Here is a 115343-nt window from a genome sequence, read left to right on the forward strand (position 1 = left end):
CGTCCGCACGTGGCCGCGAGCTCACAGGGACTACCCGCCCTGCCCGCACCTTCCGCGCCAACGCTGCCGCGTCCACCGCAACCCAGCCCGCGTTTCGAACGACTCGCGAACCGCCCCTCTTCGTCGGGCCGGGCTGCCGTCATATATGCCGCAATTCCGAATTTCGGTAAAGTGGAATATTTTTGGGAGGAGGGGTTGACGAGGTGCGGGGTGTTTTGCCCGACGGGCAAAACCACCCTCTCGGTATCCCGGACGCGCTGCAGCGTGCAACGCTGCGGCGCGGAGCCGGGACCCAGAGGCGACACCGAAGCTGGGAGAGATGGGCCCCGGCTCTGCAGCGCACCACGCCGCGAAGACGCGGCGCGCTGCGCTGCGTCCGGGGCACGAGAGCGCAAGGCACCGGCCGACTATGGCCTCACGCCACCGCCGCGTCCGGAATCCGCGCGGCTTCCATTGGGGCGTTGCCGCGGATGAGATCCGAGGCGCGGTCGGCGATCATCATGGTGGAGGCGTTGAGGTTGGCCGAGATCATGCGCGGCATCACCGAGGCGTCGATGACACGGAGGCCTTCCAGGCCGTGGACGCGGAGCTGGTCGTCGACGACGGCCCATGTCGAATCCGCCGGGCCCATGCGACAGGTGCAGCCGGGGTGGAACGTCGTGGTGCCGCGCTCGGTCGCCGCGTGCAAGAATTCGTCGTCGGTGTTGACGTTCGGGCCTGGGAAATCCTCGTAGGCGTAATAGGGCGAGAGCGGTGCGCTCTTCAAAAGTTTGCGCGCGAGCTTCATGCCGCCGACGATGACGCGGCGGTCGAGCTCGGCGTCGAGATAGTTGGTCTGGATGATCGGCGGCGCGAACGGATCTTTCGAACGAATGCGGACATAGCCGCGGCTCTCGGGACGCTGCTGCCAGGACGCCACCGTCATACCGGGCTCGTCCTCGAGCTGGCCCTGCACGCCTTCCTTGTAGGACGCCGGCGTGAAGGTGAGCTGGAGGTCGGAGGAGTCCGCACTCTCGCCGGAGTGCCAGAAGCAATAGACCATGGTCGGCGACAGCGAGAGCAGGCCCTTGCGCTGGGTTGCCCATTTCATCGCTTCGACCCAGAGCCGCCAGCCGCGGCGAAGTTCGTTGATGGTCTTGATGTCCTTGACGCGCGCCACGGTGCGCGGCGCATAGTGATCCTGAAGGCCTTCGCCGACCGGCAGAGCGTGACGCACGGCGATGCCGTGCTGCTGCAACAGCTCGGGCGAGCCGATGCCGGAGAGCTGCAGGAGCTGCGGCGAATTATAGGTGCCGCCGGAGAGGATCACCTCCTTGTTGGCCCGCACTTCCACCGGCGTGCCGCCGCGACCGCCCTTCGTGTAGCGCACGCCGACGGCGCGCTTGCCTTCGAAAATGATCTCGGTGGCATGCGCGTGGGTGTGCACATGCACGTTCGGCCGTTTCATCGCGGGCTTCAGGAATGCGGTCGCGCCGGAGACGCGCAGGCCGTTGTTGATGGTGCGCTGGCAATAGGAGACGCCTTCCTGGGTCTTGCCGTTGTAATCGGGGTTGCGCGGGATGCCGAGCGAGACCGCGCCCTCCATGAAGGCCTCGCAGAGCGGATCGCGCCAGTCCATGGTGGTGACGGTGAGATTGCCCTCGCGGCCGCGATAGAGCGCTTCGCCCTCGCCGATCCGCTTCTCCAACCGGCGGAAATAGGGCAGCACGTCGGCATAGCCCCAGCCGCGATTGCCCATCTGCGCCCAGGTGTCGAAATCCATCCGCTGGCCGCGATTGTAGATGTGGCCGTTGATCGAGGACGAGCCGCCGAGCGTCTTGCCGCGCGGCGCGTAGATGCTGCGCCCATTCGTGTAGGGCCCGGGCTCCTGCTGGTAGGCCCAGTTGATGCTCTTCATATGGAAGGTCTTGATGAAGCCCGCCGGCAAATGGATGTAGGGATGCCAGTCGGAAGGCCCTGCTTCCAGCACGCAGACGCTGACGTTCGGATCTTCGCTGAGCCTTGAAGTGAGGATGCAACCGGCGGAGCCCGCGCCGATGATCACATAATCAAATCTGTCCATGGTGCCTCGGCCGCCCTAGCGTGTCGTGAGATTGGGAGAATTGCAGCCGCGGATTCTGACACCTCTCCCGGAGGGAGAGGTCGATTTGCGCAGCAAATCCGGTGAGGGCGTCAGGTCCCACGAGAGACCGGTCCCCTCACCCGCGCCTTCGGCGCGACCTCTCCCCATGGGAGAGGTGAACGAGCCCGCGGCGACGTTGGTGCGAAAAGCATGCATGAAGGCTAGCGCGGCTTTTCGTTGAGTTGATAGTTGAGATGCGCCTTCACCGTCGGCCATTCCGCCGCGGTGATGCTGTACACGACGGTGTCGCGCAGCGTGCCGTTCGGCGCGACCTGGTGGCTGCGCAGAATGCCGTCCTGCTTGGCGCCGAGACGCTCGATGGCGCGGCGGCTCTGGTGATTGAAGAAATGCGTGCGGAATTCGACCGCGATGCAATTCAGCGTCTCGAAGGCGTGGGTGAGCAGCAAGAGCTTGCACTGGGTGTTGAGCGGACCGCGCTGCGCGCTCTTCGCATACCAGGTCGAGCCGATCTCGACGCGGCGGTTGGCGGCATCGATGTTCATGTAGGTGGTCTGCCCGACGATCTTGCCGCCGGCGTCGAACACGGTGAACGGCAGCATCGAGCCCGAGACCTGAAGGCCGAGGCGGCGGTCGACCTCCTTGGCGACGTTCTCCGGCGTCGGGATCGCGGTGTACCAGATCGTGTAGAGCTCGCCGTCCTTCACGGCCTCGACCAGCCCCTCGCGGTGCTCCTTCGACAGCGGCTCGAGACGGGCGTGCTGTCCACGCAGGGTGATGGGATCAGGCCAGGGCATTGAGGTTGTCTCCAAGAAAACGACTGATCGTCATTCCGGGGCGACGTGAAGCGGCGAGCCCGGAATCCATAACCACGAGCCGGGGTTATGGATTCCGGGCCTGCGTGCTTGCGCACGCATCCCGGAATGACGGCGGAGTTTGTACAGCACGTTCAGAATGCGGGCTCAACACATTCTCACTTGTTCAGAAAATTCAACGGTAAACCGCCGCGCGGCCAGTCCATGGCGATCAGCTCGCCCCTGCCCGACAGCGTGATGTAGGCCGTCTTCAGCTCGGGGCCGCCGAAGGCGATGTTGGTGGTGACGCGGTCGCCGGTCGGGACCTGCTCGACCAGGGTGCCGTCGGGCGCGATCACCGAGATGCACCCGGACACCAGCGTGGCGACGCAGATATTGCCGTTCGCCTCGACCGCGAGCGAGTCGAACATCTGGTAGCCGCCGAGGCCGCAGATCGGCTTGCCGCGCTCGCCGCGGTAGATCACGTCGCGCGGCTTGAGGACGCCGGGCGCGGAGAGCTCGTAGGCCCAGAGCCGGCCGGTCGGCGTCTCCGCGATGTAGACGGTGTTTTCGTCCGGCGACAGACCAATGCCGTTGGCCGGCAGCACGCCATACACGACCTCGACGATGTCAGTCATGCCGGGCTTGAGATAGTACATGCCGCCGACATCCATCTCGCGGGGGCGGCGCTTGCCGAGATCGGAGAACCACAGGCCGCCATGCTTGTCGAAGACGAGATCGTTCGGCCCGCGCAGATCGTGCTCGCCGCATCTGGTGACGACGGTCTCGATCTTGCCGGTTTGCAGATCGACGCGCTGGATCGAGCCGCCGAGATAGTCCTCCGGCTGTGGGCCGGGCATGATCATCTTGCCGGTCGGAATCCACGAGAAGCCGCCATTGTTACAGATGTAAATCTTGCCGTCGGGGCCGAGCGCCGCGCCATTCGGGCCGCCCGGCACTTTTGCGACGATCTCCTTCCGCCCGTCGGGATAAACCCGGGTGAGGCGCTGGCCCCGGATCTCCACCAGCACGACCGAGCCGTCCGGCATTACCACCGGGCCTTCGGGAAATTCGAGGTCGGTGGCGAGAACGCGGACGTTGGACATGTGAGACCCTCCCGGCTGCTTGTTATGGCTTGCACGGGATGTCCGGCACGCACCCCACACGCAAGATTTGCCCGTGGTTATGACAAAGTCACCCGGGCTTGCCAAGCAAGCGGGCGCAATGCTGTGTTGCTCTCGTGCCCCGGATGCAGTGCAACGCGCCGCCTTCGCGGCGTGGTGCACTGCTGAGGCGGGGCCCATATCAAACGCGGTGACGCGCGGCCCCTGGATCCCGGCTCTGCGTCGCGGCATTCCATGCCGCGCCGCGTCCGGGACACGACACCATCCTACTTCGCGTCCTTCGGCGGCGGCGCGTCCTGCTTCTTCTTCAAATCTTCTACCTGCTTGGTCTGCGCGGCCTGGAGATCGCCGATGCTCTTCTGCAAGCCGGCGACCGTCACCTTCAGCGCGTCGATCTGGCGCGCCGCGGCATCCAGCTTCTGCTGGTGATCGAGATTGAGCTTGGTGATCGTCTTCTGCAGGAAATCGACATTGCTCTGCAGGCAGCTCGTGCGTCGCTCCATGGTCTTCTCCACCGTGCAGATCTCGATGCCGGGCACGTCCTGCGCGCAGGCCGGCGCGGCTGCGTGCGCTGCGAGCAGCAACATCGCGAAACAGACAGCGGCGTTTCGAAGCGGCATAAAGGTTCCTCGCCAATCGATCACGGCAATGTGCGGTTTTTGAGCGCAGTTGCGAAAGGCTACCACACTCGTACCGCATTCTCGCGTTGAGCTTGGGCTGTTCCCTCTGGACGGGGAACGATGATCCGCACGCGGGAGAAGTGGGCGCTCTTTCCGCGGCTTTGTTTAGGGGAGATTTCTGGAATGGCAACGCGCGATAGACGTCTGGCGGAATTCGATGGTGCCGGAGAGCCGCCACCTGGACTGCCGGTCGAAGTGCTGTGCGAGGACCACAGCGGAACATATCAACTGCCGTTCGCCTGCCGCTACGTCGAGGGACGCTGGCAGAACCACGATGCCGGTGTCGCGGTCGAAGCCACCGTCATCGGCTGGCGCCTGCCGCGTGTGAAGCACACGGGCCTGAGCTGACGGGCGATTTCTGTTTCAAAATGCAACGGGGCCGCGCTCCGCCTTAACCTTGGGAACGCGGCCCGAACGAATCACGTCCGAATCGGCGGAGCGGCGCTGTACGCAGCTGTTCACGGCTAGATGTCGGTGCGCGGGCGGAAGCCCGCACAAGATCTATCGGGCGGGCGTGTTGGACCGGGCGTGAAGTCGGGGTCAAAAGTTAACGGCGGAAGAGGCATAGCTCTCGCCGCCACCCCAGGCCCCGCCCCCGAAACAGGCAGGCCGGCGCTGACCTTGCCTAATATTCGACCTCGAGCTCCTCGATCTCCGCCGGCTCTTCCTTGGCCGCCGCAATCCATTCCTGCATCTCGGGCATGGCCATGATGGTATCGGCATAGGCCTTCAGCCGCGGCTCGAGCTTGACGTCGTAGGTCATGAAGCGCGTCACCACGGGGGCGTACATCGCATCCGCCATGGTGCGCCGCTGGCCGAACAGGAACGGCCCGCCGGATTTCTCCAGGCAGTCGCGCCAGATGAACCAGACGCGGTCGATGTCGGCCTGCGCGCGCGACCAGATCTTGAAGCCGGGGAAATGCCCCTTCAGATTGACCGGCAGCGAGGCGCGCAGCGTGGTGAAGCCGGAATGGATTTCGCCGCAAATCGAGCGGCAATGCGCGCGCTGGACGCGGTCATCCGGCAAAAGGCCGGCGTGCGGCATCGCCTCGTTGAGATATTCGGCGATCGCCAGCGTATCCCAGACCGTGGCGCCGTCGTGGCGCAGGCACGGCACCAGGATCGAGGACGACAGCAGCAGGATTTCTGCGCGCGCCGACGCGTCGTCCGGCGCGGTCACGATCTCCTCGAACTCGAGCCCGGAAAACTTCGTCAGCAGCCAGCCACGCAGCGACCAGGACGAGTAGTTCTTGCTGCTGATGGTCAGTGTCGCCTTCGCCATATGGCCCTTCCCTCACGCCTGTGACCCGCAATGGATTTTGCCTCCGCCCGGCCCGCGGAGCTGCCCATTACCTGTGCTTCCCGTGAAATGAACAGCAAGCCACGTGCCAATTTTGCGGGCGATTTGACTCCCGTCTGGCTTCGATATTGCATAACAGCACCGGGACAGGTGGGCGTTTCAGAATGATGTCGATGTATTATCAGGCCTTTCAAAACCACATGGATTTGACGGCGCCATTGCGAGCGGGCGCCTCGTCCGCGCTCAAATTCCTCAACCTGGTGCCCCAGGGCATGTCGGACCAGGTGGTCGGCCGGCTCTCGGCCGCGCTGGAGCTGATCTCGCGCTCCACCCTCACCTATGACCGTCCGGCCTACGGCATCGACAGCATCATGGTCGGCAATCGCGAGGTCGCCGTCACCGAAGAGGTCGCCTACGCGACGCCGTTCGGCTCGCTCCTGCATTTCAAGAAGGAGGGCGTCGCCGAGCAGCCGCGCATGCTGCTGGTGGCGCCGATGTCCGGACACTTCGCAACGCTGCTGCGCGGCACCGTGAAGACACTGCTCCAGGACCACGACGTCTACATCACCGACTGGCACAATCCGCGCGACATTCCGCGCAGCGAGGGCCGCTTCGGGCTCGAGGACTACACCGATCACCTGATCGAATTCCTCGGCCAGCTCGGCCCGCGTCCACATATGGTGGCGATCTGCCAGCCGTCGGTGTCGGCGCTTGCCGCCGCAGCCGTCATGTGCGAGGGCAACCATCCCTCGCGCCCGGCGACGCTGACGCTGATGGCGGGACCGATCGACACGCGGATCCAGCCAACCAGGGTCAACGAGTTCGCCAAGAGCCGGCCGATCGACTGGTTCGAGCAGAACCTGATCAACTACGTGCCGGTGCAGTGCCGCGGCGCGCTGCGCAAGGTCTATCCCGGCTTCGTGCAGCTCACGGCCTTCGTCTCGATGAATCTCGAGCGCCACATCAAGCAGCACATGGACCTCGCCAACCACATCGCCAAGGGCGAGAAGGACAAGGCGGCGACCATCAAGACCTTCTACGACGAATATTTCGCCGTGATGGACCTGCCGGCCGAGTTCTACATCGAGACCGTGCGCGACGTTTTCCAGGAGCACCTTTTGCCGCAGGGCAAGCTGATGCATCGGGGCCGTCCGGTGAACACCAAGGCCGTCAGCCGCATGGGGCTGATGACGGTCGAAGGCGAGAAGGACGACATCTGCTCGATCGGCCAGACGCTCGCAGCGCAAGACCTCTGCACCGGCGTGCGCGCCTATCGCCGCGTCCACCACATGCAGGCCGGCGTCGGCCATTACGGCGTGTTCTCGGGAAAACGCTGGAACAACGAGATCTATCCGCTGCTGCGGGATTTCGTGCACGTCAATTCGTGAGGCTCAAGCGGCGCGACGGGCATTGCGGCGCGCGGCCCAGCGCGGCTGCGCGCAGATGTGGCCGAGGAATTCGATGACGGTCAGCGCACCCAAATAGGCGGTGACGCCGGTGCCGACATCGAGCGGCGGATTGACCTCGACGAAATCGAAGCCGGCGATATCGTGCCGCTCGGCGATCGCCTTCAGACTGTCGCGCAGCTCGACATAGCTCATCCCGTTGGGCTCGGCCGAAACGCAGCCCGGGACCAGCGACATGTCCATGGCGTCGACGTCGATGCTGACATAGACGCGGGAATTGGCCGGCAGCAGAGCCGCGATCCCCTCCGGACCGATCCGCCGGAATTCGCCCATCGGGATGATCCGGTTGCCGCCGGCGATCACGTCCTCCACCTGAGGCGGCGAATGGCGCAAGCTTCGGATTCCGACCTGCGTCAGGCTCAGCGTATTGTCCATGCCGGCGATATGGCGAAAGGCGTGGCTGTTGGTGATGGTCAGATCGTTCTCGAACGGCGCGTAGTCGGTATGCGCGTCGAAATGGATAACGTGCAGCTTCTCCTCGAAGGCACGGAACACCGGATAGGTGATTGAATGATCGCCGCCGAGCACGACGGGAAGCGCGCCGCGATCGAGGATGCCGCGCACCATGGCGGTGATGTTCTCGAAAGTGCGCGGCGCATTGGCCGGATGGATGTCGACATCGCCGACGTCGGCGATCAGGCCCTGCGACATTTCCTCGACCAGATATTCGCGGCGGGTCTCCGGATCGTAATAGCCCTGGCCGCTGCCGTAGAAGCGCAGCGAGTGCTCGCGCAGCGCGCGCGGCGCAAGGCGGCTGCCCGGCATGAACGGCGAGCCCTCGTCGAACGGCACGCCGAGCACCGCAATCGCCGCATCGAGCGTGGACACGTCCTCGCAGATCCGCGCGCGCAGGAAGGAGGGAATTCCGACATAGGGCCGGTTGACGCGAGGCATGGCATTACTCCGTGGGGTTGGCGGTTGTCCTGCCGATGCGGCGGTCAAACCGCACCAGATCGAGAAAGTTCTGCAGGCGCGGCTCTTTCGGCGCGGCCATGATGTCGCGGGCCGGCCCCTCCTCCAGGATGCGGCCGTGATCCATAAAGGCGATGCGGTCGGCGAGGCTTGCCGCAAAGCCGATCTCGTGCGTGACGACCAGCATGGTCATGCCGGTCTCGGCCAGCGAACGCAGCACGGCGAGCACCTCGCCGACCAGTTCCGGATCGAGCGCCGAGGTCGGCTCGTCGAACAGCATCAGGGCCGGATCCATCGCCAGCGCCCGCGCGATCGCCACCCGCTGCTTCTGTCCGCCGGAGAGCGCATGCGGATGGCGGTCCATCCGGTCGGCAAGCCCGAGCCGCGTCAGCAATTCGACACCGCGTTCGGTCGCCTCCAGCCGCGGCCGGCCGAGAACCACGATCTGCGACCGCACGACGTTTTCGAGCGCCGTCATGTGCGGCCAGAGATGGAATTGCTGGAAGACGATGCCGACCTGCGGACGCATGGCGTCGATCTGCCGGCGGCTCTGGCGGCGCACGACGCCGCCCGGCATCAGCTCGCGCCCCAACGGCTTGCCCGCGACTTCGATGAAGCCGTCGTCGGGCTGCTCGAGCCAGGTCAGGCAGCGCAACAGGGTGCTCTTGCCGCACCCGCTCGGACCGATCAGCGCCACGATCTGCCCCGCATGCACGTCGAGATAGACCTGGTCGAGCGCGGTGACGCCGTGAAAGCGTTTTGTCAGGTTGGAGACGCGGAGGACGGGCGTTGCGCTCATCAATTCTTCCGCGCAACGAGCGAGAGATAGCGGTCGGCGATGCGGTTGCGGCTGACGGCCTCGGCCTGAACGGCGCCGACACGGCGCTCCAGTCGCCTGGATGCCTCCGCGATCACGGCCGCGATCAGCCAGTAGATCGAAGCGACGGCTGCGAACACCTCGAACGGAGCAAACGTGTTTCCCTGCACGACGAGGCTCTGATAGGTGAGCTCCGGCACCGTGATCGAGGACAGGACGGCCGACTCCTTCATCATGGTCAGCGTCATGTTGGTGGACGGCGGCACCAGGGTGCGCAGGATCTGCGGCGCCACCACGTGCCACATCGCGCTCGCCGGCGACATGCCGATGGCGCGTGCGCTCTCGAACTGGCCGCGCGGCAATGCGAGGATCGCAGCACGCACGATCTCGGCATAATAGGCGCTGGCGAACAGCGCGAGAGCAACGGTCCCGACCAGGGTCGCCGGCAGCCGGATGCCCCAGAACGGCAATCCGTAATAGACGACGAAGACGATGATGATGAAGGGAATGTTGCGCAGCGTTTCGACATAAAGCCCGGTGACGAGCCGCGGCAGCCAGCCCGGCACGAGCGCGATCAGGGCCACCACAATTCCAGCGACATAGCCGATCAGCATCGCCGCGGCCGAGACCTGGATGGTCAGCCAGGCGCCTTGCAGCAGCAGCGGCCAGTAATCGACCAGGACGGCGGGATCGAATTTCATCGCACTAGGCCCGCGCCGCAGCGAAGCGAGCCTCGGCCACCCTGCCGGACAGGCTGATGACCAGATTGATGACGAGAAAGACGAGCGCCGCGCCGATCATGGTCTCGAACGGCCGATAGCTGGAACTGGCGATCTGCTGCGATGTCCGCAGCACGTCGACGACGGTGATGACCGAGAGCAGCGCGGTGCCCTTCACCACGATCGTCGCCTCGTTGATCAGCACCGGCACGATACGGCGGAACAGCTGGGGCAGCACCACCTTGAGCCAGATGGCGCGTGGCGGGAGCCCGAGCGCCGTCGAGGCCTCGATCTGGCCGGCATCGACGGTGGCAAGGCCACCGCGCATGCTCTCGCTGACGAACACCATGCTGTTGAAGGCGATGGCCGAGATGCCCGCCACCTCCGGCGAGAGGTCGAGGCCAACCGCCGGAAGTACGTAATAGGCGATGAAGATCTGGATCAGCAGCGGCGTGCCGCGCACGAAGCTGATGACGATTGCGATGCAGGCGTTGACCGCGGCGATCTTCCGCGAGCGCAGGATCGTGAGCGCGGTGCCGAACGCGAGCGCCAGCAGCATGATGATGACGGCCAGGCGGACGTTCACGGCCGCCGCGCCGATCAGGCGGGGCAGGATCGACAGCAGATAGTCGAACTTGAAGCCCATGGCACGGGCCTTTCATGTCGGAGGATGCCTTAAGTCCCGCCGCTCCCTCTGGTCGCCATGCCAGCCGGCTACATCGCCCCCGGCGGCAGATAGTCCTTGTCCGGGATCGTCATCTCGAAGCCGAACCATTTCTTCTGAAGCGCCGCGAGACGTCCGTCGTCGCGCATCTTGCGGATCACGGCGGAAATGGCGTCGCGCAAATCCTTGTCGTCAGGCCGCGTCACCCAGGCCAGATACGGGTGCACGCCGTCCTGGGGGATCGGCGCCATCAGCTCGAAGACGTCGGACTTGTCCTTGACCAAAGCCGCAAGGCTCGGCAGCGGCTGGAGCACGGCATCGACCTCGCCACTCGCAAGCGCCACGTAGCTCTCGGGGTAGGCGGTGAAGAGCTTCAGCTCCTTGAAGCCCGTTCCGCCTGCCGCCTTCAACTTGGCATCGAGCGCACGCGCGACCGGCTCGGTCGACGAGGCGAGCTGGGTCGCGACCACCTTGCCGTTGAGGTCTTCCACCTTGGCGAGCTTGTCGCCCTTGCGCTTCATGGCATAGGGCAAACCGTCGGCGATCGGCATGGTGTAGGCGTAACGCTTGGCGCGCTCCGCATTGATGCCGACCGTGGTGGCGACAAAATCGAACTTGCCGGCCAGCACCCCTGGCAAAATGCCCTGCCAAGGCAGATCGAGCTGGTTCAGCTTCTTCACGCCGAACTCCTTGACCACTTCGGCCAGGATGTCGGAGCCGTAGCCGATGATCTTGCCGTCCTTGACGAACTCGAAGGGCGGAAAGGCCGCTTCAGTGCCGACCGTCAGTTCGCCGGTCCGCTTGATCTTGTCCAGCGTCGTCTCGGCCTGCGCTGGCTGGCTCGCGATCAGTGCGAGGCAGGCGGTGCCGGCCAGGATGCCGAATAACGCGCGATTGGTCTTCCGCATAACTGATCCCTCTGTTGTCAATGGTCGCAAAGCTTGCCGCCGCCTCAGGCGGGCGGCGCGTCGAAATAATTCGCCCTCACCGCTGCACCGATCAGGTTCACGATCAGGCGTCCGGCCGTGATGCAGGTGATCATGTTGACGTCGATGGCCGGCGTGATCTCCACGATGTCCATGCCAACCACTCGCCCCTTGCGCACCAGACCGTGGATGAGCTTGCGCACCTGGTGGAAGGTGAGACCGCCCGGCGCCGGGCCCTCGACGGCAGGCATGACGGTTGGATCGAGGCCATCGGCGTCGATCGTGATGTAATACTGACCGCCCTCCGGAATCCGATCGAGCACGGAGTCCATGCCCTTGTCGTGCACCTCGAAGGCCGGAATGATGTTGGAGCCGTAGGCGGCCGCCGCCTCGACCTCCTCGGGCCGCGCACTGCCGGACGAGCGGATGCCGATCTGGAAGATCTCGCCGATGTGCAGCATCTCGGAAGCCCGCCGGATCGGACTCGAGAGACCGTCGCGCACGCCGTTCACCTCATCGCGCCAGTCGATATGGGCATCGACCTGGACCAGCGTGATCGGGCCGTGGCCCTTGAAGGCGCGCAGGATCGGGATCGGAATGCCGTGGTCGCCCCCGATGGTGATGGGCATGGCGCCTGCGGCAAGGATCTTGCTTACCGCTTGTTCGGCGCGGACGGAGTGACTGCGCAGATCGGTCATGTCGGCAGGCACGTTGCCGACATCGACCACTTTCAAGGCACGACCGCCGTAGATCGGGCCACCGACGTCGAAATCGTAGCGCTCAAGGCCGCGACAGATGCGATCGGTGACCGAACGAACGGCATCGGGTGCCTTCGACTGGTCGTTGGTGATCGCGGCGGCGTCATAGGCGCTGCCGTAGGGAATGCCGAGGATGGCGATGTGCGCGTCGAGAGCGTCAAGATCGGTGCAGATTGGCGACCAGAGCAGACTCTGGTGCTTCAGCGAAGGCGGCACCGTCAGGGGCAGAGCCATAAATCCTCCAGATCACAGCCGGTTGGTCTTGCCGAACAAATCGGCATCTGGGCCACCGAGCGACCGGCATCGCCCGACTGTTCGGCAACCGTAGCCCGCGCCGGACGGCGCCCGGAATGACGATTAGCGAAACCATGCTTGTAGGAACCGCAACATGAAGCACGTCGCGCCCGCACCCGTTCCAAACCTCAACGAGAGCGATCTCAGATTGCTACGCATCTTTCGCGCCGTCGCCGAGGCCGGAGGCTTGACCGCGGCGGAAGCCCAGCTCGGAATGGAGCGCTCTACCATCAGCCGGCATCTGCTCGCGCTGGAAACACGCCTCGGCAGCAGGCTGTGCTTTCGCGGCCCATCCGGATTCGAGCTCACCGATTTCGGCCACAGGGCCCTGCTCGCGAGCATCGCGGCCTGCGACGCGCTCGAAATGGTGCATCACGAGCTCAATCTCGCCCGCAACATCCTGTCGGGCGAATTGAAGATCGGCATCGCCGACAATTGCCTGTCCAATCCGCATTGCCGGCTGGCGGACACGCTGGCCCGTTTTCGCGCCGCCGCCCCTGACGTCACCCTGAACATTGCGATCGGCCTGCCGACGACGCTGGTCGATGACGTGCTGGAGCGACGACTGCATCTGGCCATCAGCGGGCAGCCTGCCGTGAACAGCAAGCTCGAATACGTCTCGCTCTTCGTCGAGGAATTTCGGCTCTACACGGCGGCAGCGCGGCCGCTTGCGCTCGACGCCTTGCGCGGCGGCGACGTGGTTCTGGTGACGCGAACCAACGACCGGCGCACGCAAAACCTCGCCCGGCGGCTTCATATCAAGCAGCATGCCGTCGCGTTCGGGCTGGAGGCGGTGGCGACGATGCTGGTCGGCGGCGGATTCGTCGGCTTCCTGCCGAAGCACTATGTCGAGATGCTGCGGCCGATCCATCAACTGGAGGAAGTCTCGGGCGCCGAGGCATTTCGCTACACTACCCAGTTCTCGCTGATCTCGGCGATCAACCGGCCACTGCCGCCGAGTGGGCGGCTGCTGACGAGATTGCTGACCGATCCGGAGAGAGCCAGCTAAAGCTCGACGAGTTTAGTTTGAATCGATGGGAAAACCGAGATCTTGGTTCACCTCTCCCGTAGGGAGAGGTCGGATCGCATCGAAGATGCGATCCGGGTGAGGGGTTACAGTCTCATTGAACGCCGCGGCCCCTCACCCGGATTGCTCCGGACGATGCTTCGCATCGCCGAGCGCAATCCGACCTCTCCCCGTTGGGGAGAGGTGAACCAAGCCGATCGAGCCTGACTTCATCGCGCTTTAGGCCGACCACTCCTCGCCCCAGATCTGCACGACGTGGCCGGGCGAGACCTCGCGATATTGCCGCACCGGCGGCTGGTAATCCGGCGCGCGCACCGGGCTTCTGATCTCATCGCTCGCGACCTCGCGCTTCGTGCCGCGGCGTGCGGGATCCGGTACCGGCACGGCGGCCATGAGTTTCTTCGTGTAGGGATGCTGCGGGTTGCCGAACAATGCAGCGCGCGGGCCGATCTCGACGATCTCGCCGAGATACATCACCGCGACGCGGTGGCTCATGCGCTCGACCACCGCGATGTCGTGGGAGATGAAGAGATAGGCGAGGCCCATGCTGGCCTGAAGGTCGAGCATCAGATTGACGACCTGCGCCTTGACCGAGACGTCGAGCGCGGAGACCGCCTCGTCCGCGACGATCAGCTTCGGTCCGAGCGCGAGCGCGCGGGCAATACAGATGCGCTGGCGCTGACCGCCGGAGAATTCGTGCGGGAAGCGTGCGGCCATATCGGCGGTCAGACCGACGCGCACCAAGAGGTCAGCGACTTTGTCGCGCGCCTGCGACGCCGTGGCGAGACCGTTGGCGAGCAGCGGCGCGGCGATCGCAGTTCCCACCGACATGCGCGGATTGAGGCTGGCGAACGGATCCTGAAACACGATCTGCATGTGCCTGCGGAAATCGCGCAAGGTGCGGCCGTTCATGGCGAGGACGTCCTGGCCATCGATCAGAACGGTGCCGGCGTCGGGCTCGATCAGCTTGAGGATCGAACGGCCGGTCGTCGACTTGCCGCAGCCGGATTCCCCGACCAGCGCCAGCGTCTCGCCGGCGCGCAAGGTGAAGGAGATATTCTCGACCGCGTGGACGCGTCCTGAGACTTTTCCGAACAGACCTGAACGGATCGGGAAACGCGTGGTGAGATTTGAGACCTCGAGCAGCGGCCGCTCGGCGGGCGAGACGGTATCGGGCGTCTCCGCCGGCTCGTCCGAGGTGCCCGTCACCTTGTCGACGATCGGAAAGCGCATCGGCCGTGGGCGGCCGTCCATGGAGCCGAGCCGCGGCACCGCTGCGAGCAGCGCGCGCGTGTAAGGATGCGCGGGCGCGGCGAAGATGCGCGCGGTCGCGTCGGTCTCGACCGCCTGGCCGCCATACATCACCACGGTGCGGTCGGCGATCTCGGCGACCACCCCCATGTCGTGGGTGATGAAGAGGATGGACATGCCCTCTTCCTGCTGAAGCTCCTTCAGGAGCTCCAGGATCTGGGCCTGGATCGTGACGTCGAGTGCGGTGGTCGGCTCGTCCGCGATCAGCAGTTTCGGCTTGCAGGCCAGCGCCATCGCGATCATGACGCGCTGGCGCATGCCGCCGGAGAAACGATGCGGATGCTCGTGGAAGCGTGATTTCGCCGCGGGAATGCGGACGCGGTCGAGCAGGCGGATGGTTTCGGCCTCCGCCGCCGCGCGCGACAGGCCGCGATGCTGGATCAGCGCTTCCGCGATCTGGAAGCCGATGGTGAGCACCGGATTGAGGCTCGTCATCGGTTCCTGGAAGATCATGGCGACGTCGTTGCCACGGATGTCCTTCATGCTTGCTTCGGGCAGCGCGAGCAGATCCCGGCCGGCGAGCGTGACGCGGCCCTCGACGCGGCCAATCTCCTTCGGAACAAGCCGCATGATCGAGAGCGCGGTGACGCTCTTGCCCGAACCGGACTCGCCGACGATCGCCACCGTCTCGCGCGGCGCGATGTCGAACGAGACGTTGCGGACGACGGGAATCCATCTCCGCTCCAGCATGAAGGACGTGGTCAGGCCGGCGACCGACAGCACCGGCGCCTGCGCCGCGACGGCGATCTGGTCTGGTCTGCTGGCACTGATGCTCATGCAAAGATCCTAATAGCCGCGATCACGATCGACCCGCCCGGGCAGATCCTCGCCGCGGCGGTGGCGCGCGACGGTGTCGAGCACGAAATCAACCGCCGTCTCCGGCTTGGTCGTGCTGGCGATGTGCGGCGTCAGCAGAATGCGCGGATGGCTCCAGAACGGATGGCCCGCCGGCAGCGGCTCAGGCTCGGCGACGTCGAGCACGGCAGCCGACAGCGCACCGCTGTCGAGCGCCGCGATCAGGTCGGCCGCGACCAGATGTCCGCCCCGCCCGACATTGAGCAGCCGCGCGCCGCGCGGCAGACGCGCGAACAGATCTGCATTGAGGATGCCGCGCGTCTCCCCGGTCAGCGGCAGGAGGCAGACGAGAATATCGGTGTGCGCCAGGAATTCCGGCAGTGCATCTTCGCCGGCAAAACAAGTGACGCCATCGATGCTGCGCGGCGAGCGGTTCCATCCGAGCAGCTGAAAGCCAAACGATTTGAGCCGGTCGAGCACGGCTTGCCCAAGCAGGCCGAGCCCCATCACGCCGACACGCCGCTCCGACGTGTAGGTCGCAGGGAGCTCGCGCCAGACCCGATCGCGCTGCTGGCCGATGAACTGAACGAGATCGCGATGCAGCGCGAGCACCGACATGCAGGCATATTCGACCATGCGATCGGTGATGCCTGGCTCCAGCATGCGGATGAGCGGCACATGCGGCGGCAGTTTTGTGATGTCGAACTGATCGACGCCGGCGCCGACCGAGAAGACCAGCTCGAGATTGGGGAAGGTCGTTGCGATGTCGTCCGGCGGCTGCCAGGCCACGAGATAGCGCACCGCCTGGGGATCGCCGATATCGGGCCAGAGGCGGAACGGCAGATCCGGGGCACGCTCGGCAAAGAGCCGTGCCCATTCGGCGCCGCGGACCAGATTGGCCTTGTAGAGGAATGTCATCCCGGCCGCCGCGGTCAGAACGGGCTGACCGGCGCGAGCCGGCGGCCGTCGATCATGCGCTTGTGGCTATAGGCGGCGGGATCGACCAGCGGCGTCGCGCCGGTGACGAGGTCGGCCGCAAGCTTGCCGGCCGCGGGGCCGATGCCAAAGCCGTGGCCGGAGAAGCCGGTGGCAAGGAAGAAGCCCGGCAGCGTGTCGACCGGCGAGATCACCGGAATGGTGTCCGGCGTGCAGTCGATGGTGCCGCCCCAGGCTTCCGCGATCTCTATGTCCTTCAATTCCGGATTCGATTTGATCAGCGCAGCCAGCGCTGCAGTGACCAGCGACATGTCGGGCGCGGGATCGCGCACGCGCTCGGTATGGAACGGCGACGGCTTGTCGAAGCTCCAGCTGGTGCCGCGCATGAGCTGGTCGAAGAACGACTTGCCGAACGACAGCTTCAATCCGTTCTTGCGATGCAGATAGGTCGGCCAGAAGGTGCGCGCGTAGCGAAACAGGTCGGGCGACAGCTCGACCGTGCCGCGGTTGCGCAGCGCCAGCGTGAAGCCGCCATCGAGGCGGCGGCGGATGCAGTAGAAATCAGTGCCGAGCGCGCCCGAGGTGATCTCCGGCCCCGGCGTGGTCCGGCACGCGGTGGCATTGACGAGGCCGATCGGCAGCTCGATGCCGTGGCGGCGGCAGAACAGCGACGACCACGCGCCACCGGAGAGCAGCACGGACTGGGTGCGGATGGTGCCCTTCTCGGTGACGACGGCGCTAACGCGTCCGCCCGTCGTCTCCAGCCCGCGCGCGGCGCAGCCCTGATGGATGGTGACGCCATGTTTTCGCGCAGCCGTCGCGAGCGCGGGCACCGCCATCGACGGCTCGGCGCGGCCGTCGCTCGGCGTGTGCAGGCCGCCGACCCATTCGTCGGCATTGCCGGGCAGGCGCTCGGCGATTTCGGCCGGCGTCAGGACGGTCGAGTGCACCTGCTGCTCACGCGCGATCGCGGCCCAGCGCTCCCAGCCGGCGAGCTCGTCCTTGCTTTTGGTGAGGAACAGCACGCCGGTGCGGCGGAAGCCGGCATCGACGCCGGCATCGTTCTGCATGTCCTCCCACAACCGCAGCGCCTCGCGCGCCAGCGGAATCTCTTCACGCGCGCGCCCCTGCTGGCGGCACCAGCCCCAGTTGCGGCTCGATTGCTCGCCGCCGACATGGCCTTTCTCGACCAGCGCCACGGAGAGGCCCTTCTTGGCGAGATGATAGGCCGCGGAGACGCCGATCACGCCGCCGCCGATGACGACGACGTCCGCCTGCGCCGGCAGGCGTTCATCGCTGTTTATACGATTGAGCGGCGGGGACATGATGCACTCCTGGAGGTCAGTTCGGGTCGTTTCGTCATGGGATGTTCATTCGCGGATCGAGCGCATCGCGCAGGCCGTCACCGAGGAAATTGAAGCTGGTCACGGCCAGCGTGATGACGACGCCCGGCGCGATCGCAAGCCAGGGTGCGCTGGTGAGATAGATCTGCGCGTTGTTGAGCATGTTGCCGAGGCTCGCGGCCGGCGGCTGGATGCCATAGCCGAGAAAGCTGAGATAGGATTCCAGCAGGATCGCGTTGGCGATATTGAGCGTCGCGGCCACCACGATCGGAGCGATCGCGTTGGGCACGAGCTCGCGGAACATGATGCGCAGATTCGAGGATCCGAAGGCCAGCGCGGCGACCGCGAACTCCCGCTCCCGCAGCGACCGCATCTGGGCTTCGACGACGCGCGCCACGCTCATCCAGGCGGTGGCGGCGATGAGCACCGTTGTGATGACGGGGCCGGGTTCGGTGAGGGCCGCCAGCGCGAGCAGCAGAAAGATGGTCGGAAAGCACAGCACGGCGTCGACGAGCCGCATCAGGACCGCGCCGACCACGCCGCCGTAGAAGCCGGCAAAGGCGCCGACGACGATACCGGCCGCCATCGCGATCACCATGGCGACGAAGCCGATCGACAGCGAGACCCGCGCGCCCATCATCAGGCGCGCCAGCACGTCGCGGCCAAGCTCGTCGGTGCCGAGGATGTGCGCGCCCGAGAGCGGCGGGGCGAACCGCTTCATGATGTCGATATAGGTGTCGTCGAACGGCAGCAGATAAGGACCGAACACCGAACCGAGCACGAGGACGAGAATGGTCACCGCGCCCGCGAGCGCGAGGCGATGCCGGCGGAAGCGCCGCCACGCGGCTTGGCCGGGCGCGAGCTGAACCGTGGAGAGAGCCGCAGTCGCCATCCCTAGCCCACCCGGATACGCGGATCGACGACGGCATAGAGGATGTCGGCAAGCAGCGAGCCGATCAGCACCATGGTCGCCGAGAACATCAGGATGCCCATTACCACGGGATAGTCGCGATAGCCGATGGAATCGAGGAACAGGCGTCCCATGCCGGGCCAGGTGAACACGGTCTCGGCAACCAGCGCGCCGCCGAGCAGCGTCGGCAGCTGGAGGCCGGCCACCGTGATCATCGGCAGCAGCGCGTTGCGAAGTGCGTGCACGGTGAGGATGCGCCATTCCGGCATGCCCTTGGCGCGCGCGGTGCGGATGTAATCCTGGTTGATGACCTCGAGCATCGAGGAGCGCATGAAGCGGCCCCACATCGCGGTCTCGACCAGCGCCAGCACCAGCGACGGCGCGATCAGATGGTGCAGCAGGTCGAGGAAGGAGCCGTCGCCGATGGTCTGTCGGTTGCCGGCCGGCAGCCAGCCGAGCTTCACCGAGAACACATAGATGGTGACGAGGCCGAACCAGAAGGTCGGGATCGACAGCGCGACCATGGCGCCGACGGTCGCGAGCGAATCGAACAGCGAGTATCGCCGCAGCGCCCCCAGCACGCCGATCCAGCAGCCGAGCAGCACCGCGATGATGGTTGCCGTCGCCATCAGCTCCAGGGTCGCACCGAGATGCGAGGAGATCACCGACAGCACCGTCTCGCCGTCGCGATAGGAACGTCCCCAATCGCCCTTGAGCATGCGGCCGAACCAGTCGAGATACTGGATCGGCAGCGGACGATCGAGCCCGAGCTGTTTGGTGACGCGGTCGAGATCCTCCTGCGTCATCTGCCCGGAGACGGCAAACTGCGAGAGCGGGCCGCCCGGCGCCATGTGCAGGATGGCGAAGCCGATCGCCGAGACGATCACAAGCAGCATGATCGCCTGTGCCAGGCGATTGGCGACGTAACGGGCCATCTCAGGCGATCCAGCGTGCCTGGGGCATCAGGCCCAGTACCATTCGCGGATGTTCCAGCTATTGATGGAGGCGTTGATGTTGGGACGGAAACCTTGCAGCCCTTCCTTCACGCCCTCGGCGATGAAGCCCTGGAACAGCGGCAGGATCGCGAGATCGTTGCGGATCAGCTTTTGCAGCTCGCCATAGGTCGCCTTGCGCTGTCCGAGATCGAACTGCCTGGCGCCTTCGGCGAGCAGACGATCGGCCTCTTTGTTCTTGTACTGATAGGTGTTGTAGCCGCGGCCGCCCTGGGCGGGAATGGCGCCGGAGCCGAAGCGCGGCGTCACGTCGGGGTCGCTGCCGAGCATGAAGTTCACGCCGACGATCACCGAATTGAACTTCGATTGCTGCCAGAAGTCACCCCAGATGACGGCCGCCGGCATGTTGTTGACGCGCATCGCCGCGCCAATGGCCCGCCAGTCCTGGATCAGGAGTTGTTGGCATTGCTCGCGCACGGCGCTGCCTGCCGTCGTCGAGTTGGTGAATTCGAGCTTGACGCCGCCCTTCTCGCGAATGCCGCTGGAGCCGCGGGCCCAGCCGGCCGCGTCGAGCAGCGCATTGGCCTTGGCCGGATCGTATTTGTGCTGCGGCAGACCCTTCTGGAACGACCAGGCCTGCTGCGGCACGAAGCTCTCGGTCTGCGTCGGCAGGCCGTAATAGAGCGCGTCGATGATCGCCTGCTTATTGATGCCGAGATAGAGCGCCTCGCGCACGGCGCGGTCGGCGAAGGGACCGAACTCGAGATTGGGCGCGATGTGCTCGACCGAGGAGGTCGAGGAGACGACGATCTTGCGCCCCTTCAGCGTCTTCGCCTCCTGCACGAAGTTCGGCAAAATGCCCTGCAGCCCGGTGTAGTCGACCTGGCCGGTGCGGAACTGGGTGTAGAGCACCGTGAGATCGGGGATGTATTTGAACACCACGCGTTCGACGTACGGCCCCTTGCCATGATAGCCGGTGTTGGCATTGAGCAAAATGTGGTCGCCGGGCACGCGCTCGCCCCAGCGGAAGGGTCCGGTGCCGACGGGCGCGTTGTGGAACGGCGAGGCGTTCGGATCGGAGACCTTCTCCAGGATGTGCTTGGGCACGATGAAGGTCAGCGAGCCCAGGATCGACATGTAGGGCGAATAAGGCGCTTCCATCCGCCAGTGGATCTCGTCCACGGCGACGACCTTGATGTCCTTGACGAGGCTGTGGCCGACGCGGCTGCGCGCGCGGAAATTGGAATCGTTGATCAGATCGAGCGAGAACTTGACGTCCTCGGCCGTGAACGGCGTGCCGTCGTGCCATTTCACGTCGCTGCGCAGCTTGATCTTCCAGGTCAGGCCGTCGGCCGACAGGCCGCCATTCTCGATGGTCGGGACTTCGCGCGCGAGATCGGGAACGAAATTGCCCTCGGGATCGATGTACCAGAGCAGCGAGAACACCTGCCACCAGATGCCCTGATCGACCTCGATGCCGGGCATCAAGGGATGAAACACGGTCGGCTCCTGCGACAGCGCCGCGATCACCTGGCCGCGCGGCTTGTCCGGCGGATTGGAGGGTCGCTCGGTCTGTGCGAGCGCGCTGCCTGACAGGGTCCACCCCGCCGCGGCGCCGGCGCCGAGCTGGAAGAATTGTCGGCGATTAGGAATGCCGAGATGAAGCCGTCCGCCAGTGCCGAACTTGCCGGTGCTGTCTGCCATGACCAGTCTCCGTTCCCGCACGCGGCACCTCTCCCGCGCCCCAAGACCCCGGCAAAGGGACAGGAGTGGGCTTTAGTGCTTCTAAATTTTTCGATCAAAAGTTCATCATGACTAAATACAGCTGTCAATCACATTGCTAGGATGCGCGACCTTTTCACTCCGACTGAAGCCGCGGACCGATGTGGCCCGCGGCCAAGACGATGCACGGGAGAGCGACATGGACGGTCGCGGCGATACCAACGGCACCAAGGACGCCCCGGCGCTCGCGGCCGACGATACGGTCGACCAGCGCCTTGGGGAGACCGTGCGGCTGCTGCGCCAGCGCGCCGGCCTCTCGATCCAGGACGTCGCCAACAAGACCGGCCTCTCCAACGGCATGATCAGCCAGCTCGAACGTGCACGGGCCATGCCATCGATCCGCACGCTGCGCCTGCTCTCGATCGCGCTCGACGTTCCCATCTCCTATTTTTTCGAGACCACCGATCCCGGCGACGTGCAGCGCTACATCGTGCGCAAGAACGCAAGGCGCCTGTTGCGGCTCACCGCCAGCGGCGTCGTCAAGGAAGCGCTGACCCCGGAAGGAAAGGGACAGCTCGAACTCTACGAGCTCACGCTCAATCCAGGGGCCTCCTCCGGCACCGACTTCCTCCAGCACACCGGCGAGAAGGCCGGCTACATCCTGTCCGGCAGCCTGCGGCTGTGGCTCGACAACCAGGCCCATGTGCTGGAGGCCGGCGACAGTTTTCGATTCCCGAGCATCGTGCCGCACATGTTCGACAACCCGACCCAGCAGGCCGCGCGCGTGATCTGGGTCACGACTTTGCGCCAGACCGATTCGCCGCCAGGTTGAAGACCTGGGAATGCCCCTATACCGCCGGAAATTGCCCCTCGACGCAGCCATATTGAGTCTGTAGCTCACGTCAGACCGGGGTAATCTACAGGGCGGACCCGGGGTTCGCGACGGGCGCCGTTGGTGTGAGAGCATGAAACTGAGGGGGCTTCTGACACTCGCGATGGCCGCACAGGCCGTCGTGACCGCCGTGGCCCTGCTCGCTTCCCATGCCGTGACCGGATCCGGATTCGGCCTTGCGCAGATCGTTGCCCTGATCGCAAGCGGCGCCGTCGCCGCCCTCCTCGCATGGCTTTGCACGCGCACGATCGAGGCGTCGCAAGGCAAGCGCGTTGCCGCGCAACTTGTCGAGCAGGCGCAGACCGGCGCGCAAGTCACGCAGGCCGTCATCAAGACCGCGCTCGATGCCTTCATTCAGACTGACGAACGCGGCATCGTGCTGGAGTGGAGTTTTCAGGCCGAAGCGCTGACCGGATGGACGCGCAAGGAGGCGCTCGGCACCGACGTCGTCGACCTCCTCATCGCCGAACCGCTGCGCGCCGGCTTCCGGCAGCGCATGACGCGGCTGTTGCCGGAACTGTCGAACACACCGATCGGCATCCGATTCGAAGCGACGCTGCTGCACCGGGAAGGCGACGAGATCCTGATCGAAGCGTCGAGCACCGCGCTTCGGATCGGCGGACGCACCATCATCAACAATTTCGTTAGGGATGTCACCCAGAAGCGCGCCGCCGAGGAGCAACTGATCCAGGCCCAGAAGATGGAAGCGGTCGGTCAGCTCACCGGCGGCATCGCGCACGAATTCAACAACATGCTGACCGTGATCACGGGCACGATCGAGATTTTGGCCGACGCCGTCAAGGACAACCCGCCGCTTGCGACCATCACCAAGCTGATCAGCGAGGCTGCCGATCGCGGCGCCGCGCTGACGTCGAGCCTGCTGTCCTTTGCGCGCAAGCAGGCGCTCCAGCCGGCCGAGATCGACGTCAACGAGCTGCTCGAAGAGCTGGCGAAGCTGCTGCTGGCGACCTTCGACAAGAAGATCGAGATCGTGACCAGGCTCGACGGCAACGTCTGGCTTGCCTTTGCCGACCGCGGCCAGCTCAGCTCGGCGCTGCTCAACCTTGCGATCAATGCCCGCGACGCCATGCTCGACGGCGGCCGCCTGATGCTGACGACGCGCAATGTCGTGTTCGGCGTGCGCGAGGCGATGGCAGTTGGCGCCGGCTATGCCGGCGACTATGTCGCGATCGAGATCACCGATACCGGCACCGGCATTCCGCAAGCGATCCTCGAACGCATCTTCGATCCGTTCTTCTCGACCAAGGAGGTCGGCAAGGGCACGGGGCTCGGGCTCAGCATGGTGTTCGGCTTCGTCAAGCAGTCCGGCGGCGGCATCAAGGTCAATTCCGCCGAGGGCCGCGGAACCACTTTCACAATCTATCTGCCCAAGGCCGAGGCCAGCACGCTTCGTCCGACCGGCTATGACGAGCGCAAGGTCGTGGGCGGAACGGAGACCATCCTTTGCGTCGAGGACGACCGCGACGTCCGCCAGTTCGTCATCGTCCAGCTCGAAAGCCTCGGCTACAAGGTCATCCCCGCCGCCAATGCGGACGAGGCGCTCGCCATCGCCGCCAAGGGCACGCCGTTCGACCTGCTCTTCACCGATGTCGTGATGGCCGGCGCGCTGAACGGACGGGAGCTCGCCGACCAGATGGTCGCCGCACGTCCCTCGCTGCGGGTGCTGTTCACGTCTGGCTATGCCCATGATGCGCCGCATGGACCGGGGCACGCCACCATCGGCGCGCCGCTGCTGACAAAGCCCTACCGCAAGGCCGAACTCGCGCGCATGCTGCGCCGCTCGCTCGACACCGCGGTCGATGCCGCGGGCGATGCGATCCCGACGCCCTATTCGGTACAGGCCGATGTCGAGGGCTTTTTGCGCAAGTCCGAGCGCGACCGCCGTTAGCCCAGGGCGGATGGACTCCGCCGCGTGCCTGCGCAAAACTCCGGACCGGCGAGAATTCCAATGGAGGCGAGCATGACTGCACTCGAAAAGGGCATCACCGCGAACGGCACGGGCTACGGCGGCAAGACCTGGAATATCCTGGGGCAGGTCTATTTCCCCAAGGCCGTCACCGACTCCACCTTCGCGTTCGAGACCAACAGCGATCCCGGCCAGTTCGTGCCGGTGCACATCCATCCGACCCAGGACGAATTCATCCTGGTGCAGGAAGGCACGCTCGACCTCAAGCTCGACGGCCAATGGGTGAAGGCCCATGCCGGCGATCTCGTGCGCATGCCGCGCGGCATCCCGCACGGTTACTTCAACAAGTCCGATAAGCCCTGCCGCGCGCTGTTCTGGGTCTCGCCGATGCAGAAGCTGGAGGCGCTGTTCGACCAGCTCCACAATCTGACCGACCCCGCCGAGGTCGTGCGCATCTCGGCGCTGCACGAGGTCGACTTCCTGCCGCCCGAGGCCAACGATTAGGCTACCATCCCCCGACCGACGAATCGTTCGGGGGGAACCGGCCATGCCTGCGCGCCGTCATGCCATCGCAACCCTAGCGGCGCTCGGGCTGGCCCTGACGTTCACCGTGGGTCAGGCGCAAACGCTCACGCCGGCGCAATCGGAGGCGCAGGCCGCCTACGATCGCGCGCTCGCCGATTTCAAATCCATCCTCGCCGAGCGGCGGCGCCAGATCGAGGCGAAGGAGCCGCTGCCGAACCTGCCGGGCCAGGCGCTTTATCTCGCGCGCGTCGCCATGATCAGCGCCTACAAGGATCTCACCGACGCGATCCCGTCGCGGATCGGCAAGCCGAACAAGTTCGGGATTCCGCCGGCCTATTTCGATGCCGCGATCGAACCGCTGGTCGACGAATACGCAGACATCTTCGAGATCATGGAAGCGCCGCCCGCGAGCGCGCAGAATTCAGCAACCCCGTTCAACGACGTGATCGATCTCGGCACAGCGATTGCGCGCGCCAAGGGGCTTGCGCCTGCCGATGCCGCCGCCGCGGGCCGCATCAGCCTGGGGCTGTTCTATGCCGAGACCAACGGCAAGCAGAACGTCCGCAATGCGCGCTCGAACACCTATATGGGCAGTTTCCAGACCGGCCCCTCCGAGGACCGCAACGGCCAGCGCAAATGGGTGGCCATCAAGGGCGCGATCGCGGCCGCCGATCCCGCATTGAACGCGCGCGACGACAAGGAAGAGGCGCGGTCCCGCGGCACCGATCGCCGCTTCAATCACTGGACCAATGTCCGCGACGGCCTCATGAATGCGCATGCGGAGCTGTTTGCCGAGATTCCCGCGATCGCGAAGACGCTGCCAGATCCGATCGAGCAGATGAAGCTGTTCGAGCTGATCCAGATCATCCCGACGCCGACGCGCGCAGCGCTCAAATCGGGTGATCTCCTGAATTACCGGGTGTCCAGCCCGACGATCATGAAGCACCTGCGCAACAACAGCATCTTCGCCTTCGGCAAGACCGATCGTGCGCGAAGCTCGGCCAGCTTCCGCGAGATCCTGGGCGCGATGTGGCTGTTCAAGCGCAAGTTCGAGAAGGCGATGGTGAAATATTCGCAGCTTAGGGGACGCTAAAGGATTGGTCCCAGCGGAGCATGAAGTCCGGATAACTCCGCCAGGATCGGCCACTGGTGCCAGGGACGGAGCGGTCAAAGGCGTTCGACGGCGAACCGTCGACCAAGACGTCCACGCTCAAATTGCAGGTCAGTCCCGCGAGCTCAGAATCGCTGAGCAATAGGCAAGTCCCGGAAGGAACAATTGGAGGGGCGGTCACAGCCGCTTGGTGAAGTGGTAGCGACGAATGCCACCACCCAGCGTCTTGTTGCTGGCGGCATCGGCGATTTCCTCACGCACGTTCTCGTATCCGGCGCTTCGATACAGCGCCAGCGCATCCTGCTGAAGCTCGGACGTGCTCAACTGCAGTTCCAGCCGATTGCGGCGACGACACTCCTCCTCCGCAAACGCCAACATTTTTCGCGCGATCCCCCGGCGTCGCGCGCCGGGAGCGACGTACATGCGCCGTAACTCCATCGTCCGATCGCCAACGGCTTCCAGCCCGAACATGCCGACAATGTCGCCGTCGACCGCGACCCAGAAACCGCCGTTCCGGCTGGCATAATAATCGGAGAGACGATCGATCTCCTCCGCGAGGGAGCGGGCAATGTATCCCTCAAACGCCTCCGCCAGATGTGCCGGCGCCAGCAGGCGATTGACCTGGATGAACAGGTCGCGCACGGCCGCTGCGTCGGCCGGCAAGAAAGCGCGGATCTGAAGTTCGCTTGCCATCGAGCCGCCGGCCGCTACTCCGTGCGGATCGGCGTGTCCTTCAGGCCGTTGTTGTCATAGGCCTTGCGCAAGGTGCCGTTCGTCACCGCCTCGTTCATGAACTTGCTGGCGAACGCCAGCGACCGGCCGTGGCCGAGCGGCACGGCAACGGCCGTCACCGTCTTCTTGAAGGTTTCGTCCAGCACCCTGGTCCCCGGAATCTTCTGCGCCATCTTGTTGAGTTGGTCGCGCGACAGCGCGAAGGCGTCGATCTCACCGCTCTTGAGGAGGCCGAATATCTCGTCATAGGTCTGATAACCCGTGACCTTCGCGTTCTTCAGATGCGCCTGCGCGCCGCGCATGGTCGTTGTGGCGTTGACGGCGGCGACTTTGATGCCCGCCTGGTCGAGCGTGGCAAAATTGGTGATGGTCGATCCGGCCTTGACGATGTAGGTGGCGTCCGCGACTTCGTAGATCGGGCCGAACAGCATCTTGGTCTCCCGCTCGGGATCCTTGGGCAGCCAAGCGACGTCCCACGTCCCCTTGTTCGCCGCATCGGTGATCTGCCCGGAATTCTGATGCACGACATATTCGACGCCCACGCCCAGTTGCGCCGCCATCTCCTTGCCGAGGTCGACGGGCACACCGGCATAGCCTGCCTCGGTCTTGGTCGACCAGAACGCGCCGCCGGCCGGGCTGATCGCGATCGCGACCCGCAGCTTGCCGGTCGGTGCGATCTCGTCCTTCAAACCATCGGCTAGTGCAGGCATGGCGAGGGCCGCTGCGAGGACGAGGCCGGCAAGGGCCGTGTGGAGGGACGTGGACATGTCATGTTCTCCTCGCTTTTCTTCTTCCGGGCCACATCGTCTCCGTCACGCGGCCTTTGACACAATTGTGGTTGATCAGGCACGCGATGAAAAGCGGTTTGTCGTGACAAACCTGTCAGAGGCCACGCCGCAGTTTGCAGTGCAAGGCGACAGACTACCATGGCTATGGTGTTCCACGGCCATGCGTTTGTTGATAGCCTGCCGCACCGACACACCGCAATCGGGGGCCACCGAATGATCTCAGCGAATCCCGCATCTCTCGCCCATCGCAATGGAGAGTGGAGCCGGATCGGAGGAGCGCTGACCGCCTTGGCGGCAATGGCCGTCCTCGCCGGCTGCGAAGACAAGAATGCCTATGTCGCCCCGCCGCCGCCGAAAGTGGATGTGGCAACGCCGGTGCAGCGCCCGGTCACCCGCTATGTCGAGGCCACCGGCAACACCGCGCCGATCAAGAATGTCGATCTCGTCGCGCGCGTGCAGGGCTTTCTGCAATCGCAGGATTATCAGGACGGCAGCTTCGTCAAGCAGGGCACCCAGCTGTTCACGATCGAGCCGGAGACCTACAAGCTCAAGCTCGAGCAGGCGCAGGCCGCCGAGGCTGGCGCGCAGGCCTCGCTGCGGCAGGCGGAGGCAGACTACAAGCGGCAGGCCGAGCTGGTGCAGCGCCAGGCGGTCTCGCAGGCCACGCTCGATACCTCGACATCGACGCGCGACAACGCGCAGGCCAATCTCCAGCAGGCCCAGGCCAACACCCGCCTCGCCGAGGTCAATTACGGCTACACCAAGGTGACCGCGCCGTTCGACGGCATCGTCAGCGCCCACATGGTCTCGGTCGGCGAGCTGGTCGGCGTCTCCTCCCCGACCCAGCTCGCGACCATCGTCGCGATGGACCCGATCTATGTGAACTTCACCGTCAACGAACAGGACGTGCTGCGCATCCGTGCCGAAGCCGCGCGCCGCGGGCTCACCACCGCCGACATGAAGCAATTCCCGATTCAAGTGGGCCTCCAGACCGAGACCGGCTATCCGCACGATGGCAAGCTCGACTACGTCTCGCCCACCATCAACCAGTCGACCGGCACGCTCGCGGTGCGCGGTCTCGTGCCGAACGACAAGCGGGTGCTGCTGCCCGGCTATTTCGTCCGCGTTCGCGTGCCCTTCACCCAGGAAAAGGACGCGCTCCTCGTTCCCGACACCGCACTCGGCAGCGACCAGGGCGGCCGCTATCTCCTCATTGTCAACGGCGACAATGTGGTCGAGCAGCGCAAGGTGCAGATCGGCCCCGGCGACAACGGCCTGCGCGTGATCGAGAGCGGCCTGAAGCCCGATGACCGCGTGGTGACCGCCGGCCTCCTGCGCGTGATCCCGGGCCAGAAGGTCGACCCACAGGTGACGAAGATCGAGCAGCCTCAGGCGTCGGCCAAGTAAGGAGCCGGCCATGATCTCAAAATTCTTCATCGAGCGGCCGGTCCTCTCGAACGTCATCGCGCTCCTGATGATCCTGATCGGCGGCGTCGCGCTGTTCAACCTTGCGATCGCGCAATATCCCGACGTTGTGCCGCCGACCGTGCAGGTCACCACGCGCTATCCCGGCGCCAGCGCCAAGACCGTGATCGACACGGTGGCCCTCCCGATCGAGCAGCAGGTCAACGGCGTCGAGGACATGCTCTACATGCAGTCCTACAGCGCCTCCGATGGCACCTATACGCTGACCGTCACCTTCAAGATCGGCACCGATCTCAACTTCGCGCAAGTGCTGGTGCAGAACCGCGTCTCCAGCGCGCTGTCGCAATTGCCGCAATCGGTGCAGAACCAGGGCGTCACCGTCCAGAAGAAGTCGACCTCGATCCTGCTGTTCGTGACGCTGACCTCGCCGGACAAGAAGTACGACAGCCTTTACCTGAGCAACTACGCCACCATCAACATCCGCGACGAGCTCTCGCGCCTGCCCGGCGTCGGCAACGTCACCGTGTTCGGCGCCGGCCAGTATTCGATGCGGATCTGGCTGGACCCGAACAAGCTGCAGGCCCGCGGTCTCGTGCCGCAGGACGTCATCAACGCGATCCAGCAACAAAGTCAGCAGGTCTCGGCCGGCCAGGTCGGCGCACCGCCGACGCCGCCGGGCCAGGCGTTTCAGTACACGCTCAACGTCAATGGACGGCTCGACGACACCAGCCAGTTCGAGAACATCATCGTCAAGACGGGCACGAGCGGCGATGTCACGCGCGTGCGCGACGTCGGCTGGGTCGAGCTCGGCGCGCAGACCTACAGCCAGATCTTCTCGCTGAACAAGCAGCCCGCGGTGGGCATCGGCGTATTCCAGTCGCCCGGCGCCAACGCGCTCGAGGTCGAGCAGGCCGTCGAGAAGAAGATGGTCGAGCTCGCCAAGCGTTTTCCCGAAGGCATCAAATACGACACGCCGTTCGACACCACCAAATTCGTCGAGGCCTCGGTGCACGAGGTCTACATGACGCTGATCGAGGCCGGCCTCCTGGTGCTGGTCGTGATCCTGGTGTTCCTGCAGGACTGGCGCGCGATGCTGGTACCGGCAACGACCGTGCCGGTCACCATCATCGGCGCCTTCGCCGCGATGGCGGCGCTCGGCTTCACCATCAACATGTCGACGCTGTTCGCAATTGTGCTCGCGATCGGCATCGTCGTCGACGACGCCATCGTCGTGGTGGAAGGCGCCGCGCACAATATCGAGCAGGGCATGAACGGCCACGACGCCGCGATCAGGGCGATGGACCAGCTGTTCGCGCCGATCGTCGGCATTACGCTGGTGCTCATCTCGGTCTTCCTGCCGGCCTCGTTCCTCGCGGGACTCACGGGCCGCATCTACTCGCAATTCGCGCTGGTGATCGCGGCCACCGCGCTGCTGTCCGCCATCAACGCCGCGACGCTGAAGCCGACGCAATGCGCGCTGTGGCTGCGGCCGGCGGTGCCGCCGGAGCAGCGCAACTTCTTCTATCGCGGCTTCAACAACGTCTATAACCGGGTCGAGCGCGGCTACACGCGACTGATCACCTTCCTGGTCAAGCACGCCACCATCTCGGTCGCATTCGCGCTGGTCGTTATCGGGATCAGCGGCTATGGCCTGTCGCGGGTGCCGACCGGCTTCCTTCCGATCGAGGATCAGGGCTATCTGATCGCGGCGATCCAGCTGCCCGACGGCGCCTCGCTGGAACGGACCCAGAAGGTGCTCGACCGCGCCAGCGAGATCATCAAGGACACGCCCGGCGTCCAGCAGGTCATCACCATCGCCGGCATCTCCGCGCTCGACAGCAGCGCCAGCCTCGCCAATGCCGGCGTCGCCTATATCATCCTGAAGGACTGGGAGGCGCGCAAGGGCCCGGGCGAGGATCTGCGCTCGCTGGTCTACGGGCTCAACGACAAGCTCGCCGTGATCATGGAGGCGCGCACGATCGTGCTGCCGCCGCCGCCCATTCAAGGCATCGGCAACGCCGCCGGCTTCTCGATGCAGGTCGAGCTGCGCGACGGCAACAGCGATTTCGCCAAGCTGCAGGCGATCACGGCAGCTCTCGTCTCCAACGGCCAGAGCCAGAGCGCGCTGCAGCGCGTGCAGTCCTCGTTCCGCTCCTCGGTGCCGCAATTCAACGTCGAGATCGACCGCATCAAGACGCAGACGCTGCACGTCACCACCGATCAGGTGTTCGCGGCACTGTCGACCTATCTCGGCTCGTCCTATGTCAACCAGTTCAACAAGTTCGGCCGCGTGTTCCAGGTCTATACGCAGGCCGATCCCGCCTTCCGCGTCACCGAGCGCGACATCGCCAACATGCAGGTGCGCAACTCGAACGGCGACATGATCCCGATCGGCACCGTCGCAACGATCACGCCGGCGACCGGACCGTCGCTGATCAGCCTCTACAATCTCTATCCCTCCTCGACCGTGATCGGCCTGCCGGCGCAGGGCTATTCGTCCGGCCAGTCCTTGAGCTTAATGGAGCAGATCGCGGACAAGACGCTGCCGCAGGGCACCGGCTATGAATGGACCGCGATGTCCTACCAGGAGAAGGCGGTCTCGAACCAGATCTACTGGGTGTTCGGCCTCGCCATGCTGCTGGTCTATCTCGTGCTCGCCGGCCAGTACGAGAGCTGGTACGCACCGATCTCGGTGATCCTCGCGGTGCCGCTGTCGCTGCTCGGGCCGACGCTGATCCTCAATGGCTTGAAGATCGACAACAACCTCTATTGCCAGATCGGCCTGATTCTCCTGATCGCGCTGTCGGCCAAGAACGCGATCCTGATCGTCGAGGTCGGGCTCGAGCTGCACGGCCGCGACGGCAAGCCGGTGCTGGAATCCGCAATCGAGGCGGCACGCGCCCGCTTCCGCCCGATCCTGATGACGTCGTTCGCCTTCATCCTCGGCGTCGTGCCCCTGGTGCTCGCGACCGGCGCCGGCGCCAGCGCGCGCAAGTCGATCGGCATCACGGTGTTCTCGGGCATGCTGGCCTCGACCTGCCTTGCGGTGCTGTTCGTGCCGGCCTTCTTCGTGGTGGTGCAACGCTTCGAGAACTGGCGGGCGAGCAAGAAGGCGCCGAAGGCAAAGCCTGCGGCGGAGGCAGGCTGAACCCTCTCCTCCCCATCATTGCGGGCGCAGCGACTTGTCCGCCGAAGCCTTGGCGTAGGCGGAAGCAATCCAGAATCCCTCCGCGGAGACAGCCTGGATTGCTTCGTCGCTACGCTCCTCGCAATGACGAGATCACGCCGCCGCCGGCATCCGGATCTCGCGAGGCAGGATGATGGCGGCGGCGATCGCGAGCAGGCACAAGCCGGCGAAGGCGTGCAGCATCGTCACGAAGCCGCCCTGCTCGTAGAGCCAGGCGACGAGGCCGACCGAGGCGCCGGCCGCGGTGAAGCCGATGAAATAGCGCACGGCGTAGGCGCGCGAGCGCCATTCCTCGCTGGTGTATTTGCCGACCATGGCGTCGTTGACCGTGACCTGTCCGAACGCGCCCATGACGATGCCGATCGAGACCAGGATCAGCGGCAGATTGTTCAGGCTCGCGGCAAGATATAGGAACGGCGCCAGCATGAAGGAGAGCGGCAGTGCCACCGTCTTGAGCGAATAGCGATCGAGCAGCCGGCCGATTGTGTACTGCGTCATGGCGCCGAACACATAGACGCAGGCCGCGATGACGCCGAGCAGCGCCGGGCTTTTGGTGAGATCGGCGAGCCGTTCCGCGAACAGTTTTGGCAGCGCAACGGTGACGGCGTTGAACGTGGTCGAGATCGCGATCACGACGATCAGCAGCGATAGCACCACGCGCCACATGTCCTTCTTCGCCACGCGCGCCTGCGCTGCCGCCTGCTTCGCGCCCTTGCGGTCCTCATGCACGATGCTGATCGCAAAGGCGATGCCGATCAGGATGGTGACCACGCCGGGGACGATGAAGGCAAAACGCCAACCGAGATATTGGCCGATGACACCCGTCACCAGCGCGGAGGAGGCGACGCCGAGATTGCCCCAGACGCCGTTGATGCCCATCTCGCGGCCGAGCCGGTCGGCATAGGACACGATCATGGCGGTGCCGACGGGATGATAGATCGAGGCGAAAATGCCGATCGCGAGCAGCGCGGCACCGAGCTGCGCCGGGGTCTGGACGAAGCCGACCGAGATCATGGACAGCCCAATGCCGACGAAGAAGATCACCATCATGTGGCGGCGGCTCCAGCGGTCGCCGAGCCAGCCGGTGACGAGCGAGCCGGCACCGAACGCCACGAACCCCGGCGTCGCGTAGGGCAAGAGTTCCGAATAGGCCATGCCGAGCGCCGGCCCCATGATGATCACGGCGGCGGCGAAGATCAGCATCGCATAATGGTCGATGAAATGGCCCGCGTTGACGAAACTGATGACCCGGTTGGGGCTGTTCATGCGAATCCTCTCCTGCTTCGAAATGAGTTATATGTCGGACTCATGACGGGATGCTGCCAATGACTATCTTGGAAACGCCAATCCTCCGGGAGGTCCGGAGCAACCATCTCTCGCCCGCGGGCGTGCATCTGGTTGCGCGCGACTATCCCAAGGGCATGCGGATCGATCCGCACATGCATCGCGAGGCGCAGCTGATCTATGCCGCCAAGGGCACCATGCAGGTAACGACGCCCGGCGGGCGCTGGCTGGTGCCGCCGGACCGCGCGGTGTGGGTGCCGGCCGGACTCGATCATTCGCTCGACCTGCTCGCCGACATCGAGATGCGCACGCTGTATTTCGACCTCGCCTGGCTGAAGCGCGAACAGCGCTATGCCGGACTGACCAGGGAATTCGTGGTGCGGGTGTCGCCGCTGCTCAACCAGGCGATCCTGGCGCTGTTCGACGTGCGCAACACCGAGGAGCGCACCGGGCTTTTGGTGCGCCTCGTGATGCTGGAATTGCACCAGGCCGAGGATTCCGCGACCTTCGTGCCGTTGCCGCACGAAGTGCGCTGCCGCCGCGCCGCGATGATGGTGCTCGACGATCCCACCGGCCTGCACGACATCGACAGCTTGGCGCGCGAGGTCGGCACTTCCGCGCGGACATTGTCGCGGCTGTTTTCGAGCGAGACGCAGCTGAGCTTCAAGAGCTGGTGCCAGCGCGCCAGGATTGCAGCGGCGATCCAGCTGATATCGACGGATGCGAATGTCTCGGTGAAGCAGCTCGCGACACAGCTCGGCTATGCCAGCGTGCCGGCGTTCTCGGCCGCGTTCCGGCAGGTGACGGGCCGGACGCCGACGGAGTTTGCCACACACTCGGTGTCATCGCCCGGCTTGACCGGGCTAGCCAGTACTCCGAGCCGGCGAGGCTAGACTCGAGAAGCCGCGGCGTACCGGATGCCCCGGTCAAGCCGAGGCATGACAGCGCGTCTTGGGATGAGCATTCCCGCCACAGCAACGCCCTCGCCCGAGTATGCCGGCCTTCCCGAAACGCACGGCCCAGCTAAACTTGCCGGAATCGCCTGCTTGATTGTGATCGGCTTCCGCCTAAATCCCGTGTAAGCTTCCGCGACGCACAAACCCGGACCTGAAAAAGCCCAGATGGCCAACGCCTTCTTCTCCGACCTGCTCGCCACCATCTCCGAGCGCGGCCGTACGCTGCTGCGCCGCGACTCCGCCGACACCAAACGGGACGCCGACGGGCTGATCGAGCTCTGCGGAGCGCTGCTGTCGGGGCGAGGCGAAGCCTCCGGAACAGCCATGGCGCGCGAGGTGCTCGATCTCTACCGGGACCTGGATGCGGCAGGACGCCGCGCCTTTTTCGAGGCTCTGGTGCGTGATTTCGGGCCGGACCGGGAACGCCTCTCCCGGGCGATCGAGAAATGGCGCGCCAAGCCCAGCGATGAAGACGCGAGCTCCTTGCACTTCGCCTCGGAACCGCGGCGGCAGGAGCTGATCCGCCGCCTCAACCGCGCGCCCGGCGGCACCGGCGATCTCGTCGCCATGCGTGCCGATCTGCTCGGCATGATGAACGGACACACCGATCTCGCCGCGCTCGATCGCGACGTCTCCCATCTGCTCTCGTCGTGGTTCAACAGGGGGTTTCTCGTGCTGCGCCGGATTGACTGGTCGACCCCGGCCAACATCCTCGAAAAGATCATCCGCTATGAAGCCGTGCATGAGATCTCCGACTGGGACGATCTGCGCCGCCGCATCGACCCCGTCGACCGCCGCTGCTACGCCTTCTTTCATCCCGCGATGGTCGACGAGCCCTTGATCTTCGTCGAGGTCGCTCTGACCGAAACGATCCCCGGCGCGATCGCCCCGCTGCTTGCGGTCGATCGCCAGCACCTGTCGATCGAGCGCGCGCGCACCGCCGTATTCTACTCGATCTCCAACACCCAGCGCGGCTTAGGGGGCATTTCGTTCGGCAGCTTCCTTATCAAGCAGGTGGTGGAAGAGCTGCGCCGCGAGCTGCCGAAGCTCGACACGTTTGTGACGCTGTCGCCAGTGCCGGGCTTCATGCAGTGGATCAGGCAGGACAAGGATTTGCCGCTGTCGGAGGAGGACCGCGAGGTGCTGAAGCGCCTCGACGATCCCAAATGGTACGAAAACCCCGAGACCACGACGCTGCTGCGCGGCGTGATCGAGCCGCTCGCGGCCCACTATTTCCTCAAGGCGCGCACGCCGAAAGGCAAGCTGATCGATTCCGTTGCCCGCTTCCATCTCGGCAACGGCGCACGCCTCGAGCGCATCAACTGGCTCGGCGATCTCTCGCCCAAGGGCATGCGCGAATCCGCCGGCGTGATGGTCAATTACCTCTACCGCCTCGACGACATCGAGAAGAACCACGAGGCCTATGCCAATGACGGCGAGGTCGTGGCGTCGAGCGCGGTGAAGAAGCTGCTGAAGGGCGAGGGACGACGGCTGTTGGATATGCGGCTGTCTTAGGGGGCATCTTAGCCACAGCCTCGGTGTCGTCGCCCGGCTTGACCGGGCGATCCAGTATTCCAGAGGCTGGCGTTGGAAAGCTCGCTCTCACAATTCACGCCGCGGCGTGCTGGATGCCCCGGTCAGGCCGGGGCATGACAGCGGAGTGTGGTGCGGGCCATCGTACCCAGCGCCGGTCCCCTACTCCGCCAGCGCCTTCATTTCCTTGTAGAGATCGGACTTGCCTTCGAAGCCGATGCCGGGAAGATCGGGCATGGTGATGTGGCCGTTCACGACGCTGATACCGTCGGGGAAGCCGCCATAGGGCTGGAATAAATCGGGATAGCTTTCGTTGCCCCCTAAGCCGAGGCCGGCGGCGATGTTCAGCGACATCTGGTGCCCGCCGTGGGGGATGCAGCGGCTTGGCGACCAGCCGTGGGTCTTCAGCACCTCCAGCGTGCGCTGGTATTCGCACAGGCCGTAGGACAGCGCGCAGTCGAATTGCAGCCAGTCGCGGTCGGGGCGCATGCCGCCGTAGCGGATCAAATTGCGGGCGTCCTGATGGCTGAAGAGATTCTCGCCTGTGGCCATCGCACCGGGATAGAATTCGGCAAGCGCCGCCTGCAGCGCGTAGTCGAGGGGATCGCCGGCCTCCTCGTACCAGAACAGCGGATAGTCGCGCAGCATTTTTGCGTAGGCGATTGCTGTTTCCAGATTGAAGCGGCCGTTGGCATCGACCGCGAGCTGCGCGTCCTTGCCGATCTCCTTCAGAACCGCCTCGATGCGGGTGCGATCTTCCTCGATTGGCGCGCCGCCGATCTTCATCTTCACGACATTATAGCCGCGATCGAGATAGCCGCGCATCTCACCGCGGAGCATCGAGAGATCCTTGCCGGGATAGTAATAGCCGCCGGCGGCGTAGACGAAGACGCGCGGATTGGCGGTGACGCCGTGGCGCTCGGCGAGCAGACGAAACAGCGGCTTGCCCGCGATCTTCGCCACCGCATCCCACACCGCCATGTCGATGGTGCCGACTGCAACCGAGCGCTCGCCATGGCCGCCCGGCTTCTCGTTGGTCATCATCGCGGCCCAGACCTTGTCGGGGTCGAGATTGTCGCCTGATACGTTCAGCAGCGACTTCGGATCGGCTTCAAGGATGCGCGAGGCAAAACGCTCACGGATCAGGCCGCCCTGCCCGTAACGGCCGTTGGAGTTGAATCCGTAGCCGACGACGCGCTTGCCGTCGCGGACGACGTCGGTGACGACGGCGACGAGGCTCGTCGTCATTTTGGTGAAATCGATATAGGCGTTGCGGATCGGGGACGAGATCGGCTTGGTGATCTCGCGGACGTCGACGATGCGGACGGACATGGGGTGGCCTTTGATGGTCGAAAGGAAGTTCGTCGGACTATCTCCCCGTCATCCTGAGGTGCGAGCCGTGGGACGCGTGGGCGTCCCACGGAGAGCCTCGAAGGATGAACGGCCGAGGTGCAGCCGGGCCGTCGCCCTTCGAGACTCGCCGAAGAGGCGAGCACCTCAGGGTGACGGATATGCATTTGAACGCGCTGCGCCTCCGATCGGCACTGCAATGGCGGCTTCGCCGTTACTTCTTGTCCCTGAAATACGGCTCCACCGGGCCATGCACCTTGATGGTCAGCGGGTTGCCGTAGCGGTCCTTGGCGTTGCCGGCGGTGACGCGGACCCAGCCTTCGCTGATGCAGTACTCCTCGACATTGGTCTTCTCGATGCCCTTGAAGCGGATGCCGACGTCGCGCGCCAAAATGTCCGCGTTGTAATAGGGGCTATTGGGATCGACCGACAGGCGGTCGGGAAATTCGTCGCTCATGATTGTCTCGCTCATAACAGGGACTCGATTTGATTCCGCAATCCTTCCGGCCGGGCCGTCGGCGCGTAGCGCGCGATCACCTTGCCGGCACGATCCACCAGGAATTTGGTGAAATTCCATTTGATGGAGGCGCCAAGAAGGCCGGATTGCTGGCGTTTCAGATACTCATACAGGGGATGCGCGTTGGCGCCGTTGACGTCGATCTTGGCGAACAGCGGAAAGGTGACGTCATAATTGGTGGAGCAGAACGCCTGGATCTCGGCGGCCTGCCCCGGCTCCTGGGCGCCGAACTGGTTGCAGGGAAAGCCGAGCACCGAGAAACCGCGCGGCGAGAGATCGCGGTAGAGATCCTCGAGGCCGCGATATTGCGGCGTGAAGCCGCATTTGCTCGCGGTGTTGACGATCAGCAGTACCTGGCCTTCGAAGCGGCGCATCGACACTTCCTCGCCGGCAAGCGAGTTGGCCTTGAAGTCGTAGATCGCGGACATCGGTCAGCCCACGGGATCGATCGGCGACGGCGGCACGCCGCCGGCCTCGATCGCTTCGCCGGCGAGCAGGCAGAGGTCTTCGCGATAGCGGCCGGAGACGATGTGCACGCCAACCGGCGTCTTGCCGACGAGGCCAGTCGAGACCACGAGACCCGGCAGGCCCATGAAGGGCGTTGCGATCTGCGGCATCTGCGCTTCCCAGACGCGCTCGAAGGAGGCAGCGTCCTTGACGTCGAGATGATCGGGGAACGGCAGCTCGCCGGAGACCGGCGTCAGCACCACCGCATATTTTTCGAAGAACAGCATCCAGTCGCGGGTCAGCGTGGCGCGGCGGGTCAGCGCCTTGGCATAATCAGCCTGATCCATCGGCGTGACCTTGGCGCGGTTACCGCGCAGGCACGCCAGCGCGCCGGGATCGCCCTCGCGTTCGGCCATCTCCAGCTGTGCCTCATAGGCATCGCCGAGCCAGAGTTTTCGCTGCCACTCCACGGCTTCGCGCATCGGCGGCGTGTTCTCGATGAGCTCGACGGTCCAGCCGGCGCGCTCGAGGCGCTGGCCGGCGTCGGTCACGGCGGCCTTCACCTCGGCCTTGGTCGCGAGCCCATCCGGATTGAGGCAGATCGCGGCGCGCTTCTCGCGCGCTGGACCTTCCAGCGGCGCCGGCACATACCAGGGATCGCGGATGTCGCGGGCCGACATCGCGGCGAGCGAAATCCTGAGGTCGTTGACGGTGCGGGCCAGCGGGCCCGAGACCGCCATGATCTGCGGTCCGATCGGCCGTTCCGGCAGCGCCGGGTTGAAGGCGGGGATGCGGCCGAGCGTCGGGCGCAGGCCATGGACGCCGCAGGCATAGGCGGGATAGCGGATCGAGCCGGCGATGTCGGTGCCGTGGGCGATATGGCCGATGCCGGCCGCCACCGCCGAGCCGGCGCCGCCGGAGGAGCCGCCGGGGGTCAGCGAGGCATCGCGGGGGTTCTTGGTGTCACCATGGACGAGGTTGGTGGTGAACCAGCGATAGGAGAAGGCCGGGCAATTGGTGCGCCCCAGGAGAACCGCACCGGATTTGCGGAAATTCGCGACGACGGGATTGTCCTCGCGCGCAATCAGATCGCGCTGCAGCTTGAGGCCGTTGGTGGTGGCAAAGCCCTCCTGGTCGACATTGGCCTTGATGGTGACGGGCACGCCGGCGAGCACGCCGGGGTCCTCGCCCCGAGCAATGGCGGCATCGACGGCGTCGGCCTGCTTGAGCACGTCCTCCGGCCGGTGGTCGATCACGGCGTTGAGCTGGGGATTGACGGCGTCGAGGCGGGCGAGGCCGGCCTTGGCGGCCTCCTTGGCGGACACCTTTTTGGTTTTGACGAGGGTAGCGAGGTCGGCGGCCGACAGGCGCCAGAGATCTTGCATGGCTTGCTCCGTATGACCGGCGTCTTTTAGCGCCGGGAACGCGGCAAAGCCATGCGGATTTCGCAGGGGCGAAGGGCCGCGGGCCTCACCCGCCGCGTCGCGGATCGATCCGGCTAATGCCTCGTCGCCGACTGGTCCGGGATATCCAGCAGGGCCTCGGTGAAGGGGAATTCGAGCACGATCTCGCCGTCATCGTCGGTGACCTCGATCACCGCCTCCATCAGGGCCGGCTGGGCGCCTTCCGACTTCACCACCTCCAGGATCATCTGGCGGGCGACTTCCCAGGCGCGGTCGGGGTTGCGCAGGTCCTCGCCGTCAGGATCCACGATCAATTCGTCGCCGATACGGGTGTTGAAGAAATATCTGGGCATGCCTGATCCAATGGGGTCGCCTGTCACCGATTGAAAGCCGTTCCATACTCACAACTGGTTTATCCCGACAGGGATCACGACCTATCGACGATTTGCCTATGTCATTCGCTCATCTTTACGGCCGCAATGCGCTTCTTTGCAGTGCAGCAATTCCACCGGCCTACTACGTAGGTCGGGAAAATTTCACTGGCGAACTTTTCCCCCCGCAGTAACTTAGCAGATGGGCGGATACGTCCGAATTCGCGAATATGGAGAGCCAAAATGGCCTGGAAAGCCCCGAAGATCGTCGAAGTGCCCTGCGGCATGGAAATCAACATGTATGTGAGCGCCACCCGCAAGTAAGCGGTTGGTGAGTTTGCGTTCTGCGCAGGTGGGTATTTGGGTCACGAACCATTTCCTGACGACGGAAACCGTGTCGGCCTGATATCCACCTGGCGACGTTCGCTTTAAGAAATTGGCCTCCAGGAGACGTAACATGCTTCGCGTCGTCGTCCTGGGCGCCGGGGCTGGCGGCGGAGTCCCGCAATGGAATTGCGGGTGTGAGGGCTGTCGGGCGGCGCGTCACCGCGGACAAGAGCTTCAGAGAACCCAGGCCTCGGTTGCCTTCAGCGGCGACGGCGAGCATTGGTTCCTGATCAACGCCTCCCCTGACCTGCGCCAGCAATTGAATGCCACGCCGCAGCTGCATCCCAAGGCAGGCGCGCTGCGCCATACGCCCGTCGCAGGCGTGATCCTGACCAACAGCGAAGTCGACGCGGTGGCGGGCTTGCTATCGATGCGCGAGGGCTCGTCCTTCACGGTCTATGCGCATGAGAAGGTGCTGGCGATCCTTGCGAGCAACAGCATCTTCAACGTGCTGAACGAGAAGAACGTCAAGCGCCAGCCGATCGGGATCGGCGAGCCGTTCGAGCCGCGATTGCCGGATGGCGCGCGATCGGGATTGGAAGTGCTGCCGTTCGCGGTGCCTGGCAAGTCGGCCTGGTATCTCGAAGGCAAGGTTCATCCGGGCGGTGAGAGCGGCGACGGCGATACGCTGGGGCTGAAGATCACCGACAAGGCCAGCGGCAAGTGTTTCTACTTCATCGCCGCCTGCGCCGAGGTCACCGACGCGCTCAAGGCCGAGATCAACGGCGCGACGCTGGTGTTCTTCGACGGCACGGTGTGGCGGGACGACGAGATGATCAAGGCCGGGCTCGGCCACAAGACCGGCAAGAGCATGGGCCATGTCGCGATGTCCGGTCACGATGGCGCGATTGCACGCCTTGCCGATCTCAAGATCGACAAGAAGATATTTCTGCATATCAATAACTCGAACCCGGCGCTGCTGCCCGATACGCCTGAACGCAAGACGCTCGAGGCGGCGGGCTGGCAGATTCCCGCCGACGGAACGGAGATCGTGCTGTGAGTGTCAACATGACTGGAATGACTGCGCTCTCGATCGGCAAGGACATCCGCCTCAACTCGGCCGAGGAACTGGAGGCGACGCTGCGCCATATCGGGGCGACGCGCTATCACAGCCTGCATCCGTTCCATAAGCTGCTGCACGGCGGCAAGCTGAACAAGGGCCAGGTGCAGGCCTGGGCGCTGAACCGCTACTATTACCAGAGCACGATCCCGATCAAGGACGCGGTGGTGATCTCGCGCTTCCGCGACCGCGCCACGCGCCTGGAATGGCGCCACCGCATCGAGGACCATGACGGCGACGTCGGCTCGGAAGGCGGCATCGAACGCTGGCTGAAGCTGACCGAAGGCCTCGGCCTCGACACGGCCTATGTGGAATCCACCGAGGGCATCCTGCCGGCGACGCGGTTCGCGGTCGAGGCTTACGTGCACTTCTGTCGTGAGAAGAGCCCGCTGGAGGCGATTGCCTCCTCACTCACCGAATTGTTCGCGCCGAGCATCCACGAAGAGCGCATCGCCGGCATGTTGCAGCACTATGATTTCGTCAACCCCGACATCATGAGCTACTTCAAGCGCCGCCTGACGCAGGCGCCGCGCGATGCCAATTTCGCGCTCGATTATGTCAGGACGCACGCGGGGACCCCGGAAGAGCGCGCGCAGGTGTGCAACGCGCTGATCTTCAAGACCAACGTGTTGTGGGTGCAACTCGACGCGCTCTATCATGCCTATGTCGAAGGCAACATTCCGCCGGGCGCGTTCGTGCCCAAAGCGAGCTGAGGAACGAGAGCGATGGCTGGGCCGCGGAACATCAGCGTCAGCGAGGCAAGCCGCCCCCTGCTGCCGCGGCATGCCAAGCTGAAATATGACGAGACGCGGAAAGTCTGGGTGATCCTCGCTCCCGAGCGCGTGCTCGCGCCCGACGAGATCGCGGTGGAAGTCCTGCAGCTCTGCGACGGCAAGCGCAGTGTCGGCGACGTGTCCGACCAGCTCGCGGCGAAATACGCCGCCCCCCGCGAGGCAATCCTGGCCGACGTCATCGTCATGCTGCAGGATCTCGCCGACAAGGGCTTTTTGACCGAGGCGAGGGAGAAGACGCCATGAGCGATGTGCTCCCGACCATTCCGCCCGACGCCAGCGACAGCCTTGCGGTGCTGGAGAAGAGCCGCTCGACCGCGGAGACGTTTGGCATTCCGCTCGCCGTGCTGCTCGAGATCACCCATCGCTGTCCGCTGCAATGCCCCTATTGCTCCAATCCGGTCGAGCTCGACCGGTCGGGCAAGGAGCTGACCACAGACGAGTGGAAGAAGGTGTTGAGCGAGCTCGCCGAGATCGGCGTGCTGCAGGTGCATTTTTCGGGCGGCGAGCCGACGGCGCGGAAGGACCTCGTTGAGCTCGTGAAGCATGCCAGCGACGTCGGGCTCTACACCAACCTCATCACCTCGGCCGTGCTGCTGACGCGCGAGCGGCTTGGCGAGCTTGCGGACGCCGGGCTCTGCCACGTGCAGATCTCTTTCCAGGGCATCGAGGAAGGCCTTGCCGATCGCGTCGCCGGCTACAAGGGCGGTCACCGCAAGAAGCTCGAAGTCGCGAAATGGACCCGCGAGCTGGACTTGCCGCTCACCGTGAACGCGGTGATGCACCGGCAGAATTTGCATCAGCTCCCCGATATCATCCAGATGTCCATCGATCTCGACGCAGACCGGCTCGAGGTCGCCAATGTCCAGTATTACGGCTGGGCCCTGAAGAACCGCGCCGCCTTGATGCCGACGGTCGCGCAGCTCGACGAATGCACAGCCATCGTCGAGGAGGCGCGCGAGCGGCTGAAGGGCCGGCTGACCATCGACTACGTCGTCCCCGACTATTACGCGCTGCGGCCGAAGAAATGCATGGGCGGCTGGGGCCGGCAGTTCTTCAACATCTCTCCCGCCGGCAAGGTGCTGCCCTGCCACGCCGCCGAGAGCATCACCGGACTCGACTTCCTGTCGGTGCGCTCGAACCATTCGATCGCCTGGATCTGGCAGAACTCGGATGCCTTCAACCGCTATCGCGGCACCGGCTGGATGAAGGAGCCGTGCAAATCTTGCGAATTCCGCGAGATCGATTTCGGCGGCTGCCGCTGCCAGGCCTTTGCGCTGACGGGCGATGCCGCCAACACCGATCCGGCCTGCGCACTGTCGCCGCTGCACGAAACCATCTTCAAGCAGGCGGAAGCCGAGGCCGAGGGCGAGACCAACCGCTTCCTCTACCGCAATTTCGCCGGCGGCACTCTGGAATCCGGGAATGATGCCTGACGCCGACGCAGGCACAGCCGCCAAACGTGCCGATCCTTTTGCCCCGCTGACCTCAGAGATGCTGGATGTCGGCGACGGCCACGAGCTCCATGTCGAGAGCGTCGGCCGCGCTGATGGCATCCCGGCCATCTATCTGCATGGCGGCCCCGGCTCCGGCTGCCAGCCCGATCACCGCCGGCTGTTCGACCCCGAGCGCATGCATGCGGTGCTGTTCGACCAGCGCGGCTGCGGCCGCAGCCGCCCCAAGGGCTCGCGCGAGCACAACACCACGGCGCATCTGATCGCGGACATGGAGAAGATCCGCGAAAAATTCGGCATCGCGCGCTGGATGCTGGTCGGCGGCTCCTGGGGCGCGACGCTGGCGCTGGCCTATGCACAGGCACATCCCGAGCGCGTCTCCGGCATTGCGCTGCGCGCCACGTTTCTGGGCACGCGAGGAGAAGTCGAGACCGCTTTCACGTCGCGCCTGTCGCAGTTCTATCCCGCGCTCTACGAGGATTTTTTGAGCGTGCTGCCGCCGGAGGAGCGCACACAGCCGGTAGCGGCCTATTATCGCCGCATCCTCGATGCCGATCCTGCCGTGCACGGACCCGCCTCGCGCGCATGGCACGACACCGAGCGCGCTCTGTCGGAGCACAAGCCCGCCAAGACGCGGCTGGACCTCGCCTCGCTGAACGTCTGGCGCACGCTGCCAGCGACGCCGTTCATGGAGGCGCATTATTTTGTCAACAATTCTTTCATGAGCGAAGACCAGCTGTTGCGAAACGCTGATCGCCTCAAAGGCATTCCCGGCATTATCGTGCAGGGCCGCTACGATCTGCTGTGCCCGCCCGAGACATCCGCGCGGCTCGCGAAAGTTTGGCCGGATTCCGAGATCAGGATCGTGGAAGAAGCCGGACATTCGCTCTATGATACCGGCGTGCGGGACGCGGTGATGAAGTCGATCGCCGACCTCGCCTCGAAGGCCGCGCGCTAATGCGCGGAGGAAGGACAACAAGAAAATGCCGCTCATCGGAAAGGGCATGCTGCTGACGTCGATGAACATCGACGAAGCGAACGAAGCCGATTTCAACCGCTGGTACGATCGCGAGCACCTCGAAGAGCGCGTCGCGATCGAGGGCTTCCTGGAAGCGCGGCGCTATGTCGCGCATGCCGCCAATCCCAAATATCTCTCGCTGTATTCGACGCAGACGCTGGATGTGCTCGACAGTCCCGCTTACCGCAAGGCGCTCGCCAACCAGACCGAATGGTCGAAGCGCAACATGGCGCATTTCAAGAACATGCTGCGCGTGGTCGCGCGCATCACCATCAGCAGGGGCACCGGCCGCGGCGCCGCGCTCGGCCTGGTGCGGCTGCGCCCCACCGCCGACAATGCCGGCGCGTGGCGTGATGCACTGCAAGAAAAGCTGGCGCCAGGGACTCGCGACGGCATCATCTCGATGCATCTGCTGGAAAGCGAGCCGGAATTGTCGGGCGCAACGGCGGGCATCCCCGCCGAACGTAACGAAGGCGCGCGCGACTGGTTCGTGCTCATCGACGGCACGCATGTCGGCGCGGTCTCGGCCGTCATTGCCGAACGCTTCACCGGCCCGGCGTCCGCGCCCTTCCCCCTGCCCGTCTCCGTCGGCACCTACTGCCTGATGTGGGACCTCGCGAAGAGCGACATCGGGCAAGGTTGAAGTACGTTGCTCTCGTGTCCCGGACGCGCTGCAACGCGTAAGCGTTGCTGCGCAGAGCCGGGACCCAGCAGGCCACGCGCTTGCTGATGCGTGGGCCCCGGCTCTGCAGCGCACCGCCGAAGAGGCGCTGCGCTGCGTCCGGGGCACGAGACCATCGACGTGCAGAGAGCACTATATTGCACCGCACGCCTCGCGCGTGGCCGTTAATGCTGTGCGCGCTTGGCTCCCATGAAAGGCTGTGATCGCGAAAATTTGCCGTTGTACTTCGGAACGGTTCTAATAAGCTAACCCAATGACGTCATTCAGAAACCAGATCGCCGCGCGTTAAGCGACGACAAGCTCAAAGAAAAGGCCGCCGGGTCTTTGAGCCTGCGCGGACGAGGGTAGGAATGAAACCGACCGATATCGCGGCCCCCGACTACTTTCATAAAGTGGTCGATTGTCAGTGGGCCTGTCCTGCGCATACTCCCGTTCCCGAATACATCCGACTGATCGCGCAAGGCCGCTACAGCGACGCCTACATGATCAATTGGAAATCGAACGTGTTTCCCGGAATTCTGGGACGCACCTGCGATCGTCCGTGCGAGCCGGCGTGCCGGCGCGGACGTGTCGAGGAAACGCCGGTGGCGATCTGCCGCCTGAAGCGCGTTGCCGCCGACTTCAAGGACGACATCAAGCAGCGCCTGCCGAAGCCTGTGCCGAAGAACGGCAAGCGCGTCGCCTTCGTCGGCGGTGGCCCGGCCTCGTTGACGGTAGCGCGCGATCTCGCGCCGCTCGGCTATCATTGCACCGTGTTCGACAGCGATCCCGAAGCCGGCGGCATGATGCGCACGCAGATCCCGAAATTCCGCCTGCCCAATTCCGTCATCGACGAGGAGACCGGCTACATCCTGGGTCTCGGCGTCGAGTTCAAGGGCGGCCACCGCATCGAGAGCATGAAGGCACTGCTTGCGGAGAAATACGACGCGATCTTCGTCGGCTCCGGCGCGCCGCGCGGCCGTGAGCTCGACATTCCCGGGCGCAAGGAAGCAGCCGGCAATATCCATATCGGCATCGACTGGCTGTCCTCCGTCTCGTTCGGCCACACCGACAAGATCGGCAAGCGCGTGATCGTGCTCGGCGGCGGCAACACCGCGATGGATTGCTGCCGCACCGCGCGCCGCCTCGGCGGCGAGGACGTCAAGGTGATCGTACGCTCCGGCTTCGAGGAGATGAAGGCCTCGCCCTGGGAGAAGGAGGACGCGATCCACGAGGACATTCCGATCCTCAACTTCCTGGTTCCTGTGTCCTTCATCCACGACAATGGCAAGCTCACCGGCGTCACCTTCCAGAAGGTGAAAGCCGAATACGACGCCAAGGGCCGCCGCAATCTCGTGCCGTCAGGCGAGCCCGACCAGACCTTCGAATGCGACGACGTGCTGGTCGCCGTCGGCCAGGAGAACGCCTTCCCCTGGATCGAGCCGGATTGCGGCATCGAGTTCGACAAATGGCACATGCCGAAGGTCGATCCAAAGACCTTCGCCTCGACCAACCCAAAGGTGTTCTTCGGCGGCGACGCCGCGTTCGGGCCGAAGAACATCATCTGGGCGGTGGCGCAGGGCCACGACGCCGCGCTGTCGATCCACAAGATGCTGTCAGGCGAGGACATCACCGAACGGCCGCTGCCGGAGGTGCATGTCTCCTCGCAGAAGATGGGCATCCACGAATGGAGCTATGACAACGACATCTCCATCGACAAGCGCTTCAAGGTGCCGCACCGCGACAAGGTGATCGCGCTGAAGGACATCAAAACCGAGGTCGAGCTCGGTTACGACGTCAAGCTCGCGCTCGGCGAAGCCCATCGCTGCCTGAACTGTGATGTGCAGACGGTGTTCTCGACCTCGCTCTGCATCGAGTGCGACGCCTGCGCCGATATCTGCCCGATGGATTGCATCACTTTCACCAATAACGGCGAGGAGGACGATCTGCGCCATCGCCTGAAGGCGCCCTCCTTGCATCCGGACCAGGATCTCTACGTCTCGTCCGATCTCAAGACCGGACGCGTCATGGTCAAGGACGAGGACGTCTGCCTGCATTGCGGGCTGTGCGCCGAACGCTGTCCCACCGGCGCCTGGGACATGCAGAAATATTTCATCGAGATGACCCACGCAGGTTCGACATGTCCGACAAAAAGCCGATCAGCAGCGTAAACGACTTCGTCGTCCGCTTCGCCAACGTCAACGGCTCGGGTTCGGCCAGCGCCAACGAGATGTTCGCGCGCGCGATCCTGCGCCATGGCGTACCTGTGTCCCCGCGCAACATCTTCCCCTCCAACATCCAGGGCCTGCCGACCTGGTACGAGGTGCGCGTCACCGAAGCCGGCCATCTCGGCGCCCGCGGCGGCGTCGACATGATGGTGGCGATGAATCCGCAGACCTGGGACAAGGACGTTGCCGGCATCGAGCCCGGCGGCTACCTGTTCTACGATTCCACCAAGCCGATGCCGTCCACAAAATTCCGCGACGACATCAGTGTGATCGGCGTGCCGCTGACCGCGATCACCAACTCGACCTACACCGATCCGCGCCAGCGCCAGCTGTTCAAGAACATCATCTATCTCGGCGCACTCAGTGCGCTGCTCGACATGGACCCGAAGCTGATCGAGCAGCTGATCGGCGAGCAGTACAAGGGCAAGGAGAAGCTGCTCTCCTCCAACGTCCACGCGCTGCATCTCGGCCGCGACTGGGCGCTGCAGAATTTGAAATGCCCGATCGGGCTACGGGTGAAGAAGTCCGACAAGGTCGGAGACCGCATCTTCATCGAGGGCAACAGCGCGGCTGCGCTCGGCGCCGTCTATGGCGGCGCGACGGTGTGCGCCTGGTATCCGATCACGCCGTCATCCTCGGTGGCAGAAGCCTTCACCGCGCATTGCAAGAAGTACCGGCACGATCCTGAAACGGGCAAGGCGAAATACGCGATCGTGCAGGGCGAGGACGAGCTGGCTTCGATCGGCATCGTCATCGGCGCCTCCTGGAACGGCGCACGGGCCTTCACCGCGACCTCGGGCCCCGGCATCTCGCTGATGACCGAGTTCATCGGCCTCTCCTATTTCGCCGAGATTCCGGCCGTGATCATGAACATCCAGCGCGCCGGCCCCTCGACGGGCATGCCGACCCGCACCCAGCAATGCGACATCATCGCCTGCGCCTATGCCTCGCATGGCGACACCAAGCATGTGCTGCTGTTCCCGGAGGACCCGGCCGAGGCCTTCGAGTTCGCCGCGGCCGCCTTCGATCTCGCCGAGCGGCTCCAGACCACGATCTTCCTGATGCTCGATCTCGACATCGGCATGAATCACCGGCTCTGCCGCCCGCTGAAGTGGGACGACGCAAGGCAATATGACCGCGGCAAGATCATGACCGCCGAAATGCTGGAGGAAGGCCGCGACTTCGGCCGCTATCTCGACGTCGACGGCGACGGCATCCCCTACCGCACCTATCCCGGCACGCATCCGACCAAAGGCTCCTACTTCACCCGCGGCACCTCGCGTGATCGCTATGCACGCTATTCCGAGGAAGGATCGGTCTATGCCGACAACATGCAGCGGCTGGTGCGCAAGTTCGAGACCGCGCAGGACCTCGTGCCGCGGCCGCTGCAGGCCAATGCGGAACGGCCGACCAAATATGGCGTGATCTATTTCGGCTCGACCTCGCCGGCGATGGACGAGGCGATTGGTCTATTAGAGGCACGCGGGCATCAGCTCGATCGCCTGCGCATCCGCGCCTTCCCGTTCCACTCCAGCGTAGCAAGCTTCCTTGCCGAGCACGACTTCGTCTACGTGGTCGAGCAGAACCGCGACAGCCAGCTGCGCCAGCTCATCGTCAACGAGAACGGCATCGATCCGGTCCGTCTCGTGCCGATCGTACATTACGACGGCACCCCGATCACCGCCCGCTTCATCGCCAAGGCCATTGGCGACCACCAGGATCACCTCAAGGTGACCCCGCTCCGCAAGGCCGTGTCATGATTTTGGCGCTGCTCTTTCCGTCGTCATGCCCGGACTTGATCCGGGCATCCACGCCTTCCTTCCTTGCCGCCAAGACGTGGATGGCCGGGACAAGCCCGGCCATGACGGCCTTGGGATCGCAGGTGCTCGCATGACCTACATCGCAAAACCAAAGTTTCACCATCCGGGCCTGAAGAAGAACGAGCTCGGCTACACGCATCGCGACTACGAGGGAAAAATCTCGACGCTGTGCGCCGGCTGCGGCCATGACTCAATAACGGCCTCGATCATCGAGGCCTGCTACGAGCTGTCGATCGAGCCGCATCGCGTGGCGAAGATCTCAGGCATCGGGTGCTCGTCGAAGACGCCGGACTACTTCCTCGGCAATTCGCACGGATTCAACTCCGTGCACGGCCGCATGCCGAGCGTGCTGACCGGTGCCAACCTCGCCAACCGGGACCTGATCTATCTCGGCGTCTCCGGCGACGGCGATAGCGCCTCTATCGGCTTCGGCCAGTTCGCGCATTCGATCCGGCGCGGCGTCAACATGACCTATATCGTCGAGAACAACGGCGTCTATGGCCTGACCAAGGGCCAGTTCTCGGCGACCGCCGACCGCGGCTCGAAGAGCAAGAAGGGCGTCACCAACACCGACAACGCCATCGACCTCGTCGCGATCGCGCTGCAGCTGGGCGCGACTTTCGTTGCGCGCTCGTTCTCCGGCGACAAGAGCCAGCTGGTGCCGCTGATTGCGGCGGCGATCGGCCACAAGGGCGCGTCCTTCATCGACGTCATCAGCCCCTGCATCGCCTTCAACAACCATGCCGGCTCGACCAAGAGCTTCGATTATGTCCGCGAGCACAACGACGCCGTGAACCGGCTCGACGTGCTGGTCGGCCGCGATCCCATCGCCGTGGACTACGCGCCGGGCACGGTGCAGGTGGTCGAGCAGCATGACGGCAGCAGGATCGCTTTGCGCAAGATCGACGCCGATTACGATCCGCATGACCGGCTCGGCGCCCAGACCTTTCTCGCCAAGCACGCCGCCAAGGGTCAGATCGTCACCGGCCTCCTCTACGTCGATCCCGATGCGGAAGACCTGCACGAGCATCTCAACACGGTCGAGACGCCGCTCAACACGCTGGAAGCGGACACGCTGTGCCCGGGCTCATCGGTGCTGGACAAGATCAATGCCAGCCTGCGGTGAAGCATCGGTAGGGTGGGCAAAGCGTAGCGTGCCCACCACTTCGCAATTTACGAACAAATCGTGGGCACGGCGCGTTGCGCCTTTGCCCACCCTACGGCACCGAGCTAATTGACGGGTTCAGGCTGGGGTTCCGTCTCTGGACGGGCCGTATAGCCCAATCGCCCGGCGGTCCAGTATTGCTTGCAGGCCTCGAACAGCACTTCGCCGTCCATGGTCAGGCCGCCAGCGACCAGCACGCCGTCCGCCCCAATCGGCTTGTTCAGGAGCGTCAGGACGCGCTTCAGAAAACCACCTTCGAACCGCGCGGCGACGAGAGGATCGACCTGAAGCACCACGATTTTCTGGCTGCTGTACCGGAAGATCGAGATGTCCCGCACCGATCGCCAGGAAATGGTGTCATCGGCGATCCTGGTGTCGCGAATGCCGACACGGGTGACGAAGACGACCGGCTCCCTCGACGAGATCAACGTCCAGAGCACCTTGCAGGAAGCTATGCCGAAAAACCCTGCACCGAGATAGCAGATTGCGATCTGGAACGTGGTGACGTCCCTGGCATAGTGCCAGTTGATTGCGAGCGTGGCGCACAGCAGCGTCAGCAGCAGGCCGCCTGCCAGCAGCGCGAACAGCCGCGGCAGGGAGTAGCCGATCGCAAGGTTGGGCAAGTTGTGACCTTCGGACATTTTGAGCGCCACCAGCCATTTGCAACAACCCGGGGTTACCAAAACCCCTCCTTCCAAATCATTAAGGCGGGAACCTTGCGCGAGGCTGCCGAAAGGGCGTGCCGGGAGCGCTTGAACGCGACGCTTTCGGGCCGCGACTAACCGGCAGTCGATCCTCAGATTGACGACGGTTCACACGGTGCGGTCATGAAGCTTGCCCTTGTCCTCCCCTTGCTCCTTGCCACCTTCGTCGGCGCTGCCCGGGCCGAGGAGGCCGACGACATCCGCGCAGCCACCAGGGCCGAGGCAGACAGCTTCAATGCGCGCATGTATGCGGGCCCGCCCGGCGACAAGGCCTATGCCTGCTTCGTCCGCCGCTACGACGCGGACCATCTGGCGCGGCATCCGAAGCAGAAAGTGGCTTCGATGAAGCTGCTGATCTCCGCGGAGACCGACAAGGAGGACAAGCAGCTGCACAACTCGTTCCGGCTCGCCTTCCGCTATCGCCATCGGCCCGGCGATTTCCGGTCCGTCGGCTCCTGCAACCACGCCGTCTTCACCGAGAACGGCACCGAAATCCGCCTCGGCTGCGGCGTCGACTGCGAAGGCGGCAGCATCGGCGTGGCGCTCGCAAAAGACGACAAGTCGGCCATCATGCGGGTCGACCGGGTCAGGGTCTGGCGGAACGACAAGCCGGATAGCGAGGACGAGGAATCGCTGGTCGCAGGCAGCGACGACGGGATTTTCCGGCTCGATCGCACCGACATCAGCGAATGCGCTTCACTGGCGACAGATCGCAAGGAACTCGCCGCGCTCCGCCACAAGTGATATCTCTCGCCAAAATAGACACGGGAGAAGCCATGAACCGCCGAAACATCCTATGGAGTGCCGTGACGGCTTTGGGCGCAGCGTTTGGCGCCTCCCGTGCGAAGGCCGCGGCGGAGGCTCCCGCATCAAACAAGCTTAAGGTCGTCTACCATCTCAGCGATGCCGAGAAGGTCAATTTCGTGCTCGGCAACATCCAGAACCACCTCGACGGCGTCGGCGGCCCCGAGCACGTCACGATCGCGCTGGTGATTCACGGCCCCGCGCTGAAGGCGTTTCACCGGGCGCAGGCCAACCCCGACATCAGCAAGCGTATCAGTGATTTCTCCAAGGACGGCGTCGAGCTCGCGGCCTGCGGCAACACGATGAAGGCGCAGAACGTCACGCTGACCGATCTGCTGCCGGGCTTTGTGAGTGCGGAAAAGGGCGGCGTGGTGCGGCTCGCCGAGCTGCAGTCGCAGGGATATCTGTATCTGCGGCCGTAAGGCGCGCTGCCGCCGCGTTCTCCGTAATTGCGAGCGAACCGAAGCAATCCAGCGTCTTTTCCGCGGAGGGACCCTGGATTGCTTCCGCCTTCGCCAAAGGCTTCGGCGGACAAGTCGTCGCAAGAGCTCCTTGCAATGACGGTCAATGTGGCGCCCCCTCCCACTCCCAATTCACTTCCATCCGTACTTGACTCATCCATAACTCTACGGTTATGCATTAGTCCATAACTTGTGAGTTATGGATCTCGCATGCCCGCCGCCACCGACCTACTGTTTCGAACGCTCGCCGACCCGACCCGGCGGGCGATCTTCGAACGGCTGTGCCGCGAGGGCGAGCAGACGGTCGGGGCACTGACGGCGCGGTCAGGCGTTTCCCAGCCTGCGGTCTCGAAACATCTGGGCGCGCTGAAGCAGGCCGGCCTGGTGCGCGACCGGCATGAGGGACGGCAGACGCATTACAGCGCGAGGCCCGGCGCGCTCAATCCGCTGGTCGACTGGACCAGCCAGATGGCCGGGTTCTGGCAGAACCGGCTCGATGCGCTGGACGATCTCCTGAAGAGGATGGACCAATGACCGAAACACGCACCGTCGTCGTCGAGCGCGAATTCGCCTTCCCGGCCGAGCGGCTGTGGCGCGCGCTGACGCAGCCGCATCTGATCGAAGAATGGCTGATGAAGAACGACTTCAAGCCTGTTGTCGGCCACAGATTCAATCTGCGCGGTGAATGGGGCGGCGTGCTGGATTGCGAGGTGCTCACCATCGAGCCGCAGAAGAGCCTCGCCTACACCTGGAATTTTTCGCATGAGGACGCCGCGTTCGATCTCAAAAGCGTCGTCACCTTCACGCTGACGCCGACCGGCGCAGGCACGCATCTGCGGGTCGAGCAGGCCGGCTTCAGCCCGACGCAGAAGCAGGCCTATGGCGGCGCGCATGCCGGCTGGAAGCAGTTTTTCACCAAGCTGGACGAGGTGCTGGCGCGGGCCGAGTAGCCCGATTGCCAGCGCTCATTCGATCATCTCGAGAGGAGGTTTCATTGACCGGGAACATGTGGGTTCGACAAATCCATCGCTGGCTGTCCATCGTCTTCACGCTCGCCGTCATCGCCAACATCGTCGCGCTGACGCTGCAGATCCAGGCGGCGTGGATCGGCCTGCTCGCCTTCGTCCCGCTGATCCCGTTGCTCGCGACCGGGCTCTACATGTTCGCCCTGCCCTATCTCGGCCGCAGCAACGCCGCGCGGCAAGAGGCATGATGATGAAGAAGGCGGTGAGCGCCAAGAAGGCCGGCGCGACGAAGACGGATGGTGCTTCGCCCTCCAAGCTGATCGACGGACGGATCAAGGAGCTCGCTGACTGGCGCGGCGAGATGCTGGCGCGGGTCCGCGGCCTGATCAAGGAGGCCGATCCTGAGGTCGTCGAAGAGTGGAAATGGCGCGGCGTGCCCGTGTGGGAGCACGACGGCATCATCTGCACCGGCGAGACCTACAAGGAGGTCGTCAAGCTGACCTTTGCCAGGGGCGCGGCGTTGGATGACCCCGCGGGCCTGTTCAATTCGAGTCTCGACGGCAATGTGCGGCGCGCGATCGACATTCGCGAAGGGGAAAAGATCAACGAGAAGGCGCTGAAGGCGCTGATCCGCGCGGCGGTGGCGCTGAATGGGGAGAAGAGGAAGCCTGCGAGGAAGCGGCCAGCGTAAACTAATCGAAGCGCAGCCGCGAGCGCACTTTCCGTCTCCCCTTGTGGGAGAAGGTGGCATAGGCGGCATACGCCGCCGTTCACAGGCACGCCGAAGCGAAGCTTCGGCTATGGCGCCGGATGAGGGGTCTCTATCAGCACGGGAAGTAGCGGAGAGCTACCCCTCACCCAAGCGAGCTTGGGTCTGCCGGCGTCGCTGCCCTCTCCCACAGGGGGAGATGGCGCATCGACGTGCATCTCGCTGTATTCTTCCGCCTCAGGCCGCCGCCGTGATCGGGCGCGGGCTCACGACGTATTCGCGCAGGACCTTGTCGCTGGCGTCGACCTCGATCAGCGAGACGTCGTAGGTCCAGAGATCGGCGAGGTGCTGGAGCACGCGCTTGGTATCGGTCTCGTTGAGCTGCGAACCCTTGATGACGTGGTGATGCAGAATCAGCCGGCGATCGCCGGAGAGATCGACGTCGACCACCTCGATATTGGCGTCGATGAAGCCGACATCGTGCTGCCGCGCAAGCTCGCGGCGGACGCGGCGGAAGCCGCGCTCGTCGTGGATGGCATCGACACGGATGCCCGCGCGCTCCTCGGGATCGTCGTGCAGGTGGAACATGCGGAAGTGCCGCATCAATTTCGGGCTCAGGAACTGGCCGATGAAGCTCTCGTCGCGGTAATTGGCCCAGACGTCGCGCAGCACGCCCATGACGTCGCCCTTGCCGGCGATATCGGGGAACCACTCGCGATCTTCGTCTTCCGGATTGGTGACGATGCGCTCGATGTCCTGCATCACGGCGAAACCGAGCGCATAGGGGTTGAAGCCGGAGAAGCGCGGATCGTCGAATTCAGGCTGGAACACCACGTTGGTGTGCGAGCCCAGGAATTCGAGGAAGTTGCCGTCGGTGATACGGCCCTGCTGGTGCAGCTTGGTCATGATGCGATAGTGGACGTAGGTCGCCGTCCCCTCGTTCATCACCTTGGTCTGGCTCTGCGGATAGAAATATTGCGCGATGTGGCGGACGATCCGCAACAGCTCGCGCTGCCAGGGCGCCAGCCGCGGCGCGCTCTTCTCCAGGAAATAGAGCAGGTTTTCCTGCGGCAGGCCGAGCAGCTTGCGGCGCCGTTCGAGGGAGATCGCCGACCGGGTCTTGGCCGTGCCCTTGGGCACGGTGCGCCAGAGGTCGTTGAAGACTTCTTCCTCGTGCTGGCGGCGGCGCCCTGCCCGCTTCTCCTCCTCGCGCAAATCCAGCTTCTTCTTGCCGGGATAGCGGTCGATGCCGTGCGACATCAGCGCGTGCGCGGCGTCCAGCGTGCGCTCGACCTCGACGCGGCCGTAGCGCTCCTCGCACTGCATGACGTAGTTCTTGGCGAAGTCGAGATAGTCGAGAATGCCGTCGGCGTCGGTCCACTGCTTGAACAGATAATTGTTCTTGAAGAAGTGGTTGTGGCCGAAGGCGGCGTGCGCGATCACCAGCGTCTGCATCGTCGCCGTGTTCTCCTCCATCAGGTAGGAGATGCAGGGCGAGGAGTTGATCACGATCTCATAGGCAAGGCCCATCAGCCCCTTGCGGTAGGACGCCTCGTGGTACGCGAACTGCTTGCCGAACGACCAGTGCTTGTAGAACAGCGGCATGCCGACGGAGGAATAGGCGTCCAGCATCTGCTCGGCGGTGATGACTTCGATCTGGTTCGGATAGACGTCGAGACCGAGATCCTTCAGCGCCACCTCCTCGCAGGCATCGGTGATGCGCTGCAAGGTGTGGAAATCCCAATCCGCGCCTTCGAACAATCTTTCCGTCATGGAGCGGCTTTCTCCTGTACCGTTTCGCGGCGCTGGAACAAATCGTGGAACACCGGAAAGATCTCACTGCGCTCGCTGACCTTGCGCATCGAGAGCGGGGCCCCGCTGTTGCGCAGGCGATCGTAGAGGGTCCAGAGCGAGCTATCGGAGAGATCGAAGGCGCTGCCGCCGGATTCCCCGACTTCGAGATAGGCGAAGAACTGGCAAACCGGCAGGATCTTGTCGGTCAGCAGCATGCCGGTGAGCTCGCCGTCGGAATAGGAATTGTCGCCATCCGACGCCTGGGCGGCATAGATATTCCAGTCCGACGGATTGAAGCGTTCGCGCACGATCTCGTGCATCGCCTGCAGCGCGCTACTGACCAGCGTGCCGCCGGAGGCCGGGCCGTAGAAGAAAGTCTGCTCGTCCACCTCTTCGGCGCGGTCGGTGTGGCGGATGAAGACGATCTCGACATGCTTGTAGCGGCGCTTCAGGAACACGTAGAGCAGCATGTAGAACCGCTTGGCGAGGTCCTTCATGTGCTCGGACATCGAGCCCGAGACGTCCATCAGGCAGAACATCACCGCCTGCGCGACGGGCTTGGGCACCGTCTCGAAACGGCGGTAGCGGATGTCGAGCGGGTCGATGAAGGGGATCCGCTTGGTCTTCGCCTTCAGCTTTTCGAGCTGGGCGAGCAGCACGGCGCGCTCGTCCTCGTCGGTGCAGGCGGCGATCGCAGCCTCCAGCTCCTCCATCTCGTCCTTGCGGGGACGCTTGAGCGCGATGCGGCGGGCGAGCGCGAGCTTCACCGTGCGGCTCACCGAGATATTGGCAGGCGAGCCGGAGGTGGTGTAGCCGGCGCGCTGGAGGCCTTCACTCTCGGTCTGCGCGATCTTGCGCTTGGCCAGATCCGGCAGCTCGAGATCGTCGAGGAAGAGATCGACGAACTCGTCGCGGGAGAGGACGAAGCGGAAGGCATCCTCGCTGTCGCCTTCGCCCGGACCTGAGTCCTTCGCGCTGCCCTGACCCGAGCGCTGGAGATAGTCGCCCTCGATGAACTTCTTGTTCCCGGGCAACACCATGTCCCGCGTTCCGCCTTCGCGGCGGAAACGCGGCTCGTGCATACCGTCGAGCGGTATCGTGACCTCACCACCCTCCAGGACGTCCTTGATATCGCGTTCCTGCGAGGTCTTCTTGACGGCGCCCTGCACCAGGGATTTGGCCCGACGCAAGAACCGCTGGCGGTTCTCGAGACTCTTGCCGCCTGGATTCAGGCGCCTGTCAATAATGTGAATCGGCACTTTTCCATCCGCCTCAACCGGCCTGCTTCACGCGCATGTACCATTCGACGAGCCGGCGAACCTGACGCTCGGTGTAGCCGCGCTCCACCATGCGTGCGACGAACTCGCCGTGCTTCTTCTCCGTCTCGCCGTCCTTCTTCGACCCGAAGGAGATGACCGGAAGCAGGTCCTCGACCTGGGAGAATATCCGCTTTTCGATCACGTCGCGAATCTTCTCGTAGGAGGTCCAGGTCGGATTCTTGCCGCCGTTCTGGGCCCGCGAGCGTAACGAGAACTTGACGACCTCGTTGCGGAAGTCCTTGGGGTTGGCAATGCCCGCCGGCTTCTCGATTTTCGTCAGTTCCTGGTTCAAAAGCTCGCGATCCAGCAGCTGGCCGGTATCGGGGTCCTTGAAGTCCTGGTCCTCGATCCATGCATCAGCATAATCGACGTAGCGGTCGAACAGGTTCTGGCCGTAATCCGAGTAGGATTCGAGATACGCCTTCTGGATCTCGTTGCCGATGAACTCGGCATAGCGCGGCGCAAGCTCGGCCTTGATGAACTCGAGATAGCGCTTCTCGACCTCCTCCGGCAGCTGCTCCCGGCGGATCGACTGCTCCAGCGCGTACATCAGGTGCACGGCGTCGGCGGCGACTTCCTGCGGATCGTGGTTGAAGGTCGCAGCCAGGATCTTGAAGGCGAAACGGGTCGAGACGCCGTCCATGCCTTCGTCGACACCGGCCGCATCGCGATATTCCTGGACGCTGCGGGCTTTCGGATCGGATTCCTTCAGGCTCTCGCCGTCATAGACCCGCATCTTGGCGAACAGGGTGGAGTTCTCGTGCTTGCGCAGGCGCGACATCACCGAGAACCGCGCCAACGTTTCGAGAGTCGAAGGGGCGCACGGCGCCGATGCCAGCTCGGAGCCCTGGATCAGCTTCTCGTAGATCTTCTGCTCTTCGGTGACGCGCAGGCAGTACGGCACCTTGATGACGCAGATGCGGTCGATGAAGGCTTCGTTGTTCTTGTTGGCCTTGAAGCTCGCCCACTCCGCTTCGTTGGAGTGCGCGAGGATCACGCCGGTGAACGGGATCGCACCGATGTTCTCGGTGCCGATGTAGTTGCCTTCCTGCGTTGCGGTCAGCAACGGATGCAGCATCTTGATCGGCGCCTTGAACATTTCGACGAACTCGAGCACGCCCTGGTTGGCGCGGTTGAGGCCGCCGGAATAGCTGTAGGCGTCGGGGTCGTTCTGCGCGAAGGTTTCGAGCTTGCGGATATCGACCTTGCCGACCAGCGAGGAGATGTCCTGGTTGTTCTCGTCGCCGGGCTCGGTCTTGGCGATCGCAATCTGGCGCAGGCGCGACGGCTGGATCTTGGCGACGCGGAATTGCGAGATATCACCACCGAAAGCTTCGAGTCGCTTGTAGCACCATGGACTCATCAGGCCGGTGAGACGGCGGCGCGGAATGCCGTATTTCTCTTCCAGCATCGGCCCGAGCTGATCGGGATCGAACAGGCTGAGCGGGCTCTCGAACACCGGCGAGAGTTCATCGCCGGCCTTGAGCACGTAGATGGGGTGAACTTCCATCAACGACTTCAGCCGCTCGGCAAGCGATGATTTGCCGCCGCCGACCGGCCCGAGCAGATAGAGGATCTGCTTGCGCTCCTCGAGGCCTTGCGCGGCATGCCGGAAGAAACCGACGATGCGCTCGATGGTTTCTTCCATGCCGTAGAAGCCGGCGAAGGCCGGATATGTCCGGATGGTGCGGTTCAAAAAAATACGGCCAAGGCGTGGGTCCTTGGCCGTGTCAATCGTCTGGGGCTCACCGATCGCTGCAAGTAGTCGTTCAGCCGCGTTGGCGTATTTCATGGGATCGCTTCGACACGATTCCAGATATTCCGCCATCGACATGTCGTGCTGGCTTCTCGCCTCGAACGACCGAGCGAAAGCGTTGAATAGAGAATCGTTGTACATGATCCCTCTCCGCGTGAAGTTCCGCTACAAGCTGAAACGAAAGCAGTTACTGGACCGTTCCTCAGGCCGCTTCTCGAATCAGCGTGAGCACATGCCGATCATTGGACACCCGGGGGCCGGCTCGACGCAACGCACAACGTAGGCAACCGGGTGAGTTACGAACAGGCACCTGCCTGTTATTTATGCGAATCTATGTATATCTTCGCTCATTTCCAGCAAATGTCACTCGGTCGCAACATCCGGGCATTACCGGAGATCGGCCTTTCCGGCGGTGCAGCATAGGCGTCCGCCGGAGGCAGGTTTATGACGCTTGTACGGCCAAGCTTTGTGCGCACGAGCCTTGTGCGGCCGGGTCCTGGCTGGTTTGATCGCGGTCTCGCCGCAATGCAGTGCCTGAATCGCTGGCGGCATGGCACTCACGGCACGCGTTCAGCAATGTCTCAAAATCGGTCGCCAGCCCGTCCGGGCGAATGATGATCCGCTCGTCCTGCGCGCGGCGCGACTTGCCACCGATCCTGTAGCCGATCCTGGCCCGGATACAGCCGAGTTGCCGCTGCAAGGCCGGCGTCGGCGTCAGCACGATCATCCTGTGACCGCTGCACTCCTCGGCAGAAACCTCCGCAATCGACTCCCACAGCAGAAATTCATTGCCGATGCGGAGATCGCGAATGCCATAGGAGGTCACGATCACCACCGGGCCTCGTTCGGTCGGAAGCATCCAGATCAGCCGGGCGGTGATCAGGCCGAACAAGGCGACGCCGGCATAGCCGACCGTCGCGTCGTAATCACCCAGACGATTTCCCCAAAGTCCATCCCACCAGTCGAACGCAAGGCTCGCGCTGAGCACGGTCATCGCAAAGCCGCCCGCGACCAGCAGCCGCAGACGTGTCGCGCATTGACTGATTTCGAGATCGTGGGCCGCGTCAACGCGCACGGCCGGCACGACCGATGGCGGACTTTTAGCGACGGCGAGCATCGGGCCGTCAGGATGTGCGTGCATGCTTTCCCCCAGCATGGTCATTCGCGACCGAGCCACGATGACGTTACGCAACAGACTTTCGCCGCTTCCTCCGGCCACGACTATGTTACGCAACACTGCCACTGCCGCCCGGATCGCTATGATCGCGACGGAGTTAGACTGAGAGTATGACGCCTATATGCTTGATTGGTTCCCTCCCGGGAGCATGTAGGCTAGAGGATAGCGCGTCAGGACCGGCGCGGAAACCCCTCGCCCGCAGGCTTGGAGAGAAATAACCATCATGAATCCCGTCAAAGAACTGGAAAAGCACGGACAGGCCGTCTGGCTGGACTTCCTGGCCCGTGGCTTCATCGCCAAGGACCTGAAGCGGCTGATCGACACCGACGGCGTCAAGGGCGTCACCTCCAACCCCTCGATTTTCGAGAAGGCGATTGGCAGCTCGGACGAATACGACGCCCCGATCGGCAAGGCGCTGAAGCGCGGCGACAAGACCGTGGCCGACCTGTTCGAGGCCGTCGCGGTCGAGGACATCCAGAACGCCGCCGACGTGCTGCGCCCGGTCTATGACCGCCTCAAGGGCGGTGACGGCTATGTCAGCCTCGAGGTCTCGCCGTACCTCGCAATGGACACCGCCGGAACGGTCGCCGAAGCAAGGCGGCTCTGGAAGGACGTGGGCCGCAAGAACCTGATGGTGAAGGTGCCGGCGACACCGGAAGGCCTGCCCGCGATCGAGACGCTGATCGGCGAGGGCATCAGCATCAACATCACGCTGCTGTTCTCCAAAGCCGTCTACCTCAAGGTCGCCGAAGCCTATATCGCGGGCCTCGAGAAATACGTCGCGGGCGGCGGCGATCCCTCGCATGTCGCGAGCGTGGCGAGCTTCTTCGTCAGCCGCATCGACAGCGTGGTCGACAAGCAGCTCGACGAGAAGATCGCACGCGCCAACGATCCGAGCGAGAAGGAGCGGCTCGCCGCGCTGAAGGGCAAGGTCGCGATCGCCAACGCCAAGGTCGCCTATCAGGACTATAAGCGCCTGTTCGCGGGCCCGCGCTGGGAGAAGCTCGCCGCCAAGGGCGCCAAGCCGCAGCGCATGCTGTGGGCCTCCACCGGCACCAAGAACAAGGATTACAGCGACGTGCTCTATGTCGAGGAGCTGATCGGCCCCGACACCATCAACACCGTGCCGCCGGCAACGCTGGATGCGTTCCGCGACCACGGCAAGCCGCGCGACAGTCTTGAAGAGAATGTCGAGGACGCCTATCGCGTGCTGGAAGAGCTGGAGCGCTCCGGCGTCTCGCTCGACGCCATCACCGAGGAACTCGTCAAGGACGGCGTCAAGCTGTTTGCCGATGCCGCCGACAAGCTCTATGGCGCTGTCGCGCACAAGCGCGCTACCGTGCTCGGGACCGCGATCGACCGGCAGACGCTCTCGCTCGGTGACGGCCTCGGCAAGGCCGTGGCTGAAAGCACCGAGGAATGGCGCGCGTCGGCAAAGATCCGCAGGCTGTGGCAGCGCGACAAGTCGGTCTGGACCGGCACCGACGAGGACAAATGGCTCGGCTGGCTTGACAGCGCGGCGAAGGCCGACGTCGCCGACTACGAGGACTACGCGAGGCGGGTGAAGGGCCAAAAGTTCTCCGATGCCGTCGTGCTCGGCATGGGCGGATCGAGCCTCGGCCCCGAGGTGTTGGCCGAGACGTTCGGCAAGAAGCCCGGCTTTCCGAAGCTGCATGTGCTCGACTCCACCGATCCCGCGCAGGTGCGGGCGATGGAGGCCAAGATCGACATCGCCAACACCGTGTTCATCGTGTCGAGCAAATCAGGCGGCACCACCGAGCCGAACGCGATGAAGGATTATTTCCATGAGCGCGTCGCGCAGGCGCTCGGACCGAAGGCCAGGACCGGCTTCCGCTTCATCGCGGTGACCGATCCCGGTTCCTCGCTGGAGAAGGCGGCCAAGAACCTCAACTACGCGCGCATCTTCCATGGCGAGCCCTCGATCGGCGGACGCTATTCGGTGCTCTCCCCGTTTGGCCTGGTGCCGGCGGCCACCGCCGGCATCGACGTCAAGACCTTCATCAAGCACGCGCTGTCGATGGCCCGCTCCTGCGGACCGGACGTGCCGCCGAGCGAGAATCCCGGCGTGCAGCTCGGCCTTGCCATGGGCCTTGCGGGGCTCGAAGGCCGCGACAAGGTGACGATCCTGTCGTCGAAGAAGATCGCCGATTTCGGCGCCTGGGCCGAGCAGCTGATCGCGGAATCGACCGGCAAGGAAGGCAAGGGCCTGATCCCGATCGACGGCGAGCCACTGGGCGAACCCGCCGTGTACGGCAACGACCGCTTCTTCATCGACATCCGCACCGAGGGCGAGGCCGATGCTGCACACGACTCCAAGCTCGCCGCGATCGAGGCGGCCGGCCACCCGGTCGTGCGCATCGTGATGAAGTCGATCGACCATCTCGGCCAGGAGTTCTTCCGCTTCGAGATGGCGACGGCCGTTGCAGGCGCGATCCTCGGCATTAACCCGTTCGACCAGCCGGACGTGGAAGCGGCCAAGATCAAGACCCGCGAGCTCACGGCGTCGTTCGAGAAGAACGGTGCGCTGCCGGCGGAGCAGCCGGTGGTCAGCACCGCCGAGGCCGATCTCTACACCGACGCGGCCAATGCCACGGCGCTGCGCGCCGCCGGCGCCAATGGCGATCTCACCTCCTGGCTGAAGGCGCATCTGTCGCGCTCGGGCCATGGCGACTATGTCGCCCTGCTCGGCTACATCGCGCGCGACAAGGCGACGATAGACGCGCTCCAGGCCATGCGGCTGGAGGTGCACGAGAAGCGTCACGTCGCGACCTGCGCCGAATTCGGACCGCGCTTCCTGCACTCGACGGGACAGGCATACAAGGGCGGCCCCGACAGCGGCGTGTTCCTCCAGATCACCGCAGACGACGCCAAGGATCTTCCGGTGCCGGGCCAGAAGGCGAGCTTTGGCGTGATCAAGGCGGCGCAGGCGCGCGGCGATTTCGACGTGCTTACCGAGCGCGGACGGCGTGCGCTGCGCGTGCATCTGAAGGGACCGCTCAAGAAAGGTCTTGCGGCGCTCAACACCGCGCTCAACGACGCACTGAATTAAGGGAATATCTCAATGCAACTCGGCATGATCGGCCTCGGCCGGATGGGCGGCAACATCGTTCGCCGGCTGATGCGCCACGGACATTCGACCGTGGTCTATGACAAGGACGCCAAGGCCGTCGCCGGCCTTGCCGCCGACGGCGCGGTTGGGTCGGCGACGCTCGAGGAGTTCATCGCGAAGCTCGAGCGGCCGCGCACGGCCTGGGTGATGCTGCCGGCCGGCAAGATCACCGAAGCGACGATCGACACCATCGCGGGCGTGATGCAGGACGGCGACGTCATCATCGACGGCGGCAACACCTTCTGGCAGGACGACGTCCGCCGCGGCAAGGCGCTGAAGACGCGCGGCATCCATTATGTCGACGTCGGCACGTCAGGCGGCGTCTGGGGCCTCGACCGCGGCTATTGCATGATGATCGGTGGCGAGAAGCAGGTGGTGGACCGGCTCGATCCGATCTTCGCCGCGCTCGCGCCGGGCGCCGGCGACATTCCGCGCACGGAAGGACGCGAGGGGCGCGATCCGCGCATCGAACAAGGCTACATCCATGCCGGCCCGGTCGGCGCCGGCCATTTCGTCAAGATGATCCACAACGGCATCGAATACGGCCTGATGCAGGCCTATGCCGAAGGCTTCGACATCCTCAAGAACGCCAATATCGAGGCGCTGCCGGCCGATCATCGCTACGATTTCGATCTCGCCGACATCGCCGAAGTGTGGCGTCGCGGCAGCGTGATCCCGTCATGGCTGCTCGACCTGACCTCGACCGCGCTCGCCGACAGTCCGCAGCTCGCCGAATATTCCGGCTTCGTGGAAGATTCCGGCGAGGGCCGCTGGACCGTGAATGCGGCAATCGACGAGGCCGTGCCGGCCGAAGTCTTGACCGCTGCGCTCTACACACGTTTCCGTTCCCGCCGGGAACACACCTTCGCCGAAAAAATTCTCTCCGCGATGCGTGCGGGGTTCGGCGGCCACAAGGAGCCGAAGCAGCCGGATGCTTCGAAGCCGAAATAAGAGCAACAACGCGAAGGCCGACAATTCGTGACAAAAGACCCGCAAGCCAAGCGCAAGCCGGACAATTGCGCTTTCGTCATCTTCGGTGTCACCGGCGATCTCACCCATCGCCTGGTGATGCCGTCGCTGTACAATCTCGCAGCCGAGCACCTGCTGCCGGAAAAATTCTGCGTCGTCGGCGTCGCCCGCAAGAGCCAGTCGGATGACGAGTTGCGCGACAGCCTGATGCAGGGTCTGCGCCAGTTTGCGACGCGGCCGATCGACGACGACATCGCCCGGAAACTGCTGGAATGCGTGACCTTCGTCGAGGCCGATCCGAAGGACCCGCCCTCGTTCGATCGCCTGCGCGAGCATCTGGATTCCCTGGAATGCGCGCAGGACACCGGCGGCAACCGGCTGTTCTACCTCGCCACGCCGCCGGCCGCGTTCGCGCCGACCGCACGCGAGCTCGGCCGCACCGGCATGATGAAGGAGAACGGCGCCTGGCGGCGCCTCGTGATCGAGAAGCCGTTCGGCACTGACCTTGCCTCAGCCAAGGCGCTGAATGCCGAGCTCTTGAAGATCATGGAGGAGCACCAGATCTACCGGATCGATCACTATCTCGGCAAGGAGACGGTGCAGAACATCCTGGTGCTGCGCTTCGCCAACGGCATGTTCGAGCCGATCTGGAACCGCAACCATATCGACCACGTCCAGATCACCGTCGAGGAAAAGCTCGGCGTCGGCCATCGCGGCGGCTTCTACGATGCCACCGGCGCGCTGCGCGACATGGTGCCGAACCATCTGTTCCAGCTGATGTCGCTGGTGGCGATGGAGCCGCCGGCGCGCTTCGACGCGCATTCCGTCCGCTCCGAGAAGGCCGAGGTGCTCACCTCGATCCAGCAGCCGAGCCGGGAGGACGCGCTGAGGAATTCGGTGCGCGCGCAATATCTGGCCGGCCGCATCGGCGACGACGACATCATCGACTATCGCAAGACCGAGGACGTCAAGCCCGGCAGTACCACCGAGACCTTTGTCGCGCTCAAGCTGATGATCGACAATTGGCGCTGGGCCGGCGTGCCCTTCTACCTGCGCACCGGCAAGGCGCTGGGCCACAAGCGGACGGAAGTGGCGATCAAGTTCAAGCAGGCGCCGCTGTCGATGTTCTCAGGGACGGACATCGACCGCCTGTCGCAAAACTTCCTCACCATCGGCATCGCGCCGACCGAGACCATCGAGCTTCAGTTCAACGCGAAAATCCCCGGGCCGAGCATCACGATCGACGGCGTCGAGATGAAATTCAAGTACGGCGACTATTTCCGCGCCGATCCCTCGACCGGTTACGAGACGCTGATCTACGACTGCATGATCGGCGACAACATCCTGTTCCAGCGGGCCGACGGCATCGAGGCCGGCTGGGCGGCGGTGCAGCCGTTTCTGGACGCCTGGAGGAGCGAAGGCGCCAACGGCATCGAGACCTATGAGGCCGGCAGCGATGGTCCCAAATGCGCCGACGAGCTCTTGCGGCGCGACGGGCGAAGCTGGCGGAAATATTCGTGATGGCAGCGGCCGACCAGCCGAAGCTGATCGTCGCGGCAGATGCCGAGGCGCTGGCGCAAGCCGCCGCCGAGCGGGTGACGGCGCGGATCGCGGCCAACCCTTCGCGGATCGCGATCTGCCTGACCGGCGGCTCCAGCCCGAAGAAGCTGTATCAACTCCTCGGCAGCGATTCCTGGCGCGGCAGGATTCCCTGGGACCGCGTGCACTGGTTCATCGGCGACGAGCGGTTTGTCCCCGAGAGCGATCCCCTCAACAATATGGCGGTGGCGCGCGAGATCTTTCTCGATCGCAACGCGCCCGCCGGCCACATCCATCCGATCCCGACCGCGATCGAGAGCCCGGATCGCAGCGCCGCTGCCTATGCGCACGAGTTGGAATCCTTCTACGGCGCGGAAGAGCTCGACCCGGCACGGCCGCTGTTCGACCTGGTCCTGATGGGCGCAGGGCCAGACGGCCACACCGCCTCGCTGTTTCCCGGCTATCCCGAGGTCGAGGAGACGCGGCGCTGGGTCGTTGGCGTTCCCAAGGCCAATGTGGCGCCGTTCGTGCCGCGGGTCTCGCTCACTTTGCCCGCTCTCGCCTCCTGCCGCGAAATGCTGTTCGAGATGGCCGGGCATGACAAGCAGCCGATCTTGACGCGCCTCCTCAATAACGAGAATCTGCCGGCTGTTCGCGCGCGCTCGAATGGTGAGACCGTCTGGCTGGTCGACCAGGCCGCGCTTCCGGAGGAAATACGTGGGCGGCGTTGAAGCACCTTGTGCGTTGATCGTGATGGGCGTGTCGGGTTCGGGCAAGAGCACGGTTGCGGAGGCGCTGGGCCAGCGGCTCGGCTGGCGCTTCGAGGACGGCGACAGCTTTCATCCCAAGTGCAATGTCGAGAAGATGCGGGCCGGCCATCCCCTCACCGACGAGGACCGCTGGCCATGGCTCAATGCCATCGCCGACGAGATCGCGCGCGTGTGTGAAAAAGGCGGGCACGTCATCATCGCCTGCTCGGCGCTGAAGCACACCTATCGTGACGTGCTGCTGCGCGGACGCGACGACGTCCGTTTCGTGTTCCTGCGGGGCACCAAGGAGCTGATCGCCGAGCGGCTCGCCGGGCGCAAGGGCCATTTCATGCCGCCCGGGCTCCTGACCAGCCAGTTCGACACGCTGGAGCCGCCGGAGGCAGGCGAGCACGTCATCACCGTCTCGATCGACGAAACCGTCGAGGCGATCGTGGATGGCGTGGTGCGGCAATTGAGGCTGGGCGGGGCGAAGCGCTGAGAACCGAACCTAAGGTGCTGTCATGACGCAAATCTCACTCGTGGTGTCCGACGTCGACGGCACGCTGCTGACCAAGGACAAGACGCTGACCGAGCGCGCGCGAGGTGCGGTGCAGCGGCTGCACCAGGCCGGCATCGGCTTCACCATCACCTCCAGCCGGCCCGCCATCGGCATGCGCTTTCTGATCGAGCCGCTGGCGCTATGGCTGCCGGTCGGCCCGTTCAACGGCTCCTCGATCGTCGATCCCGAGATGAACCCGGTCGAGCAGCACCTGATCCCCGCCGGCGCGGCCGAGCGATCCTTAAAGATCCTGCGCGAGTTCGGCGCCGACATCTGGCTGTTCACCACCGACAAATGGCTGATCGACAATCCCAGCGGCAAATACGTCGCGCATGAGCGGCACACGATCCGCTCCGATCCGACCATCGTGACGGACTTTTCGCCGTACCTCGCCAGCGCCTGCAAGATCGTCGGTGCCAGCGCGGATGCCGCGGGCCTCGCCGCCTGCGAAAAGGCGATGCAGCAGGCGCTCGGAGCTGAGGCGACCGCCGTGCGCTCGCAGACCTATTATCTCGACATCACACCGCCCGGCTTTGACAAAGGCACCTTCGTGCAAGCCATGGCCAAACGCCTCGGCATCTCCCTGGATGCGGTCGCCACCATCGGCGACATGCAGAACGACCTCGCCATGTTCCGCGTCAGCGGCACCTCGATCGCGATGGGCAATGCCACCGACAACGTCAAGGACCAGGCGACGCACGTCACGGTGACCAACGAGCAGGATGGTTTTGCCGAAGCGATGGAGATGATCCTGAAGCGGAATGGGGTGGGTTAGGCATCCGCGAGGGCGCGTTAAAGCGGTCTGCTCAAATCTCTCACCGTCATCCTGAGGTGCTCGTCCCGTGACCCATGATTCGCGCCTCAGGATGACGGATCTGATATCGCGTCCTCGCGGAAAAAATCGAAGTTGCTCTTTCGAGCTACTTCGACCGCTGCTGCGCCGGCTTCTCGCTGTCCTGCCTTGCCGCCGACAGATTGTGCGCGGTGTTGATCAGCGCGATGTGGGTTAGGGCCTGCGGGAAATTGCCGGTCTGGCGCCGGGCGACTGAATCGTATTCCTCGGCCAACAGGCCGACGTCGTTGGCGATGCCGACCACGCGGTCGAGCAGAATTTGCGCCTTGTCGAGGTCGCCGGCGAGCACGTGGGCATCGGCGAGCCACAGCGTGCAGGCCAGGAACGCGCCCTCGATCGGCTGCGTCTCGTCCGAGACTTCGCGCGGATCGTGCCGCAGGACAAAACCATCGCGCATCATGCGCTTTTCGACGGCTGCGATGGTGCCGCGAATGCGCGGGTCATCCGGCGGCAGGAAACCCACCGCCGGCAAGAGCAGCACGGATGCATCCAGCATCTTCGCGCCATAGGACTCGACGAAGGCGTTCTCCTCCGCGTCAAATCCCTTGTTGCAGACGTCGCGGTGGATGGCGTCGCGCAGGGCGCGCCAGTGCAGCAGCGGCGCCTTGAAGCCAAAGGTCTCGGCGCTCTTGATGCCGCGGTCGAAGGCGACCCAGGTCATGACTTTGGAGAAGACGTAGTGCCGGGGCTGGCCGCGGCGCTCCCAGATGCCGTGATCGGGCTGGTCCCAGACCTCGGCGAGATGCTGCAGCACCGCGCATTCCACCGCCCATGTCTCTTCGTCGAGCTTGAGCCTGGCCATGCGCGACTGGTGAAAGGCATCCATCAGCTCGCCATAGACGTCGAGCTGGAGCTGCGCATGCGCGGCGTTGCCGACGCGGACCGGCTTTGCGCCCTCGTAGCCGTCGAGCCAGCCGGCCTCCCATTCCAGCAGCCGCCGCTGGCCCCAGATGCCGTACATGATCTGCATGTTCGCGGGCGAGCCGGCCGCGGCGCGCAGGAGCCAGTTGTGCCAGGCGGAAGCCTCCTCGGTGTAGCCCGAATTCATCAGCGCCAGCAGCGTGAAGGTGGCATCGCGCAGCCAGCAGAAGCGGTAATCCCAATTCCGGCTGCCGCCGAGCTTCTCCGGCAGCGACGTAGTCGGTGCCGCCACGATACCGCCGGTTGGCCCGAACGTCAGCGCCTTCAGGGTAATCAGCGAGCGCATGATGAGATCGCGATACTCACCGTCATGCGTCGAGCGGCTGCTCCACTCGTTCCAGAATTTCTCGGTCTCCTGGAGCGCAATCTCGGGATCGATCGGCGCAGGCGGATCGAGATGCGAGGGGCCGTAGGTCAGCACGAACGGCACGCTCTCGCCCTCGCTCACCTCGAAGTCGGACACCGTGGTCAGGTCCTCGCCGCGGATCTCGACCGGCGTGCGCAGCACCGTCATGTCCTGGCCGGCGATCGCCATCAGCGAATGGTCGATCCGCCGCACCCAGGGAATGTCGACGCCGAAGCCGAAGCGGATGACAAGCTCCATCCGCATCTTCACGCTGCCCGAGAGGCCGCGGACCAGCCGAACAATATCGGAGGCCTTGCCGCGCGGCGGCATGAAGTCGATCAGCGCGACGGTGCCGCTCTCCGTTTCAAAGCGCGTTTCGAGGATGAGGGTGTTACCGAGGTAGCGGCGCGAGATATTCGTGACATCCTCGCTCGGCGCGATCAGCCAGCGGCCGTTTTTCGACGTCCCGAGGATTGCGGCAAAGCAGGCGTCGGAATCGAAGGCCGGCCAGCACAGCCAGTCGATCGAGCCGTTGCGCCCGACCAGCGCCGCAGTCTCGCAGTCGCCGATCAGCGCATAGTCTTCGATCTTCTGGGACAATGTCGTGCGAGCCTGAAAAATCCCCGCCGCATCAACTCCCGCCGATCAGGGAGCGTTCCCGCGTCGCCGCTCGCAAGGCCGTGAGGTCGACCTTCGAGGCGATCTGGTCGAGCGCGACCGGCAGCCGCTGGCGCCAGTTCGGATGCTCGTCGATCGTGCCGGGAATGTTGGGCTGGTCGACCACGCCGAGCAGATCTTCCAGCGACACCGCCAGCAGCCGCGACGGCGTGCGCGACAGGAAGGCGAGCACCGAATAGAGGTCGTTGGCAGTGATGCCGTTCTGCCGCAAGATCTCGTCGAGCGCGCCGAGCGCATCCCAGCGCGCCTGGTCGTTCTCGCCGGGATCGAGCCCGAGCGACCGCTTCATCCTGAGGTCGCTGAAGGAACGCCAGCCGGCATAGGTCGAGAGGTCGTGCGTGTTCAGCGTCACCAGCGCGTTGGGCCGGTAATAATCGACGTTGCGGAAATGGCCGGCGTCGTCCCGCTCGAACATCATGACGAGGTAGGACCAGATGCCGAAATCCTGCATGGTCTCGCGAAAACCTTCCGGCACGGTGCCGAGGTCCTCGCCGATCACGATGCACTTGTGGGCCACGCTCTCGCGTGCGATGGCGCCGAGCAGCGCCTCGAACGGCATCTGCACATAGGCGCCGTTGTCGGGCTTGAAGCCGCGCGGCACGAGATAGAGCCGCTTCAGCCCGAGGACGTGATCAATCCGGATGGCACCGGCGTGGCGCATCGAGGCGGCCAGCATGTCGGCGAACGGCACGAAGGATTGCGCTTCGAGGCCGCCGGCGTTGAAGCCGGCGAGGCCCCAATCCTGGCCGACCGTATTGAGCACGTCCGGCGGCGCGCCGACGGCGAGATGGCGGGAAATCGCCGCCTGCTCGTTCCAGGCATCGAAGCCGTTCGACTGCACGCCCACCGCGACATCGAGATAGAGCCCGACCCGCATGCCGAGCTGGCCGGCCAGCTCCTTAGCCGCCCGCAACTGGCTGTCGGCCGTCCATTGCACGAATTCGACGAACTCGACCTCGCGCTTGTCGGGGCCACTACGCAGCTCATCGCATCTGGCATCGTCCGGCTGCTGCCATTCGGCCGGCCATTCCCACCACGGCGCAGCGAAGCGATGCCGCAGCACCTCGAAGCAGGCAAAGCGGGACAACAGCGGCGCACGCTCGGCGCGGAAGGCGTCGAACTGGTTGCGGCGGACGCCGCTTGCGCTCTTCACGAAACTGTCGAAGGCGGCGCGCAGGCCCAGCCATTTCAGCGCGGCCATATCCGCGTAGGGCACGCGGTCGCCCTCGCGCAGGCGCGCGGCGGTCGCGGCCGCATCGGGGACGAGATCGGCGGAAAATTCCGGGATCGCCTCGACGTCGATATAGAGCGGATTGAGAAACAGCCGGCTGTTCGGCGAATAGGGGCTACAATCGGCGGGATGATCGTCAAACAGCACATGCAGCGGGTTGAGGCCGACGCCGTCCGCCCCCAAACGCTTGGCGAGCCGGACGAGGCCGGCAAGGTCGGTGAAATCGCCGATGCCCCAGTTGCGGTCGGAGCGGACACTGTAGAGCTGCACGGCGAGCAGCCAGCCGCGGTCGAAATCGCCGCCGAAGGCGCGCTCCGGCGCCACGATCATCGGCACGTCCTCGGTCACTCCGCCCTCATCGGTCAGGGTCAACCGGTGGTAGCCGAGCGGCAGGTCGTCCGGCCAGGCGATGACAGGCTCGCGGGTCTCGCCTTGAGCAATCAAATGGCCATTGCCGGTCACCGTCCATTTCAGCGGCGGCGCACCGATGGCCGAAAGCTCGGTCCGCGGATGTCCCAGCGCGCGAACCACGACGGGCCCGCTGACGAAGCGGTAGACCCGCTTCTCCGGCAGGGCATCGAGGATGGATTTGAGCGCCTCGGGCGCGGTGACCCGCAGCTTGCCGAGGGCGTCGATAAATTCAGATTGAACGCCCTTGATCCGGGCTTGAGCTAAAAGATCCATTCGGCACGCAGCTTGCAGGCCATCATCTGGCCGGGTCATCGATATTTATGAGATAGCGGAAGAGGTTAGTCAGGTGTAACTCGCGAACCGCACCGGCCGTTCCTTTGGGAACCAATGACACACAAGCGGCTTTCTATAGTGGTACCAAGCGTAGGTTCCCGACAAGGGAAACGGGCCCCTGCTTTCTTGTCAATGGCATCACCGTGAACAAGACAATTCAAACTGTCGAAAGCGCCGCGGCCGGCGGTGCTTTCCTCATCGAAGACATCTATCCTGTGGTTGACGGCGGCCGTTTCGCCGTGAAGCGGATCGCGGGCGAGCGTGTCGAGGTCTGGGCCGACATTTTTCGCGACGGTGATGCCGTGATCAGTGCCGCGGTGATCTGGCGCCGCGAGCAGGACCGTGAATGGCGGAGCGAGCCGATGATCCATCACGGCAATGACCGCTGGTCCGGCGCTTTCACGCCCGCCGAGCCCGGCCACTATGTCTACGCCATCGAGGCCTGGACCGACGAATTCGCGACGTGGTCGTACGCGGTTGCGCGAAAACGCAGCACGGGTGCCGATGTCAGCCTCGATGCGATCGAGGGTGCCGGCCTTTTGACCAAGGCGCATGGCGCGCGGCAGGACGCCGCAGCTGTGATCGTCAGGCAGTGCGAGGATTATCTTCAGACCGGCGATGTCGTCCCGCTGCTCTCGAGCGAGCTCGGCGACGCCATGGCCGAGAGCCAGCCACGGCTTGACCTCACCCGCTCACCCCCCTTCCCGCTGGTCGTCGACCGCGACAAGGCACGCTTCGGCGCCTGGTATCAGATGATGCCGCGCAGCCAGAGCGCGGTACCCGGCCAGCACAGCACGCTGCGCGACTGCATCGCGCGTGTGCCCGATATCGCCGCGATGGGCTTTGACGTGCTCTATTTCACGCCGATCCATCCGATCGGGACGACCCGCCGCAAGGGCCGCAACAATGCGCCGGTGGCGGGCGACGGCGACCCGGGCTCACCCTACGCGATCGGCAGCACTGATGGCGGCCACGATGCGCTGCATCCGGAGCTGGGCACGATCGAGGACTTTCGCGCGCTGGTCGCAACCTGCCTCGAATACGGCCTCGAGATCGCGCTCGATTTTGCCGTGCAATGCTCGCCGGACCATCCCTGGCTGACGCAGCATCCGGAATGGTTCAAATGGCGGCCGGACCGTTCGGTGCGCACGGCCGACGGCCCCTATTCGGACATCGTCATCCCCGATTTCGCCTCGGTCGATCGGGCCGGACTGTGGAACGCGTTTCGCGATGCCATGCTGTTCTGGATCGACCAGGGTGTGACCATCTTCGCCATCGACAATCACGACACCGCGCCGCTGCCGTTCTGGGAGTGGCTGATCAGCGACATCCGCCGCCGGCATCCCGAGGTGATCCTGTATTCCAAGACATTTGCGAAACCGAAGCTGATGAAGGGCCTCGCAAAGCTCGGCTTTGCGCAATCCTTCTCCTATTTCCCCTGGCGCACGGCGAAATGGGAGCTGGAGCAATATTTCGGCGAGCTGACGCGCTATCCCGAGCGGGAGTTCTACCGGCCCAACCTGTTCACGAACACGCCCGACCTCTTGCCCTATCATCTCCAGAGCGGCGAAGCCTGGGCGTTCAAGTCGCGCGTTGCGCTGGCGGCGGCGCTGTCAGGCAGCTACGGCATCTACAGCGGATTCGAGCTGCTTGAGCACGATGCCGTCCCTGGCCACGAGGAATATCAGGACTCGGAGAAATACCAGATCAGGCAGCGTGACTGGGACAAGCCCGGCAACATCAAGCCCTACATCACCACGCTCAACCGCATCCGCAACGACAATGCAGCGCTCCAGCAGACCGCGAACTTGCGCTTCCTCGGTGTCGAGGACGGCGAGACCCTTGCCTTCGCCAAGGAAGCGGTGGATGCGACCAACACCGTCGTCGCGGTGATCGCCCTCTCCCGCCATCAGCGCGAATTCTGGTTGCCGCTCGGCGATCTCACCATCAACGTTGGCGGCGAGCGCCGCCACGTCACCACACTTGAAAATCTCCTGACAGGCGAGCAGTCCCGCATCGAATGGGGCGGGATCAGGTTGCGTATCGATCCCGACCGCGATCCGGCACTCCTGTTCCGCTGCCTGGCGTAAGGGGTCGCGCCATGAATGTTCTGTCTTCCGTCGATACCAAGAAGGCCGAGGCTGCGGAGGTCGTGGATGAGCTCTGGTACAAGGACGCCATCATCTACCAGCTCCACGTCAAGGCGTTCGCCGACAGCAACCAGGACGGCATCGGCGATTTCGCCGGCCTGACCGAGAAGCTGCCTTATCTGCAGGAGCTCGGCGTCACCGCGCTGTGGCTCTTGCCGTTCTATCCCTCGCCCGGCCGCGATGACGGTTACGACATCGGCGATTACGGTGCGGTCAATCCCGATTTTGGGACGATGAAGGACTTCAAGCGCTTCATCCAGGAGGCGCAGAAGCGCGGCTTGCGCGTCATCACCGAGCTGGTCGTCAACCACACCTCGGACCAGCACAAATGGTTCAAGCGCGCGCGCCGCAGCCCGGCCGGCTCGAGCGCCCGCAACTGGTATGTCTGGAGCGACACCGACCAGAAATACCAGGGCACGCGCATCATCTTCACCGATACCGAGAAGTCGAACTGGACCTGGGATCCCGAGGCGGGCGCGTTCTATTGGCACCGCTTCTTCTCGCACCAGCCGGACCTGAACTTCGACAATCCGCGCGTCGTCAGCGCCATCATCCAGGTGATGAAGCGCTGGCTGGACGCCGGCGTCGACGGTTTCCGGCTGGACGCTATTCCCTATCTCTGCGAACGCGAGGGCACCTCGAACGAGAATCTCCCCGAGACGCATGCGATCATCAAGCGGCTGCGCCAGGAGCTGGACGCCTATTCGAAAGGAAAGCTGCTGCTGGCCGAGGCCAATCAATGGCCGGAGGACGTGCAGGAATATTTCGGCCGCGGCGACGAATGCCACATGGCCTATCACTTCCCGCTGATGCCGCGCATCTACATGGCGATCGCGCAGGAGGACCGCTTCCCGATCACCGACATTCTGCGCCAAACGCCGGATATTCCGGCGAGCTGCCAATGGGCGCTGTTCCTGCGCAATCATGACGAGCTGACGCTGGAGATGGTGACCGACGTCGAGCGCGACTATCTCTGGACCACCTACGCCAACGATCCGCGCGCCCGCATCAATGTCGGCATCCGCCGGCGGCTTGCGCCGTTGATGGACAATGACCGCCGCAAGATCGAGCTGATGAACTCGCTGCTGTTCTCGTTCCCGGGCACGCCGATCATCTATTACGGCGACGAGATCGGCATGGGCGACAACATCTATCTCGGCGACCGCAACGGCGTCCGCACGCCGATGCAATGGAGCCCCGACCGCAATGGCGGCTTCTCGCGCTGCGACCCCGCGCGGCTCTATGCGCCGCTGATCATGGACCCCGTCTACGGGTATGAAGCGGTGAACGTCGAGGCGCAGTCGCGCAGCCTGTCCTCGCTGCTCAGCGCCACCAAGCGGCTGATCTCGGTGCGCAAGTCGACGCTCGCCTTCGGCCGCGGCACCATGACCTTCATCCGCCCGGCCAACCGCGCCGTGCTGGCCTATGTCAGGCAGTACCGCGACGAGGTGATCCTCTGCGTCGCCAACCTCTCGCGCGCGGCACAGGCGACCGAGCTCGATTTGTCGCCATGGAAGGACCGCATCCCGCAGGAGATGCTGGGACGGACGCACTTCCCTCCGATCGGCGAACTGCCCTACATGATCACGCTGGGACCCTACGGCTTCTACTGGTTCCAGCTGAAGGAGCGCGACAAGTCCGAGCCGGTGACGCCGCGCGCGGTGCCGGAATTCGAAACGCTGGTGGTGCCCGTCAATTCGAACTGGGTGTCGCTGGCGCGCGAGCGTGGCGTGTTCGAGCGCGACGTGCTGCCGGGCTTCCTGTCTCGCGCGCGCTGGTATCCCGAGCACAATCCCAAACACATCAAGGCCACGCTGACCGCGGCGGTCCCGTTCTGCGACATCGGCGACAACCGCCCCTGGATTGCTTTCTTCGAGGCGGCGCAACAAGACACCGTCGCGACGCGCTACGTGATGCCGATGCAGATCGAGTGGGTGCGCTTCGACCGCGAACGCTTCAACCCGAAGGCGCTCGCCGCCGTGCGCCAGGGCGCGCGCGAGGGGACGCTGCTCGACGTTGCGACGGAGCAGATCTTCATCGGCCTATTCCTGCGCAACCTGTCGCAGAACCTGGTGGTGGACGAGAACAATCTGCGGCTGGAGTTCAAGGCCACCAGCCGTTTCGCCGAATACACCATCAAGGAACCCGAGCGCATCCGCGCGATCGAGCAGTCGAACAGCACCGCGCTGGTCGACAACCAGTATGTCGCAAAAATCTATCGCCGGCTCGAAAGCGGCATCAATCCCGAGATCGAGATCGGCTCCTACCTCACGGAGGTCGCCCGCTTCCCCAACACGCCGGCGCTGCTCGGCAGCGTCGAGCTGGTCGAGGACGACCAGCGCAGCGCGCTCGGCGTGCTGCACGCCTATGTCGAGAACCAGGGCGACGGCTGGACGGTGACCACCGGCTATCTCGATCGCTATATCGACGAGCAGCGGCTGTTGTCGGCGGGAGAGGAGCCGCGCCAGACCCAGGAGCAGTCGCTCTACCTGCACTTCATCGGGCAGATCGGCCGGCGGCTCGCCGAGCTGCATGTGGCGCTGGCCGCGGCAAAGCCGGACAACCTTGCTCCCGAGCCGATCGGCGCCGCCGACACCAAGCGCTGGATATCCGACCTCAAGGCGCGCGCCGAGCGGGTTTTCGAGCGGCTGGCTGACAGCCGCGACGGCCTGCGCGAGGCGGACCGGCCGCTGATCGATCAACTGGCCGCAGTCCGGGGGACCTTGCCGGACCATCTGAATGCGCTATTGCCTTCCAAGGTTGGCGGGTTGAACATCCGTCATCATGGCGACTTCCGCCTCGGGCAAACTCTGATTGTGAAGGACGACATCTTCATCATCGATTTCGACGGCGATCCGCACCTGCATCTGGCCGACAAGCGGCGCAAGCTGCCGGCCGCGCGCGATGTCGCCGGCCTGGTCCGCTCGATTGATCTTTCGGTCAACGCCGCGCTGAACCGGGCGCTCTCGGGCGGGACCGAGGAGCAGGGCCGGCTCACCGCCGCGCTCGGGGAATGGCGCGAACACGCCACCGCGGCCTTCCTGTTCGCCTATCGCGAGGCCATGACGGACCGGCGACTGTGGCCGGAAGCCCGGCATGCCGCGGAGGGCCTGTTAAGGTTTTTCCTGCTTGATCAAGCGTTCGACGAAGTAGAGTACGAACTGTCCCACCGGCCTGAGGGGCTCCATGCGCCGCTGACCGGACTGCTTCGCATTCTGTCCAGTGCCGGGAGCGAAGCCCATGCCTAAATTGCCAGCCGAGGCCTACGCGATCATCGAGGGCCGCCACTCCGACCCCTTCCACTATCTCGGCCTACATCCCGAGGGCGGCAAGAGCGTGGTGCGCGCATTCCTGCCCGAGGCGTCCAATGTCGAGGCGGTCGGCGAGCATGGCGAGGTGGCCCGGCTCGACCGCGTCCACGATTCCGGCCTGTTCATCGGCGCCCTGCCGAACGGCTCGAAGCACTACCAGCTGCGCGCGAAGTTCGGCGACAACGTCGTCGAGTTCGAGGATGCCTATCGCTTCCCGCCGATCCTGACCGATTTCGATCTCTATCTGCTCGGCGAAGGCACCCATCAGCGCCTCTACGACAAGCTCGGCGCGCATCCGATGACGCTGGAAGGCATCGACGGCATCGCCTTCGTCGTGCTGGCGCCGAACGCGCGGCGCGTCTCCGTGGTCGGCGATTTCAATTTCTGGGACGGGCGGCGTCATCCGATGCGGGTGCGCGGGGCCGGCTATTGGGAATTGTTCATCCCGCATGCGAAGAGCGGCGATCACTACAAATTCGAGATCATCGGGCCGCACGGCCATCTGCTGCCGCTGAAATCCGACCCGATGGCATTCGCAACAGAGCTGCGCCCCAAGACCGCGTCGATCGTGTTCGACGAGGCGCATCTGCCGCGGCCGCGCCCGGCGCCTGACGGCATCAACGCGCTGTCGGCACCGATGTCGATCTACGAGGTCCATCTCGGCTCTTGGCGACGCAAGGGCGACAATGAATGGCTGACCTATCGCGAGCTGGCCGAGCAGCTGCCGGCCTATGCCCGCGACATGGGCTTCACGCATCTGGAATTCCTGCCCGTCAGCGAGCATCCGTTCGACGGCTCCTGGGGCTATCAGCCGACCGGCCTCTATGCCCCGACCAGCCGGTTCGGCTCACCGGAGGATTTTGCTGCGCTGGTGGATGCCTGCCACCGCGAGGGCGTCGGCGTGCTGCTCGACTGGGTGCCCGGCCACTTCCCCGACGATCCGCACGGGCTCGGCAATTTTGACGGCACGGCGCTTTACGAGCACGCCAATCCGCTGCAGGGCCGGCATCTCGACTGGGGCACCCTGATCTACAATTACGGCCGCACCGAAGTGACGAACTTCCTGGTGTCGAACGCGCTGTTCTGGCTGGAGCGCTACGCCATCGACGGCCTGCGCGTCGATGCGGTCGCCTCCATGCTTTACCTCGACTACAGCCGCCCGCCGGGGGCCTGGATTCCGAACCAGTATGGCGGCCGCGAGAATATCGAGGCGATCAACTTCCTGCGCCGCTTCAACACCGAGCTGTTCGCGCGCTTCCCGCAGGCGACCACGGCGGCGGAGGAATCGACGGCATGGCCGCAGGTGTCGCGCCCGGTGGAGTTCGGCGGGCTCGGCTTCGGCTACAAGTGGAACATGGGCTGGATGCACGACACGCTGAACTACATCAGCAAGGATCCGATCCACCGCAAGCATCACCACGGCGACATCCTGTTCGGACTGCACTACGCCTTCTCGGAAAATTTCATCCTGCCGCTGTCGCATGACGAGGTCGTGCACGGCAAACGCTCGATCCTCGGCCGCATGCCCGGCGACGAATGGCAGCGTTTTGCAAACTTGCGCGCCTATTACAGCTTCATGTTCGGCCATCCCGGCAAGAAGCTCCTGTTCATGGGCGCGGAGATCGCGCAGAGCCGCGAATGGAATCACGACCAGTCGCTCGACTGGCACCTGCTCGAATACCGATATCATCAGGGCATCCAGGCGCTGATCCGCGACCTCAACCGGCTCTACCGCGCGGTGCCGGCGCTGCATCAGATGGATTGCGACCCCGCCGGGTTCGAGTGGCTGATCACCGACGATGCCAATCGCAACGTGTTCGCCTGGCTGCGCAAGGGCATCGACGAGCACGCCCGGTGCCTGGTGGTCGCCAACTTCTCCCCGAACGTGTATCAAAACTATCGCGTGCCTGTACCCTTTGCGGGCAAATGGAAAGAGGTGTTCAATTCGGACTCCGCCCATTATGGCGGCAGCAATGTCGGGAACATTGGCGAGGTCCGGACGGTCGACGGCAAGTCGCCCGAGTTGCGCCTGACGATCCCGCCCCTCGCCGCGATCTTCCTCGTTCCGGAAAGCTGACCGATGCGCCTGACTGCTGGATCGCCCGCACGCCTCGGCGCAAGCTGGGACGGACGCGGCACCAATTTCGCGCTGTTCTCCGCCAATGCGCAGAAGGTCGAGCTATGCCTGTTCGACACGCAGGGGCGACGCGAGCTCGAGCGCATCGAGCTGCCCGAACGCACCGAGGATGTCTGGCACGGCTATCTTAACGACGTCTCGCCCGGCCAGCTCTACGGCTATCGCGTGCACGGCCCCTACGAGCCCGAGCACGGCCACCGCTTCAACGCCAACAAGCTGCTGCTCGACCCCTATGCCAAGCGGCTCGCGGGGCGGCTGGTCTGGAGCGACGCGCATTTCGCCTATCGCACCGGCTCGCCGCGCGAGGATCTGTCGTTCGACCGCCGCGACAATGCGCGCGGCATGCCGAAGGGCGTCGTGGTCGACGAGACCTTCAATTGGGGCCGACGCGAGATCCGGCCCAACATCGCGTGGGAAGACACCATCATTTACGAGGCCCACGTCAAGGGCCTGACGCAGAAGCGCGACGACGTGCCGCCGAATCTGCGCGGCACCTATGGCGGACTGTCGTCACCGGCGATGATCGAGCATCTGAAGAAGCTCGGCGTCACGACTATCGAGCTGCTGCCGGTCCACGCCTTCGTCGACGACCGCATCCTGGTGGAGAAGAAGCTCGCCAATTACTGGGGCTACAACACGCTGTCCTTCTTCGCGCCGGAGCAGCGCTACGCCCAGGACAACGCACTCGACTCCTTCCGCACGACGGTGGCGCGGCTGCACGATGCGGGCATCGAGGTGATGCTCGACGTCGTCTACAACCACACCGCTGAAGGCAACCATCTCGGCCCGACGCTGTGCTATCGCGGGATCGACAATGCCTCCTATTACTGGCTGAACCGCGAGAACCCGCGCTATTACGACGACTTCACCGGCTGCGGCTCGTCGGTGAACCTCACCCATCCGCGCGTGCTACAAATGGTGATGGATTCCTTGCGCTACTGGGTCGAGGTCTGCCACGTCGACGGCTTCCGCTTCGACCTCGCCACCACGCTGGCACGCGGCCCGAACGGCTTTGATCGCGGTATTTCATTTTTGACGGCAATTCGCCAGGATCCGGTGCTCGCGACCGTCAAGCTCGTCGCCGAGCCATGGGACCTCGGCCTCGGCGGCTACCAGGTTGGCGCCTTCCCGTCGCAATGGTCGGAGTGGAACGACCGCTATCGCAGCGCCATGCGCCGCTACTGGAGCGGCGAAGGCAGCCTGATCGGCGACATCTCGAGCCGCATGACGGCGTCCTCCGACCTGTTCAATCACGACGGACGGCGGCCGCGCGCCAGCATCAACCACATCACCGTGCATGACGGCTTCACGCTCGCCGACCTCTTCAGCTACAACGAGAAGCACAACGAGGCCAATGGCGAGGACAATCGCGACGGCTCCAACGACAACCACAGCAACAATTGCGGTGTCGAGGGCCCGACCGACGACCCCGCGATCCTCGCGTTGCGGCGGCAGCTTCGCAAGAACGTGCTGGCCTGCCTGATGCTGGCGCAAGGCGTTCCGTTGCTGTTGGCCGGCGACGAGGTCGGCAATTCGCAAAGCGGTAACAACAACGCCTATTGCCAGGACAACGAGGTCGGCTGGGTCGGCTGGGACAATCTCGGCAAGGACGGCGACGACATGGTCGATTTCGTCGCCGGTCTCGCCGGCATCCGCCAACGCTTCTCCCAGCTGCGCAGCCATCGCTGGCTCGACGGCCGCCCCAAGGACGGCCTCTCCTACGGCGCGCTGTGGTTGACGCCCGAAGGCAACGAGATGACCGAGAGCGACTGGACATTCCCGGACGGGCGGTTCCTCTCCTATGTGATGGGGCCGATGGAACCGGGGAGCGCCGCGATCTTTATCGTATTGAACGCAGCCCCCGAAGAGATCGCATTCAAATTGCCAAAGATGCCCGAATACAAGAGCTGGCAGCAGATCCTGAACACGACCGAAGCCAGGCTCAACAGCGTTGATTTCCTGCCCGGAAGCGACAGCAAGGCGCCGCCGCGCTCCGTGCTCGCCTTCGCGGGGGCGCTATGAGGCCATCCTTCGGGGCGAAGCCGACCAAAGACGGCGTGTCGTTCCGGCTGTGGGCGCCCGCTGCGCGACGCGTCGATCTGCTCTTGGAGCGACGGCACGCGATGCAGCGCCGGCAGGATGGCTGGTATGTCGCCGAGATTGCGGGCCTTCCCGTCGGCAGCTCCTACAAGTTCAGGATCGACGACGAGATCGATGTGCCCGATCCGGCCTCCGCCTTCCAGCCCGAGGACGTGTTCGGCCCCAGCGAGGTGATCGACCACGACGCGTTCGATTGGCGCGCAAAGGACTGGCGCGGCCGTCCCTGGGAAGAGACCGTGCTGATCGAGACCCATGTCGGCACATTTACGGCCGAGGGCACCTATCGCGCGATGATCGACAAGCTCGATCATCTCGCGGCCACCGGCATCACCGCGGTCGAGCTGATGCCGCTGGCCGATTTCGCCGGCAAGCGCGGCTGGGGTTATGACGGCGTCTTGTGGTACGCGCCCGACAGCGCCTATGGCCGCCCCGACGACCTGAAGACGCTGATCGACGAGGCGCATCTGCGCGGATTGATGGTGTTTCTCGACGTCGTCTACAATCATTTCGGTCCCGAGGGGAATTACCTCGGCCGCTATGCGCCGACTTTCTTCACCGACGCGCACACGCCCTGGGGCAGCGCGATCGATTATCGCGTGCCGCAGGTGCGCGCCTTCGCGGTCGAGAATGCGCTGTCCTGGCTCACCGACTACCGTTTCGATGGCTTGCGGCTGGACGCCGCCAACCACATCATGGCGATCCCCGGCGAGCAGTCGATGCTGCACGACCTCAGCGTCGCCGCCGGCGAGCTCGCCAAGGCGACGGGACGCCACATCCATCTCGTGCTGGAGAACGGCGACAACCGCGCCAGCCTGCTCGATGCCGCGCAGGAGCCGCCCAACGGCAAATATCGCGGGCAGTGGAACGACGATTATCACCATGTCTGGCACGTGATGCTGACCGGCGAGCTCAACGGCTATTACGCCGACTACCAGACCCCGCGCATGGACCTCGCCCGCGCGCTCGCCTCGGGCTTCGTCTATCAGGGCGAGATTTCGGAGTTCTGGGGCAAGAAGCCGCGCGGCGAGCCGAGCGGCGAATTGCCGCCGGCGACATTCGTCAATTTCCTGCAGAACCACGACCAGATCGGCAATCGCCCGCTCGGCGACCGGCTGGAGAGCCTGGCATCGCCGCAGCAGATCGAGGCCGCGCTCGCGGTGACGCTGCTCGCGCCGATGGTGCCGATGCTGTTTCAGGGCGAGGAATGGGGCTCCACTGCGCCCTTCCCGTTCTTCTGCGATTTCCAGGGCGGCCTCGCCGATGCCGTGCGCAAGGGGCGCAAGCAGGAATATGCCTGGGCCTACGAGAAGTACGGCGACGAGGTGCCTGATCCGCTCGATCCGGCCACGCCGCAATCGGCCGTGCTCGACTGGACCCGCCGCACTCAGCAGCAGGAGGCGCGGCTCGCGCTGATCCGCGAGCTGCTCGCGCTTCGCCATAAGGAGATCGCGCCGCGGCTGAAGGGCGCGCGCTTCGGCGATGCCGAGGCCGCCGACAGCGGCCTTCTCACCGGATATTGGCGCATGGGCGACGGCACCACGCTGAGCCTGACCGCCAATTTGTCCGACAAGGACATCGCTTATGCGAGCAACGCTCCGGGCGCGCCGATCTGGGGCGGCGCGACCGGCGAGCGGCTTCCGCCCTGGTCGGTGCTCTGGCATCTCGGAGGTTGATATGCCTTCGGCGATTCCTCTTGCGACCTACCGGCTGCAGCTCACCGCGGATTTCGACTTCGACAAGGCGGCCGCGGTGGTGCCGTATCTCAAGTCGCTCGGTATCACGCATCTCTATGCCTCACCGGTGATGAAGGCCCGCAAGGGCTCGACGCACGGCTACGACACCGTCGATCACGGCCAGTTCAATCCCGAGCTCGGCGGCGAGGCCGGCTTTGCGCGACTGAGCGAGACGCTGATCAAGCACGATCTCGGTCTCATCATCGATTTCGTGCCGAACCATGTCGGCGTGCACTTTGCCGACAATCCCTGGTGGCTCGACGTGCTGGAATGGGGCCAGGCCTCGCCGCACGCGGTCTCCTTCGACATCGACTGGGACCAGCTGGCGTTCCGCGCCCGCGGCGGCGTGCTGCTGCCGATCCTCGGCGCCTCCTATGGCGAAGCACTTGAGAGTGGCCAGATCGAGCTGCGCTACGACGCCGACGAAGGCAGCTTTTCCGCCTGGTATTTCGAGCATCGCCTGCCGATCGCGCCGGAGCGCTATGGCGAAATCCTGCGCATGGCCGTGAAGGAAGTCGACGCCGGCGAGACCGAAGCCGGCAAGCGCCTGCTGTCGCTCGCGGCCCGCTACACCGGACTGCGGCGACCGAACCGCAAAGAGGCGCCCGGCTTCAAGACGGAGCTGAAGGAGATCGCCGGCGCAGCCGACATCATCGCACAGGGCCTTGCCGCCTATCGCGCGGGGAAAGATCGCCCGGCGCCAACGCTGGCGCTACATCATCTGCTGGAGCGGCAGCACTACAAGCTCGGCCACTGGCGGCTCGCCTCCAGCGACATCAATTATCGCCGCTTCTTCGACGTCAACGGGCTGGCAGGGCTGCGCGTCGAGGACCCCGGCACCTTTGCCGCCACGCACCGGCTGGTGAAGCAGCTCGTCGCCGACGGCAAGCTGCAGGGCATCCGCCTCGATCACATCGACGGCCTGCGCGACCCCGCGCAATATTGCCAGCGGCTGCGTCGCCTCGTGCGCGACGCGCAGGGCAACACAAAGCCGTTCTACACGGTGATCGAGAAGATCCTGTGCGAGCACGAGAAGCTGCCGCATTTCGCCGGCGTCCAGGGCACCACCGGCTATGAGTGGATGAACGTCATCACGCAGGTGCTGGTCGATCCCAAGGGGCTGGAGGCGCTGGACGAGACCTGGCGGCAGATCAGCAACCGGCCGCCGCGGCTCGCGCCTTATGTCAAGGACGCCAAACGGCGCGTGCTGGAGACGCTGCTGACATCCGAATTCACCGTGCTGACGCGGCTGCTCGCGCGCATCGCCAACGGGCACTATTCGACCCGCGATTTCTCGGCGGACAGTTTGAGGCAGGCGCTCGAGCTCTACGTGCTGCATTTCCCGGTCTATCGCACCTATCTAACCAACAGTGGTCCGACTGCCGCGGACCGCAAACTGATCGATGACACGATCGATCGCGCACGCCGGGAATGGTTCGCCGCCGACGAAGGCATCTTCGATTTCCTGCGCGACGCGCTGACCATGGACCTGCTCAAGCCCGGCCGCCCGCCGCACAGCGCCCCCCGCGTGCGCCGCTTTGCAATGAAGGTGCAGCAGTTCACCGGGCCGATGATGGCGAAATCGCTGGAGGACACCGCGTTCTACCAGTTCCACCGGCTGCTCGCCCTCAACGAAGTCGGCGGCGATCCCGCAAGCAACGGCCTCACCATCCCCGCCTTCCACGACGCGATGCGGGCGCGTGCCAAGGAATGGCCGTTAGGGATGACGGCGACCGCGACCCACGACACCAAGCGCGGCGAGGACGCCCGCGCGCGGATCGCGGCCTTGAGCGAAATTCCCGGCGAATGGACCAGCGCGGTGTCGCGCTGGAAGGTGCTCAACGCCCCCCATCTCGTGCTCAACGGCCATCTGCGCGCACCGTCGGCGACGTTCGAATACATGCTCTATCAGACGCTGCTGGGCGCCTGGCCGCTCGAAGGACCGGATGAAAATTTCGTCGCGCGGATTCAGGCCTATGCGCTCAAGGCCGCGCGCGAGGGCAAGGAAGAGACGAGCTGGCTCAATCCGCACGAGGCGTATGAGAGCGGCATCAAGAGCTTCATCGACAAGATTCTCGATCCCGCGCAGTCAGGCGAATTTCTGGACGCGCTGCAGACCCTCGCCCGCCGCGTCGCTCTGCTCGGCGCGCTCAACTCGCTGAGCCAGCTCACGCTGAAGGCAACGCTGCCGGGCGTGCCCGATTTTTACCAGGGCACTGAGTCCTGGGACCTGTCGCTGGTCGATCCCGACAACCGCCGTCCTGTGGATTTCGCTGCGCGGCAAGCGGCGCTGGCACCGTTGGAAGCACCGGATTGGGGCAGCCTGCTCAAGACCTGGCCGGACGGCCAGCTCAAGCTCGCCTGGACCCGGCGCCTGCTCAAGCTGCGGAACGACCTCGCCGACGTCTTCGCGCAGGGAGATTACCAGCCGCTGGAGGTGCGCGGCGCGCACGCCGACCATGTCATCGCATTTGCGCGCCGCCATGGAAGGTCGGCGGCGATCGTCGTGGTCGGGCGCCAGTTCGCGCCCTTCACACAGGCGGGTCGCGAATGGCCTACGCTCGATAGCTTTGACGCGACCGTCGACATCACCGGCTATACCGCGCCCGGCCTTTCGGGCAACGAGCTTCCGGTCGGACAGGCATTTCGCGATTTTCCGGCCGTCGTCGTCGAAGCCCGCGCTGCCGACGCCGTCCGGCCTTCGCGGCAACGCGTGGGCGCCTGACGGCTACTTTCCCTCGTCCTTCGTCAGCAGCAATTGCCCGCGCTTGCGGATGGCCGCCTGCGCCATCTCGGCAAAGCGCTGCAACAGCCACGGCAGCACCACCTCGACCCTGACGTGATCCTCAGCGACGTCGACCTGCCCCGTCGCCATCTGCCCGAGCGCGCGGATGCGAAAGGCCATGGTATCGCCGCTCCAGCGCTCCTCCTCCACCTGCATCACCGGGAGGCTCGCCGCCGCACGGCCGAGCCCGGTCTTGAGCCTGCGTACCGCTTCCTCGCGGCCGAGACGATGCGGAATGGAGACGACGAGCGGTGCTGACATGGTCCCTGCCCTGCGTTGATGAATCCTCACATAGTCATGCCGGCCGAATGCGCAAAGGTTCCATGCAAGTTGCAGCGCAGGCTCTGTTTCAAAACCGGAACCATAAAGCCTGCGGCAAGTTGCCCCCGCACCACGGGACAAGTGCAAACGACCCTTTTCACGAAGGGCTGGAGGAGATTGTTATGTCTATCGGTACGATCATTCTGATCATCCTGGTCATCGCGCTGCTCGGCGGCTTCAGCGGAATCGGCGGCGGTCCGTTCTACGGCACCGGCTATTACGGCGGCGGCGGCCTCGGGCTCGTCATCGTGATTCTGCTGATATTGCTGCTGCTGGGCAGGATCTAGGCGAGAATTCATAGGGTGGGCAAAGGCGCACTTGCGCCGTGCCCACCTTCCCTCACCGTAACGAGAAAAATCGTGGGCACGCTTCCGCCTTCGCTCTTCGAGCGACGGCGGACAAGTCGCTTTGCCCACCCTACGAGAGTAGCGCCTGAGCGCGGACCTACTTCTTCTTCCCCGCTAGTTTCTTCATCGCCGCCTTGATCGACGAAGCCGCGCCGTCATAGCCATCCCACGCCTTCGAGCGTGCCAGCAGGCCCGGCACCGTTCGCACCGTATAGCGCTTCGGATCGAGATCGCCCTTCACCTGCGCCCAAGTCACCGGCATCGACACTGTCGCGCCGTCTCGCGCGCGGGGAGACAGGGGCCCGACGGCCGTGGACATGCGATCGTTGCGCAGATAGTCGAGGAAAATCTTTCCGTTGCGCAGCTTCTTGGACATGTTGAGCAGATAGTGCTCGGGATCGTCGTCGGCCATCCACTGGCAGACGCCCTGCGCGAACGCCTTTGCCTCTTTCCAGCTGACTTTGTCACGCGCGCCATGGAGCAGCGGCACCACCACATGCAGGCCTTTGCCGCCGGTGGTCTTGCAAAAGCTCTCCATGCCGAAGTCGGCGAGGCGCTGCCGCATCTCCTTGGCCGCCTCGACTACATCGGCGAACGTTACGTCCGGCGCAGGATCGAGGTCGAACACCAACCGGCCTGGCGTGTCGTAGGCGTTGGGCGCGCAATTCCAGGGATGCAGCTCGAGACCGCCGATCTGTGCGACCGCAGCAAGGCCCTCGACCCGATCAATCTGTAGATACGGCTTGCGATCGCCGGAGACCTTGGCAAGCTCGAGCAGGTTCGAGCTGCCCTGCATGGCATGGCGCTGGAAGAACTTTTCGCCGCCAATGCCGTCAGGCGCACGCACGATCGAGCAGGGGCGACCCTTGAGATGCGTGATCATCCAGCCGCCGACGGCCTCGAAATAGCGCGCCAGATCGAGCTTCGTGACGCCCTCGCCGTCGCCGGCATCCGGCCACAGCTCCTTGTCCGGCTTGGAGATCACGACGCCCATCACCTCGGCCGTACCGGTCTCCTTCCGCTTGCCTGCCTTCGGCGCGGCGCGCTTCCTCGCCGACGGCTCCGCTAGTTCGGTATCCGCAGGCGTTTCGGCCTCGACCTCCTCCGCCGGCTTGTCCTGCCGCAGGCCCTTGAACGCAGCCTGACGGATATTGCCGTCGGCGGTAAAGCCGGCGAATTCGATCTCGGCCACGAGCTCCGGCTTGAGCCAGTGGACGTCGCGCGTCTTCTTCGGCGCATTCTTGCCGCCGAAGGGACTTTCCCTGGCTGCCATCGCCTTCAGCGACGGCATGATGCGCTTGACCTTGTCGGCGCCAAATCCGGTCCCGACCATACCAACGAAGGCGAGATGATCGCCCCGATGCACGCCCGCCATCAAGGAACGGAATTTCCCATTGGTTGTCTTGTAGCCGCCGATCACGACCTCATGACCGGCGCGGCATTTCGCCTTGGTCCAGCTCTCGGTGCGGCCCGAGCGATAAGGCGCATCGAGCTTCTTCGACACCACGCCTTCGAGCTCGAGCTTGCAGGCCGATTGCAGCACCGCATCGCCGCCACTCTCGAAATGCTCGACATAGCGGATCTGGCTCGTCTTCTTCTTGCGCGCCTCCAGCAGTTCCTTGAGACGACTCTTGCGTTCGCCGAGCGGCAGGCGGCGATAATCGAGGCCCTCCGCGAACAGGAGGTCAAAGGCAAAGAAGATCAGGTCCTCGGACTTGCCGTCCGACAGCGCGGCCTGCAGCGAGGAAAAGTTCGGCGCGCCGTTGTGGTCGAGCGCGACGATCTCGCCGTCGATCAGCATGTCCGGCAACTCTGTCGCCTCCTTCGCGATCGACGCGAACTTGTCGGTCCAGTCGAGGCCCTTGCGCGTCTTCAGCGTCGCCGTGCCGTCCTCGACGCGGAGCTGGACGCGATAGCCATCGAACTTGATCTCGTGACACCAGCCATCGGCGGCCGGCGGCCGCTCCACCGACGTGCAGAGCTGCGGCTCCACGAAGTCTGGCATCTCCGAGACCGTCTTGGCTGTCGTCGCGGTCGTAGCCTTCTTCTTCGACGTCTTATGCTTCGCGGCCGTGCTGCTCCTCAACGCCGCGCGAGGCGCCGGCTTGACGGTCCGCCCCTTGGTCTCCTCGGCGCGGTTGGATTGCCAGACCGCATCGGCCTTGCCTTTGCCTCTCGCCAGCATGAACGGCTTGGGGGCTCGCCCTTTGCCGCCGGCGATCTGCTCCATAGCGCGACCGGACGCGACGGACTTGTCCTCCGCGAGGATGTCCTCATCCTCGCTGGCATAGTCGTCGCGGTGCTTGATGAGCAGCCAGTTGGTGCGCTTTTCCCCGCCGCGGTTACGCATGCGCACGAGCACCCAGCTGCCATGCAGCTTCTCACCGTGCAGAGTGAACTTCAGGTCACCCTTCTTGAAGCCGGCTTCGGGATCATCCGATTCCCAGGTACCGCGATCCCACAGCATGACGGTGCCGCCGCCATACTGCCCTTCCGGAATCGTCCCTTCGAAATCGCCATAGTCGAGCGGATGGTCCTCGACCTCGACCGCCAGCCGCTTGTCATGCGGATTGAGCGAGGGCCCCTTGGTCACGGCCCAGGACTTGAAGACGCCGTCAAATTCGAGCCGGAGATCGTAATGGAGCCGGGTCGCGTCGTGCTTCTGGATCACGAAACGTCGCTGCTTCGACGGCGCCACCGCGGTCTTGCCCGATGGCTCGGGCGTCTTCTCGAAATCACGCTTCTTTCGATAAGTGGAGAGCTTTTGCAGCACGATCGGTCCCGCTTTCCTTTTCGGCATTCAGCCTATCACGGCCAGAGTCCCGTCCGGAACCAAAACCCGATGGGAGGGTTGGGGTTCCAAAACGCCTTGATAACGCTGGAGAATGGAATGGCTCCCCGTGCCTATTGGAAGGGAACGTTGAAGCTGTCGCTGGTCAGTTGCCCGGTTGTGCTCTACCCGGCGACCACCGCCGCCGAGAAGACACGGTTTCACATGATCAACCGCGAGACCGGCAACCGGCTCAAGCAGCAGATGGTGGATGCCGAGACCGGCGACATCGTCGAGAGCGACCAGAAGGGCCGCGGCTACGAGCTGCGCAAGGGCAAGTATGTCGAGATCGAGCCGGAGGAGCTCGAGGCGGTCCAGATCGAGAGCAACCACACCATCGACATCGAGAGCTTCGTGCCGAGCGAGGAGATCGACCAGCGCTATCTCAACCACCCCTATTACATCGCGCCCGACGGCAAGGCCGCGGTCGACGCCTTTGCCGTGATCCGCGACGCCATGAAGGACCAGGACCGCGTCGCATTGGCAAAAATCGTGCTGACCAACCGCGAGCATATCATTGCGATCGAGCCGCTCGGCAAAGGCCTGCTCGGCACCACGCTGCGCTTCCCCTACGAGCTGCGCGACGAGGGCGAGTTTTTTGGCGACATCAAGAGCCCGAAGATCACCAAGGACATGGTCGACCTCGCCGGCCATATCCTGCACAGCAAGGCCGCGCATTTCGACCCGAGCAAATTCAAGGACGACTACGAGACCGCGCTGAAAGCCCTGGTGAAGCGCAAGGCGAGCGGCAAGACGATCGAGCTGCCCGAGCGCGAGGAGAAGCCGAGCAACGTCGTCAGCCTGATGGACGCGCTGAAACAGAGCCTGAAAGGACGCGGCGCAAAGAAGACAGCGGCGAAGTCGCATGCGCGGCGGGCGACGGGGCAACGGCATGCCCCGAAGAAGGCGCACCGGTCGACGGCGCGGCATCGGAAAGCGGGCTGACTGCTCGCCCAGCACTCGATATCGTAGGGTGGGCAAAGGCGCGACGCGCCGTGCCCACCACCTCTCCATGATCACGATAGATCGTGGGCACGCTTCGCTTTGCGCACCCTACAGTTCTCGTCATGCCCGGGCTTGTCCCGGGCATCCACGTTCTTCGTGCCGCACGTAAAGGCGTGGATGGCCGGGACAAGCCCGGCCATGACGACGGAGAGAGTGCTAATCCCCCGCTCTCAGCCGGTACCCGATTCCCGTTTCCGTCAGCACATATTGCGGACGCTCCGGATCGGCCTCGATCTTCTGCCGAAGCTGGCGTACATAGACGCGTAAGTATTGCGCGTCGGTCAGCTCGTCCCACAGCTCCTTGAGCAGGAAACGGTGAGTCAGCACCTTGCCGGCATGCTGCACCAGCACGCGCAGGAGATCGTACTCCTTCGGCGACAGCTTGACGTCGCGATCGCCGAGCTTGACGATGCGGCGGACGAGATCGACGGAGAGATCGCCGGTGCGAAACACCGGGCGTTCGCCCTGGACCTGGAGCTGATGCCGCAGCGCGGCGCGCAGGCGCGCCAGCAGCTCGTCCATGCCGAACGGCTTTGTCAGATAATCATCGGCGCCGAGATCGAGCGCCTGCACCTTGCCGGCCTCATCACCGCGGCTCGATAGCACCACGATCGGCACGGCTTCATTGCGGGCGCGGATCGTGCGCAAGAGCTCATGGCCCTGGATGTCGGGCAGGCCGAGGTCGAGGATGATCAGCGCGGGCTCCTCAGCCAGCTTCTCCAGCGCAGTCTTGCCGTTCGGCGCCTCCAGGATCTCATAGCCCTGCGTCGACAGCCCCATCCGCAGCAATTTTCGGATCGGCGGCTCGTCGTCGATCACCAGAACCTTGATCGGGGCAGCACTCATGCGGCGGTGTCCAATGCGCGGGCCTGCGCGGGAATCGGCAGACGGATGGTGAGAACGGCACCGCTGCGGTCGCTGCGATTGGCGGCCGAGATCGTGCCGCGCATCGCCTCGACGAAGCCGCGGGAGATGGCCAGCCCGAGTCCGGTACCGGGACGGACGTGATCACCCTTGTGCACACGGTAGAACTTGTCGAACACGCTTTCGAGCTCCCCGGGCGGAATGCCCCCGCCTTCATCGGCGATCTGAAGCACCACCTGATCCCGCTCGCGCTGGCTCTTGATCGAGATCGTGGTCTCGGGCGGAGAATATTTGGCGGCATTGTCCAGCAGGTTGAACAGTACCTGCTCGAACAGCACGGCATCGAGCTGGAGCATCGGCAGGTCGGCCGCCAGCACCAGCTCCACCTTGTGAGCGGTGAGGATCTTGCTCGCCCGCCGCAGCGCGCTGCCGACGATCTCGCCGAGATCGTGCAGCGCCGTGTTGGGCACGATGGCGCCGGATTCGAGCTTGGTCATGTCGAGCAGATTGGCGATGAAGCGGTTGAGCCGCTCGGACTCGTCGATCACCGTGGCGAGCAGATCGCGCTTCTCGGTGTCGGACAGGGCGCCGGCGAGATCGCGCATGGTAGAGGCGGCACCTAACACCGAAGCTAGCGGCGTCTTCAGATCATGCGAGATCGAGGTCAAAAGCGCCGAGCGCAGCCGCTCGGATTCGACGGTGCGCTTGACGCGATCCATGTCCTCGACGAGAAGCACACGCTCGATTGCGAGCGCGCCCTGGTCCACCAGCGCATCCAGCAGCCGGCGCTGATCGGGCGTCAGCAGCGGGCCGGTGCGGTCGTTGTCGATGCCGATGACGCCGATCGGGCCGCGCCCGGTGCGCATCGGCAGGAACAGCCGCTTGGCACCCGGCAGCGTATCGGAGCCGCGGCCTGCCGTGCGGTCATTGCTCCAGGCCCAGTTCGCGGCGGCGAGATCAGCCTGGTCGAGCTCGTCCTCCGGCGGATAACCTGATTTCACCGTCAGCAGGCCGTCTTCCGGCAGCAGCAGCACGACGCGCACCTTGAGCATCAGCGCGATCTGATAGGCGGTCGCCCACAGCACGTCATCGAGCGTGGCGGTGCCGGCGAGCTTCCGGCTGAACGCGTAGAGCTGCTCGGTGGTCCTGATGCGGCCGATCGCGGTGTCGGCCTGCGTGCGCACGCGCGCGGCGACGTTGGACACGATCATCGCCACCACCATGAACAGGACGAAGGCGGCGACGTTGGTCGGGTCGGTGATCGTGAAAGTGTAGATCGGCGGCAGGAAGAAGAAATTGTAGGACAGAGAGGCCGCGACGGTCGCGAGCAATGACGGCCACAGCCCGTAGCGCACGGCAACGGCCACCACCGCCGTCAGCAGCACGAGGTCCACGTTCTCGATGCCGAAGCGCGGCTGAATCAGCTCGGCGGCGCCGAGCCCGACCAGCACGATGCCAAGGGCCTTCAGATAAGGCAGCGGGTTGAACGGTTCCGAGCGCGCGGCGGTCTGCACCGCCGTCTTGGGCGTCCCCTCACCGGTCAGCTCGTCGCCGGGGATGACGTGAACGCTGATATTGCCGGCGCGGCGCACCAGATCGTGCACGACCGAGCCGCGCGTCATCTCGAACCAGCGTGACCGCGTCGACTTGCCGATCACGATCTGGGTGACGTTGTTGCCTTGCGCGAAGTTGATGACGTCGTCGGCGATGCGGCGGCCGACGGCGGGAATGGTCAGCGCCTCGCCGCCCAGCGACTCCGCGAGCCGCAGCGTATCGGCGAGCCGGTCGCGCTCGTCGTCGGACAGCTGAAGCGATCGCCGCGTCTCGATCGAGATCGCGGTGAACGGCGCATGCAGCCGGTCGGCCAACCGCTTGGTGTAACGCACGAGGCCGGCGGCGCGCGGATCCTCGCTGACGCAGACGAGAATGCGCTCGCCCGCCGCCCAGGGCCCGGCGATCGCGTTGGCCTGCATGTGATTAAGCAGCTGCTCGTCGACCCGATCGGCCGTGCGGCGCAGCGCCAGCTCGCGCAGCGCGGTCAGATTGCCGGGCGAGAAATAATGCTCGAGCGCCCGCTCGGCCTGCCTGGGGACATAGACCTTGCCTTCCCGCAACCGCTGGATCAAATCGTCGGGCGTGAGGTCGATCAGCTCGATCGCGTCGGCGCGGTCGAAGATCGAGTCCGGCACCGTCTCGCGCACCCGCACATGGGTGATCTGGGCGACGACGTCGTTCAGGCTCTCGATGTGCTGGATGTTGACGGCGGTGTAGACGTCGATGCCGTGGGACAGCAGCTCCTCGACGTCGAGATAACGCTTGGGATGCCGGCTCCCGGCGGCATTGGTGTGGGCGAGCTCGTCGACCAGCGCAATGCGCGGCCGGCGCGCGATGATGGCGTCGAGGTCCATCTCCTCGACCGTCTGGCCGCGATACTCGATCTTCCTGCGCGGGACCACCTCCAGCCCGCGCACCAGCGCCTCGGTCTCGGCGCGGCCATGGGTCTCGACGAACCCGACCACGACGTCGATGCCGGCCTTGCGCCTGGCATGGGCGCTTTGCAGCATCTCGTAGGTCTTGCCGACGCCGGGGGCTGCGCCGACGAAGATCTTCAGCTTGCCGCTCGCGCTCTCCTCCCGGCGCGCGGCTTCCAGCAGCGCCTCGGGCGAGGGACGTTGTTCGGGATCGCGGCGCTCTCGGACCATCTTGTCAGTATAATCATAGCAACGCCGCGAGCCTAGACCGCTACTTCGCGGCGGCGCGATCGAGCGCGAGGTTCAAGGCCAATACGTTAACGTGCGGTTCGCCCAGCAAGCCGAGAAAACGACCCTGGACGTTGGAGGCCACGAGCTGCTTCACCGCGTCCTCCGGCATATTCCGGGCCTTCGCCACGCGCGGTACCTGGAATTGCGCGGCTTCCGGCGAGATATCGGGGTCGAGGCCGCTGGCAGAGGTGGTCACGAGATCGACCGGCACGGCGGCGTTCGGATTCTCGGCTTTCAGCTCGTCCACGTCCTCCTTCAGCCGGTCGGCCAGCGCCTTGCTGGTCGGGCCGAGATTGGAGCCGCCGGAATTGGCGGCGTTGTAGGGCGCCGAAACCGTCTTGGTCGAATCATTGGGGTCGGGCGCCAGCGTCGCCGACAGGCGGCCGTGGAAATATTTGTCGTCCTTGAACTCCTGTCCGATCAGGGCGGAGCCGACGACCTTGCCGTCCTTCTCGATCAGGCTGCCTTGCGCCTGCGCGGGAAAAATCGCGCCGGCGATGGCGGTCATCGCGAGCGGATAGGCGATGCCCGTGATGGCGGTGAGCACCAGCAGCAGGACGATGGCGGGGCGGATTTCTCTGAGCATGTGTTTTCTCCGAATACTTTCGTCATTGCGCGGAGCGAAGCGACGAAGCAATCCAGGCCGTCAACCGTGGAAACATTTCTGGATTGCCTCGCTTCGCTCGCAATGACGATGGGTCAGGCCAGGTGCAGGGCGACGACGACGAGGTCGATCGCCTTGATACCGATGAAGGGGATGACGATGCCGCCGAGCCCGTAGATCAGGAGGTTGCGGCGGAGCAGCGCGCCGGCACCGACCGCGCGGTAGGCGACGCCCTTCAGCGCCAGCGGGATCAGGCCGATGATGATCAGCGCATTGAAGATGATTGCCGACAGGATGGCGCTCTGCGGGCTCGACAGATTCATGACGTTGAGCACGTTGAGCTGCGGGTAGAACGCCAGGAACATCGCCGGGATGATCGCAAAGTATTTTGCGACGTCGTTGGCGATCGAGAAGGTCGTGAGCGCACCGCGCGTCATCAACAGCTGCTTGCCGATCTCGACCACCTCGATCAGCTTGGTCGGGTTGGAGTCGAGATCGACCATGTTGCCGGCCTCGCGGGCGGCCTGCGTGCCGGTGTTCATGGCGACACCGACGTCGGCCTGGGCGAGTGCCGGCGCGTCGTTGGTGCCGTCGCCGCACATGGCGACCAGCTTACCCTTGGCCTGCTCGTCGCGGATCAGCTTGAGCTTGTCCTCGGGCGTTGCCTGCGCCAGGAAGTCGTCGACGCCGGCTTCCGCTGCGATCGCGGCAGCCGTCATCGGGTTGTCGCCGGTGATCATGATGGTGCGGATGCCCATGCGGCGCAGCTCGGCAAAACGCTCGCGGATGCCGCCCTTGACGATGTCCTTGAGCTGGATGACGCCGAGCAGCTTTCCATCCTTCGCCACCGCCAGCGGCGTGCCGCCGGCCTTGGAGATCTCGTCGGCAATGGTCTGGATCTCGCGGCCGACGTCCGAGAGCGCGGCGGGCTGCATCGCACGCGCCGTGTTGCCGGAGGCAACGGCCAGCGGCGCGCCGCCGCCGACATAGTTGAGCATGGCATCGACCGCGCCCTTGCGCACCGACGAGCCGCCGGCATCGACGCCGCTCATGCGGGTCTGCGCCGTGAACGGGACGAAGGTGGCACCGAGCTCGGCCATGTCGCGGCCGCGAATGCCGTACATCTCCTTTGCCAGCACGACGATGGAGCGGCCTTCCGGGGTCTCGTCGGCGAGCGAGGCGAGCTGGGCGGCGTCCGCCAGCTCCTGCTCGGTGACGCCACGGACGGGACGGAAGGCGGTCGCTTGGCGGTTGCCGAGCGTGATGGTGCCGGTCTTGTCCAGCAGCAGCGTGTCGACATCGCCGGCGGCCTCCACCGCGCGGCCGGACATCGCCAGCACGTTGAAGCGGACGAGACGGTCCATGCCGGCGATGCCGATCGCCGAGAGCAGTGCACCGATCGTGGTCGGGATCAGCGTCACGAACAGCGCGACCAGCACGATCACCGAGATCGAGCCGCCGGCATAGGCGGCATAGCTCGGAATGGTGACGGTGGCGAACACGAAGATGATGGTGAGGCCGGCGAGCAGGATGTTGAGCGCGATCTCGTTCGGCGTCTTGGCCCGCTCGGCGCCCTCGACCAGCTTGATCATGCGATCGATGAAGGTCGAGCCCTGCGCTGCCGTGATGCGGACGCGGATCCAGTCCGACAGCACCTGCGTGCCGCCCGTGACGGCCGAACGGTCGCCGCCGGATTCGCGAATGACAGGCGCGGATTCACCGGTGATCGCGGCCTCGTTGACGGAGGCGACACCCTCGATCACCTCGCCGTCTGACGGGATGGTGTCGCCCGCCTCGACCAGCACGATGTCGCCGACCTTCAGGCTGGTGCCCGGCACCAGCTTGAACGCCTGTCCGGCACCGGTCAGGAGCTTGGCCTGGCTCTCGGTGCGGGTCTTGCGCAGCGAGTCCGCCTGCGCCTTGCCGCGGCCTTCGGCCACGGCCTCGGCGAAGTTGGCGAACAGCACCGTGAACCAGAGCCAGAGGATGATCTGGAAGGTGAAGCCGAGACCGGCACCGCCCGTGACGAGGTCGCGCAGGAAGATCACGGTGGTGAGCGCGGCCACGATCTCGACCACGAACATCACGGGATTTTTCACCATCAGCCGCGGGTCGAGCTTGGCGAAGGAGGCCCTGATCGCGGGGAGCACGATCTTGGGATCGAGCATCGCCGACATCGGGGCGCGTTTTTGCAGTTTCATCGTATCCATGGAGGTCACTCCAAACAATCGGAAAAGGTTCGATCAGAACACTTGAGCGGCATTCATCGCGAGGTGTTCGACGATCGGACCGAGCGCGAGCGCGGGGAAGAACGTCAGGCCGCCGATGATCAGGATCACGCCGACGACGAGACCGACGAACAGCCCGCCCGTAGTCGGGAACGTGCCGGCCGATGGCGGGATCGATTTCTTGGCCGCGAGCGAGCCCACGATCGCCATCGCCGGGACGATCATGAAGAAGCGGCCGACGAACATCGCGCTGGCGAGCGTGAGGTTGTAGAATAAGGTGTTGCCGGTGAGGCCTGCGAAAGCCGAGCCGTTGTTGCCGGTCGCCGAGGTAAACGCGTAGAGCACCTCGGTGAAGCCGTGTGGGCCGGCATTGGCCATCGAGGCGACCGCCGCCGGATAGACCACGCCGACCGCGGTCCAGCCGAGATACATCAGCGGCAGCACCAGGATCGCGAGCATCGCCATCTTGACCTCGCGCGCCTCGATCTTCTTGCCGACATATTCCGGCGTGCGGCCGACCATCAGGCCCGCCACGAAGATCGCGAGCACGACGAACAGCAGCATGCCATAGAGGCCAGCACCGACGCCGCCGATGATGATCTCGCCGAGCTGCATGTTGATCAACGGGATCATGCCGCCGAGCGCGGTGAAGCTGTCATGCATGGCGTTGACCGCGCCGCAGGAGGCCGCGGTGGTGATCACGGCGAACAGCGAGGACGCAACGATGCCGAAGCGGACTTCCTTGCCCTCCATGTTGCCGCCGGTGAGGCCGAGCGCCTGCAGCGTCGAGGTGCCGCTGGCTTCCGCCCAATAGGTCACGGCAACGCCGGCGACGAAGAGCACGCCCATCACGGCGAGGATCGCAAAACCCTGGCGCTGGTTGCCGACCATGCGGCCGAACACGTTGGTCAGGGCGGCGCCGAGCGTGAAGATCGACAGCATCTGCACGAAGTTCGACAGCGCGGTCGGGTTCTCGAAGGGGTGCGCGGCGTTGGCGTTGAAGAAGCCGCCGCCATTGGTGCCCAGCATCTTGATCGCGACCTGGGAGGCCACCGGGCCGACCGCGATGGTCTGCTTGGCACCCTCGAGCGTGGTGGCCTCGACATAGTCACCGAGCGTCTGCGGGATGCCCTGCCAGACCAGGAACAGCGTGTAGACCACGCAGATCGGCAGTAGCACATAGAGCGTGGTGCGGGTGACGTCGACCCAGAAATTGCCGACCGTGCGCATCGAGGCCCGCGAGAAGCCCCGGATCAGGGCGACTGCCAACGCGATACCAGTGGCAGCCGACAGGAAGTTCTGGTGCGTCAGGCCGAGCATCTGCACGAGATAAGAGATCGTGCTCTCGCCGCCGTAGTTCTGCCAGTTGGTGTTGGTGATGAAGGAGATCGCCGTGTTGAAGGAGAGATCCTCGGCGACCGCCGACTGTCCGGCCGGATTGAACGGCAGCACGGCCTGGAGCCGCATCACGCCGTAGATGATGAGGAAGCCGCCGACATGGAACAGCAACATGGCGACCGTATAGGTCAGCCAATGCTGCTCGCGCCTCTCGTCGACGCCGGAAATCCAGTAGATGCCGGCCTCGATCGGACGCAGCACCGGCGACAGCAACGTCCGCTCGCCGTTGAAGACGCGCGTCATGTACCAGCCGAGAGGCTTGGTCAGCGCGACGACGATGACGCAGTAGAGAATGATCTGGAGCCAACCGATCATAGTCATGGCATGAACCCTTCAGACTTTGTGCAACCCTTCGGACTTTGCGTCCGCAGGAGCGGCAGGAGCAGCGCGAGAAGGCCGGTGACGAGTACGGCGTCGGCCAGCAGCAATTTCACAATGACGAGCACGGCTCAGAACCGCTCGGGCCGCAGCAATGCATAGGTGAGGTAGACCAGCAGGCCGAACGAGACGACGCCCGCGAGCGCATAATCGAAGATCATGGTCCGCTCCTTCACAGCCGTTCGCAGGCATAGGTGTAGCCGATCGCCAGGGCGAAGAAGGCGAAGCCCAGCGCCAGCATCAGAATGTCCATCATGGAGAGTTCTCCTCGTTGCGCGACGATATCCGGGCGTTACCGCTTCTGGATCCCGGCCGGCCGCTGCGCCAGTACAATGCATGCTTCCGGCAATCGGCCGGAAGTTTCACTGCGCTGAGGTGCCATCACGCGCATAGGTTTTCGAGATGAGCCCTATGGCGACCTTATAGGAATCCCATAAAGGGCTGGGGGGCTGGAACGCGTTCGAGCACAACGCGCGAGGCCACCTCCGCTGTCGTCCCGGACATGCGAAGCGCCGATCCGGGATCCATCCCCACACTTATGAAATTCCTATACCTCGTGCCCCCTCCTCATCTGGTTTTCAAATGCCGTTCCAGCCAGCTTGGGCAAGCCGGCCGACTGACCGACGCCAATCCCAGGAGGCCTGACATGAATGTTGCTCTCCGACACCACGATCTGCCGTCACTCGGCGACCGCTTGCGACATACGCAGGCCGTGACGCGGCCGCTGATGCTCGAAATCATCGACAAGAGCTGCCGGCGCGTCCCGTTGCTCGGGCAGAGCGAGCGCGCGGCGCGCCTCTCGCATCTGATCGATGCGGAGGCCTGGACCGATGCGGCATTGACGCTGATGGAGCTCGAGCTGCCGCGGTGGCGCGTCCGCCGCATCGCCTATGACGAAGGTGAATGGCACTGCGCGCTCTCGCGGGAGCGCGAATTGCCGGATTGGCTCGATGCGGCGGTCGAAGGCTGCCATGGCGACCTCGCGCTGGCCTTGCTCTCGGCGTTCGTCGAGGTTCAGGCGCTGGCCGTCGAGGCGTCGCGGCCAAGCGTCCCGACCGTGCGCCCCGCGCTGGATCCGCTCTACCAGCCGGCAGCTTGCGAGAATTTCAGCTGAGCCGGCCGGACAGGTTTACACCTTGCCGCCATCTTCGAACATACCGCGGACCCTGAGCCCGGCACGGGTGATTGCGCTTCGCCGTGCGCGTCGTCCTGCTCGGGGCCTTCGCCGCGATCGCCGACGAGGAGCTGATCGACAGCGTCGGCGCCTGACGCCTCGCGCCACTTATGACATTCCTATGCGGCGCCCTCGGCACTCATCTCGCAATCCTACGCAGCGGTCATCATCCTGGAAGGCATGATCGGAACGGCCACCTCGCCGCACCAGATAAGGACTTACAGAATGTCGATCCTGACACATGGCCTTGACCGCCCCTTCGATGCGGGCTCGCCGCGAATCTCGACCGCGCGCAAGGCCCAGCTCAAGCGCCTCGCGCTCGGCGCGCGCACGCTGTTCTCGATGGGCAGCGTGCTCACCGCCCTGATCGCGCTGAGGACCGCGATCTATGTCTGGCACATGCACGGCTGATCGGCCGGGAGGCTCCCATGACCTTGCAGATGTGTGAAGACGCCGCGATGGCCGCAATCGCGCTTCAGGCGTCCCGTCACCGGCCCGACATGGCAACCCTCAAGCCGCTCGATCCTGACGTCGTCAGCACCGCCATTCCCGCCTTCTTCATCGGACGCAACAGCGCCGGCCTCTGGGTCGCGCGCGAAGCGAACGGGCGCGTCGGCGGCCTGTTCCTGTTCAAGAGCTCGGCGGTCGATTTCGCGCATCGTCACAGCGCGCCCGCGCGCTGCGCGCTGGTATTCCCCACCGACACCATCGAGCTCGACGTCGAGAACCGCGGCAATGTCCTGATCGTGCTGGCGCAGGCAGCGAAGCGGCTTCTGGCGCGCATCATGGCAAGGCCCAATCCATGATCAAGTTCAAGCTCGCCATGCTGGCCGCGCTGATGGGTGTATTGCTGCTCGCCCTGCGCATCGGCGCTGCGCCGGCCACGGACAAGTAACGTGCACCTCCTCAAGGGACATCTCGAGCACGCCGTCACCACGACGGTCCTGACCATGACGCTGAGCCTGGTCTGGGGCGCGGTGCTGACGATCGTCATCACGCTCGTCGCGCGCGGGCTTGGGATCTAGCCCGCAGGCGATCGACCGCGAATTGACCATGGCTTGCCTATGAGGCAAGCAGCCGGGCCTGAAGTGCGGTCGCCCGGGCCGGCCTGAGCCGCCTATTTCCGCGGAAAAAGGCTTGAGCGAACAGACTTGCCGATCTGGCGAAATCTCACGGAACCGTGTAGATCGGTTTCATGAGCACAAGCAGCGTCAACGTCGTCGCCCACCCCCTGGTCCAGCACAAGCTCTCCCTGATGCGGGAGAAGGACCGCTCGACCAAGAGCTTTCGCGAAATCCTCAACGAGATCGGGATGCTGCTCGGCTACGAGGTGACGCGCGACCTGCCGCTGGAGCTGGTCGACATCGAGACGCCGATCTCACCGATGCAGGCGCCGAAGATCGCCGGCAAGAAACTCACGCTGGCGCCGATCCTGCGCGCCGGCGTCGGCTTCCTGGACGGCATGCTGGCGCTGATGCCATCGGCGCGCATCGCCCATATCGGGCTCTATCGCGACCCCGAGACGTTGCAGGCCGTGGAATATTACTTCAAGGCGCCGCAGGACCTGTCCGACCGCACCGTGATCCTGATGGACCCCATGCTGGCGACCGGCAATTCGGCCTGCGCCGGCGCGTCCCTGCTGAAGGACCGCGGCGCCCGCGACATCCGCTTCGTCTGTCTCCTGGCCGCACCCGAGGGCGTTGCGAAGTTCCAGGACGAACATCCCGATGTGCCGGTCTGGACCGCCGCGATCGATGAGCGGCTCAACGACCACGGCTACATCGTGCCGGGCCTCGGCGATGCCGGCGACCGGATGTTCGGCACCAAGTAGACAGGTTTGCGCGATCGGGCTACTCCGGTTGCCATGAGCGCCGACTTTTCGCTGCAATCGCTGATACTGACAGAAGCCGCCGACCCGGCCTTCGTGTTCGACGGCACGTCGGTCTCGCGCACGGAATTCTCCGTGAAGGTCGAGCAGACTGCGGCCTGGCTTGCCGCGCAGGGCATCAACAAGGGCGACGTCGTCGCGGTCTGGCTGGTCAACCGGATCGAGTGGATCGCCCTGCTGTTCGCCGCCGCCCGGCGCGGCGCCATCGTCGCGGCCGTCAATACGCGTTACCGCAGCGCGGAAGTCGCACACCTGCTTCGCCTGTCTGGCGCAAAGCTGATGGTGGTCGAGGCCGCTTTCCGTTCGATCGACTTTGCCGCGATTCTCGCCGATGTCGCCAAGGACGAGGTGCCCGCGCTGCAAAAGCTCGCATTGGTCGGCGCGGATGCGATTCCCGCGCCCTGGCCCTGCGTGCGCTTCGATGCCTTCGACAGATCCTATTCGCCGGTGCCGCCCGCCCAGAATGACGTCGATCTGCCGGTGCTGCTCTACACCACATCAGGCACGACCAAGGGACCAAAGCTGGTCGCGCACTCGCAGCGGACGCTGGCGAGCCACGCCATCGCTGTCGCCAGGGCACTCGAGCTCGATCCACAGCGTCATTCCCTGCTGGCCATGCTACCGTTTTGCGGCACCTTCGGCATGACCAGCCTGCTCGGCTTCATCGCGGCCGGCGCAACCATCCATGCGCTGGATGCTTTCGAGGCTGGTCCTGCGCTCAAAATCCTCGGCGAGCAGAGGATCACGCACTCCTTCGGCTCCGACGAGATGTTCCGCCGCATCCTCGCCCTCACCGATGCGCCGCGGCCGTTCCCGCATCTCGAAGTCTGCGGCTTCGCGGCGTTCCAGCCCGGCTGGCGGGAGCTTGCCGCAGAGGCCGAGGCGCGCGGCATCAAGCTGTTCGGCCTCTATGGATCGAGCGAGGTGCAGGCGCTGTTCTCGATCACCCGCATAAGCGATGCCTTTGCCGATCGCATCGAGGGCGGCGGCTGGCCGATGTCATCAGAGGCGCAGGTGCGCGTGCGCGACGCTGACACCGGCGAGCTCGCAGCCCCCAGCGTCTCCGGCGAGATCGAGATCAGCGCGCCCTCGCGCTTCCTCGGCTATTTCAACAATCCGGATGCCACGCGCGATGCGATCACCGCGGACGGCTTCTTCCGCACCGGCGACATCGGCCGGCTGCGCGGCGACGGGTCCTTCGTCTACGAGACCCGTGCCGGCGACGCGATGCGCCTTGGCGGCTTCCTCGTGGCGCCCGGCGAGATCGAGGACGAGCTCAAAGCCTGCCCCGGCGTCGCTGACGCGCAGGTCGTCGCGGTCGATCTGAAGGGTAACGCCCGCTGCGTCGCCTTCGTGATCCCGGCCAAAGAGCCACCGCCATTGGAGGCTTTGATTGCGCGCCTGCGCGAACGGCTCGCCGGCTACAAGGTGCCGGCCCGGATCTATGCCGTCGACGCCTTCCCGGTCACCGACAGCGCCAACGGCGTCAAGATCCAGCGTGCGAAGCTTCGCGGCATGGCCATGAAACGGATCGCGACCGAGTAGGTGCGTCCTATTTCCGGAGCTGCGCCAACAGAGCATCGCGATGCTCCGGCGCGGCGATCGCGATCATGCGGCGCGCCCGCTCGGCAAGCCCGCAGCCGCGCAGCTCGGCAACACCCCATTCGGTCACGATGGCATCGACATCGGCACGCGGCGTCGTCACCGTCTCGACACGGGCAACGATCCGGCTGGTTCCGCCGGACGCCGTCGCCGGCAGCGCGATGATCGCCCTACCACCAGGAGAGGCATTGGCGCCGCGCACGAAATCGAGCTGTCCGCCGATCGCACCGACCGCGACGCCGTTCAACGTCTCGGAATTGACGCTGCCGTCGAGCCCGACCTGAAGCGCCGAATTGATCGCAACCAGCCGGTTGATGCGCGCCAGCACGCCCTGGCCGTGCGTGTACGAAGTCGGACGCACCGAAACAGCCTTGTTCTCGTGCACGAAGCGGTAGAGCCGCTCGGTGCCGATGACCTGGTTGGTGACGGTGATGCCGGGATCGATCCCCTTCTCCGCATTCGTGACCGCGCCGCACTCAATCAGGTCGACGACGGCGTCGTTGATCAGGCCCGAATGGATGCCGAGATTGCGCGCGTGGGACAGCGAGGACAGGATCGCGTCCGGAATCCGTCCCACCCCGAACTGGAGCGTGCTGCCGTCGGCGATCAGGCCCGCTGCGTGGGTCGCGATGCGCCGAGAAACGTCATCGAGCGGCGGCGAAGCCAGTTCAACCGGCGGACGGCGGGCCGGCACGCGCCGATGGATCGGCACCTCGGCCGGCCATTCCGCGCCGAACGTCAAGGGCACATCCGGATTGACCTCGGCGATGACGAGGCGTGCGCCGCGCGCGGCGTCAATGACGTAGTCGTTGGAGAGGCTGGCGCTGATCCTTGCGCCGGATTCCGCGAGCTGCACCAGCACGACATCGGCCTTGTAGCGGCGCGCGGCGAAATCGGCACAGAAGGCGCTGTAATTGCTTGGGATCACATCGAGCCGCCCGGCTTTGGCGAGCCGGCGCGCATTGCCGATCACACCATAGCTCTGGAAAGAGACGTTTGGCGCACAGGTAGCCGAGAATGTCTCCGAAAACACCGGCCCGATCATCATGCGAAACGGCGGAAGCTGCGCCGCCTGCGCGATCAACGCTTCGGTCAGGGTGATGGGCTCGGCCGTCGCCTGCCCACACACGACGAGATCGCCCTCACGGATCAGACCCGAAAAGTCGATCGCATGTGTTTCCCTGGGCATGGCCCGGCTCAGTACGACTTCGCCAGCCCCAGCACCTTTTCCGCGATGAAGCTCAGTGCGAGCTGCGGGCTGACCGGCGCGATACGCGGGATCAGCACTTCGCGCAAGTAGCGCTCGACGTGGAATTCCTTGGCGTAGCCGAAGCCGCCATGGGTCATCACCGCCTGCTCGCAGGCATGATAGCCGGCTTCGCCGGCAAAATATTTCGCGGCGTTCGCGCCGGCCCCGCACGGCAGGCCCTTGTCGTATTGCCAGGCCGCCTGCATCACCATCAGCCAGGCGGCTTCGAGCTCGACCCAATTCACCGCCAGCGGATGCTGGATGCCCTGATTCTTGCCGATCGGACGATTGAACACGGTGCGCGTCTTGGCGTATTCGGTCGCGCGCGACAGCGCGAGCTTGCCCAGCCCAACGGCTTCCGCCGCGATCAGGATACGCTCGGGGTTCATGCCTTCGAGGATGTACTGAAAACCCTTGCCCTCTTCGCCGATGCGGTCCTCCATCGGGATCTCAAAATCCTCGAAGAACAGCTCGTTGGAATCGACGATCTTGCGTCCCATCTTCTCGATCTCGTGGACCTTGATCCTCTTGCGATCGAAATCCGTGTAGAACAGGCTGAGGCCGTGGGTCGGCGAGCGCACTTCTTCGAGCGGCGTGGTGCGCGCGAGCAGCAAAATCTTGTGCGCGACCTGCGCGGTGGAAATCCACACCTTCTGGCCGTTGACGATGTAACGGTCGTTCTTGGCCACCGCACGGGTCTTGAGCTGGGTGGTGTTGAGGCCGGTGTTGGGCTCGGTGACCGCAAAGCACGCCTTCTCGCGTCCCTCGACCATCGGTGGCAGCATGCGCTTGCGTTGCTCCTCGGTGCCGAACACGACGACGGGGTTGAGGCCGAACACGTTGATATGGACTGCGGACGCACCCGACATGCCCGCGCCGGATTCCGCGATGGTGCGCATCATGATCGCCGCTTCGGTGATGCCGAGCCCAGAGCCGCCATATTCTTCCGGCACGCAGATACCGAGCCAGCCGGCATCTGCCAGCGCCTTGTGGAAGTCATGAGGGAAGCCGCCGTCGTGATCTTTCTTCAGCCAATAAGCATCGGGAAAGCCTTCGCAGATCTTGGCGATGGCGTCGCGAATGGCTTCCTGCTGATCGGTGAGCGCGAAATCCATGTTCTTGATCTCCTTTTTGGGAGCCGGGCTCCGATCCTAGCGCCCCATCTGCGAAGGCAGCCAGAGGATGATGGACGGAAACGCGACCAAAATCGCGATCGCGATCAGGTGCGCGATGAAGTGCGGGAACGTGCCATGGAACACCTCCGCCACGGGCCGCTTGGCGTAACGGGCGACGATGAAGCAGTTCAGCCCGACCGGCGGCGTGATCATGCCGACCTCGGCGGTGACGATCTTGATGACGCCGAACCAGATCGGGTCGAAGCCGAGCGTCTTGATCAGCGGCAGCACGATCGGCACCGTCAGCACCAGGATTGCGATCTGATCCATGAACGAGCCGAGCACGATGTAGCCGCACAGGATCAGCGTGATGATCACCCAGCGCGAAGCGGGCAGGCTGCCGATCCAGGCAACGAGGTCCTGCGTGACGTGGGTGAGCGTGAAGAAATAGCCGAAGATCGAGGCACCCACGAGGATCATGATGATCATGCAGGTGCCGTGGCTGGCGCGCAGCAGCGTGTGATAGAGCGAGGACGGCGTGATCTTACCCTTGGCGATCGCCAGCAGAAAGGCGCCGAACGCGCCGAAGGCGGAGGCTTCGGTCGGGGTCGCAACGCCGAGATAGATCGTGCCCGTCACGATCGAGAACAGCACCACCATCGGCGAGACCTGCCACAGCAGCGCAAATTTCTCGCGCCACGGCACCGACGTCGCGGCTGGCGCGCGCGAAGGGTCCTGCCAGACCAGGAAATAGATCGTGGCCATGATGGTGAAGGTCACCAGGATCGCCGGCACGATTCCGCTGATCAGGAGCTTGCCGATATTCACCTCGGCGAGCAGGCCGAAGATGACCAGCGCCACGCTGGTCGGCAGCAGCATCGAGAGCGTGCCCGAGATCGCGACCACGCCGGCCGCCATCTTCGGCTCGTAGCCCTGGCGGATCATCGCGGGAAGGCTGGTCGAGGACAGCGTCGCCGCCGACGCTGTCGAGGTCCCGCAGATCGCGCCGAAGCCGGCGCCGGCGAGCGCGGTGGCCATGCCGAGGCCGCCAGGGATGCGGCCGACCCAGGCTGACGCGGTCTTGAACAGATCGTCCGCGACGCCCGAGAGCAGCACGAGGTCCGCCATCAGGAGAAACATCGGAATGGTGATCAGCTCGTAGGCCGAGACCGTCGAGAGCGGCGCGGTCTGCAAAATGCCTGATAGCGTCGGCCAGCCGCCGACCATGACGAGGCCGACCGAGCCGGAGAAAGCCATGGCGAAGCCGACGGGCGTGCCGAGTGCGAGCAGGCCGAACAGCAAGGCGAGAACGATGAAAGGTGTCATGGAGATCGCCCGCTACTCGAAGCCGCGTGCTTCGCCGACGCCGGTCACCGGCGGCAGCGGATAGAGGTCGCGGCCGCTGACGAGGCTCAGCACATTGCCGGCAAGCTGGAGCGCCAGCCGCAGCACCAGCACGCCGCAGCCGAACGGCACCAGCGCCGCCGAGAGCCAGGTCGGCCAGGGAATCGCGCCGGACAGCACGTCGTGCTGCTCGTAATTCTCCAGCGCGCGCTCGAACCCGACCTTGCAGATCAGGACGAACACGAACAGGCCGGCGAGCGCCGTGACGATCTCGGAGAGCCGCCGCCCGGCCGGAGAGAAGCGCGACAACAGGATGTCGACGCCGACATGGACATGCTCGCGCAGCGCGTCCGACAGCGTGAAGAAGAACACGCCAGCGAGGAGATAGAGCCCGATCAGATCATAGGTGAAGGAGAACGGAGCGTTCAGCACGTAGCGCATGAACACGTCGGCCACGACAAGCAGCATGATCACGAACATGAACACCACCGCGATGACAGTCAGCGCGCGCTCCAGCGCGCCGAGCACATCCCCTGCCCGTTTGATCACTTGAGCGCCTCCCTGTTGCCGGATTGCCTGTCGCTTTACTTGGCGCCGCCGGCGGCGAGCAGATCCTCGAACTCCTTCAGCGCGGCGGAGGCCTGCTTGCCGCGGCTGTCGAGCCCGCTCGCCCACTCCTTGCCGACGCCCTTGAGCTTGTCCTTGATCTCGGCGCGGGTCGCCTCCGGCAGCGGATCGAAGCTGACGCCCTCGTCCTGCATCTGCTTCTTGGTGACTGCGCCTTCCTTATCGACGTCGGCGCAGGCCTTTGGCGTGATTGCTTCCGAGGCCTCGTTCATCGCGGTCTTCACGTCATCCGGCAGCTTGTCCCAGACCGACTGGTTGATGGAATAGGCGACGATGAAGCTGCCGAAGCTGACACCCTCGGTGGCGTGCTTGACCAGCTTGTCGAGACCGTAGGACACGACGCTGTCGAGCGGGAACAGCAGGCCGTCCATGGTGCCGCGCGACAGCGACTCATAGGCATCGGGCGCGGCCATGCGCACCGGCACGGCGTTGAGCGCACGCAAGGTCAGGTCCTGCGCGCCGCCGGTCGTGCGCAGCTTCAGGCCCTGCATGTCCTTGGTGGCTTCGACCTTCGACTTCACGGTCCACACCTGATAGGGCGGCAGCACCACGGCCATCAGCAGCTTGATCTTGTTCGGCGCGTATTCGCGGCTGGCCAGAATGCCCTCGCGCGCGGTCTTCCAGTAAGCCAGCGTGCCCTGGCAGCTGGTCGTGAACGCGCCCGGCAATTGCGCGACTTCCGAGAGCGGCATCTTGTCCGAGACATAGGACGGGCCGATGTAGCCGATGTCGACCACGCCGGATTGCGTCAGGCGCAGCATGTCGGCCGCCTTGCCGATCTGCTGGTTCGGATAATAGGTGAAGGTCACCGCGCCGTTGGTGCGCTTGGTGACGTCGTCCATCCAGGGCTTGAGCATCAGGCGGACGAGATAGTGACCGGCGGGGAAGCTGTCGGCGACCTTCAGCTCGAGCGCCTGTGTCGGCAGTGTCGAAACCGGCAGCGAAAGCGCGAGCACGGTGGCGGCGCGGACCAGACTTTTCTTCATTTCGTTCTCCCTGACGCGTCCCACGCCGAAGGCAGCAGCGACGTGCTGCGGCACCGTCCGGCCCCTCGCCTCATTTCTTGCTTGGGAAAAATGTACATATATGTGAATTTATCTGTCAAGAATATGAATTGTGCATGTGGCCATGCGTAGTGGGAAGGAGACCTGGAATTGACACCCGCGTTTTATGAACTCTAACTCCACGGATATGAATTCATCCCACGAGACCCCATGGGACCGCTGGCCGGCTTCACCATTCTCGACCTGACCTCGGTGCTGATGGGCCCCTACGGCACCCAGGTGCTGGCGGACATGGGCGCGGACGTCATCAAGGTCGAAAGCCCCGAGGGCGACATCGTTCGCCAGATCGGGCCCGGCCGCACGCCCGGCATGGGCGGGATGTTCCACAACGCCAATCGCGGCAAGCGCAGTATCGTGCTCGACCTCAAGAAACCAGAGGGACGCGGCACGCTGCTGCGGCTGGCGAAAAGCGCCAACGCGCTGGTCTACAATGTGCGTCCACAGGCGATGGCGCGGCTCGGGCTCGACTACGAGACGCTGGCCGCGATCAATCCGCAGCTGGTCTATGTCGGCGCGTTCGGCTACGGCCAGTCCGGCCCCTATGCCGCCAAGCCTGCGTACGATGATCTGATCCAGGGCGCGGCGACCATCCCGACGCTGCTGGCTGCCGCCGGAGACGGCACGCCGCGCTACGTCCCTGTTACCATCGCCGACCGCATCGTCGGCCTGGTGATGGTCAACGCCATCATGGGCGGCTTGATGCACCAGCAGCGCACCGGCGTCGGCCAGCGCATCGACGTGCCGATGTTCGAATCCATGACGGAGTTCGTGCTGGTCGACCATCTCGGCGGCCTCACCTACGATCCGCCGCTCGACCACGGCGGCTACGCCCGCCTGCTGTCGCGTTATCGAAAACCCTACAAGACCAGCGACGGCCATCTCTGCGTCCTCATCTACAACGACAAGCACTGGCGCAGCTTCTTCGAGGCGATCGGGCAGCCGCATTTCCTGGAGCAGCCGCGCTTTGCCAACCACGCGGCGCGCACCAGGCACATCGACGAGATCTACGAGGAGATCGGCCACATCTTCCTGACGCGCACCACCGCGGAATGGCGCGAGCTGCTGGAGCGCGCCGACATTCCGGTGATGCCGATGCACACGCTGGAGACGATCCTCGAGGATCCGCATCTGAAGGCGATCGACTTCTTCAGGACCGTCGACCATCCCGTGGAAGGCCGCATCCGCCAGATGCGCGTGCCCTCGACCTGGAGCGTGACCCAGCCGGAACCGGCCGGGCCCGCACCAACGCTCGGCCAGCACGGCCGCGAGATTTTGCGCGAGGCCGGCTTCTCGACCGACGAGATCGACCGGCTCGTGAAGCAGAAAGCAGTTCACCTGGCGGCGCCGCCTTGAAGGCCGCGCCGGCCAAATCGCAACAAGACAGGGAGGAAACCGCGATGGCCGGACTTTATTTCGAAGACTTTTCCGTAGGCCAGGAGTTCAGGCATCCGCTGACCCGGACCGTCACGGAGATGGACAATACCCTGTTCAGCCTGCTGACGCTCAACCCGCAGCCGCTGCATATCGACGCGCATTTCTCCGAGAAGACCGAATTCGGCCAGCGCATTTTCAACAGCCTTTACACCCTCGGCATCATGATCGGCATGACGGTCTATGATACGACCATGGGCACAACCGTCGCCAATCTCGGCATGACCGACGTCACCTTTCCGAAGCCGGTCTTCCATGGCGACACCTTGCGGGCGACGACGAAGGTGCTTTCGTTGAGGGAATCCAAATCGCGCCCGAAGGCGGGCATCGTCGAGTTCGAGCATCAGGCTCTGAACCAGAACGACGAGATCGTCGGCAAATGCCGCCGCATGGCGATGATGCACAAGAGGCCGGTCTGATGCGTTCGATGCTGTTCGTACCGGGCGATTCCCCGCGCAAATTCGAGAAGGCGAGCGAAGGCAAGGCCGACGCGCTGATCATCGATCTCGAGGATTCCGTCGTCACCGACAAGAAGCCGGAGGCGCGCGGACTGACGCTTCAGATGCTGAAGAGCCGCCCCGGCCCGCATCAGCTCTATGTCCGCGTCAACGCGCTCGACACCGGCATGACACTGACCGATCTCGCCGCGGTGATGCCGGGCAGGCCTGACGGCATCGTGCTGCCGAAATCGCAAGGCGGCGACGACGTGCGGCAAGTCGCAACCTGGCTCGAAGCGCTGGAAGCCGCATCCGGCATCACGATCGGCGCGACACGCATCGTCTGCGTCGCGACCGAGACAGCCGGCTCGATCTTCGGGCTCGGCAGCTACAAGGGCTGCTCCCCTCGCCTCGCCGGCCTGATGTGGGGCGCGGAGGATCTCTCGGCCTCGCTGGGCGCGACCGAGAAGGCGAGCGGCGGCGTGTTTCACAGCCCGTACCGCCTCGCACGCGACCTCTGTCTGATGGCGGCGGCCGCGGCCGAAGTGGCGCCGATCGACACCGTCTATACCGACATCGACAATCTCGCCGGCCTGGAGCAGGAGACGCGCGCCGCGCGGCGCGACGGGTTCTCGGCGAAGGCGCTGATCCATCCCAAGCATGTCGATGTCGTCAATGCGGCATTCGAGCCGACCGACGCCGAGCGCACATGGGCGGAGAAGGTGATTGCGGCCTTCGCGAGCAATCCCAACTCCGGCACGCTGCGGCTCGACGGCCAGATGATCGACAAGCCGCATCTTCGCGCCGCGAAGAAGATCCTCGGTCAGATCTGAAGGACAGCAAGCCCGCCATGATCGTTCGCCAAGCCGCCAACGTCCTGGAGATCATGGAATTCTTCGCGCAAACGCGGAAGCCGGCGACGCTTGCCGAAATCGCCGATCATTTCGGCTGGCCGCGCTCGTCGACCTTCAACCTGCTCGCGACGCTGTCGGAGAAGGGCTATCTCTATGAGCCGCGCCCGCGTGCCGGCTTCTATCCGACGCCGCGCTGGCTGGCGATGGCGCGGCTGATCTCCGAAGTCGAGCCGCTGCCGCAATGGACGCATCAGCTGATCGCCGATCTCTCGGCCGAGACCGGCGAAACGGCATCGATCGTGGCGCCGGCGGGCGTGATGGCCGTCTTCATCGACGTCGTCGAGTCCCAGGCCGCGATCCGCTATTTCGCGACCATCGGCCACCGCGTGCCGATCCACGCCACCGCCAGCGGCCGCGCGCTGCTGCTGCAATATTCGCAGGAAGAGCGCGACTCGGTCTACCGCAAGATCGAGTTCAGGCAATACGGCCCGTCGACGCCGATCAGCATCGAGGCGGTCGAGACCGAGCTGCGCAACTCGATCGCGCGCGGCTATTGCCAGAGTTTTGCCGATTACAGCCGCGATCTCGCGGGTGCTGCGATCCCGCTGCCGATCGGGGATCGCAGGCTCTCGGTCGTCGTTGCCGGGCCGGAATTTCGCATCGGGCCGAAGATCGCGGAGGTCGCCGCGCTGATTGCAAGGACGGTCGACCGGCTGCGGCCGAAGGCGGCGGCGTAGGCTGCGTGCGCCCCCTCGCCCCGGGGAGAGGCGAGAAAGAAGCCCTCAGACGATCTTGATCGACATGTCGGGCAGGCCCTCGAGCTTGCACAGCAGCACGTCGCCCTTCACCACGGGACCGACATTCTCCGGCGTGCCGGAATAGATGATGTCGCCGGCCTTCAGCTCGAACGCTTCGGAGAGCTTGGCGATCTGCTCGGCGACGCTCCAGATCATCTTGCTGAGATCAGAGCTCTGCTTCACCGTGCCGTTGATCGCCAGCGAAATCGCGCCTTTCTCGAAATGGCCGGTCTTGCTGGCGGGATGGATCGGGCCGATCACCGCGGCGTGGTCAAAGCTCTTGCCGATCTCCCAGGGCTTCTTCTCCGCGGCCATGCCGTTCTGGAGATCCCGCCGGGTCATGTCGAGGCCGAGCGCGTAGCCATAGACGTGGTCGAGCGCTTTATCGACGGGGATGTTGGTGCCGCCGGATTTCAGCGCCGCGACCAGCTCGACCTCGTGATGATAATTCTTGGTCAGCGACGGATAGGGATGATCGGCGACCTCGCCCACCGCGACGTTCTGGATGGCGTCGGTCGGCTTCTGGAAGAAGAACGGCGGCTCGCGGTTCGGATCGGAGCCGCGCTCGATCGCGTGTGCCGCGTAGTTGCGCCCGATGCAATAGATGCGACGGACCTGGAACACGCTGGTTTCGCCGACGATCGGGATCGTCACCATCGGCACCGGGAAGATCGGCTTGGGCCCGGCCTGCGCCGCGGCCGGCGCGGTTTCAGCGAGGCCCGCCGCCGTCATCGCGGCTGCGGCCGTCAGCACGCTGCGGCGCGTGGTTCTTGTCATGACTTCGCTCCCTACTTTTGTCTCGTTGGAGCGCCAGTCATAGAGCCAAACGGCGGGCGGGCCAATGGCCCGCCTTGTACGTCTTAAGTCGCGACGCGATCGAAGAACTCCCGCACTTTTCGCGCGCAGACGTCCGGGTCGGTGGCGGCGACGTGATAGGAATCGCCGGGCAGCACGTCCAGCTTCGAGCCCGGAATCGTCTCCTGCCACGCCTTCACGGACGCGACGTCGCCGAGCCCCGAGCCGGTGGTGGTGATGACCAGCGCCGGACGCTTGATCGACGGAAGCTCGCCGGTGACGTCGACGGTCGGCACCATCTGGAGAAACGCCTCCAGTGTCGAGGCCTTGGTCTTCGACATCAGCCTGATCCACCAGTCCAGCGCCGCCGGCGGCAGCGAGGAGCCGAGCCGGCCGGCCGTGGTCTCCCGCACCCAGGGCTCGACGCCCTGCTCGCGGATCTGCTTGCGCCAAGCCGGCGCCCGCTCGTTGAACGAGGTCAGCGAGGCCGGCGCGCCAACCGCCGCGACCGCGATCACGCGGTCCGGATGTTTTGCCGTCAGATGCATCGCCAGCGTGCCGCCGATCTTGCCGCCGACCAGGAAGACGCGGTCGAGCTTCAACCCATTCAGCATTTTGATGATGTCATCCCCGAGGCCGGCGAAGCGATAAACGTAATCGCCTTGCATCGGCGTCGAATCGCCATAGCCGCGCAAATCGGGCCGCACCACCAGATGATGCGTGGCGAAATACGGCACCCAGCGCCGGAATGCCTCGCCGCTTTCGGCAAGCCCGTGCAGCATCACGACCGGCGGCCTGGTGTCCCAGGGCAGCAGATAATCGTCGATGCGAACCGCCAGTTCGCAATCGTCGCTGACACCGATCTTCCGCAGTTCGCTAGCCATCAGATACACCTCGTTCCACCGCCATCGACATTGATGCAGGTACCCGTAATGAAAGACGCGCGGTCTGAACAGAGGAACGCGACGATGCCGGACACTTCGTGCGGCTGCCCGACGCGGCCGAGCGGGACCGAGGCGATGGCCGCGGCATTCGTTGCGGTTTGCCCCTGACCGGAGATCGCGGCACCTTGCGAGATCAGGCTGTCCCAGCGGTCGGTCTGCACCGGCCCGGGATTGACGCCGGTGACCAGCACATTGTCAGGCGCGCACTCTTCCGCGAGCGCCAGCGTGAAGTTCAGGAGCGCCGCGTTGACCGCGCCGCCCGCCATATAGGCCGCGCGCGGCTGATGCCCGCTGCGGCCGATGATGTTGATGACGCGGCCCCAGCGCCGGTCGCGCATTTCCGGCAGCACGTTGCGCGCGCAGCGCATGTAACCGAGCAGTTTCAGCTCGATCGACTTGGCCCAAATCGCATCCGGCGTCTCCGCGATCCGGCCCATCGGCGAAGCCCCGGCATTGTTGACGAGGATGTCGATCCGGCCGAACTCCGCGCGCGCGGTGTCCATCGCGCGGGCGATATCGTCGGGCCTGGTCATGTCACCGGCGCAGGCGATCACGCGCCGGCCGGTGTCGCGCGACATCTCCTGCGCCGATGCCGCAAGCCGCTCGGCGTCGCGCGCGACGATGACCACATGCGCCTGCTCGCGCGCGAGCTCGGCGGCAATGGCACGGCCGATGCCGATGCTGCCGCCGGTGACGACGGCAACCTTGCCGCCCAGATTGAGATCCATGACGCGCCCTCAATCCACCGTGGCGCCGGAGGCCTTGACGAGCTTGCCCCACTTCGTGGTCTCGTCCGCGATGAACTGTCCGAATGCGCTGCCGAACACCGTGCCGGGCTCGGCGCCGAGCTCCGCAAGCCGCTTCTTGACATCGGGCATCTTCAGGATTGTCTCGAGCTCGCCGCTCAGCTTGGCGAGCGCGGGCTCCGGCGTCTTCGCAGGGGCCACCAGTCCGAACCACGACGACGCCTCGAAGCCGGGGACGGTCTCCGCCACCGTCGGCACGTCAGGCAGCGCTTCCGCGCGCTTCGCGCCCGCGACGGCGATCGCATTGATGGCCTTGCCCTGCACCTGCGGCAGCACCGCCGGCATGTTGTCG

100 protein-coding genes (1 of these 100 running past the window's edge) are annotated in these 115343 nt (G+C 64.7%); 51 read left to right on the forward strand and 49 right to left on the reverse strand.

Annotation, left to right across the window (positions count from 1 at the left end):
- Window positions 1-415 precede the first annotated feature (415 nt).
- The 4 genes from HYH08_RS21260 to HYH08_RS21275 all read right to left on the reverse strand — a co-directional run bounded on the left by HYH08_RS21260 (window position 416) and on the right by HYH08_RS21275 (window position 4618).
- The gene (locus tag HYH08_RS21260) at window positions 416-2062 is read right to left on the reverse strand and encodes a GMC family oxidoreductase (RefSeq protein WP_220011770.1); all 1647 of its coding nucleotides are present in this window, start codon (window positions 2060-2062) and stop codon (window positions 416-418) included.
- Between the two features lie 221 nt (window positions 2063-2283).
- Window positions 2284-2877, reverse strand: a complete 594-nt coding sequence (locus HYH08_RS21265) for a GNAT family N-acetyltransferase (RefSeq protein ID WP_220011771.1) — start codon at window positions 2875-2877, stop codon at window positions 2284-2286.
- A 176-nt stretch (window positions 2878-3053) separates the two neighbouring features.
- Window positions 3054-3980, reverse strand: a complete 927-nt coding sequence (locus HYH08_RS21270; protein WP_220011772.1) for an SMP-30/gluconolactonase/LRE family protein — start codon at window positions 3978-3980, stop codon at window positions 3054-3056.
- 284 nt (window positions 3981-4264) lie between these two features.
- Complete coding sequence (locus HYH08_RS21275) at window positions 4265-4618, reverse strand: hypothetical protein (RefSeq protein ID WP_220011773.1); 354 nt, start codon at window positions 4616-4618, stop codon at window positions 4265-4267.
- 183 nt (window positions 4619-4801) lie between these two features.
- Here HYH08_RS21275 and HYH08_RS21280 point away from each other — a divergent pair, with 183 nt between their 5' ends.
- Window positions 4802-5026: a hypothetical protein gene (locus tag HYH08_RS21280; RefSeq protein WP_220011774.1), complete on the forward strand. Its 225-nt coding sequence runs from the start codon at window positions 4802-4804 to the stop codon at window positions 5024-5026.
- A gap of 277 nt (window positions 5027-5303) precedes the next feature.
- Here the strand turns inward: HYH08_RS21280 and HYH08_RS21285 are convergent, their stop codons facing one another.
- Window positions 5304-5960 (reverse strand): glutathione S-transferase family protein, encoded by a 657-nt coding sequence (locus tag HYH08_RS21285; RefSeq protein ID WP_220011775.1) that lies wholly within the window; start codon window positions 5958-5960, stop codon window positions 5304-5306.
- Window positions 5961-6142: 182 nt separating this feature from the next.
- Here HYH08_RS21285 and HYH08_RS21290 point away from each other — a divergent pair, with 182 nt between their 5' ends.
- Window positions 6143-7366, forward strand: coding sequence for a polyhydroxyalkanoate depolymerase (locus tag HYH08_RS21290; protein WP_220011776.1), 1224 nt, complete (start codon window positions 6143-6145; stop codon window positions 7364-7366).
- Between the two features lie 3 nt (window positions 7367-7369).
- On the opposite strand, the gene HYH08_RS21295 is transcribed toward HYH08_RS21290, so the two are convergent.
- The 6 genes from HYH08_RS21295 to HYH08_RS21320 all read right to left on the reverse strand — a co-directional run bounded on the left by HYH08_RS21295 (window position 7370) and on the right by HYH08_RS21320 (window position 12474).
- Window positions 7370-8338, reverse strand: a complete 969-nt coding sequence (locus tag HYH08_RS21295) for an arginase family protein (protein WP_220011777.1) — start codon at window positions 8336-8338, stop codon at window positions 7370-7372.
- 4 nt (window positions 8339-8342) lie between these two features.
- Window positions 8343-9155, reverse strand: a complete 813-nt coding sequence (locus tag HYH08_RS21300; protein WP_228747986.1) for an amino acid ABC transporter ATP-binding protein — start codon at window positions 9153-9155, stop codon at window positions 8343-8345.
- Window positions 9155-9874 (reverse strand): amino acid ABC transporter permease, encoded by a 720-nt coding sequence (locus HYH08_RS21305; protein ID WP_220011778.1) that lies wholly within the window; start codon window positions 9872-9874, stop codon window positions 9155-9157. Before HYH08_RS21305 ends, HYH08_RS21300 begins: the two co-directional genes overlap by 1 nt.
- Before the next feature lie 4 nt (window positions 9875-9878).
- Window positions 9879-10538: an amino acid ABC transporter permease gene (locus HYH08_RS21310; RefSeq protein ID WP_220011779.1), complete on the reverse strand. Its 660-nt coding sequence runs from the start codon at window positions 10536-10538 to the stop codon at window positions 9879-9881.
- Window positions 10539-10606: 68 nt separating this feature from the next.
- On the reverse strand, window positions 10607-11464 hold the full coding sequence (locus tag HYH08_RS21315) for a transporter substrate-binding domain-containing protein (RefSeq protein WP_220011780.1): 858 nt from the start codon (window positions 11462-11464) through the stop codon (window positions 10607-10609).
- Between the two features lie 44 nt (window positions 11465-11508).
- On the reverse strand, window positions 11509-12474 hold the full coding sequence (locus HYH08_RS21320; protein ID WP_220011781.1) for an agmatinase: 966 nt from the start codon (window positions 12472-12474) through the stop codon (window positions 11509-11511).
- A gap of 154 nt (window positions 12475-12628) precedes the next feature.
- Here HYH08_RS21320 and HYH08_RS21325 point away from each other — a divergent pair, with 154 nt between their 5' ends.
- Window positions 12629-13543, forward strand: a complete 915-nt coding sequence (locus tag HYH08_RS21325; protein WP_220011782.1) for a LysR family transcriptional regulator — start codon at window positions 12629-12631, stop codon at window positions 13541-13543.
- Between the two features lie 237 nt (window positions 13544-13780).
- Here the strand turns inward: HYH08_RS21325 and HYH08_RS21330 are convergent, their stop codons facing one another.
- Genes HYH08_RS21330 through HYH08_RS21355 form a run of 6 tightly spaced genes read right to left on the reverse strand, consistent with a single transcriptional unit; the run spans window position 13781 to window position 21513 of the window.
- Window positions 13781-15649 carry an ABC transporter ATP-binding protein gene (locus HYH08_RS21330; protein ID WP_220011783.1) on the reverse strand — a complete coding sequence of 623 codons (1869 nt, stop codon included), beginning with the start codon at window positions 15647-15649 and terminating at the stop codon, window positions 13781-13783.
- A 9-nt stretch (window positions 15650-15658) separates the two neighbouring features.
- The gene (locus HYH08_RS21335) at window positions 15659-16585 is read right to left on the reverse strand and encodes a 2-hydroxyacid dehydrogenase (protein WP_220011784.1); all 927 of its coding nucleotides are present in this window, start codon (window positions 16583-16585) and stop codon (window positions 15659-15661) included.
- A gap of 14 nt (window positions 16586-16599) precedes the next feature.
- Complete coding sequence (locus HYH08_RS21340; RefSeq protein WP_220011785.1) at window positions 16600-17928, reverse strand: NAD(P)/FAD-dependent oxidoreductase; 1329 nt, start codon at window positions 17926-17928, stop codon at window positions 16600-16602.
- 34 nt (window positions 17929-17962) lie between these two features.
- Complete coding sequence (locus HYH08_RS21345; RefSeq protein ID WP_220011786.1) at window positions 17963-18838, reverse strand: ABC transporter permease; 876 nt, start codon at window positions 18836-18838, stop codon at window positions 17963-17965.
- A gap of 2 nt (window positions 18839-18840) precedes the next feature.
- A complete protein-coding gene (locus HYH08_RS21350) occupies window positions 18841-19791 on the reverse strand; it encodes an ABC transporter permease (RefSeq protein ID WP_220011787.1) in 951 nt (316 codons plus the stop codon).
- A 27-nt stretch (window positions 19792-19818) separates the two neighbouring features.
- Window positions 19819-21513 (reverse strand): peptide ABC transporter substrate-binding protein, encoded by a 1695-nt coding sequence (locus HYH08_RS21355; protein WP_220011788.1) that lies wholly within the window; start codon window positions 21511-21513, stop codon window positions 19819-19821.
- 217 nt (window positions 21514-21730) lie between these two features.
- Here HYH08_RS21355 and HYH08_RS21360 point away from each other — a divergent pair, with 217 nt between their 5' ends.
- The 4 genes from HYH08_RS21360 (at window position 21731) to HYH08_RS21375 (ending at window position 25968) form a co-directional block, all read left to right on the forward strand.
- Entirely contained in the window at window positions 21731-22363 is a 633-nt protein-coding gene (locus tag HYH08_RS21360; RefSeq protein ID WP_220011789.1) for a cupin domain-containing protein, read from the forward strand.
- 133 nt (window positions 22364-22496) lie between these two features.
- Window positions 22497-24332 (forward strand): ATP-binding protein, encoded by a 1836-nt coding sequence (locus HYH08_RS21365; protein ID WP_220011790.1) that lies wholly within the window; start codon window positions 22497-22499, stop codon window positions 24330-24332.
- Window positions 24333-24404: 72 nt separating this feature from the next.
- Complete coding sequence (locus tag HYH08_RS21370; RefSeq protein ID WP_220011791.1) at window positions 24405-24854, forward strand: cupin domain-containing protein; 450 nt, start codon at window positions 24405-24407, stop codon at window positions 24852-24854.
- A 43-nt stretch (window positions 24855-24897) separates the two neighbouring features.
- On the forward strand, window positions 24898-25968 hold the full coding sequence (locus HYH08_RS21375) for a hypothetical protein (protein WP_220011792.1): 1071 nt from the start codon (window positions 24898-24900) through the stop codon (window positions 25966-25968).
- A gap of 195 nt (window positions 25969-26163) precedes the next feature.
- Here HYH08_RS21375 and HYH08_RS21380 read toward each other — a convergent pair whose 3' ends face one another.
- Together HYH08_RS21380 and HYH08_RS21385 are read right to left on the reverse strand one after the other, a co-directional pair.
- Window positions 26164-26679 (reverse strand): GNAT family N-acetyltransferase, encoded by a 516-nt coding sequence (locus HYH08_RS21380; protein WP_220011793.1) that lies wholly within the window; start codon window positions 26677-26679, stop codon window positions 26164-26166.
- Window positions 26680-26693: 14 nt separating this feature from the next.
- Complete coding sequence (locus tag HYH08_RS21385; RefSeq protein WP_220011794.1) at window positions 26694-27485, reverse strand: ABC transporter substrate-binding protein; 792 nt, start codon at window positions 27483-27485, stop codon at window positions 26694-26696.
- 234 nt (window positions 27486-27719) lie between these two features.
- On the opposite strand from HYH08_RS21385, the gene HYH08_RS21390 reads away from it, so the two are divergent.
- Window positions 27720-28913: an efflux RND transporter periplasmic adaptor subunit gene (locus tag HYH08_RS21390; RefSeq protein ID WP_220011795.1), complete on the forward strand. Its 1194-nt coding sequence runs from the start codon at window positions 27720-27722 to the stop codon at window positions 28911-28913.
- Between the two features lie 10 nt (window positions 28914-28923).
- Window positions 28924-32079, forward strand: coding sequence for an efflux RND transporter permease subunit (locus tag HYH08_RS21395; protein WP_220011796.1), 3156 nt, complete (start codon window positions 28924-28926; stop codon window positions 32077-32079).
- 132 nt (window positions 32080-32211) lie between these two features.
- On the opposite strand, the gene HYH08_RS21400 is transcribed toward HYH08_RS21395, so the two are convergent.
- Window positions 32212-33384: an MFS transporter gene (locus HYH08_RS21400; protein ID WP_220011797.1), complete on the reverse strand. Its 1173-nt coding sequence runs from the start codon at window positions 33382-33384 to the stop codon at window positions 32212-32214.
- Between the two features lie 59 nt (window positions 33385-33443).
- Here HYH08_RS21400 and HYH08_RS21405 point away from each other — a divergent pair, with 59 nt between their 5' ends.
- Together HYH08_RS21405 and HYH08_RS21410 are read left to right on the forward strand one after the other, a co-directional pair.
- A complete protein-coding gene (locus tag HYH08_RS21405) occupies window positions 33444-34295 on the forward strand; it encodes an AraC family transcriptional regulator (RefSeq protein WP_220011798.1) in 852 nt (283 codons plus the stop codon).
- Between the two features lie 228 nt (window positions 34296-34523).
- Complete coding sequence (locus HYH08_RS21410; RefSeq protein WP_220011799.1) at window positions 34524-35873, forward strand: malonyl-CoA decarboxylase; 1350 nt, start codon at window positions 34524-34526, stop codon at window positions 35871-35873.
- Window positions 35874-36053: 180 nt separating this feature from the next.
- On the opposite strand, the gene tarD is transcribed toward HYH08_RS21410, so the two are convergent.
- From tarD to HYH08_RS21435, 5 genes are all read right to left on the reverse strand, one after another.
- Entirely contained in the window at window positions 36054-37223 is a 1170-nt protein-coding gene (gene tarD, locus HYH08_RS21415) for a D(-)-tartrate dehydratase (protein ID WP_220011800.1), read from the reverse strand.
- Between the two features lie 232 nt (window positions 37224-37455).
- Window positions 37456-37713: a DUF3297 family protein gene (locus tag HYH08_RS21420; protein WP_027548492.1), complete on the reverse strand. Its 258-nt coding sequence runs from the start codon at window positions 37711-37713 to the stop codon at window positions 37456-37458.
- Complete coding sequence (locus HYH08_RS21425; RefSeq protein WP_220011801.1) at window positions 37710-38186, reverse strand: glutathione peroxidase; 477 nt, start codon at window positions 38184-38186, stop codon at window positions 37710-37712. The genes HYH08_RS21420 and HYH08_RS21425 overlap by 4 nt, the downstream gene beginning before the upstream one ends.
- Before the next feature lie 3 nt (window positions 38187-38189).
- On the reverse strand, window positions 38190-39590 hold the full coding sequence (locus tag HYH08_RS21430) for an amidase family protein (RefSeq protein WP_220011802.1): 1401 nt from the start codon (window positions 39588-39590) through the stop codon (window positions 38190-38192).
- Between the two features lie 113 nt (window positions 39591-39703).
- Complete coding sequence (locus HYH08_RS21435; protein ID WP_063981427.1) at window positions 39704-39961, reverse strand: DUF6894 family protein; 258 nt, start codon at window positions 39959-39961, stop codon at window positions 39704-39706.
- A gap of 261 nt (window positions 39962-40222) precedes the next feature.
- Here HYH08_RS21435 and pqqA point away from each other — a divergent pair, with 261 nt between their 5' ends.
- From pqqA to HYH08_RS21485, 10 genes are all read left to right on the forward strand, one after another.
- Window positions 40223-40303: a pyrroloquinoline quinone precursor peptide PqqA gene (pqqA, locus tag HYH08_RS21440; protein WP_007595659.1), complete on the forward strand. Its 81-nt coding sequence runs from the start codon at window positions 40223-40225 to the stop codon at window positions 40301-40303.
- Window positions 40304-40436: 133 nt separating this feature from the next.
- Window positions 40437-41366 carry a pyrroloquinoline quinone biosynthesis protein PqqB gene (gene pqqB, locus HYH08_RS21445; RefSeq protein ID WP_220011803.1) on the forward strand — a complete coding sequence of 310 codons (930 nt, stop codon included), beginning with the start codon at window positions 40437-40439 and terminating at the stop codon, window positions 41364-41366.
- Between the two features lie 17 nt (window positions 41367-41383).
- On the forward strand, window positions 41384-42139 hold the full coding sequence (pqqC, locus tag HYH08_RS21450) for a pyrroloquinoline-quinone synthase PqqC (RefSeq protein ID WP_220011939.1): 756 nt from the start codon (window positions 41384-41386) through the stop codon (window positions 42137-42139).
- A gap of 12 nt (window positions 42140-42151) precedes the next feature.
- Window positions 42152-42463 (forward strand): pyrroloquinoline quinone biosynthesis peptide chaperone PqqD, encoded by a 312-nt coding sequence (pqqD, locus tag HYH08_RS21455; RefSeq protein WP_220011804.1) that lies wholly within the window; start codon window positions 42152-42154, stop codon window positions 42461-42463.
- A complete protein-coding gene (gene pqqE, locus HYH08_RS21460) occupies window positions 42460-43653 on the forward strand; it encodes a pyrroloquinoline quinone biosynthesis protein PqqE (protein ID WP_220011805.1) in 1194 nt (397 codons plus the stop codon). The genes pqqD and pqqE overlap by 4 nt, the downstream gene beginning before the upstream one ends.
- Window positions 43643-44629 carry a prolyl aminopeptidase gene (pip, locus tag HYH08_RS21465; protein WP_220011806.1) on the forward strand — a complete coding sequence of 329 codons (987 nt, stop codon included), beginning with the start codon at window positions 43643-43645 and terminating at the stop codon, window positions 44627-44629. Before pqqE ends, pip begins: the two co-directional genes overlap by 11 nt.
- A 25-nt stretch (window positions 44630-44654) precedes the next feature.
- Entirely contained in the window at window positions 44655-45332 is a 678-nt protein-coding gene (locus HYH08_RS21470; protein ID WP_220011807.1) for a DUF4286 family protein, read from the forward strand.
- 389 nt (window positions 45333-45721) lie between these two features.
- Window positions 45722-47521: an FAD-dependent oxidoreductase gene (locus HYH08_RS21475; protein WP_220011808.1), complete on the forward strand. Its 1800-nt coding sequence runs from the start codon at window positions 45722-45724 to the stop codon at window positions 47519-47521.
- Window positions 47491-49338 (forward strand): 2-oxoacid:acceptor oxidoreductase subunit alpha, encoded by a 1848-nt coding sequence (locus HYH08_RS21480; protein ID WP_220011809.1) that lies wholly within the window; start codon window positions 47491-47493, stop codon window positions 49336-49338. The genes HYH08_RS21475 and HYH08_RS21480 overlap by 31 nt, the downstream gene beginning before the upstream one ends.
- A 130-nt stretch (window positions 49339-49468) precedes the next feature.
- Complete coding sequence (locus HYH08_RS21485) at window positions 49469-50524, forward strand: 2-oxoacid:ferredoxin oxidoreductase subunit beta (RefSeq protein ID WP_220011810.1); 1056 nt, start codon at window positions 49469-49471, stop codon at window positions 50522-50524.
- A gap of 104 nt (window positions 50525-50628) precedes the next feature.
- Here the strand turns inward: HYH08_RS21485 and HYH08_RS21490 are convergent, their stop codons facing one another.
- Window positions 50629-51204: an STM3941 family protein gene (locus HYH08_RS21490; RefSeq protein WP_220011811.1), complete on the reverse strand. Its 576-nt coding sequence runs from the start codon at window positions 51202-51204 to the stop codon at window positions 50629-50631.
- A gap of 186 nt (window positions 51205-51390) precedes the next feature.
- On the opposite strand from HYH08_RS21490, the gene HYH08_RS21495 reads away from it, so the two are divergent.
- The 6 genes from HYH08_RS21495 to HYH08_RS21520 all read left to right on the forward strand — a co-directional run bounded on the left by HYH08_RS21495 (window position 51391) and on the right by HYH08_RS21520 (window position 54188).
- Complete coding sequence (locus tag HYH08_RS21495) at window positions 51391-52011, forward strand: hypothetical protein (RefSeq protein ID WP_220011812.1); 621 nt, start codon at window positions 51391-51393, stop codon at window positions 52009-52011.
- 32 nt (window positions 52012-52043) lie between these two features.
- On the forward strand, window positions 52044-52493 hold the full coding sequence (locus HYH08_RS21500) for a DsrE family protein (protein WP_220011813.1): 450 nt from the start codon (window positions 52044-52046) through the stop codon (window positions 52491-52493).
- A gap of 249 nt (window positions 52494-52742) precedes the next feature.
- Window positions 52743-53066, forward strand: a complete 324-nt coding sequence (locus HYH08_RS21505; protein ID WP_220011814.1) for an ArsR/SmtB family transcription factor — start codon at window positions 52743-52745, stop codon at window positions 53064-53066.
- On the forward strand, window positions 53063-53482 hold the full coding sequence (locus HYH08_RS21510) for an SRPBCC family protein (protein ID WP_220011815.1): 420 nt from the start codon (window positions 53063-53065) through the stop codon (window positions 53480-53482). Before HYH08_RS21505 ends, HYH08_RS21510 begins: the two co-directional genes overlap by 4 nt.
- Before the next feature lie 44 nt (window positions 53483-53526).
- A complete protein-coding gene (locus tag HYH08_RS21515) occupies window positions 53527-53745 on the forward strand; it encodes a hypothetical protein (RefSeq protein ID WP_220011816.1) in 219 nt (72 codons plus the stop codon).
- Window positions 53746-53747: 2 nt separating this feature from the next.
- The gene (locus HYH08_RS21520) at window positions 53748-54188 is read left to right on the forward strand and encodes a DUF1801 domain-containing protein (RefSeq protein ID WP_220011940.1); all 441 of its coding nucleotides are present in this window, start codon (window positions 53748-53750) and stop codon (window positions 54186-54188) included.
- Window positions 54189-54443: 255 nt separating this feature from the next.
- Here the strand turns inward: HYH08_RS21520 and HYH08_RS21525 are convergent, their stop codons facing one another.
- The 4 genes from HYH08_RS21525 to HYH08_RS21540 form a co-directional block, all read right to left on the reverse strand.
- On the reverse strand, window positions 54444-55979 hold the full coding sequence (locus HYH08_RS21525; protein ID WP_220011817.1) for a SpoVR family protein: 1536 nt from the start codon (window positions 55977-55979) through the stop codon (window positions 54444-54446).
- Window positions 55976-57253 (reverse strand): YeaH/YhbH family protein, encoded by a 1278-nt coding sequence (locus HYH08_RS21530; protein WP_220011941.1) that lies wholly within the window; start codon window positions 57251-57253, stop codon window positions 55976-55978. The genes HYH08_RS21525 and HYH08_RS21530 overlap by 4 nt, the downstream gene beginning before the upstream one ends.
- Window positions 57254-57272: 19 nt before the next feature.
- Window positions 57273-59216: a PrkA family serine protein kinase gene (locus tag HYH08_RS21535; protein WP_220011818.1), complete on the reverse strand. Its 1944-nt coding sequence runs from the start codon at window positions 59214-59216 to the stop codon at window positions 57273-57275.
- A 301-nt stretch (window positions 59217-59517) separates the two neighbouring features.
- Entirely contained in the window at window positions 59518-60237 is a 720-nt protein-coding gene (locus tag HYH08_RS21540) for an STM3941 family protein (protein WP_220011942.1), read from the reverse strand.
- A gap of 238 nt (window positions 60238-60475) precedes the next feature.
- Here HYH08_RS21540 and HYH08_RS21545 point away from each other — a divergent pair, with 238 nt between their 5' ends.
- From HYH08_RS21545 to HYH08_RS21570, 6 genes are read left to right on the forward strand one after another with little or no spacing between them, the layout of a single operon-like run.
- Window positions 60476-63322 (forward strand): bifunctional transaldolase/phosoglucose isomerase, encoded by a 2847-nt coding sequence (locus HYH08_RS21545; RefSeq protein WP_220011819.1) that lies wholly within the window; start codon window positions 60476-60478, stop codon window positions 63320-63322.
- Between the two features lie 12 nt (window positions 63323-63334).
- Window positions 63335-64333 carry a phosphogluconate dehydrogenase (NAD(+)-dependent, decarboxylating) gene (gene gnd / locus HYH08_RS21550; protein WP_220011820.1) on the forward strand — a complete coding sequence of 333 codons (999 nt, stop codon included), beginning with the start codon at window positions 63335-63337 and terminating at the stop codon, window positions 64331-64333.
- Between the two features lie 27 nt (window positions 64334-64360).
- Window positions 64361-65872 (forward strand): glucose-6-phosphate dehydrogenase, encoded by a 1512-nt coding sequence (gene zwf, locus HYH08_RS21555; protein WP_220011821.1) that lies wholly within the window; start codon window positions 64361-64363, stop codon window positions 65870-65872.
- The gene (gene pgl, locus HYH08_RS21560; RefSeq protein ID WP_220011943.1) at window positions 65872-66621 is read left to right on the forward strand and encodes a 6-phosphogluconolactonase; all 750 of its coding nucleotides are present in this window, start codon (window positions 65872-65874) and stop codon (window positions 66619-66621) included. The genes zwf and pgl overlap by 1 nt, the downstream gene beginning before the upstream one ends.
- Window positions 66608-67138, forward strand: a complete 531-nt coding sequence (locus tag HYH08_RS21565) for a gluconokinase (RefSeq protein WP_220011822.1) — start codon at window positions 66608-66610, stop codon at window positions 67136-67138. Before pgl ends, HYH08_RS21565 begins: the two co-directional genes overlap by 14 nt.
- Window positions 67139-67160: 22 nt before the next feature.
- Window positions 67161-67973 (forward strand): HAD family hydrolase, encoded by an 813-nt coding sequence (locus tag HYH08_RS21570; protein ID WP_220011823.1) that lies wholly within the window; start codon window positions 67161-67163, stop codon window positions 67971-67973.
- A gap of 145 nt (window positions 67974-68118) precedes the next feature.
- Here HYH08_RS21570 and HYH08_RS21575 read toward each other — a convergent pair whose 3' ends face one another.
- The gene (locus tag HYH08_RS21575; protein WP_220011824.1) at window positions 68119-69918 is read right to left on the reverse strand and encodes a glycoside hydrolase family 15 protein; all 1800 of its coding nucleotides are present in this window, start codon (window positions 69916-69918) and stop codon (window positions 68119-68121) included.
- A 31-nt stretch (window positions 69919-69949) separates the two neighbouring features.
- On the reverse strand, window positions 69950-71911 hold the full coding sequence (gene malQ, locus HYH08_RS21580) for a 4-alpha-glucanotransferase (protein WP_220011825.1): 1962 nt from the start codon (window positions 71909-71911) through the stop codon (window positions 69950-69952).
- A gap of 203 nt (window positions 71912-72114) precedes the next feature.
- Here malQ and HYH08_RS21585 point away from each other — a divergent pair, with 203 nt between their 5' ends.
- From HYH08_RS21585 to treY, 6 genes are read left to right on the forward strand one after another with little or no spacing between them, the layout of a single operon-like run.
- Window positions 72115-74061, forward strand: a complete 1947-nt coding sequence (locus HYH08_RS21585; RefSeq protein WP_220011826.1) for a maltotransferase domain-containing protein — start codon at window positions 72115-72117, stop codon at window positions 74059-74061.
- Window positions 74062-74072: 11 nt separating this feature from the next.
- A complete protein-coding gene (gene treS, locus HYH08_RS21590) occupies window positions 74073-77369 on the forward strand; it encodes a maltose alpha-D-glucosyltransferase (RefSeq protein WP_220011827.1) in 3297 nt (1098 codons plus the stop codon).
- Entirely contained in the window at window positions 77362-79509 is a 2148-nt protein-coding gene (gene glgB, locus HYH08_RS21595; protein WP_220011828.1) for a 1,4-alpha-glucan branching protein GlgB, read from the forward strand. Before treS ends, glgB begins: the two co-directional genes overlap by 8 nt.
- 3 nt (window positions 79510-79512) lie before the next feature.
- A complete protein-coding gene (gene glgX, locus HYH08_RS21600) occupies window positions 79513-81591 on the forward strand; it encodes a glycogen debranching protein GlgX (protein ID WP_220011829.1) in 2079 nt (692 codons plus the stop codon).
- A complete protein-coding gene (gene treZ / locus HYH08_RS21605) occupies window positions 81588-83342 on the forward strand; it encodes a malto-oligosyltrehalose trehalohydrolase (RefSeq protein ID WP_220011830.1) in 1755 nt (584 codons plus the stop codon). Before glgX ends, treZ begins: the two co-directional genes overlap by 4 nt.
- Window position 83343: 1 nt before the next feature.
- Complete coding sequence (gene treY, locus HYH08_RS21610) at window positions 83344-86127, forward strand: malto-oligosyltrehalose synthase (RefSeq protein WP_220011831.1); 2784 nt, start codon at window positions 83344-83346, stop codon at window positions 86125-86127.
- A gap of 3 nt (window positions 86128-86130) precedes the next feature.
- On the opposite strand, the gene HYH08_RS21615 is transcribed toward treY, so the two are convergent.
- Window positions 86131-86448: a polyhydroxyalkanoic acid system family protein gene (locus tag HYH08_RS21615; RefSeq protein WP_220011832.1), complete on the reverse strand. Its 318-nt coding sequence runs from the start codon at window positions 86446-86448 to the stop codon at window positions 86131-86133.
- Window positions 86449-86630: 182 nt separating this feature from the next.
- Between HYH08_RS21615 and HYH08_RS21620 the strand changes: the two genes are divergently transcribed.
- The gene (locus HYH08_RS21620) at window positions 86631-86795 is read left to right on the forward strand and encodes a DUF3309 family protein (protein WP_007595743.1); all 165 of its coding nucleotides are present in this window, start codon (window positions 86631-86633) and stop codon (window positions 86793-86795) included.
- A gap of 157 nt (window positions 86796-86952) precedes the next feature.
- On the opposite strand, the gene ligD is transcribed toward HYH08_RS21620, so the two are convergent.
- Window positions 86953-89628: a DNA ligase D gene (gene ligD, locus HYH08_RS21625; protein WP_220011944.1), complete on the reverse strand. Its 2676-nt coding sequence runs from the start codon at window positions 89626-89628 to the stop codon at window positions 86953-86955.
- A gap of 117 nt (window positions 89629-89745) precedes the next feature.
- On the opposite strand from ligD, the gene ku reads away from it, so the two are divergent.
- On the forward strand, window positions 89746-90630 hold the full coding sequence (ku, locus tag HYH08_RS21630; RefSeq protein WP_220011833.1) for a non-homologous end joining protein Ku: 885 nt from the start codon (window positions 89746-89748) through the stop codon (window positions 90628-90630).
- 216 nt (window positions 90631-90846) lie between these two features.
- Here ku and HYH08_RS21635 read toward each other — a convergent pair whose 3' ends face one another.
- The 6 genes from HYH08_RS21635 to HYH08_RS21660 form a co-directional block, all read right to left on the reverse strand.
- Window positions 90847-91536 carry a response regulator gene (locus HYH08_RS21635; RefSeq protein WP_220011834.1) on the reverse strand — a complete coding sequence of 230 codons (690 nt, stop codon included), beginning with the start codon at window positions 91534-91536 and terminating at the stop codon, window positions 90847-90849.
- Complete coding sequence (locus tag HYH08_RS21640; RefSeq protein ID WP_220011835.1) at window positions 91533-94256, reverse strand: DUF4118 domain-containing protein; 2724 nt, start codon at window positions 94254-94256, stop codon at window positions 91533-91535. The genes HYH08_RS21635 and HYH08_RS21640 overlap by 4 nt, the downstream gene beginning before the upstream one ends.
- Before the next feature lie 40 nt (window positions 94257-94296).
- A complete protein-coding gene (locus tag HYH08_RS21645; RefSeq protein ID WP_220011836.1) occupies window positions 94297-94902 on the reverse strand; it encodes a K(+)-transporting ATPase subunit C in 606 nt (201 codons plus the stop codon).
- A gap of 113 nt (window positions 94903-95015) precedes the next feature.
- Complete coding sequence (gene kdpB / locus HYH08_RS21650; protein ID WP_220011837.1) at window positions 95016-97130, reverse strand: potassium-transporting ATPase subunit KdpB; 2115 nt, start codon at window positions 97128-97130, stop codon at window positions 95016-95018.
- A 33-nt stretch (window positions 97131-97163) separates the two neighbouring features.
- Window positions 97164-98867, reverse strand: a complete 1704-nt coding sequence (gene kdpA, locus HYH08_RS21655) for a potassium-transporting ATPase subunit KdpA (protein WP_220011838.1) — start codon at window positions 98865-98867, stop codon at window positions 97164-97166.
- 128 nt (window positions 98868-98995) lie between these two features.
- Window positions 98996-99085: a K(+)-transporting ATPase subunit F gene (locus HYH08_RS21660; RefSeq protein ID WP_212234662.1), complete on the reverse strand. Its 90-nt coding sequence runs from the start codon at window positions 99083-99085 to the stop codon at window positions 98996-98998.
- A 485-nt stretch (window positions 99086-99570) separates the two neighbouring features.
- Here HYH08_RS21660 and HYH08_RS21665 point away from each other — a divergent pair, with 485 nt between their 5' ends.
- The 6 genes from HYH08_RS21665 to HYH08_RS21685 all read left to right on the forward strand — a co-directional run bounded on the left by HYH08_RS21665 (window position 99571) and on the right by HYH08_RS21685 (window position 103531).
- Window positions 99571-100038 carry a hypothetical protein gene (locus HYH08_RS21665; RefSeq protein ID WP_220011839.1) on the forward strand — a complete coding sequence of 156 codons (468 nt, stop codon included), beginning with the start codon at window positions 99571-99573 and terminating at the stop codon, window positions 100036-100038.
- Window positions 100039-100323: 285 nt separating this feature from the next.
- Window positions 100324-100509, forward strand: a complete 186-nt coding sequence (locus tag HYH08_RS21670) for a hypothetical protein (RefSeq protein WP_220011840.1) — start codon at window positions 100324-100326, stop codon at window positions 100507-100509.
- Between the two features lie 17 nt (window positions 100510-100526).
- Window positions 100527-100904 (forward strand): hypothetical protein, encoded by a 378-nt coding sequence (locus HYH08_RS21675; protein WP_220011841.1) that lies wholly within the window; start codon window positions 100527-100529, stop codon window positions 100902-100904.
- 90 nt (window positions 100905-100994) lie between these two features.
- Entirely contained in the window at window positions 100995-101123 is a 129-nt protein-coding gene (locus tag HYH08_RS37705; RefSeq protein ID WP_283844161.1) for a hypothetical protein, read from the forward strand.
- Window positions 101124-101293: 170 nt separating this feature from the next.
- On the forward strand, window positions 101294-101929 hold the full coding sequence (gene upp, locus HYH08_RS21680; RefSeq protein WP_220011842.1) for a uracil phosphoribosyltransferase: 636 nt from the start codon (window positions 101294-101296) through the stop codon (window positions 101927-101929).
- Between the two features lie 33 nt (window positions 101930-101962).
- A complete protein-coding gene (locus HYH08_RS21685; protein WP_220011843.1) occupies window positions 101963-103531 on the forward strand; it encodes an AMP-binding protein in 1569 nt (522 codons plus the stop codon).
- A 7-nt stretch (window positions 103532-103538) separates the two neighbouring features.
- Here the strand turns inward: HYH08_RS21685 and HYH08_RS21690 are convergent, their stop codons facing one another.
- From HYH08_RS21690 to HYH08_RS21710, 5 genes are read right to left on the reverse strand one after another with little or no spacing between them, the layout of a single operon-like run.
- Window positions 103539-104777: an acetyl-CoA hydrolase/transferase family protein gene (locus tag HYH08_RS21690; RefSeq protein WP_220011844.1), complete on the reverse strand. Its 1239-nt coding sequence runs from the start codon at window positions 104775-104777 to the stop codon at window positions 103539-103541.
- Window positions 104778-104785: 8 nt separating this feature from the next.
- Window positions 104786-105952 (reverse strand): acyl-CoA dehydrogenase family protein, encoded by a 1167-nt coding sequence (locus HYH08_RS21695; RefSeq protein WP_220011845.1) that lies wholly within the window; start codon window positions 105950-105952, stop codon window positions 104786-104788.
- 36 nt (window positions 105953-105988) lie between these two features.
- Entirely contained in the window at window positions 105989-107278 is a 1290-nt protein-coding gene (locus tag HYH08_RS21700) for a TRAP transporter large permease (RefSeq protein ID WP_220011846.1), read from the reverse strand.
- A gap of 12 nt (window positions 107279-107290) precedes the next feature.
- Window positions 107291-107845, reverse strand: coding sequence for a TRAP transporter small permease (locus HYH08_RS21705; RefSeq protein WP_220011847.1), 555 nt, complete (start codon window positions 107843-107845; stop codon window positions 107291-107293).
- A gap of 35 nt (window positions 107846-107880) precedes the next feature.
- Window positions 107881-108909: a TRAP transporter substrate-binding protein gene (locus tag HYH08_RS21710; protein ID WP_220011848.1), complete on the reverse strand. Its 1029-nt coding sequence runs from the start codon at window positions 108907-108909 to the stop codon at window positions 107881-107883.
- Window positions 108910-109137: 228 nt separating this feature from the next.
- On the opposite strand from HYH08_RS21710, the gene HYH08_RS21715 reads away from it, so the two are divergent.
- The 4 genes from HYH08_RS21715 to HYH08_RS21730 are packed head-to-tail and all read left to right on the forward strand — an operon-like array spanning window position 109138 to window position 112446.
- Window positions 109138-110340 (forward strand): CaiB/BaiF CoA transferase family protein, encoded by a 1203-nt coding sequence (locus HYH08_RS21715; RefSeq protein ID WP_220011849.1) that lies wholly within the window; start codon window positions 109138-109140, stop codon window positions 110338-110340.
- Window positions 110337-110837: a MaoC family dehydratase gene (locus HYH08_RS21720; RefSeq protein ID WP_349631454.1), complete on the forward strand. Its 501-nt coding sequence runs from the start codon at window positions 110337-110339 to the stop codon at window positions 110835-110837. The genes HYH08_RS21715 and HYH08_RS21720 overlap by 4 nt, the downstream gene beginning before the upstream one ends.
- Window positions 110837-111688, forward strand: coding sequence for an HpcH/HpaI aldolase/citrate lyase family protein (locus HYH08_RS21725; protein WP_220011851.1), 852 nt, complete (start codon window positions 110837-110839; stop codon window positions 111686-111688). The genes HYH08_RS21720 and HYH08_RS21725 overlap by 1 nt, the downstream gene beginning before the upstream one ends.
- 17 nt (window positions 111689-111705) lie before the next feature.
- Window positions 111706-112446 carry an IclR family transcriptional regulator gene (locus tag HYH08_RS21730; RefSeq protein ID WP_220011852.1) on the forward strand — a complete coding sequence of 247 codons (741 nt, stop codon included), beginning with the start codon at window positions 111706-111708 and terminating at the stop codon, window positions 112444-112446.
- A 45-nt stretch (window positions 112447-112491) separates the two neighbouring features.
- On the opposite strand, the gene HYH08_RS21735 is transcribed toward HYH08_RS21730, so the two are convergent.
- From HYH08_RS21735 to HYH08_RS21750, 4 genes are all read right to left on the reverse strand, one after another.
- Window positions 112492-113283, reverse strand: coding sequence for a fumarylacetoacetate hydrolase family protein (locus tag HYH08_RS21735; RefSeq protein WP_220011853.1), 792 nt, complete (start codon window positions 113281-113283; stop codon window positions 112492-112494).
- An 83-nt stretch (window positions 113284-113366) separates the two neighbouring features.
- On the reverse strand, window positions 113367-114185 hold the full coding sequence (locus tag HYH08_RS21740) for an alpha/beta fold hydrolase (protein ID WP_220011854.1): 819 nt from the start codon (window positions 114183-114185) through the stop codon (window positions 113367-113369).
- Window positions 114185-114973, reverse strand: coding sequence for an SDR family NAD(P)-dependent oxidoreductase (locus HYH08_RS21745; RefSeq protein ID WP_220011855.1), 789 nt, complete (start codon window positions 114971-114973; stop codon window positions 114185-114187). Before HYH08_RS21745 ends, HYH08_RS21740 begins: the two co-directional genes overlap by 1 nt.
- 9 nt (window positions 114974-114982) lie before the next feature.
- Window positions 114983-115343, reverse strand: partial view of a Bug family tripartite tricarboxylate transporter substrate binding protein gene (locus tag HYH08_RS21750; protein ID WP_220011856.1) — the 3' end only. It continues 611 nt past the right edge of the window; only the last 361 of its 972 coding nucleotides appear in the window; the start codon falls outside the window, past its right edge; its stop codon occupies window positions 114983-114985.

This window comes from Bradyrhizobium sp. BR 10289 (genome assembly GCF_019455385.1).
GTDB lineage: Bacteria > Pseudomonadota > Alphaproteobacteria > Rhizobiales > Xanthobacteraceae > Bradyrhizobium.

What these genes read in the sequence shown, in the direction of transcription:
- HYH08_RS21260 (WP_220011770.1), bottom strand. Translation starts at nt 2,062, where the DNA reads ATGGACAGATTTGATTATGTGATCATCGGCGCGGGCTCCGCCGGTTGC.
- HYH08_RS21265 (WP_220011771.1), bottom strand. Translation starts at nt 2,877, where the DNA reads ATGCCCTGGCCTGATCCCATCACCCTGCGTGGACAGCACGCCCGTCTC.
- HYH08_RS21270 (WP_220011772.1), bottom strand. Translation starts at nt 3,980, where the DNA reads ATGTCCAACGTCCGCGTTCTCGCCACCGACCTCGAATTTCCCGAAGGC.
- HYH08_RS21275 (WP_220011773.1), bottom strand. Translation starts at nt 4,618, where the DNA reads ATGCCGCTTCGAAACGCCGCTGTCTGTTTCGCGATGTTGCTGCTCGCA.
- HYH08_RS21280 (WP_220011774.1), top strand. Translation starts at nt 4,802, where the DNA reads ATGGCAACGCGCGATAGACGTCTGGCGGAATTCGATGGTGCCGGAGAG.
- HYH08_RS21285 (WP_220011775.1), bottom strand. Translation starts at nt 5,960, where the DNA reads ATGGCGAAGGCGACACTGACCATCAGCAGCAAGAACTACTCGTCCTGG.
- HYH08_RS21290 (WP_220011776.1), top strand. Translation starts at nt 6,143, where the DNA reads ATGATGTCGATGTATTATCAGGCCTTTCAAAACCACATGGATTTGACG.
- HYH08_RS21295 (WP_220011777.1), bottom strand. Translation starts at nt 8,338, where the DNA reads ATGCCTCGCGTCAACCGGCCCTATGTCGGAATTCCCTCCTTCCTGCGC.
- HYH08_RS21300 (WP_228747986.1), bottom strand. Translation starts at nt 9,155, where the DNA reads ATGAGCGCAACGCCCGTCCTCCGCGTCTCCAACCTGACAAAACGCTTT.
- HYH08_RS21305 (WP_220011778.1), bottom strand. Translation starts at nt 9,874, where the DNA reads ATGAAATTCGATCCCGCCGTCCTGGTCGATTACTGGCCGCTGCTGCTG.
- HYH08_RS21310 (WP_220011779.1), bottom strand. Translation starts at nt 10,538, where the DNA reads ATGGGCTTCAAGTTCGACTATCTGCTGTCGATCCTGCCCCGCCTGATC.
- HYH08_RS21315 (WP_220011780.1), bottom strand. Translation starts at nt 11,464, where the DNA reads ATGCGGAAGACCAATCGCGCGTTATTCGGCATCCTGGCCGGCACCGCC.
- HYH08_RS21320 (WP_220011781.1), bottom strand. Translation starts at nt 12,474, where the DNA reads ATGGCTCTGCCCCTGACGGTGCCGCCTTCGCTGAAGCACCAGAGTCTG.
- HYH08_RS21325 (WP_220011782.1), top strand. Translation starts at nt 12,629, where the DNA reads ATGAAGCACGTCGCGCCCGCACCCGTTCCAAACCTCAACGAGAGCGAT.
- HYH08_RS21330 (WP_220011783.1), bottom strand. Translation starts at nt 15,649, where the DNA reads ATGAGCATCAGTGCCAGCAGACCAGACCAGATCGCCGTCGCGGCGCAG.
- HYH08_RS21335 (WP_220011784.1), bottom strand. Translation starts at nt 16,585, where the DNA reads ATGACATTCCTCTACAAGGCCAATCTGGTCCGCGGCGCCGAATGGGCA.
- HYH08_RS21340 (WP_220011785.1), bottom strand. Translation starts at nt 17,928, where the DNA reads ATGTCCCCGCCGCTCAATCGTATAAACAGCGATGAACGCCTGCCGGCG.
- HYH08_RS21345 (WP_220011786.1), bottom strand. Translation starts at nt 18,838, where the DNA reads ATGGCGACTGCGGCTCTCTCCACGGTTCAGCTCGCGCCCGGCCAAGCC.
- HYH08_RS21350 (WP_220011787.1), bottom strand. Translation starts at nt 19,791, where the DNA reads ATGGCCCGTTACGTCGCCAATCGCCTGGCACAGGCGATCATGCTGCTT.
- HYH08_RS21355 (WP_220011788.1), bottom strand. Translation starts at nt 21,513, where the DNA reads ATGGCAGACAGCACCGGCAAGTTCGGCACTGGCGGACGGCTTCATCTC.
- HYH08_RS21360 (WP_220011789.1), top strand. Translation starts at nt 21,731, where the DNA reads ATGGACGGTCGCGGCGATACCAACGGCACCAAGGACGCCCCGGCGCTC.
- HYH08_RS21365 (WP_220011790.1), top strand. Translation starts at nt 22,497, where the DNA reads ATGAAACTGAGGGGGCTTCTGACACTCGCGATGGCCGCACAGGCCGTC.
- HYH08_RS21370 (WP_220011791.1), top strand. Translation starts at nt 24,405, where the DNA reads ATGACTGCACTCGAAAAGGGCATCACCGCGAACGGCACGGGCTACGGC.
- HYH08_RS21375 (WP_220011792.1), top strand. Translation starts at nt 24,898, where the DNA reads ATGCCTGCGCGCCGTCATGCCATCGCAACCCTAGCGGCGCTCGGGCTG.
- HYH08_RS21380 (WP_220011793.1), bottom strand. Translation starts at nt 26,679, where the DNA reads ATGGCAAGCGAACTTCAGATCCGCGCTTTCTTGCCGGCCGACGCAGCG.
- HYH08_RS21385 (WP_220011794.1), bottom strand. Translation starts at nt 27,485, where the DNA reads ATGTCCACGTCCCTCCACACGGCCCTTGCCGGCCTCGTCCTCGCAGCG.
- HYH08_RS21390 (WP_220011795.1), top strand. Translation starts at nt 27,720, where the DNA reads ATGATCTCAGCGAATCCCGCATCTCTCGCCCATCGCAATGGAGAGTGG.
- HYH08_RS21395 (WP_220011796.1), top strand. Translation starts at nt 28,924, where the DNA reads ATGATCTCAAAATTCTTCATCGAGCGGCCGGTCCTCTCGAACGTCATC.
- HYH08_RS21400 (WP_220011797.1), bottom strand. Translation starts at nt 33,384, where the DNA reads ATGAACAGCCCCAACCGGGTCATCAGTTTCGTCAACGCGGGCCATTTC.
- HYH08_RS21405 (WP_220011798.1), top strand. Translation starts at nt 33,444, where the DNA reads ATGACTATCTTGGAAACGCCAATCCTCCGGGAGGTCCGGAGCAACCAT.
- HYH08_RS21410 (WP_220011799.1), top strand. Translation starts at nt 34,524, where the DNA reads ATGGCCAACGCCTTCTTCTCCGACCTGCTCGCCACCATCTCCGAGCGC.
- tarD (WP_220011800.1), bottom strand. Translation starts at nt 37,223, where the DNA reads ATGTCCGTCCGCATCGTCGACGTCCGCGAGATCACCAAGCCGATCTCG.
- HYH08_RS21420 (WP_027548492.1), bottom strand. Translation starts at nt 37,713, where the DNA reads ATGAGCGAGACAATCATGAGCGACGAATTTCCCGACCGCCTGTCGGTC.
- HYH08_RS21425 (WP_220011801.1), bottom strand. Translation starts at nt 38,186, where the DNA reads ATGTCCGCGATCTACGACTTCAAGGCCAACTCGCTTGCCGGCGAGGAA.
- HYH08_RS21430 (WP_220011802.1), bottom strand. Translation starts at nt 39,590, where the DNA reads ATGCAAGATCTCTGGCGCCTGTCGGCCGCCGACCTCGCTACCCTCGTC.
- HYH08_RS21435 (WP_063981427.1), bottom strand. Translation starts at nt 39,961, where the DNA reads ATGCCCAGATATTTCTTCAACACCCGTATCGGCGACGAATTGATCGTG.
- pqqA (WP_007595659.1), top strand. Translation starts at nt 40,223, where the DNA reads ATGGCCTGGAAAGCCCCGAAGATCGTCGAAGTGCCCTGCGGCATGGAA.
- pqqB (WP_220011803.1), top strand. Translation starts at nt 40,437, where the DNA reads ATGCTTCGCGTCGTCGTCCTGGGCGCCGGGGCTGGCGGCGGAGTCCCG.
- pqqC (WP_220011939.1), top strand. Translation starts at nt 41,384, where the DNA reads ATGACTGCGCTCTCGATCGGCAAGGACATCCGCCTCAACTCGGCCGAG.
- pqqD (WP_220011804.1), top strand. Translation starts at nt 42,152, where the DNA reads ATGGCTGGGCCGCGGAACATCAGCGTCAGCGAGGCAAGCCGCCCCCTG.
- pqqE (WP_220011805.1), top strand. Translation starts at nt 42,460, where the DNA reads ATGAGCGATGTGCTCCCGACCATTCCGCCCGACGCCAGCGACAGCCTT.
- pip (WP_220011806.1), top strand. Translation starts at nt 43,643, where the DNA reads ATGATGCCTGACGCCGACGCAGGCACAGCCGCCAAACGTGCCGATCCT.
- HYH08_RS21470 (WP_220011807.1), top strand. Translation starts at nt 44,655, where the DNA reads ATGCCGCTCATCGGAAAGGGCATGCTGCTGACGTCGATGAACATCGAC.
- HYH08_RS21475 (WP_220011808.1), top strand. Translation starts at nt 45,722, where the DNA reads ATGAAACCGACCGATATCGCGGCCCCCGACTACTTTCATAAAGTGGTC.
- HYH08_RS21480 (WP_220011809.1), top strand. Translation starts at nt 47,491, where the DNA reads ATGTCCGACAAAAAGCCGATCAGCAGCGTAAACGACTTCGTCGTCCGC.
- HYH08_RS21485 (WP_220011810.1), top strand. Translation starts at nt 49,469, where the DNA reads ATGACCTACATCGCAAAACCAAAGTTTCACCATCCGGGCCTGAAGAAG.
- HYH08_RS21490 (WP_220011811.1), bottom strand. Translation starts at nt 51,204, where the DNA reads ATGTCCGAAGGTCACAACTTGCCCAACCTTGCGATCGGCTACTCCCTG.
- HYH08_RS21495 (WP_220011812.1), top strand. Translation starts at nt 51,391, where the DNA reads ATGAAGCTTGCCCTTGTCCTCCCCTTGCTCCTTGCCACCTTCGTCGGC.
- HYH08_RS21500 (WP_220011813.1), top strand. Translation starts at nt 52,044, where the DNA reads ATGAACCGCCGAAACATCCTATGGAGTGCCGTGACGGCTTTGGGCGCA.
- HYH08_RS21505 (WP_220011814.1), top strand. Translation starts at nt 52,743, where the DNA reads ATGCCCGCCGCCACCGACCTACTGTTTCGAACGCTCGCCGACCCGACC.
- HYH08_RS21510 (WP_220011815.1), top strand. Translation starts at nt 53,063, where the DNA reads ATGACCGAAACACGCACCGTCGTCGTCGAGCGCGAATTCGCCTTCCCG.
- HYH08_RS21520 (WP_220011940.1), top strand. Translation starts at nt 53,748, where the DNA reads ATGAAGAAGGCGGTGAGCGCCAAGAAGGCCGGCGCGACGAAGACGGAT.
- HYH08_RS21525 (WP_220011817.1), bottom strand. Translation starts at nt 55,979, where the DNA reads ATGACGGAAAGATTGTTCGAAGGCGCGGATTGGGATTTCCACACCTTG.
- HYH08_RS21535 (WP_220011818.1), bottom strand. Translation starts at nt 59,216, where the DNA reads ATGTACAACGATTCTCTATTCAACGCTTTCGCTCGGTCGTTCGAGGCG.
- HYH08_RS21540 (WP_220011942.1), bottom strand. Translation starts at nt 60,237, where the DNA reads ATGACCATGCTGGGGGAAAGCATGCACGCACATCCTGACGGCCCGATG.
- HYH08_RS21545 (WP_220011819.1), top strand. Translation starts at nt 60,476, where the DNA reads ATGAATCCCGTCAAAGAACTGGAAAAGCACGGACAGGCCGTCTGGCTG.
- gnd (WP_220011820.1), top strand. Translation starts at nt 63,335, where the DNA reads ATGCAACTCGGCATGATCGGCCTCGGCCGGATGGGCGGCAACATCGTT.
- pgl (WP_220011943.1), top strand. Translation starts at nt 65,872, where the DNA reads ATGGCAGCGGCCGACCAGCCGAAGCTGATCGTCGCGGCAGATGCCGAG.
- HYH08_RS21570 (WP_220011823.1), top strand. Translation starts at nt 67,161, where the DNA reads ATGACGCAAATCTCACTCGTGGTGTCCGACGTCGACGGCACGCTGCTG.
- malQ (WP_220011825.1), bottom strand. Translation starts at nt 71,911, where the DNA reads ATGGATCTTTTAGCTCAAGCCCGGATCAAGGGCGTTCAATCTGAATTT.
- treS (WP_220011827.1), top strand. Translation starts at nt 74,073, where the DNA reads ATGAATGTTCTGTCTTCCGTCGATACCAAGAAGGCCGAGGCTGCGGAG.
- glgB (WP_220011828.1), top strand. Translation starts at nt 77,362, where the DNA reads ATGCCTAAATTGCCAGCCGAGGCCTACGCGATCATCGAGGGCCGCCAC.
- glgX (WP_220011829.1), top strand. Translation starts at nt 79,513, where the DNA reads ATGCGCCTGACTGCTGGATCGCCCGCACGCCTCGGCGCAAGCTGGGAC.
- treZ (WP_220011830.1), top strand. Translation starts at nt 81,588, where the DNA reads ATGAGGCCATCCTTCGGGGCGAAGCCGACCAAAGACGGCGTGTCGTTC.
- treY (WP_220011831.1), top strand. Translation starts at nt 83,344, where the DNA reads ATGCCTTCGGCGATTCCTCTTGCGACCTACCGGCTGCAGCTCACCGCG.
- HYH08_RS21615 (WP_220011832.1), bottom strand. Translation starts at nt 86,448, where the DNA reads ATGTCAGCACCGCTCGTCGTCTCCATTCCGCATCGTCTCGGCCGCGAG.
- HYH08_RS21620 (WP_007595743.1), top strand. Translation starts at nt 86,631, where the DNA reads ATGTCTATCGGTACGATCATTCTGATCATCCTGGTCATCGCGCTGCTC.
- ku (WP_220011833.1), top strand. Translation starts at nt 89,746, where the DNA reads ATGGCTCCCCGTGCCTATTGGAAGGGAACGTTGAAGCTGTCGCTGGTC.
- HYH08_RS21635 (WP_220011834.1), bottom strand. Translation starts at nt 91,536, where the DNA reads ATGAGTGCTGCCCCGATCAAGGTTCTGGTGATCGACGACGAGCCGCCG.
- HYH08_RS21640 (WP_220011835.1), bottom strand. Translation starts at nt 94,256, where the DNA reads ATGGTCCGAGAGCGCCGCGATCCCGAACAACGTCCCTCGCCCGAGGCG.
- HYH08_RS21645 (WP_220011836.1), bottom strand. Translation starts at nt 94,902, where the DNA reads ATGCTCAGAGAAATCCGCCCCGCCATCGTCCTGCTGCTGGTGCTCACC.
- kdpB (WP_220011837.1), bottom strand. Translation starts at nt 97,130, where the DNA reads ATGGATACGATGAAACTGCAAAAACGCGCCCCGATGTCGGCGATGCTC.
- kdpA (WP_220011838.1), bottom strand. Translation starts at nt 98,867, where the DNA reads ATGACTATGATCGGTTGGCTCCAGATCATTCTCTACTGCGTCATCGTC.
- HYH08_RS21660 (WP_212234662.1), bottom strand. Translation starts at nt 99,085, where the DNA reads ATGATCTTCGATTATGCGCTCGCGGGCGTCGTCTCGTTCGGCCTGCTG.
- HYH08_RS21665 (WP_220011839.1), top strand. Translation starts at nt 99,571, where the DNA reads ATGAATGTTGCTCTCCGACACCACGATCTGCCGTCACTCGGCGACCGC.
- HYH08_RS21670 (WP_220011840.1), top strand. Translation starts at nt 100,324, where the DNA reads ATGTCGATCCTGACACATGGCCTTGACCGCCCCTTCGATGCGGGCTCG.
- HYH08_RS21675 (WP_220011841.1), top strand. Translation starts at nt 100,527, where the DNA reads ATGACCTTGCAGATGTGTGAAGACGCCGCGATGGCCGCAATCGCGCTT.
- upp (WP_220011842.1), top strand. Translation starts at nt 101,294, where the DNA reads ATGAGCACAAGCAGCGTCAACGTCGTCGCCCACCCCCTGGTCCAGCAC.
- HYH08_RS21685 (WP_220011843.1), top strand. Translation starts at nt 101,963, where the DNA reads ATGAGCGCCGACTTTTCGCTGCAATCGCTGATACTGACAGAAGCCGCC.
- HYH08_RS21690 (WP_220011844.1), bottom strand. Translation starts at nt 104,777, where the DNA reads ATGCCCAGGGAAACACATGCGATCGACTTTTCGGGTCTGATCCGTGAG.
- HYH08_RS21695 (WP_220011845.1), bottom strand. Translation starts at nt 105,952, where the DNA reads ATGGATTTCGCGCTCACCGATCAGCAGGAAGCCATTCGCGACGCCATC.
- HYH08_RS21700 (WP_220011846.1), bottom strand. Translation starts at nt 107,278, where the DNA reads ATGACACCTTTCATCGTTCTCGCCTTGCTGTTCGGCCTGCTCGCACTC.
- HYH08_RS21710 (WP_220011848.1), bottom strand. Translation starts at nt 108,909, where the DNA reads ATGAAGAAAAGTCTGGTCCGCGCCGCCACCGTGCTCGCGCTTTCGCTG.
- HYH08_RS21715 (WP_220011849.1), top strand. Translation starts at nt 109,138, where the DNA reads ATGGGACCGCTGGCCGGCTTCACCATTCTCGACCTGACCTCGGTGCTG.
- HYH08_RS21725 (WP_220011851.1), top strand. Translation starts at nt 110,837, where the DNA reads ATGCGTTCGATGCTGTTCGTACCGGGCGATTCCCCGCGCAAATTCGAG.
- HYH08_RS21730 (WP_220011852.1), top strand. Translation starts at nt 111,706, where the DNA reads ATGATCGTTCGCCAAGCCGCCAACGTCCTGGAGATCATGGAATTCTTC.
- HYH08_RS21735 (WP_220011853.1), bottom strand. Translation starts at nt 113,283, where the DNA reads ATGACAAGAACCACGCGCCGCAGCGTGCTGACGGCCGCAGCCGCGATG.
- HYH08_RS21740 (WP_220011854.1), bottom strand. Translation starts at nt 114,185, where the DNA reads ATGGCTAGCGAACTGCGGAAGATCGGTGTCAGCGACGATTGCGAACTG.
- HYH08_RS21745 (WP_220011855.1), bottom strand. Translation starts at nt 114,973, where the DNA reads ATGGATCTCAATCTGGGCGGCAAGGTTGCCGTCGTCACCGGCGGCAGC.